Raw genomic sequence first — 115,343 nt, 5'->3', positions numbered from 1 at the left:
CATTCCTGTTCGTCTCCGGGACGATATATATAAAAATAATCTCTATCCATACAGCCGACCGCATCATCCGAAGTGAAAAGAATGCAAGAACGATTTTGACGGAACAAGTCGATCCCGAACATATTATTTATATACGAGATACCCAACATTCCCAAAATTGTAGGACCGACATCTATTTGTCCGCCTAATACTTCCGACTTACGGGGAGACTGTCCCGGTTCATATATAATCAACGGTATATGATGATAAGTCAACGGCATATCGGATTTCGGACTTCCTACTAATTTCCCGTGATCGGCAAGAAACACAAAAATCGTATTTTCATACCAAGACTGGCGAGATGCCTCATCCATAAACTTACGCAAAGACCAGTCGGCATATTCGACAATTTGTTCTTCTGTCTCTTTACTATGCGGCTTAAAGTACGGAGGAATTATATAAGGAGGATGATTACTGATACTCAATAACGTAGCAAAAAACGGTTGTGCAGAGCCCGATCGTTCGGTCAAAACAGGAATTGCATATTCATACAAAAAATCATCCTGGACACCAAAACTGTTGACGACTTTTTCGGATGGATAATTCTCTTGCGCATAAATTTCGTCATATCCGTTCGATCGCAAAAAACCGTTCATATTATCATATTGCGACTCATGAGTCATAAAAAAAAGCGTACGGTATCCATTTTCTTGCAAAATACGAGGTAATCCCGTGTAAAAAGGAATAACAGCTCCTTTCATCAAGTTCTTTTTCATCATTGCCGGATAACCGTATAAAGTAGCATATAATCCGTGATTCGTATGCGTACCGGCAGAATAAAAACGATCAAAACAAGTTGCCTGTCCGGCAAGACTATCCAAAAATGGAGTCAAGCCTCGTTTATCGCCATAACGCTCCATGAACTTTCCGGACATAGACTCCATCAATACCAGTACGACATTCTTTCGGACGAATGGCGTATCGGCATTTATTGTCCGGGCAATAGGCGATATATCCGGAAATGACTCTTCGATAGCAAGAAATTCCCGGACATTCTCGATCGCTTCTTGTTCATTCATAAGTTTCAGGCTCTTATTCTCTTTTTTTGTCGATTCTAAAGTACTACGCAACAGGTTAAAAGTCGGATTTATCCCCAACTGGTTCAAAAAAGTATTATTACAATAATATGCCGCACTCACACGAATAGGATTATACCCCATACGTCCTCGTATGCCGAACAGACAAGCCCATAAAGTCAAAGCCGTTAAAACGATGATTCCGCCGACAGATTTCCATGATCTGAAACGATTCTTCTCAAAAGAAGCGACCGTCAGTTTACGCACCCGACGTAAAAAAACAGAAAATATAGCGACTGCCACTATAAAGAAAAAGATAGGCCAACGATATGCAGGTTCACCGAACATCATTTTCAAAGTAGTCTCTCCATATCCCATCCAATTAAATATGGATGCATTGAGATGCTTAAAAAAATATTCGAAATAGGGTATATCCGATGCACTGATAGCAAAAGTGATTCCGTACATAATACCCATAAATATAGTTAAGCCTCTATACAACCGAGCGCCGTAATAACCGAACCATGCAGAAATGGAGGCAACAGCCAACGGCAAAAGCAAAATATAACAAGCAACGACATTATCGAACCATAATCCTCTTAAAAAAGCTTCGGACTGCAACAGATATTCCCCACTTTCATCCCCGAGATTAGCTGTTCCCCTAAAAAACAAGATCAGCCGAAAAAGAGATAACAACAATAACCCTGCAATATGTATTGAAAAAAGAAATCGAAGGGAATAAAGATAATTCTTCATAATACGTGATAATTTTGACAATTTGCTAACGAATTGCAAATGTATCTTTTTTCTACGAAATAGCAGTGATCTTCGTTAAGAGCCTATCTAAATTTCCAGTATAAAATTATATACCCGAACTTTTTGACCCCCTTTTCGATCTGTTTCTCCGTTCCTGCACGTCACATAGCCCATACATTTGATCAAAAACACAAAACCTCTCTAAAAAATGTACGTGAAAATCTATACAGACTCTAAAAGGATAGCATAAGTAACAATATTTACTCTTATTCAGCTAATTTGTGCACCTTAGTTTTATAAATAGTATATAATATTGCACTCATAAAATTAGCTCTTAAATCCATAACATTATGACACATAAAATTATTTTGTCGATTTGCTTGTCATTTTGCATAAGTTTGTCTATACAAGCTCAAACTCCCGCTTTCCCCGGTGCTGAGGGATATGCTCGTTATACGACTACCGGAGGCAGAGGCGGGGCTGTCTATCATGTAACGTCTCTGGCCGACACGAAAGAGCCGGGAACATTGCGCCATGCTATCGGGAAAACAGGTCCTCGTACAATCGTTTTCGATGTATCCGGAACGATAGAACTCAACGAACCTCTCAGTATCAACAAAGGAGATATTACTATCGCCGGACAGACAGCTCCGGGAGACGGTATCTGCCTGAAAAATCATTCTCTTGCAATAAAAGCCGACAATGTTATTATTCGCTTTATCCGATGTAGGTTAGGCGATCAGGAAAAAGACGAGAATGATGCATTGTGGGGACGAAATCATAAGAATATCATCATAGACCATTGCAGTATGAGCTGGAGTACCGATGAATGTTCTTCTTTTTATAACAATGAAAACTTCACTCTTCAATGGTGTATCCTAAGCGAAAGTCTGAGAACATCGATCCATGCTAAAGGGAATCACGGATACGGAGCAATATGGGGAGGTCAAAAAGCAAGTTTTCACCATAATCTTTTAGCCTGTCACGATAGTCGTAACCCTCGTTTTTGCGGAAGTCGTTATACGAACCGTCCCGATCTGGAACTTGTAGATCTTAGAAACAATGTCATCTACAACTGGGGATCGAATAGCGGATATGCTGCAGAAGGCGGAAATTACAATATTGTAAACAACTATTATAAACCAGGACCGGCAACATTGAAAAACAGAAAACGTATTTTTTCTCCGGGAGTAGATGATGGAAAAAACAATCAACCTGCCGGCGTTACGGGAAAATTTTATGTCGACGGAAACTATATGGACGGAGCTCCCGATGTAACCAAGAATAATTGGAAAGGTATAGAGCCGAAACCTAAAACTATGGACAAAGATATTTTCAAATCAGACACCGAATTTCCATTCGAAAATACGACAACCCATGACGCCCAGAAAGCTTTCCTCGCTGTTTTACGTTATGCCGGAGCATCTTATGCCAGGGATATTATAGATACACGCGTAACTAACGAGGCTATGACCGGGACATTCAAATACAAAGGATCAAAAGGCAGTACAGGAGGAATTATCGACAGCCAGAACGATGTAGGAGGTTATATCACTTATCAATCGTCACCAGCACCTAAAGACAGTGATGGCGACGGAATTCCTGACGAATGGGAAATAGCTCACAATCTGAATCCGAATGACAAAACAGACGGGGCTAAAACCCATTCGAGCGGTTACACTTATCTGGAAATTTATTTAAACAGTCTGGTCGAAGAAATCGTGAAAGCAGGTAATAAAAACGCTATCATCTCTGTAAAAGAGATTTATCCGGTAATAAAATAACGTTTTTTCCATGATTATCCACCTAATAGCACAAAAAATACACGTTTATAGTAAAATAAAGGAGTTGTTTTGCAATATAAATATATAACACCTTTTTAATAAATAACATGATGAACAAATTTTTCAAACCGATACTATTCGGTACTATTATTTTTTCAATGTTCACCACATCCGTTTTAGCAAAAAGTAAAGGAGTATCATCTCAAGAACTCTATAAGAATCTCCCTTTCAAAATGGATCCGGTACAACGCCCCGTATTTCCCGATTATGAGGTTACTATAACTCAGTTCGGAGGTGTAGGAGACGGGACTACACTCAATAGCGAAGCTTTTGCCAAAGCGATAGAGGCCTTAGAAAAAAAAGGAGGCGGAACTCTTGTTATACCGCAAGGAATATGGTACACAGGACCGATCGTATTGAAAAGCAACATTCATATACATCTACAAGGAGGAGCTATAATTTTATTCAGCGACGACTTCGATTTATACCCGATCGTACATACGTCTTTCGAAGGATTGGATACACGCAGATGCCAATCACCTATAAGTGCCAAAGGAGCTGTCAATGTCGCTATAACAGGAAAAGGAACTATCGACGGAAACGGAGATGCTTGGCGTCCTGTCAAGAAATCGAAACTCACGGCAAGCCAATGGAAAGCTTTGTTACAAAAAGGTGGAGTATTGAATGACAAAAAGGATATTTGGTATCCCTCGGCAAAATCGAAACTCGGAAACGAACGTAGTGACATGAATGTCCCTCGCGGGTTGAAAACCGACAAAGAATGGGAAGAAGTAAAAGACTTTCTTCGTCCGGTACTGTTAAGTTTTATCGATTGCAAAAACGTATTGTTGCAAGGTGTAACTTTTCAAAACTCTCCCAGCTGGAATCTGCACCCTCTCATGTGTGAAAACGTAACGATAGAAAATCTCAATGTCCGCAATCCTTGGTATTCTCAAAACGGTGACGGATTAGATATAGAATCTTGCAAAAACACGATCGTTACGAATTGTTCTTTTGATGTCGGTGATGACGGAATCTGTATAAAATCGGGGAAAGACGCTGACGGACGCAAACGAGGAATACCTTGCGAGAACGTTATCGTCGATAATTGTGTCGTATATCACGGACACGGAGGTTTTGTCGTAGGAAGCGAAATGTCTGGCGGTGTGAAAAATATATCGGTATCGAACTGTCAATTTCTTGGGACAGATGTCGGACTGCGTTTTAAAAGTACTCGAGGACGCGGAGGCGTCGTAGAAAATATTTTCATCAAGAACATCGACATGATCAATATCCCCACCGATGCGTTACTGTTCGATCTGTACTACGGAGGTAAATCCGCATCTGAAGTTCTCGCCGACGGAGATGAAGTAAAAGAAGAAAACGACATCCCTGCCGTAACCGAAGAAACTCCGGCTTTCAGAAATATTACAATTTCAAGAGTCAACTGTCAGGGTGCTCGCCGGGCGATGTATTTTAACGGACTTCCCGAAATGAACGTACAAAATGTAACTGTCAGCGATTGCAATATCACAGCACAATTGGGTGCAGAAGTTGTCGAAACTACCGGAGCAATATTCAAGAACGTAAAAATATCTCCTTCTAAAGGAGCTGCATTGACGATTAAAAACTCGAAAAATATTCTTGTAGACAATTTTTCTTGTCCGACCAAAGAGGGAGCGCTTACTATCAGCGGTGAAAAGACTGAAAACATTCAGATCAAAAACTCATCCCGACTAGAAGCAAATGCAAAAATAGGAACTGAAGTTTCCGACAAAGCAATCGTTTTGAAATAATGACTTCGGAAAATTATCGAAGTTATCCTTTAATATCATATTATTTGTGTGTTGACAAAACCATAAGCCGAAACAAATCGTGCTTATGGTTTTATCTCAGAACCAGTTTAAATTTATGGAAACTCTTTTTAATTGTTCGTCCCGACAAATTTATTACATGAAATATTTAACCGTTTTCATTTTCATATTCTCAAGTCTGTGGGTACAAGCTCAAGTAACTCGGACATGCAAAGTCCGGAATAATTCGAATGAACGAATTTACGATGCGGCTATCGTTCTACCTGTAAAAGACAACAACGTAAAAGGAGTCACCATCTATTATAAAGGAAAAGAAATTGCATCTCAGCTCGATGATCTCGACCAAGACGGCATAGCCGATGAAATCGTTTTTCTTTCGGATTTTAAAGGTAAAGAAAAAAAGGAATTCACTATTATATTTTCTGAAAAGCCATTCCCGACAAACAGATACGCAGCCCGCGTACATGCGCAAATGTTCAAAAAAGAAAAAGATAAATCCATTACTCCGATTACGGAAGCATCTTCTCCGACCGGAACGCTCTACAAAAACCTTCATCATCACGGACCGGCATTCGAATCTGAACTAATGGCTTACCGCATTTATTTTGATAAAAAACAGACTGTGGATGTATATGGCAAATATCATAAACAATTGGAACTGGCACGTTCGCTTTGGTATCCGACAGATGAACAACTTGCCGAAGGATTCGGCGATGACATTCTGAGAGTGAGCGGAAGTGTCGGAGTCGGGACACTAAAAGGTTGGAACGGGAAAAAGGCCGTACATATAGAACCGGTAGATAATCGAGAAGCCCGCATCATTGCAAGCGGTCCATTAAGAACGATAGTAGACATGAACAGCTACGGGTGGCTTTACAATGGGAAAAAAATAGATTTGAAATCTCGCTATATTTTATACGCAGGACATCGCGACGCAGAAGTTTACAATACATTTACCGAAGATACGGACAGTTTGATTTTTTGTACCGGAGTACAAAAAATCAAAGACTGTGAAATGGAACAAAACGGAAAAGACAGAGTTGCCGTATGGGGCACAGATTTCCCCGTAAACGATACAATAAAATACGGGAAACAGACTCTCGGCTTAGCAGTAGATCTTCGAAAAGCAAAATGTATCAAACCTGCTGAAGACAAAGCGAATTATTTATATTTAATCGAACCGGATGATAATAATCAAATAAATTATCGCATAACCGTATGTTCACAGAAAGAATCTTTCGGTTATCATAATTCAAAGGATTTTTTCAAATATGCCCGAATTTGGGCTTCCCGACCTTGCGATTTGTTAGAAATAAATTATTAAATTTGTTTCGAAACCAATTGTGAAAAGCTTTGAAACTTAAATTTACTATCATCCTAACACTATTATGCTGCGTTAAAGGGCTATCATACGCCCAGCCAAAGTGCAGTTTCGCCCATTATGCTCCTGAAGACGGACTATCCGGAAAGACTGTTATGAGTATTACTCAAGACAAAAAAGGGTTCATGTGGTTCGGAACATGGAACGGATTAAGCAAATTCGACGGATACCGGTTTAAAACTTACAAATCTACGCCTTCCGATCCTGAAAGCTTGATGAATAACCGGGTAGATTTAATCATCGAAGATAGTTACCAATACATTTGGGTACTCTCTTATGACGGTCAGGTACACCGATTCGATCCCCGTTCAGAAAAATTCAACAATATTCCGATAAACATCCATGAAAGGAGCAATCACGGAAAAGGAATCACGCATATTCAGCATGCCGGAGAAGGAAAAATGTGGCTATTATCCGACACTGAAGGTTGCTTCAGAATCGAAACTGATCCGGAAACTCACAATTTAACCAGCTATTGGTATTCTACAAAAAATAAAAAACTACCGAGCGATGTCGTAAATAAAATTTATACCGACCCTCAGAAAAACAGCTGGATCATGACAAAAGAAGGAATGGTTTCGGTCGACTCCAAAGGAGATTCTCATCTTGTACATTATCCAGCATCTGTACGTCAACCGATTATATATGACGCTTTATACAGTGAAGGGAACATGTGGTTTTCCTCCTCGTCAGGACAAATATTCCGACAAAATGGTAACGGAATATCAGAACTGATTCAACTTCCGACCAAAGACATAATCCGTTCCATAAAACAACTTAAAAACAAACAACTTCTTTTTCTTACCGAACGAGACGGATTTTTTATCTATGATATAACATCCCGACAAATATCCCATATAGGACAAAATACATTCCCGTTACAAGCCCGTCATCAGCAAATGATTTCGGCTTTTATAGATTCCCATAACGAAATATGGTTACTACTTTCAGAAACCGGTGTTTTACATCATAATCTCAAAAACGGTACTACCGATTATTTTTGGTTAAAAGGAGATGTCATTAACCCCTATTCATATCCTCCTACACCTTTTATTTCGGAAGATTGCAAAGGCAGATTATGGATACGTCCGTCCGGAGGTGCATTTTCCTATTACGACAGGCAAGAAAACAAACTAAAATATTTTTATAATGCACCGGAAGATCCGGCAAGAAAATTTTCGAATATTCTACACACCGCTTTCTCTGACCGTCAGGGAAATCTTTGGCTGTGTACACACTCGAAAGGTCTTGAAAAAATAAGTTTCGTAGAAACTCCTGTCGAAATACTCCGACCGAACACTTCGACAAACTCTTTCTCTGTAAATGAGGTGAGATTTCTGTTCAAAGACGATCAAAATAATCTATGGGTAGCAACAAAAGAAGGCTCATTATACCTGTATGACCAAAACTACTCCCCCATAGGGAAATTATTAGAGAACGGAAAAATCGGTAGCGGCAACCCATTCAAAGGAATTGTTTACTGTATTTTTCAAGATAAAGATAAAAATATTTGGTTAGGGACAAAGGGCAATGGTCTTTACAAGTTAACCGGGAAAGATATTCACACCGGATTTCGTATGGAAAGTTTCAAACATGAACGGAAAAATCCTTTCAGCCTGAGCCATAATAATGTATATTGCGTCACACAAGATACAGAAGGACGGATATGGATAGCCACTTATGGTGGCGGTATCAATTATATCGATACCTCTAACGGGCAAACACGATTTATCCATCCGGGTAATCAATTGAAAAACTATCCGATGACCTCTTGTTTCCGTACACGTCATATCAGCTGCGATAAAAACGGGAATATGTTTGTCGGAACAACAGGCGGGCTTCTCTGTTTCTCTACACATTTCACGTCTCCGGAAACCCTTGAATTCAACCATTTGCGACAAGACAACATGTCGAAAGACGGCCTTACGGCCAATGATGTACACTATATTTATCCGGCATCGGATAACACGATTTATATCGGTACTTTCGGAGGTGGACTGCTGAAAATAACACCACCATATCAATGGAATGACCGTTTCAAATTCGAGAATTATATTTCTCAAACTCCTCAACCGAGTGACATCGTGTACAGCATTACCGAAGATAACCGAGGATATATATGGATAGGAACAGAAAGCACCATTACCAAATTTAAACCGAAAGAAAATTCCTTTGAGAACTATGGCATCGAGTCGGGAATCGACGTCCGTTATTTTTCAGAAGCGACTATTTGCAACATGGGTAAAGAGATTCTTCTCGGCAGTGATGACGGAATTTATATCTTTTCGCCCGAGAAACTGAAAAAACAGGATTATTTTTCGCCTTTGACATTCAGCCGTTTTCTTTTGTTCGGGAAAGAAGTAGATCCGACAACAGAAGACTCTCCGTTAAAGGAACTTTTAGATGATCAGGAAGAAATGACACTGACACACAAACAATCCGATTTCAGTATAGAGTTTTCAACTTTGGATTTCAGAGATCCTTCTTTGATTCATTACGCATACAAATTAGAAGGCTTCGATAAAGATTGGACATACGCAAACAACCAACGGACTGCGACTTACACCAATTTACCGAAAGGAGAATACATTTTCCGCGTAAAATCGACAAATAGCGATGGGAAATGGATCGATAACGAAAGAGAGATCAAGATAAAGGTTTTACCGTCATTCTGGAACAGTACGGCCGGATATATATTTTATATCATAATATTGCTTCTTATTATGGGAACTGTCATGTATGTATTATTCACTATATACCGTTTAAAACACGAAGTGCAGATGGAGCACACCCTGACCCAAATGAAGCTTCGTTTTTTTACGGATATTTCTCACGAACTTCGCACTCCTCTGACATTAATTGCCGGACCGGTAGATTATATTTTACATAATGAAAAAGTAAATCCCGAGGTTAAAGAACAACTTCAATTAATAGAACGGAATACAAACCGTATGCTTCGGTTGATCAATGAAATCTTGGATTTCAGAAAAATTCAAAACCAAAAGATGCGTCTAAGCGTAGAAGAAATTAATTTCGGAGTCGAAGTACAAAGGATCTGCGAAAATTTTTATCCATTAGCAGAAGAACGCCACATCCATTTTTCTGTTGAAGATCATTCGCACGGAGCAATTTTATGGGCAGATAAAGAAAAACTCGAAACGATCCTGAGCAATTTGCTTTCGAATGCCTTCAAATTTACATTCTCGAATAAATCTATTACGGTCAAAACTTCTGAAACGAATGACAACTTAATCCTTCAAGTTTCGGACGAAGGAATAGGTATCGACAAAGATAAAATCAACTTGATTTTCGACAGATTTTCCAGTTCTGAAAAACAAAATCTCTCTAAGCAGCCGGGAACAGGAGTGGGGATGCACTTGACAAAAGAGCTGATCAATATGCATGGCGCTACCATACAGGTAAAAAGCATTGAAGGCAAAGGCAGCACATTTACCGTAACTTTCAGAAAAGGGTATAGGCATTTCGGGAACGAAGCCGATTTAATCAAAAAAGAGCTGACAACCGAAATAACGGATAAAGAAATTGAAAATATTCAGGAAAATACCGGATATACGGGCAATACAGAAAATTCGACGCAAGAGCCTACCGGAAAACCTGTTATACTGGTTGTTGAAGATAACATCGATTTACAAGAATTTCTTCGCACCATCCTATGTTCTGAATATGAAGTCCATAAAGCCATAAATGGTGCAGATGCTTTGAATCGGCTAAGCAATTTACAACCGGATATTGTCATTTCGGATGTTATGATGCCCGAAATGGATGGAATAGAGTTTACTCGGAAACTCAAAGAAGACATTAATACAAGTCATATTCCTGTAATTTTGCTCACAGCAAAATCATCGCTTGAGAATCAAATGGAAGGCTTGGAAACCGGGGCAGATGATTATATCACTAAACCGTTTAGCGCAACTTATCTGAAAGCCAGAATCGAAAATATTTTACGAGCGCGTAAAAAACTTCAGGAATATTACGCTTCTCACTCTACCGATAACAAAAATTCTGAAACAAAAAGTCCCGATCAACCGGTACTGAACTCTCGTGATCAGAAATTTATCGATACAATTACCGTCGTATTGGAAAAAGAACTCGATAACAGCGACTTCACAATCGATGAATTAGTATCACAGGTAGGGTTAGGAAGAACAGTATTCTTCAAAAAGTTGAAGGCGCTTACCGGTCTTTCTCCCGTAGAATATATAAGAGAATTTCGCTTGACAAGAGCTACCGAACTAATCTGTAACGATGAATACAACATTTCTCAAATATCTTATATGGTAGGGATCAGCGATCCTCGCTATTTCAGTCGGTGTTTTAAACAAAAGTACGGAATGACTCCTACTGAATATAAAGATAAGATACAGGGAAAAAGCAAGTGAATAAAAAACAAAAAACTCTCTACAACGGGAGTTTTTGTTTTTATTATTCCGAATGTATCAAATATTCCACCGTTTATACCGAAAAATACGCTCTTTTATTTCCTATGTGATATAATATTGCATTTAGAAAATACCTAAATAAACAGAATCATGCGGAAAATTTTATTTTTAGCGTTTCAATTCTTGATTTTACACGTTTCTGCAACAACGTATTATGTGTCGGCAAATGGAAAATCGGAGGGCGACGGAAGCAAAGAAAACCCCTACAACATAACGACTGCTGTAAAAAAAGCAAATCCGGGAGACGTTATCTATCTTGCCAAAGGGACTTATTCTCTATCGGAAACCGTTAAAATAAGCAGAAACGGAACAGCCTCTTCTCCAATTAAGATGCAACCCGAGCCGGGCGGACGACCGGTTCTGGACTTCAGCGACCAACCGCGTTTTGACAGTAATGCCCGAGGAATTCAATTGTCAGGAGATTATTGGCACATTACAGGATTGGATATTATTAAAGCCGGTGACAATGGCCTTTATATCGACGGGGGAAACCACAACACAATAGAATTTTGCAGATTCAGTGAAAACGGAGACACCGGATTACAAATCGGAGGGGGGGCGACATATAACCTCATTCTGAACTGCGATTCATATTATAATGCGGATAAAAATATGGGAAATGCAGATGGTTTTGCCTGTAAAACAAGTGCCGGAACAGGTAACATATTTAGATATTGCCGTGCATGGATGAACTCTGATGACGGATATGACGGATATTTGAAAGACAGCGACGATATTACTACAACTTACGAAGGCTGTTATGCTTTTATGAACGGAATGTTGCAGGACGGAACTTCGGCAGGAGACGGAAACGGTTTTAAAATGGGAGGATGCGATGCTGACGCATTACGCTCGCATAATGCCATATTAAAAAATTGCGTAGCTGCCAAAAATAAAAAAAACGGTTTCGACCGCAATAGCAATATAGGTAGTATGACTCTATATAATTGTACATCCTATGCTAATGGAGGAAACGATTATATTTTCGTAGCTGCGAAAGAAAAACAGCAGGATTTGGCTGAAGGGAAAAAAATAACAATAAAAAATTGCATTTCAGTATCGAACTCAACACCGAGTATAAGCTGCCGTGCAGATCAGGTAGATATGAGTCATAACACATGGGACGAGAACCTGAATTGCAATACGGATGATTTTGTAAGTCTGAACGTAAATCAATATTTAGCAGACCGCGACGAAAATGGAAATTTACCGGATTTCACCTGTCTGCATTTGAAATCGACCAGTTCGCTTATCGACAAAGGCACTGTCATTACTGGTATTTCTTATAACGGTAGCGCTCCCGATTTGGGCGCATACGAATATCAACCGGGAGATATAGACGTCGATCCGACCGACCCTCTCGAAGACTATACCGTAAACTTCAGCACAATTCCGGGAATTTTTTCAGCCGAGACAATAGAAGGAGGAGCTACCGGAATACAGCACGGAATAACCATAGGCGGAACTGGTAGTAAATCGGGAAGTTTTATTCCATCGCAAGCTGCGAATGCACCGGGATCTTCGGGAGCTGCCAGATTAGACGGAAGCGGATCTTATGTACAATTTCCCAAACAATCTAAAGTAAAACAAGTAATATGTTATGTCGCTGCATCAGGTGTCAATATCAATTCTCGTTCTCTGTCATTACAAAGTTCTACAGACGGTATAAATTTTTCCGATGTTCCGGGAGGACTGCTGGAAGTAACTAATGATGCAACAGGAAAAACAATCTGCGTCGATTTCGACGGAACAAAAGACCTGTTTTTTCGTCTTATTTCAAAATCTTCGGGATGGAACATATATGATTTTATCGTAAAACCGGATAACACAACCACCGGTATTTCCGAAACGGAAGTAACCGATGCAACGAATATCCATTTAACCGGAAACATTCTCTATCTTCCCGAAAACGAATCCGTTACTATATATAATATATCCGGAAAACTTTGTTTTCAAAATAAAAACACGACAACAATCGATTTTTCAACTCAGAATAGAGGGTATTACATCGTTCGAGTAAAAGATATGAAAGGGAATATTATTATTTCAAAAATAATGTACTAAATTGCTTAATAACTAATCATTTTTACGAGAAAGGCTGTCTCCGAATGAAAAAGAGACAGCCTTATTTATGTATAATAGAATATTTTCTTTATCGGTCAAAATTTTGTATTTATACCTTTATCAGTTCGTAATCACGTGTACCCAAACCGATTTTTTCGGCATGTTCCAATCCTGCCCGCCAATTAGTATCCGGATGCAGACAGGCAAATTTATCTACACCTTCGAGATGTTCATGCGGATGCTCTTCTGCTAAACGACTGCCCGGAATCAACGGAGCATTCATTACCAAATCGGCACAAGCCATATCCAAAGCAACCGGATCGAGAGATGCAGCCATACCCAAATCGGGAACAATAGCCGCATCATTATGATTCCAGCAATCGCATTCGGGCGATACGTTCATAATAAAACTGATATGAAATTGAGGTTTATCTTGCAATACGGCCAAAGAATATTCGGCAATCTTATAGTTCAGCCGTTCCGAAGTATCGCCTTCACCTAACTGAGCGGCATCATATTGACACAAAGCCACACATTGCCCGCATCCGACACATTTTTCATAATCGATTTGAGCAATATGACGATCATTCAGGTGTATCGCATCATGAGCACAATGTTTTACGCAAATATTGCAACCTTTACAATTTGCTTCCTCTATTCTGGGTGATGAGGCAGAATGCAGTTCCAGCTTTCCTCCGACACTGGCACAACCCATTCCGAGATTCTTCAAAGCACCTCCGAACCCGGCTTGTTCGTGACCTTTAAAATGGTTCATCGTCACGATCACGTCTGCATCGGCAATTGCCGTTCCTATTTTTGCAGTCCGGCAATATTCCTGATTTATTTCGATCTCTTTATAATCAGTTCCTTTCAGTCCATCTCCGATAATCACATCGCACTGTGCCGAGATAGGATTGAAACCATTCTCCATAGCGCTACGTAAATGATCGACCGCATTGGAACGACGCCCCGAATAAAGGGTATTACAATCGGTCAAAAAAGGTTTCGCCCCTAAACTTCTTAACAAATTAGCCATACGAGCTGCATAATTCGGACGGATATAAGCTAAATTACCCGGCTCGCCAAAATGAATTTTTATTGCAGTAAACGGATTTGAAAAATCCAATCCTGCAATACCTGCCCTACGGCAAAGACGCTCCATCTTATCCAACAAATTACTGGATGGTGTCGTGTGCAGATCGGTAAAAAAAACTTTAGACTTTTCCATATCGATAAATTTGTGCCTGCAAAAATACAATTTCAAAATATATTACAGTACAGACGGAACATACATTTTTCCCTGCCTGCTATTTCTCCGCAACATGCGTTTCAGTAAACGTGCGGTGAATTCATGATTTTTTAACCCCCATTTCGGAGCTATCAACAAATCATCGGGAGACTGGGAAACAAAACGCTCTACTGTAATATCCGGTCTCAGATGTTCGATAAAATCGATTACTAAATCAATGTATTCATCGACATCGAACAGATGAAACCGTTCTGGATTCTCCGCCTGTTCGTATGCCATACGGGTATTGCGAATCAGTTGCAACTGATGTAACTTCAATGTCGACAACGGTAACCGGGACAGTTTCTCAGCATGAGAAATAATCGTTTCCCGATCTTCTCCCGGAAGTCCCAGAATCATGTGAGCACCCGTCAAGATTCCGGCATTTACGGTGCGCTTTATCGCATCCACAGATTCGGAAAAGGTATGCCCTCGGTTTATTCTTTTCAATGTCTCGTCGCATGTCGATTCTATGCCATACTCGACCAAGACAAAATATTTTTTCGACAGCTCCGACAAATAGGAAAGAAGTTGATCCGGCATACAATCGGGACGTGTACCGATAATCAGCCCCACAACACCATGAACGCCCAAAGCCTCCTCATACTTGTCCCGCAATGACCGCAATTCTCCATAAGTATTGGTATAAGCCTGAAAATAGGCCAAATATTCCATATCGGGATACTTGTGCCCGAAAAAACCGATTCCTTCTTGCAACTGTTCGGTAATAGACTTGTCGGTATGGCAATACTCAGGACTGAATGTCTGATTGTTACAGTAGGTACAACCTCCGTTTCCTTTTGTTCCATCTCTATTCGGACAGGTAAATCCGGCATTTATAGAGATTTTCTGGACTTTACCTCGAAAATATTTTTTCAAGAATGCCCCGAAATCGGCATAAGGCTTTTCGTCCATTCCTATTTCCCGTATTCTCTATAAAATCCGACAATCGCTTCTATTCCCTTGTCCATAATATCTATCGGCATATTTTCATTCGGTGAATGCGTCGCATCCGACTCCAGACCGAAACCCATAAGGATAGACTTCACTCCTAAAACTTTCTCGAAAGTCGCGATAATAGGAATACTCCCTCCCCGACGAACTGCCAAAGGTTTTTTCCCGAAAGCCTCTTCATAGCCTTTCTCAGCAGCTTTATACGCAGGAAGATCTATCGGACATACATACCCTTCTCCCCCATGCATCGGCGTCACTTTTACCCGAACATAATCAGGAGTTATACGATTAATATAATCGATAAACATTCTTGATATTTTTTCGTGTTCCTGATGCGGCACCAGACGACACGAAACTTTAGCATAAGCCTTAGATGGAAGAACCGTCTTCGATCCTTCTCCCGTGAAACCGCCCCAAATCCCACAAACATCGAATGTCGGACGAATCGCCGTACGTTCCAGCGTCGAATATCCTTTCTCTCCGAAAAGAGCTTTTACATCCAGTGATTCACGATATTTATCTTCACTATAAGGAACGGCTGCCAACATCTCCCGTTCCCGAGCAGAAACTTCTTCTACATCGTCATAAAAACCGGGAATCGTAATACGTCCGTCATTATCGGTAATTCCGGCGATCATTTTACACAAAACATTTATAGGATTCGCCACCGCACCGCCGAAAATACCAGAGTGTAAATCCCGATCAGGTCCAGTCACTTCTATTTCCCAATATGCCAATCCTCGCAGACCGGTAGTAATGGAAGGAACATCAGCCCCCACCATACTCGTATCGGAAACCAGAATTATATCTGATTTTAAAAGATCCTTATGTGTACGGCAAAAATCTTCAAGACCGGGAGACCCGACCTCCTCTCCGCCTTCAAACAAAAACTTCACATTGCATTTCAACAGCTTCTCTCGCAAAGCAATCTCAAATGCCTTGACTTGCAGAAACGATTGACCTTTATCATCATCAGCCCCCCTCGCCCACAAACGTCCGTCCCGAATAACGGGTTCGAAAGGATCGGTATTCCACAACTCCAAAGGCTCGACTGGCATTACATCATAATGCCCATAAACCAAAACCGTAGGAGCTGACGGATCGATAACTTTAGAAGCAAATACTACCGAATTTGCCGAAGTCGGCATCACCTCTGCCATATCGACACCGGTCTCCAGCAATAAATTTTTCCAGCGCAAAGCGCACTCTTGCATATCATTCTCATGTGAAGGATCTGAACTTATAGAAGGTATTCTGATCAAAGAGAACAACTCCTCCTGAAACCGTCCGCGATTTTTCTCGATATATTCTTTTACATTCATACTTTCAAATCTTTATTTTCCAAATACTTTTAATCTATATGTCTCGTCTTATTCAATAAATAATGATCGAGAATAACCATTGCCGCCATAGATTCGACGATAGGAACTGCACGAGGTAATACACAAGGATCATGACGCCCTTTTGCCTTCAGGTTTATCTCATTACCGGCATAATCCAGTGTCCGGATATCACGTAAAATAGTAGCAATAGGTTTGAATGCAACTCTGAAATAGATGTCTTCTCCATTGGAAATTCCTCCTTGTATTCCTCCCGAATGATTTGTCATCGTAGAAACTTTACCGTCCTTTTTTATAAACACATCATTCATTTCAGATCCGCGATACTGAACGCCATCGAATCCCATACCATATTCGAAACCTTTTACCGCATTAATGCTCAACATGGCATTACCCAAATCGGCATGTAATTTATTAAACACCGGATCACCCAATCCCACCGGGACGTTCTTAATGACACAGGTAATGACTCCGCCAATCGTATCCCCTTCCGACTTGACATCCGCAATCAATTCTATCATCTTCTCTGCCGTATCGGCATCAGGACAACGTACGATATTCGATTCTATCTTATCCAAATCATAATGAGTATAATCTTTAGGCAATTTGATCGGTCCTACCTGAGAGGTAAATGCCCTGATATCGACAGAGAGTCTTCTTAATGCCAACTTTGCCAAAGCTCCGGCAACACACCGGGCAATGGTTTCTCTCGCAGAAGAACGACCTCCTCCTCGATGATCCCGGTATCCGTATTTCTGCTGATATGTATAATCTGCATGAGACGGACGATAGGCTTCTCTTAAATTATCGTAATCTCCGGAATGTTGATTTTCATTATACACGACAAAACCGATAGGAGTTCCCGTAGAATATCCGTCAAATATACCTGAAAGAAGCACTACCTTGTCCCCTTCTTTTCTCGGAGTAACAATCGAAGACTGCCCGGGACGACGACGGTTCAATTCTTTCTGTATGAAGTCCATATCGATCTCAACTCCTGCAGGCATCCCATCGATAACGCCTCCTACTCCTTTTCCATGAGACTCACCGAATGAAGTAAGCCTGAATATTGTTCCGAAACTATTCATCGTTTAAATATATTATTTAATATATGCAAGTAAAGATACAACTTTTTCCTGAATAGTAAATATGAAACTTAACTTATATAACAAGCAGAATGTTTTCAATTTCCTTTTTTTATTCTAAGAGCCTGTTTAAATTTTGTTCAGATCAGGTTTGAAAATATTTTTTTTGTTTTTATGAGGAGGATAACGAGCTTACATGCGCATGCAGAAAAAGAAAAAACAGATCGAAAAAGAAACAAGAAGTATGAAAATGTAATTTTTTATCGAGAGATTTAAACAGGTTCTAAATAAAATAGTATCAATTACATCAAAAAAGGGACTCTCGTTATTTTAATAAAAAAGAAAAATCAGATAGAATACATTAACTGAAAAAATTACTACATTTGTAATTAGGATTTTAATCTTTTATACTTAAAAAATAAAAAAATGAAAAGTCTGAAATTTACAGCGTTGTTTTTAGCTGCGATCATGATGCTCGCCAGTTGTGGTACAATGAATAATACAGGTAAAGGTGCTCTCATTGGCGGGGGTGGCGGTGCTGCATTAGGTGCTGGAATAGGCGCTCTTATCGGAAAAGGTAAAGGTGCGGCAATCGGTGCTGCCGTAGGTGCTGCGGTAGGCAGTGGCGCTGGAGCTCTTATCGGGAAAAAGATGGATAAGCAAAAAGCCGAGCTGGAAAAAATAGAAAGTGCTCAAGTTTCTACCGTAACAGACCAAAACGGCCTTCAAGCTATTAAAGTAACATTTGATAATGGTATTCTATTTAAATTGAACAGTTCTACTTTGAATGCGGTTTCAAAAACAGCTTTATCCCAATTTGCCGCATCTCTAAAAAATACTCCGGAAACCGATATCACAATATGGGGACATACCGACAATACCGGAACTCTGGCTGTAAACGAACGGATTTCTGCTCAAAGAGCTGAGGCTGTTGCCGACTTTCTCGTACAAAACGGTATTCCCAGAAGTAGAATGACTACAGCCGGAAAAGCATATAATGAACCTGTTGCTAGCAACGATACTGAAGCAGGACGTGCACAGAACCGTCGGGTGGATATCTATATCACAGCAAACGAAAATATGATTAAACAAGCCGAGCAAGGAACTCTACAATAAACATAGTAATTCAAAAGATTTGAAGCACCTCCGAAAATTTAAGAGAAAATTTTCGGAGGTGCTTCCATATAAAAGGCTTTTTTGACGATTCTCACAATCCTGAAAGCCAATCGGAATAAATTGTTGTTAAAAAAAATTTTCATCGAATTTAATTTTCGAAATCCCAAAATCTTTATTGTATATTTGTTATATTCATTAAAATACAAGAATTAATTTAATACGATTATGAAAGTATCCTACCTCTTATTAGCAGAAGGTTTTGAAGAAATCGAAGCTCTTGCTACTACAGACATGTTACGCCGGGCTGGTATGGAAATAAAAACAGTATCTATCACTCCGAAATTAGAGGTCAAAGGAGCCCATGACATCATTGTCCGTGCAGATATGACTTTCGATACACAAACTATATCTGACGCACAATGGATCATATTACCTGGAGGAATGCCCGGTGCAAAACATCTGGAAGAGTATGCTCCACTGATCGAAATACTGAAAAAACGGGCAGACGCCGGAGAAAATATTGCTGCAATTTGTGCAGCACCTGCTCTCGTTCTCGGGAAGAACGGGATTTTGAAGGGGAAACGAGCCACTTGCTATCCGGGATTTGAACAATTTCTCACCGAAGCCACTTACACAGCTCAACCGGTCGAAATAGACGGGAACATTATTACCGGAAACGGCCCGGCTTCTACGATAAAATTTGCTGCAAAAATTATCGAAAACACATTGGGTAAAGAAACCGCCGACTCTGTTTTAAAAGGAATGATGACAGAAAACGTATAGTAAAGATCTACAAAAATGCCGACAAGATATTTTGTGAGGATTGTCGGCATTTCTATTTTCTCAGCTTTATAATTTCTCAGAACCTGTCTAAATTTTACTCGGGTCAGATTTGAAAGTTTCTTTCGAGGATGTTTTTCTGATTTTATAAGAAGGATAATGGACTATCTGACGAACGAAAACGGGAAAACGGATTGAAAGAAAACACAAAAATGGCCTGGTTATATTATTTTATCAGAAATTCACACAGGCTTTTAATTAACAAAGAAACTTTTATCCTTAATTTTATTTTTTATTATCTCTATCAAATCCTTGTTCGTACAATCCATAAAATCCATAAAGGGACAGATACTCTCAACATTAACCATACACCAGTCTCCGATAAATTGGATATAATTATTTTCATCTACGATCAACTTAAATCCTAATTCCGTATCAGAGTTTCTTAATGTCGTCACTGCCAACTCTCGAAATTCCCCATCATAGCTTTTATTTCCGCAACATAAGCGCATTTTACCTTTTCTACTAAGACTGATCGATGCAGGATTATTCACTTCTTGTAATTTACCTTCAGCATCAGCGACTTTATAATATTTGAAATAAAGCATATAATCATACTCCGAAGCAATATCGTATATATCGGTCGTGTTATAAATCACCTCCCACTCATTATTCTTAGAAATATAAAACTTATTGTGCTTTTTCTTTGGAACGCAAAGAGAACATTTCGAATTATTTATATAGTAGTAATTATCGTCTTCGTCATATTTTATATAAGAAGCCCATACCCCATCCTTAGATTGCGGACGGTATTCTGCCCAATCATTTCCGTCTCTTACAAAATACCCTCCTTCGTAACAATATATTTGACGCCCGTTTGCTTTAAAATAGCTATAAATCTCTTTTGTATAATAAATCACCTCCCATTCGCCATTCTTAGAAATATAAAACTTATTGTGCTTTTTCTTCGGAACACAAAGAGAACATTTCGAATTATTTATATAGTAGTAATTATCGTCTTCGTCATATTTCATATAAGAAGCCCATACTCCATCCTTAGATTGCGGACGGTATTCTGCCCAATTATTCCCATCTTTCACAAAATACCCTCCCTCGTAAGTAAATAAACCGGTTATTTGGGCTGCCAACTCTACGATAAAAAACAATGTACAAGAAATTATCAGATAAAGTTTTTTCATGGTGTAATACCTCTTTATTTATACAATAACAAATATAGGGATAAAAATATATATAATATACTTATACTTAAATAAATACAAAATAATTTGCTTATTAAAGCCGACTCTTATTACTTCTTTGCAATATAATCATAAACAACTTTTGAAACAGAGGCTATTATAGCCGCATTTGTTTTATCATCTTCTTCCGAATCCCGTACAAAAACAGCAATACAATAGTGTTGTCCGTCAGGTAACTGTACAAAAGCCAGATCATTGTCTCCCGCCTTTATTCCTTTAGCGTTCCGATCAGAACTTCCAGTTTTATGTCCCATTACCACCCCTTCAGGAAGTCCGGCTTTTATCTTATCATTTCCGGTAGATGTTTCTATCATAATTTTTCTTAAATAGCTCCCATACTCGTCTCTGAACAAATCTTCTTTTAAAAATTTATCCAACAATAGAACGGCAGAAGACGGCGTAGCCGTATTGCAGTACTGTTTCTCAAATGCCTCATGCATCACCGCTTCCGTCGCAACAACAGACATTCCCGAAATGCCCAACCGCTTAATATAATCATCGACAACTTTTGCCCCGCCGATATACCCGAATAATATATCACACGCGTTATTATCACTCAACGATACCGTATAGGAAAGCAACTCTCGTATCGACATCTTAATATTACCCTGAGGATGCCGATCTCTCAAAGGGCTATATGTGTCAGGTAACAGATCCGATTTCCGGACAAATATCTCGGTATCGAGGGAAAGATTATTTTTATGAAGATAATCGAGAACAGCAAGAGCTAATGGAAATTTGCAAACACTCATCATCGGATAATCGCCTTTATTTATTTCCAAAAGTTGATTATCTTCATAAAAAACAGCAACTCCTACGGTTGCTTTTTTCCCTTCCAAAACAGAAGCGATACGCATCTTCAATTCTCTTTTATCCTTTGAGAAAGCTACTGTAACGGTAAAACATGCGATTAAGACTCCAACAATAAAATATTTCATAATTATCCGATATTATTTATGAGAAACAAAAATACTTAAAAATATACTCAAGCTGATTATCTATATCTTATAAAAATATATCAATGTTCCTCAAAAACGATGACACACCATTGCACTATCAGAGCTCCTTCTTTCGGAAAAACACAAGCGTAAATATTTTTTCATTTTTAACAATTAAGTATTCCTTAAGATCGTACCTTTGCACTCCCGTGTGCTTGATAAACCACGTAAAAAACAAGATGTATGAAAAAAACAGTCAGCCTCCCCTTTATGGTGTTGAGCATACTTTTCTGTGTATGCCTCATCATTTCCAACATTCTGGAAGTGAAAATGATCTCTTTAGGTCCTGTCACGGCAACTGCCGGACTTATCGTATTCCCTATCTCGTATATTATAAATGATTGTATTGCCGAAGTATGGGGTTATAAAAAAGCTCGATTGATCATTTGGGCAGGATTTGCCATGAACTTTCTTGCCGTAGCGCTTATACAGTTGGCAATACTTTTGCCTCCGGCTTCATTCTGGAACGGACAAGAAGCCTTTTCTTTGGTATTTGCCGCAACTCCCCGTATCGCAGTAGCCAGCTTGATCGCATTTTTGTCCGGCTCGTTTTTGAATGCTTACGTTATGAGCAAAATGAAAGTAGCCAGCAAAGGTAAAAGATTTTCGCTTCGGGCAATGGTATCGACATTGGTAGGAGAAAGTGCCGATTCTTTGATCTTTTTTCCTGTGGCTTTCGCCGGAGTCGTACCGTTTAACGAGCTGCTGATACTTATCATAACTCAAGCAATTCTGAAATCGGCCTACGAGGCTATCATCTTACCGGTTACCATACGAGTGGTAAAGCTAATCAAACGAATTGACGGAAGCGATGTATATGACACCGACATTTCTTATAATATACTAAAAATAAAAGAAGTATAATATTTATATGGAAGAAAAGACACTAAGCCTATTAGGAAAAAAGACAGAATATCCTCAAGATTATGCTCCTGAAGTATTGGAAGCATTCAATAATAAACACCCGGAGATGGATTATTGGGTACGTTTCAACTGTCCCGAATTTACAAGTCTTTGTCCTATTACAGGACAACCGGATTTTGCAACTATACAGATCGATTATATTCCGGATATAAAAATGGTAGAGAGCAAAAGTTTGAAGCTTTATTTATTCAGTTTTCGCAATCATGGGGGATTTCATGAAGATTGCGTCAACTTGATTATGAAAGATCTCATCAAACTTATGAACCCCAAATACATCGAAGTTACCGGTTTTTTTACACCGAGAGGCGGAATCAGCATATACCCATACTGCAATTACGGACGTCCCGGTACTGAATATGCCGAAATGGCAAAAGATAGAATGAGAACCCATCGATAAAGCTGTTATAATGCAAAAAGTAGCCGTTATCCTGACATTTATCGGAAACGGCTACTTTTTTTATCTTTAAAACTTATTCAAATTTTACTCAAGTCTGCTTTGAAGTTTTCTTTATTGGAAAAATTTTAAACAGGCTCTTATATAATCTAATTTTTCACAGGGCGTACCGACCGTCCGTAATAACTGGCATTTCCCGCCCAACGAATCTGAGTCGGTTGCAACTCTAAATAATAGGCATAATCATTATCTCCGGCATTACGATACTGAGATGTCCAGTAATAGCCGACTTCTCCGCCTTTAGAAATCGTCGATCCCGGATAGATACGATACCCTGTTGCCGGCAGGAAAAGCCCGCCGACCAACTCTTCATCGGTAATCTGACGTGCTGAAGTATTCTCTATACGGCCGCTTTTCATCGGAGGAGTAAACAAATATCCATATACATTTTTACCATCCTCTGTCGTATAATATCCATATTGATATGAGGCTTCATTATACAATTTTTGCATCTCCGCCTGTGTCGGCAGTCTCCATGCCCCTTGCGTCGCCCAATAAGCAATATCTCCGTAAGACGCAGCAGCAAAATCAGAGGTCTCGGCCGTACATGCCTCATCGGTAAACATTTTACCACTTATGTCTTGCGACACATTCTTTGCACAAACACTGGAACTGGTAGTCAAAGCATTTGCACCGCATACTCCCCAATTGAAATGATCCATCTGCGAAGAACTTTGTGAAATAGACGACCCGGTATTACCATCGACATAATTGAAGTATTCCCATTGATGATCGGAAATCTTCCAATCTTCACCTAAATGCTGAAGGTTACCTCTTGCCCATTTTATTCCGCAAACGCTGACATAATCATTATATTCCGAATTTACATCATCATAAAGCATTCCGTCTTTATCATCATCGTCATCGGAAGAACATGCGGCAAATCCGAACGTCATCGCAGACACTGCCGCCATAATCAATAAATTTTTTAAATTCATATTTTTTATTTAAATAACCAGTTACAGACATAAATATATAAATTTCAGGAAAGAATATATATAATATAGACAAAGGTAAGCAGCTTGTTAACGTTTTCAAAATCTATATACTGAAAAAGAGATTTCCAACGCTTATTTTTAACATTTCATCTTCAAAAGACAGACTATCGCAATAACCGGACTATATATAAAAGTTCTGCCGATAAGAATCCTTATCGGCAGAACTTTTATATATCCCCACAAACTATACGACTCTTACAGATTCCGGTGCAATTACAAATTTCATTTCACGATTATCATACGCCCTTTTGTATTGGCAACCCACTGAGGAGCATACAGACACTGTATCGTAGAAATACCGTTATGATAACTTCCGGGACGATCGACCCAAACATCATAACTAACTACATAAGTACCTTTCGGGAGAAAATCAAAATAGAGATTCGTCACCGCATCTTTTGTTTCCTGATAATAGCAAACTCCGTCTTTACATTCGTAACGCGACAGCTGATCGACCGGTTCGAAACATGCAGGACGTTGATCTTTTACATGGACAAATTCCAAATCACGATCTGTCCTTATTACCAAACGGATATTGACCTTATCTCCGCTTTTCAACGTCACTTTATTTAAAGGCAAATATACTTTTTCTTTTCCCGACATTTGTTCCACAAAAAATTGCTTATCGATAGAAAAACCTTTGACCGCCTTATTTCGTATCTGTGTAAAATCGGCAAAATACTGTCGGTACAACGCTCCCCATGAAGGTTGTTTCTGATCGGTCGATACTTCGACATTTGCCAAATCAGGAGTAATATCCGTTCCCTGACGGACATACCGTTCATATCCGATGAAACCATCCGTAACCTCAGGTTTTAAAACGGTTTTCCCCCATGTGATTTTTACCGTATTTTTCGATGCTGACAACATATAGTCTCCGGTATTCAATATTGCATTGACGGCATCTATCGTCGAAGGCACAGATCCCCAATTCTGCGTCTGTTTTTGCATAATCAACCAACGTTTCATCTCATTCAACTCTTGTTTTGAATTCGGATCTATTTCTGCAAAAGCATTCATTATTGCAGTATGCATCTGTATTGCGCTATTTCTATAAGCATAAGACGACTTATTATTTTGCCAAAACATTCCCATATCTTCTGTCGTTGTAGAATATTCTCGCAAAGACTCCAATATCTCTTTGGCCTCATCGGTAAAACCATAACGATACAACGATACTGCAGCAATAGCTTTTTCGTACAAAGAGAAAGAAACCCACTCCCTCTTTATATACTCGATGATCTCTTTATGAGCACTTAGAGCTTTTGCCAACGGTATGTCCCGATAGCTACTTCTCACATACACATAAAGAAGCTTGCCATATTCAGATACCACACCCAACTTCTTAGCTTTCCTCCTTTCCTGATCCGAAATAATACAGCTATCCAAATAATTGATCGCCCGCATCTGCATATATTTAGAAGCTTCGTCATATTGTATTCCACCTAATTTCGTCAAGCGAGACAGCCCTTCTAAAGTATTAACCGTCATCAAGAAGCTAACCGGCATTTTTTTCATCCAACCCCAACCGCCTTCGGGCTTCTGCAAGTCATGAAGCAATTCCAATGCTTTATTTTGCAACTGCTCAGCACGAGAAACATCCAATAAACTGGAAAGTGATTGCAATCGTTCCGTTTCATTTTGTGCATCCAACGCCCAAGGCGTCTCTGAAATCAATACGGATTTTAACTCTTCATTTTTCTCCAAAGGAGATGCTAAAGATGAACCGGTCTCATTTTTAACTTTCCAAGTCTGCAATGCCGAAACGATCTCAGGATTATTGCGAGCTAAAACCGAAGCGACCGTATTGCCATATAAAGCTGCCGTAATATTAATAACATCGGTACCCGAAACTTCATTTAATTGAGGAAGAGCCTGCACTACATACCAAAGCGGATTAGCCGTATACTCCAATACCATACGATAATTTTCCTCTGCATCATCAGAAAGCCCTTGCATCCGTATGTTTTTTATTTCCTTCCCGCCTTTCAACACAAAAGGTTCAGCCTCCGTCACCAACGTCCGCGACGGTAATATCGGAATAATGTGTTGTTCTCCATCGCTTACTCCGGGAGTCACCGCGTTTACACGGATACCCAACACATCCAACCCCTCAGGAACTGTAAAATCCACACTTTCCGATTTCGATTTTCCGGCTTCAAGAATAAACTCCTGCTTTTTCTGTTCCAATACTTTATCAGTATATGGATCGAACAACTCGAATGTGAAACTGCCGCTCATCAAACGATCTGATATATTCTGCATTAATGTAGCAATCGAGACCTCATCTCCCCTACGTACAAAACGAGGTATGTTCGGGACTACCATCAACTGTTTTTGAGAAATCACATTATTTTTATACGAACCGTATTTCAGATCTTTCGTATAAGCCAAAGCCTGAAATTGCCATTCGGTGTTGCTTTCGGGAATCGTAAATTTAACAGACACTTCTCCTTGCTCATTCGTCGTCAATTGAGGATAAAAAAATGCCGTTTCATTGAAATCTCGCCGATATTGCACAGGTGTCTGTTCCAAATTTCCAGAACCGATCGCACCATCCGAGACTTCAGGAGCTGCTACATCTGCAACAGAAATACCGACCCGGCTTTTTGCCATTGTATTCATCTGTGTCGCAAAAGTCAAAGAGGACATTCTTCTGTAAATAGTAGAATAAACAAACCTTCCGAAATAAAGCGGAGAACATGAAGTGCTTATCCGTTCCGATTTCCAAATGTTTTGTCCCTCTACTCCCTGCAAAAACAAGCCATAATCTATCGGACTATATACCGGTCTGAAACTCCAATCATGAGGCATTATCTCATTTAAAGAAGCATCGAACATCTCGGTCATAAAGCGTGCGGAAACGGGTTTTCCCGATGCGTCCTTCACTGTAAAGCTCCAAGACTCTTGACTGCCCGGAACTGTTCTATCCCGGAAAGTAGAAGTCGTTATCGACAATTTCATATCCGGCTTTTTCCGATGTATATTTATCACAGAGTTATAAGAACATCCTTCTTTTATAAAAGATACGAAAAGCTTAAGACGATCACCATATTCCGGTTTATATAAAACAGGGAATCGGTGGTTTTTATTCGATATTTTTACTCTTCGAGAGTCTACCAAACGAAATCCATCATATAAATTGCATAAAACGTATGCTTGCTTGATAGAAGTCCCGTATATGACATCGACAGACTCCCCATCCGAAATTTGATACAAATTTTTAGGCACCCATTCATACGTTTTCATCGGGGGCTTTTTATCTTGCATACTATATAAAGCAAAATCGGCATTTCTGATAACCAAGTTTCCATTAGTATCCGTCACCTGAAGTACAAGACGGTATATGCCCGAAGGCAATTTTTTCCAACTTCCCAAAGCAGGAATATTATCCGACACGAAACTCTTTTCTTCTACCTGCATCCGCACTTTCAACGAATCGGCACTTATAATGTCATGTTTCGATATAGGATTTTCCAAACCATACATCGAATATAATATATACTTACATTTTACCGAAACCGGCATTCCTGCCATATTCGTTATCCTGAACTTGACCGGATTGGGTGCATCCTTGTCAATCATTTTGGGAACTTCCATCTGCACCGACAACGGACTTTCTCCCACCGTCACCCAATAAGATTGAGATTGTGTTTCACCATTAGCAGATGTTACATTTACATCAATCCTGAATCGATAAAAAGTTCCGGTCTTCAATGCATCCTTATCGCTTTTCCGAGCAACAAATCGAAGCGTAAACTCACCGTCTTCTCCCGTAAACAACTCTCCTTGAGCTATCTGTTCACCATTATTATTTCTCCACCAACTGTTCGCAAGACGTTGCACCGTATAAGAAACATCCGCTCCTGAAACAGGAACTCCCGAAAAACTGATGACTTTGCCGTTAACCGAGACCACCTGGCCTAAAGACACGGCATCTTTTACCGGCTCGAATAAAATACGGAAAGTCGGTCTTTTATATTCCGACACTTGTACAGATAAACTTTCGTTACGACCTTCTACTCTAATCCGGCAATATCCGTTTACCATATCCGAAGGAAGCTCAAAAGATCCGGTAAACGAGCCGAACGAGTCGCCTTGAACCGTGCGGCGGGCAATATCTTTACCTTGGGCCGAAAGAACGACTGTATAACGTCCGTCAGGTACGACTGTCCCGACTTTTTCTCCCACCCGATAATCTATTCCGGAAAAATAAAGCGTCTGTCCGGGACGATAAACAGAACGGTCGGTAAAGAGAGAAATCATTTCACGTTCCGTATCCGCATCACCGTTCCAATATCCGTATCTCAAGTTCTGAAGCGGATAATAAACATCATTCTTCATTTCGGGTTTAAAATACGTTACCGCATCTTTCTCACCCAAACGAACCAAACCCAAACGATCTGCCTTTACCGTACTTACATAAGAATCTTCAGAATCTGAACGAAACAATTTTACCGGAATCCCGGATAACGGTTTTCCGCTTTTAGAATCAGTCAGGATAACGAGCGTCTCTTTTTCTGTCGGAGCTAAAGTCGCCGCGTAGATACGGGAAACATAGAAACCGATTTTTCCAAGATCAGCTTTCTCTTCCGAAAAAAATCTCAAGAAATATTCTCCGTTATTCAGTGCCGGAAGAACACATTTCCCGGTGCGATTTGCCAAACTCAACGTATCACTCAGATGCAAAGTATCTGCAAATTGCAGTATGCTGTCATTACCCTCCGTACGATATAACTTAAAATAAAGCTGCTTGATATTCTTATACCCAAAAGAGAGCGTATGCGGTTCTCCCGGATATAAAACTTGACCCATATTCAGATCGAAACTATATGCCGTCAATTGATCTTGTTCATATTTAAGACAATCCAGGCGAGGATATTCCGGGAAACGAGAAATCAACCGATCAGATAACTTTACCAGATAGGCTTTAGTTTCGGGTGATGTATTCCGGCTATAATAATCCAATAAATCTATCGCTATTTCTACCGAATAAGGACTATCTTTATAAACATTCAGCAGATTTTCTAATTTTTGAGGGTATTCAACTCCGGAGTTGTTATCCTGTAAAAACTTCAACCGTTTCAAATCAGCTATAAGGTAAGAGGGCGATCCCGGATCGGAAAATCTCAACAACAACTGATACACGGCAATTACCTGATGTCTCAACTGATATTTCTCTGGGAAATATGGATAGTTTACAAAATCTGCTGCCGGCATATTCAATTCTTTCAACAAAGGCTCTTCAAGAATAAAAGGAAGTACCGGATTCGACAATAATCCCTCATATATATCTATTGCACGGTACGCCAAAAAGTCGAGCATGGTCGGGGTCAATATTTCCCAATCTTTATCGGTATACAGAGCATCTTTATAAACCTGAGTAGATGTTTTATTTAAAATTTCTGCCGGTTTAACGGAAGACTGCAACAGATCGGATATCTTTCTTACAAAAGCTGCTCTATCCCATTCATCGATCTTCGCAAGATCGGGAGCTACATCTGTCGGAATACCACTCTCCAATACCCTTCGAGTATCCTCATAATAATCAAAAATTATCTGAGCCTCAATAGAGCTGAGCACAGCACGTTGTACCGAATCTGTAGAAGACTCTCTCAAATGCTCGGCAAACCGTATCAACGAGGGAAAACTATCTTGTGAAATTCGTAACTGATAATGCACATATTCAAGCAGATACTTTGCGATCAAAGGATTGTTCTTTTCTTGTATCGCTTTCTTCAAATTCTTATCAGCTTCAACCAAAGCCGTACGCGGTTTCGCTGTTTTATCCCGCATAGCAACAGCCTCATTTTTCGTAATCCCTTGAGAGAAAACTGTGCATATTCCCCCTATTACCCATAAAAAAACAAAAATAAATTTTTTCATAATACATTGCCCTCCTAACCTATCTGTCATACTACAAATATAATAACTAAAAGATAACCGTTAATTAAGAAAAGCCAAAAGATAATTATAAAACATTAACTATATCATTCTACTCATTACCGAATACATGTCTGAAAATGTCCGGGATATATAATTTCTTATCGAAAATTTTAGAGACTATCCGATTTTACACAAGTCAGGTTTGAGAGAAATCCACATGAATAGTCAGTTTTCCTTTTAAGAAAGATACCACACCGATACTGAAATCGTTATAGAACAAAAAAACGCAAAAAATATCCTGAAACCCAAACCGGGACTTACATTCTCCAAAATATGACAAAAGATATTTAGCAATCGAAATTAACCTATTTATTCTGATCTTGTAGTAATAAGAATATTGAAACGAAATAGAAAAGATTCAATACAAAAAATCTCCGATTAACAGATAATCAGAGATTTACGTTTTTAATTTTAAAAACTGCGGTGTGGACGGAAGATGAACCTTAATTCTATTCATCACGTACTCAATATCTTAGCAAGCTCTTAATTCTTTCTCCCACTAATAACCCCACGTGTGCAATTCTTTAGATTGCATGGTGTTGCGGTGGTTGTTTGAGTTGGTGCAAAAATACTAAATATTACTCGCATATCAAACTAATCATTTTCTATTTCTCTATAATTAAGTAAATATGAAGCCGTATTATTATTAACATACATTTCATATTCCTTAATACCTTTACTTCTTGCTATTAAACTCAATTCCTTTTTCTGTTCAAGAGGTAAATATGTACCATAATAGATTGCTGTGGGCTTCTTAACAGTTAGCTCTATATGATTTTCCTGTACCCGATTTTCACAACAACACATAAATCTCCACTCCTTTTCGTAAGCATATGTCTCTTTATCTTTATATAAAAAGGCTTTTATCCAAAACAAAGTATCTGGAAATGGAATATTATTTTGAGATTTAGTTTGTTGTGACATATCCAGTGTAGAATAATAATGTACTATTTCTGTTGCATCATACCTACAATCGGAATAAATTATAGGAAACAAATATGGATGAACCCTGTCTAAACAATCTCTCTTATCACATTTAGCACAAAGACTAAATACATAATCCGAAAAATCATATTCTACAGCAAATCCTTTATAACCATCTGCATATCTATCCCACATAATTTTAGAACATACATCCTCTGTAAAACAAGCTATTTTAGTCATGGGATTTTCTTTTATTAATTTTTCAGTAAGGACAACACTTCTTTTTACAAACTCTTTAATAGGTGTAATGTCCCATGTTGAAATAGCTTTTACTCCGTCAACAATATTATCTGTTGACATTGACAAAATATTTTTTAATACCGATTGACATATTTCATCATTGAAGATTAAAGTAAATAATGGTGGGACCTCTTTTTTTTCATGACAATATTCGATAAATGTTAATAGAGAAGCAGGGCTCAACGCATTTTTAATTAAAGATTCAATTTTTTTCGTATCTACATATATTAAAGAATCATACATATCATAAAACATGTCTGGTCTAACCAAAGATATAGTATTGTTTTTTAGAGAATCAACACTATAATCATTATATGCTCTAAATCTATAAAGTTTTGAAGGAACATTAGCTATTATATAACTAATAATATTGTTCCAATCTCTACTACGTTCTTCATCTTTTATATTGCTTGGGAAAATAGTTTTCTCTAACAGTAATTTGAATTCTTCTTTAAATTTCTGATTATTCATTTCTATAAAACTTAAATATCTATAAGCTCCATTTTGTATGTAGGAAATTTCCTATTATATTTTCGCCACTACTATAACAATGCAAGATATTGTATTGAAAAAACAAATTGTTACAAAATATATTTCAGAAAAGGGGTAATGGCTTAGCAACGTGTTATCTACCTTTATTTACTTGATATTTCTTCAATAACTCTATGACAAAGATAGCTTAAATCTTAATTCTATCATATTTTTATATCAGTTTTTGCTGTCCTGCTAGAATGTACCTTTTTTACACCTATTATCAATCTAAGAAATCTTACTTTTGCCTGATAGTTAAGGCAAAATGGAAAAAATTCAAGTAATACAACTTACTAAATTGCTCACTCCTTATATAAAGCAATATTGTTTTTTAAGGATAGATGATGTAAAGCAAGGCTTTCAACGTTCTATCCCAGCAGGTTGTGTAACACTTGTTTTTCATAAAGGAAACAAAATTATTTCCTCTTTTCATAAGGGAACGCAGCCACAATCCTATATAAGTGGGCAAATCAGACTTATTCAGACATAGAATTTTCTTTCTTGGATATGGTCATTATCCTATTTCAGCCTATCGGATGCAGGATGTTTTTTCTATATCATACGGAAGAATTTACTAATCAAAACGTAGGTATTGATTTGTTAGATAACACCCGTTTAGCAGAATTGGATGAAAAAATAAATGAAGCATCTGATACTCCCATAATTCTTTGATTTTAAGTGGTACAAAATTAGTTTGTTACATTCAAAAACCAGCCACGCAAAAAGCTGACAATCAAAAACAAATGCATCAATTCGTGGGAACAAAATCGGCTTTCAAAAAGTCCCACGAATAAGCCACATGAGAACTGCCTTAAACCATCATTTTTTACCGAAGTGGAGAAAAAGAAAAAGCTCTGAAATCCTTAAATTTCAGAGCTTTGCATTAATTTTCTATTTTCTTTCGCGGTGCGGACGGGACTCGAACCCGCGACCCCATGCGTGACAGGCATGTATTCTAACCAGCTGAACTACCGCACCATTTTTATCGGGAACTCTCCTGTTCCCTTTTGCGTTTGCAAAGATAGATACTTTTTTTTATTCTGCAATAGTTTAATGAAAATTTTTACTTTCATAAATCCTTTAATAAAGCGACAATTTTACGGTTCAATTCATAACCGATAAGTTTACAGAAGCTTAGAGGCGTCTAAATTTTTCAACAAAAAGATTTATTAAGAAATACTCAGCCTTAATTTCATAATAATAAGAGACCTTTTACCCTGTCTCTTCGGTCGCAACGAATATCCTCGACATCGAAGCAAACGAGAATAAATCAGAAGGCTTTGCGGCAGATCGATAAAAATAGCTATTTTTGCAATCGAAAATCAGATTCTTAATAAAGATGCAACTTGACATTGCCCTGCAAAAAAAACATTTGAGCCATTTTATTTTCCCGAAGATTTCCGAAACTGCAGACGAGATGAACCTCCCTTGTTATGTTATCGGAGGATATGTACGTGATATTTTTCTGAAAAGGGATTCGAAAGATATCGATATCGTTACCGTAGGAAGCGGTATCGAATTAGCAACGACTTTCGCCGAGAAATTGGGAAAGTCGGCTCGACTATCGGTATTTAAAAACTTCGGTACGGCACAAGTCAAGTACAAAGATATCGAAGTAGAATTTGTCGGAGCACGCCGTGAGTCTTATACCCACGATTCACGCAAACCGATCGTAGAGGACGGTACTCTTTGCGATGATCAAAACCGCAGGGATTTCACGATAAACGCATTAGCGATTTGCTTGAATAAAGAACATTTCGGGGAGTTAATCGACCCGTTCAACGGAATGGAAGATCTGAAAGCAGGTATTATCCGCACGCCTTTAGATCCGGATATTACATTCAGTGACGATCCGTTACGCATGATGCGGGCTATACGATTTGCCACCCAATTGGGATTCTCTATCGAAAATGAAACTTTCGCCGCAATAGAGCGAAACCGTAAACGTATAGAAATTATTTCGAAAGAACGGATCATCGATGAATTAAACAAGATCGTAGCATCTTCAAAGCCCTCTACGGGTTTTATATTATTGGACAAATCGAAACTATTGCCTTTAATTTTCCCTGAATTAAGTGCGCTCAAAGGAATAGAAACTATCGAAGGTCGGGGGCATAAAGATAATTTTTATCACACACTGACCGTTCTGGACAACGTTGCAGAGAAAAGTAACAACTTATGGCTACGCTGGGCTGCCATACTACACGATATTGCTAAACCAGCGACGAAACGATACGACAAAAAATCAGGATGGACTTTTCATAACCATAATTTTATCGGCTACAAAATGATTCCGGGAATTTTCCGACGTATGAAACTGCCATTGAACGACAAAATGAAATTTGTCCAGAAAATGGTCGACTTGCACATGCGTCCTATCGTATTGGCCGAAGAAGAAGTCACCGATTCTGCCGTTCGGCGTTTATTGTTCGACGCCGGTAACGACATAGAAGAGCTAATGACTCTTTGTGAAGCAGATATTACATCTAAAAATCAGGAAAAGGTAAAGAAGTTTTTAGATAATTTCGCTCTGGTACGGCGTAAACTGAAAGAGATAGAGGAAAAAGACCGAATAAGAAATATGCAGCCCCCGATCAGCGGTGAAGAGATCATGTATATTTTCGGATTGACACCTTGCCGGGAAGTCGGAGATATAAAAAGCGCTATCAAAGACGCTATACTCGATGGTATTATCCCGAACGAACGGGATGCTGCCTTTCGCTTCATGCTCGACTTTGCCGCTTCTAAAGGACTTATTCCGGTAAATAAAATGCTCTGACGTCATTATTTTATCCGCCAAAGACTCATGACCTTCCGATATATTGCACGGCAATTCAAAAACGATACGGCCAACAATAATACACTTCCGGCAAGAAGGGTCGGATAAAACAAACCCGGCTCATATCCCGGCCACATGCGAGAAAGCAAGCCGGTATAATATTCCCTGCTACCCCAAACAGCAAGCACTGCAAAAAGAAATACCGACAAATTCAGTATTATCGTAAGTACTCTATAAGGACGTGATACCTGTTCGGGCGTATAACCGATCAATAAAAGATTTTGTAATTTCCGTGTATTCTTCTGCAACAGCAAATAAATACTCAGCATCAAAATAAAAAACGATAATGCTGTAATTAATAGGCCTATCGCAATGACCAGTCCCGTAACGATCTTAAGAAAATAGGTTGCTTTCCCGGCATCCAGATTTCCACCTTCGGTTTCATAACCCTTCTTTTGTAAAAAAGTCACGATTCGCTCATCAGACAGATTAGCGACTTCCACTATCAGGCGGGAAGGTTCTTTCACCTCTCTATTCCCAAACTTTTCATTAGCCCATTGCATAAATTTATCCGGTACTAAAATCGTATTAAGTCTATTGGAAAAACCAACGATGTTACCTTTAAAATATCTGCTTCTTCCATTTCCTGAAATATGGATATCTATATTGACCAAACCCAACACCCCTTCGGAAAGTTGCGGAAGATTCCGAGACTGAGCAAATCCGAAATTATATAAGTTCAAATAATTACGAGGAAGGATGATCGGAAGGAAATCCGATCGCTCATCAAAACGCCAATCTGCAGATTTTACATCAATATAGGCATCGGGAACTGACTCGAAAAACATCTGTGTACTCATTCCCATGCCTCCTGCCATCGAGACTCCTGCAGATACATTAAAATGCCCCGGAGTAAAAGTCCCGATACTTTTCACAAAAGGCTGGTTCTTGATTTCCTCGATATCTTCTACAGTGAAACCGGAGCTCTTCTTTACAAGCGAACCTAATGTACTGACTCGTTTGGAAAGGATCATATATTCTTTTTTCATAAGACCATCTTCCTGTGAAAAAAGAGATTTCACATCTTGATAAAATTGAATGCTGAAAAGTACAATGAACATCCCTAAAAGATTAGCCAAAAAGAATCCGACAAATTGGACTATGCTCAGATGTCGTCTCAAGAGTTTCCACACCATATTTCAGAAATCGTTTTTAATGATAGCAAAATTTAAACTGCAAGTGCCCTTCTATAATCTCAATATTCTATCATACTTTATATCCAAATGTTTACCGATAGATGTCACAATTACACCGGCCTCTTGTTTCTCGGTCTCCTCCAATAATATAGAAGATAAAATATGACCGTTCTCCTCATCTAAATGACTGATCGGCTCATCCAAAAAGATAAAGTCGAACGGTTGGCATAGCGCCCGAATAAACGCAACCCGTTGTTGCTGTCCGAAAGACATCTTTCCGATTAACGAATTCTTCTTATCGGCTATTCCGAGTCGCTCGAAATATATCTTTATCTCCTCAATATTTTTATAATCGGTAAGGTTATTCTTAATCATTACATTTTCCCAAGCCGTCAACTCAGGGAAAAGACGAAGTTCCTGAAAAAGAAGGCTCAACGAACATCGTCGAAGGTCGATCCACCGGGAAACGGACAACTGTTTTATATCTTGACCATCAAAATAAATTTGCCCGGAATAATCGTCCCGATAACCATATAAATAACTGCAAAACGAAGATTTTCCCGTCCCCGATGCGGCTTCTATCAAATAGATCCGGCCTTTTTCTAAAGTTATGTCTTTTTCCCAGACTTCCGAATCAAGAACATCCCCACTCTCCGAAAAGACATGGGGAAGTACTTGTTTAAAAATAATTTTTTTCATAAAAATCTGACTACATCATTTGTGACGCCATCATCGTCACCCAGTCAAGTATAGAAGCAAAAGCATTTTTACTGTCGTCAGACATGAATATTTCGATATTGCCATTCACCCCGCTACCTGAACTGACCAAATATGTAAAAGGACATTGTGCGAGCAACGGTGCATATTGCCTCGATGAATAAGTACCCTTAACCATCGGTATAATGTTATCGATTCCCTCTTTCATATTAACGATAACGCTATAAGACTGCTTATTGAAAGCCGAAGCATAAGGAGTGTTTGCCATAGACTCCGGCATACTGTTACTAATATTCTCGAATACTTGCGTACTATTCGTAATGAAAAAATTCTTCTTATTTTCCAATCCGAAATATATCGATGTTTCTCCCGTACTTAGTTTATAACGGTTCTTCCCGATCTCCTTCACTCCCAATATACCCAAATTGCGTTTTATCAACTCTACCGCATAATCATCGCTTACTTGAGCAAAAACGGCCACATCAGGTATTGCTGTCCCCATAAATCCAGAACCGCTTCCAGACAAGCCGATCACAGATAATAACAGATCTCCGTCAATGGAATTTATTATTTTTTTTGCATCTTCACTCTGAATTGCATTCATTTGTGTCCGGGTGAATCCGGGTAATGCTAAAAGAAGTTTATACAATTTCTGTCCATCCAAATTCATTCCGATTGTATAAAGAGTATTCGCCGGTATCTGTTTCAAGAACCTACCGGACTGTTTTCCTCCTATCTTAAAAATTTCTTCCAGTTTCTTCATCGAATCTTTATCATCAGAACGTAATTCGGATGTTATTTCGATTTTTCCTTTTTGAAAATCACAATACCCGACTGAATAAAGCGATCCCAATAAAACACCATCCGGTAAATAAGCGGTATATGCAGAACGGAAAAATACAGGCAGAGCACTCATGCGATACCAATAATTAACATCTTTCCGTTCTTTCAAAAAAGCAGAAAATTCTTCATTCGACAACAAGCTGTTCTCTTTCTTTTGAGTAAACCACCCGGCTGCAGTTTTACTCTCCAAAATGTTTGTCGCATCCTGTCCCAATACCAATAACATCCGATCTTTATCAAAAAGACATTTTACTTCCTGACCGATAAGAGAACTCTCTATATCTCCCTCTTTTACTACCGGAGTCGCCGCACCTTCAGCCTCCATTGCCTTCAAGACCTCTTTCCATTTATCGAGATCCGAAACCTTAGTTAAAATACAAAGTACAGGATTCGTTTCACCAATTCCGAAACAGACCCAATTATCCGTAAAAGAAAGCCCCGAAGCCGCCGGATCTTCTTGTATATCTTCCCAAAGTTTCACCGCTCCTTCGCCCATACCACTACCAAAAGCATCGAAAAAAGAAGCATTTTTTTCAGACTTTATCCATTCGGATACATCTCCTTTTTTAGATAAAGACTTCATATCAAATGTCACGACAAAAGCGGCATCCGAAGGAATGATTTGCATGTATTCCGATTTTTCACTACATGAGAATAAAAATAAAAAAGCACATAATAGTGCACAAAGTCTGGTTAAAGAGATCCGGTTTTTCATACTTTATATTATTTAATCTTTATAACATTCAATCCCGTTTTCAAGTTCTCTCAGATTTCGATAATCTCATAGCTTGTCTAAATTTTCCAGTAAAAAATACCATCAGATCATTTGTCGCATTTTCATTCGTCAGATAGCCCGCCATCCTCCTCGTCAAAACGAAAACATCCTCGAAAGAAACTCTCAAACCTGTCCCTAACAAATTTAGATAGGCTCTTATTGCAAAGATAGTATTTCCCTATCGAAATGCAATCTTTTAGCATAATAAATAAATATTGAAAAATATTACAAACAGAACTTATCGAAAACAACTATTTCGATTAATAAAATGCAAAAAACAAAATATTTCTCTTTAAAAGTTTACTCATTATTGTATATTTGCAATAATATATCAAATTTAATGCTATGATGAACAGGTTTTTAATATTCGCATGTTTATGCTTGTTTTCTACACAAGGTTTCTCCGGAACTTACTGTAATGCAGTACCTGAATATCTGTCGGTCGGACAAGAATATTCCACCCGACCAAAGGAGTGTACACAAAGCAATCGACCATCTGCAATTTGTGATGTCACGTTAAAACGAGCCGCTACTTTGGTCGGAAGGGGCTCTTCCGAAGCGATATTGTCTTTCAACGTCAGAATTACCGATGCAGAAAATCCGCACCGGCTAAAAGGCATAAATATCGATCTCAAAGAATCTACGAACATAACAGATATTACCGCACTAAAAATTTACAGTCAAAATACAGACGACCGGTTTAAACCGGAGACGGCAACATTATGCGCCTCTGTTACCGACATTTCATCCGATGATATTCATATCGCATTTGACAAACCGCTCTCTTCGGGTAACAATTATTTCTATATCGTAGCTTCGGTAAGAAACAATGCTTATGAAGGAAACCGTATAAACATCAGATTATTGTCTTTAGAATCGACTATCGGATTTTGTACGCTATCGCAAAATGAAGCCGGAGGAACAACAGAAATTATTTTGGAACGCAAATTGCTATTCGCTCCCGGAGACGAAGGATCGAAATTTTACCGTATCCCGGCTCTGGTAACAGCCGCTGACGGCTCTTTGGTTATGGTCGCCGACAAAAGATGGACACAATTGAACGATCTGCCTTCTCACATAGACATCGTAGCCAAACGCAGCGAAGATAAAGGCAAAACTTGGTCAACGACATCAATCGTAGCCGGAGCAGATGACGACACAAAAGGATATGGAGATCCGGCCTTGATCGTAGATAAAAAAACGGGGGATATATTATGTATTTACGCTTTCGGACAAGGATTGTGGCAATCCACGGCATCCGACCCGATTCGGATAGGATTATCTCGCAGTAAAGACAATGGAAAAACCTGGAGTTCTACTGAAGATATCACCCCACAAATATACGGTGCAGAATGTAAAGACTCCATACGCAGGAACTGGTATGGCGCTTTTGCAGCTTCCGGACGAGGTTTACAACTGAAAGACGGACGTTTGATGTTCGTCCTTGCCGTACGAACTACCGACACATGGGGCGGAAATCTATCTAATTATGCATGTTATTCTGACGATGGAGGCAAAACTTGGGCTGTATCGAATAATGCCGCGACATCGACCGGCGACGAAGCCAAACTGGTAGAATTAAATAACGGAAATGTTATGATGAGTATTCGTAGCCCTAAAAACCGCACTTTCAGTATTTCGACAAACCGGGGTGTCAATTGGTCGGAAGCTTCAAAAAATCAAGATTTAAAAGAGCCTGCATGTAATGGAGATATAATTAACTATGCATCGATTCTCGGACTAAAAAACAAATCCTGCATTCTGCATTCTCTTCCCAATGACACATCAATACGGCAAAACGTATCTATAGCTGTCAGTTATGATGAAGGAGCGACCTGGCCTATAAAGAAAACGATATGTCCGGGCTATTCTGCTTATTCTACAATGACCGTATTACCGGACGGAACGATCGGCATTGTCGTCGAGGAAGGCAAATGGGATAAAAATCTACCGGGAGAAGACGGATTCAGCCTGTATTTTATGCGGTTCTCATTAGATTGGATCACGAACGGCACTGACAGATATGCTCTACCCCGATATTCTACCTATTATTATCAACGTGCGTCTTTATTCGACATATTGCCAATCACGTCCAAAGACATCGTTTTTTTAGGAAACAGTATCACAAACGGCTGCGAATGGCACGAACTTCTTAAAAACAAAAATGTCAAAAACAGGGGAATAAGCGGAGACGTCATTAGCGGCATAAATGATCGCATAGACGAAATTCTGAAAGGGAAGCCATCCAAGATATTTTTAATGGCAGGCATAAACGATATTTCTAAAGGTCACAGCATCGCAGAAATTACCGGAAATATCGACAAATTAGTAAAAAAGATCAAAAAAGTTTCTCCCAAAACGAAATTATATTTACAAAGTCTACTGCCTGTAAACGACTATTTCGGGAAATTCGAGGAACATACATCCCGCTGGCAAATGGTTGTCCCAATCAATGAAGAACTGAAAAAAATCGCAAAGGGAAATAAACTGACCTATGTCAACGTTTACTCCCTTTTTGCCAACTCTTCAGGTAAAATGAATATCCAATATACCAATGACGGTCTGCATTTATTAGGACCGGCTTATATCATGTGGCGCGACCTTATAAAACCTTATGTAGAAGAGTAAGTGTCTGTTTAAATTTTCTAAATAAAACCGGAAATGAATATTACAAGATTTGTTTCCGGTTTTTTTATATTTATATCTCCCGAATATCAAGATTCCGGACAGAGGCTCTTTTTTCCGTCTCTACCCAAAGCGACCAGATAAAGTCCGACAAATGTCAATGCCCCGTTTATCATCAACATCTCGTATCCCAGTTTATAATCATACAGTTCTTTAAACAAAAAATCGAGACCGAAGCAAAGAGCCGGAGACAACAAAGCGATATAAGGTATCCATTTATCTCGAGGTTTTCCATGCATAAAAAGTCCATAGGAAAAAAGCCCGAGCAACGGACCGTAAGTATAACCCGCTATCGTATATATAGCATCTATAATGCTTTTATCATTCACAGCCCTGATCACACAAATAATAACGACAAAAAGCAACGAAATAAACACATGAGACCGTTTCCGCCACAACACAGCTTTTGATGCCGGATATTTTCCAACTTCGAGAATATCGACACAAAACGAAGTTGTGAGAGCAGTCAATGCCGAATCGGCACTGGAAAACGCTGCGGCAATAATTCCTATACAAAAAAATAAAAGTACCGGAAAACCTAAATATTGCGTAGCAAAAAGCGGAAGCATTTCATCACTCAGCACAGGTATATCTATTTGCTGCTGACCGGCAAACGTAATCAGCAGGATTCCTAAGACAAGAAATAAAAGATTTACCGGAAGAAAAGCGACTCCGTAAAAGTACATATTTTTCTGAGAAGCCTTTAACGTGCGAATAGAGAGATTTTTCTGCATCATATCTTGATCGAGCCCTGTCATAACTACCGTTATGAATATGCCGCTGAAAAATTGTTTAAAAAAATTCTGTTTTGTCTGCCAATCATCAAAAACAAATATTCGATCCATACCACTGTTTCTGACAGTATTTATCACACCGGAAAAATCGAGTTGCATCTTATCGGTCAACTGCCAAATTATCAATACTAAAGCACCCAACAAGAAAGCCGTTTGCAAAGCATCTGTCCAAACGATCGTCTTTATTCCGCTTCTATGCGAATAGAGCCAAATAAGCGCAACGATTACTACCGACGTAACGACAAACGGTACATCCCATACATCAAACACAAAACGTTGCAAAATAAGTACGACAATATAAAGGCGCGCTGCCGCACCTACGACCTTAGAAAGTAAGAAAAACGATGCTCCGGTTTTATATGCATTTCGACCGAAACGCTTTTCAAGATATGTATAAATAGACGTAAGATTAAGCTTATAATAGAGAGGCAATAAAATCCATGCGATAACCAAATATCCTACTGTAAATCCTAAAACGGTTTGCAAATAAGTCATGTCGATACTCAACGGCATACCGGGAACAGAAACAAATGTCACTCCGGAAATAGAAGTACCGATCATTCCGAATGCAACCAAAAACCATGGAGACTGTTTCCCTCCTAAAAAAAACGTGTCATTATCGCTTCTACGCCCGGTCAAATACGAAATAAGCATCAAGAAAGCAAAATAGACAGCAATAATAAGTAAAATAACCGTACCGCTCATCTTTCTCGTAATAAAGTACGAACTTGCCTGAAAATATAATTCCCAAATATCCGGTCAGAATCTTCGTTTCTTATACCCAACCGAAAACGACTCTCAAAAAACGGCTATGTAAAATTGAGACAGGCTCTTAATTTTGTCTGAAATAATAAGTAATCGTCCCTCTCTCGGTAACCGCTCCCGGTTTTCTTTCAAAAACAGCTTTCCGCGCAGCTGCTTCGGCCCTTGCCCGTAACGTAAGATTGGCATACGCCGTCCCACGACTACCGCTTGGCGTAGCCGCAGCCTGAGTTACTTTTCCCTGAGCATTGACATATATCGAAACAACAATCGTTCCCTCATCGTTACTGGCGTCATATTGAGGAATAGGCAATTCCCCACTTAAACCTCGACCGCCCAAATCATAATCTCCATAACCGGGAGAGCCGTGTTTAGCACCGGTAGTACTATTTCCATTCGGACTTCCTTCTGCTCCAGAACCCTTATTCGACGTTCCTCGATTAGATTCTGCATTACCTTTACTGAACGCATTGGCAACCTGATTTTTAATCCGGTTATCCACTTCGGGCTTCGGTTGTGTTTTTTTATCGGGTTTAGACTGTTGCTTCTCCTCTTTCTTTTTATCCGGAACAGCTACACTCTCCTCTATATCCTGCGTAATAGTCTCTTCGACCGCTTCATCCGGTATCTCGGCTTCCATCGCATCAGCAACGTCCTGTCCGCTCATTTCGGGCTGAAAAGTCCCGCTTGCCTCATCGATTGTTCCCAACTGAACCAAAACTCCGCTTGCCTCATCCGGTATCTCAGGACGGGGAAAAGTAAAATAAAACAACATAAGAAATAACAGGAGATGAAATAACACCGTCCCCACTATGCCACATAACTTGTTTTTCGTCTTGTCTTTCACAGGTTACAAATTTCGGGCTACTCCTTTACTGGTCGTGTAGCCAATACCATTCTCAATTTATTCTCTCCGGCAATATTCAACACCTTTACCACCTCTCTGTAAGGAACACTTTCATCGGCATAAAGAGCGACATACATATCCGGTTCTTTACTCAATGCGCTCAGCAAATAGGGAGCTATTTCTTCCAATTGTACAGGATGTTCCGCTTCATTACCGAAAGAAACATAATAATTGAGCTGTGCATCGATTGTCACCCTTGCCAAAGGCTTTGCGGCTGTCTGCTCTTTACTTTGCGGCAACAACACTTTTATCGCATTCGGAAATACAAAAGTTGAAGTTACCATGAAAAAGATCAGTAACAGAAAAATCACATCGGTCATAGAAGCCATGCTGAATGAGGCTTCTATTCTATTTCTTCGTTTCAGAGCCATACTTTTACCTCCAACTTAATCTGCGGGTTCATTCAGCAGATCCATAAATTCCATAGTTTTGGCTTCAAGCTGATTGACCACTCCATCTACACGGGCTACCAAATAATTATAAGCAAACAGAGCTATAATCCCCACGACCAAACCGGCGACAGTAGTAACCAACGCCTCATAAATCCCCCCGGACAGAGTAGTTATATCGGCACTCGTTCCGGCAGATGCCATATTGTAAAAAGCTCTTACCATACCGGTCACCGTACCGAGAAATCCGAGCATCGGCGCTCCTGCCGCAGCCGTAGCCAACCAAGGAAATCCTTTCTCCAGCTTCGCAACTTCCAGATTACCGACATTTTCTATCGCTACCAGCACATCATTCATAGGCCGTCCCAATCGGGTAATTCCTTTTTCAATCAAACGTGCATAGGGAGTATCGGTCTTTTTACAAAGATTTAAAGCCGCATCTACATCTCCTTCATGGATATAGTCTTTGATGCGATCCATAAACGTACGGTCTTCTCGTGCCGCTTTACGGATAACCACAGCCCGTTCTATAAAGATATAAATTGCCAGAATGGACAATATCAGGAGCGGAATCATAATAATACCACCTTTCAGCGACAAATCCCACATATTCAACTCAGCAACAGGAGCTGCAGTCGTCCCGGCAGAAACCGGCATTACCATATTAGCATCAGCTAAAAGAGAAAGCAATAAATTCATATAATTTTATTTTTCGGTTATCGATGTTATTTAAGACAATCTTTATATTGGCGAATAGTCTCCTGCAATCCCAAATAAAGGGCGTCAGTGATAAGAGCATGCCCGATAGAAACCTCATCCAAAACAGGAATCTGTTCATGAAAATATCGTAAGTTCTCAAGATTCAAATCATGTCCGGCATTGATTCCTAAACCTAATTTATGAGCTAATGCCGCAGCTTTAATAAAAGGAGCGACCGCTTTTTCCCGATCCGAAGTATAAGCCGAAGCATACGGCTCGGTATATAACTCGATTCTATCCGTCCCGGTTTTGGCAGCAAACTCTATCAATTCAGGATCGGTATCTACAAAAATCGATGTTCGAATACCGACTTGATTAAAACGGTCTATTATCTCACTTAAAAAATCAAAATACGTACGTGTATCCCAACCGGCATTGGAAGTGATTGCATCCGGAGCATCGGGAACTAACGTTACCTGATTCGGCTTGACTTGCAACACCAAATTTATAAAAGGATCGGACGGATAACCCTCTATATTAAATTCAGTTCTTAACTGAGGCCTGAGCTCATACACATCAGAATAGCGGATATGCCGTTCATCCGGACGCGGATGTACCGTAATTCCGTCAGCGCCAAAAGCTTCACAGTCCAGCGCGACTTTTAAGACATTAGGCATATTGCCACCTCTGGCATTACGCAATGTGGCAATCTTATTTACATTTACACTTAATTTGGTCATTTTTCCAAAATTAATTCTACTTATGATAAAAAGAACTTTTTTCGACCCGGTAAAACTGAAAATTATCTCCGAAGCCAAAAATTTTATGTACGTTTGCAAAAGAACTTTGTGCTGATGCAAAATTAATAGGTTTTACAGAAATCTAAAGAAAAACGCCAGCAAAAGATCAAAAAGCTCATAAAAAATGTAAATAACGATGAGAATAGCCATTTTCGGAAATTTATATCAAGCAGAAAAAAGCATACAGGCAAAGCATCTTTTCAACGCATTAAGTAAATATAATGCGGAAATTCTTATTTGTGAAGAGTTCTACCGCTTTCTGCATACTGTAATGAAAATAGAACCTCAATACAGCGAACTGATTACGGACAATAATTTTTCGGCAGATATGGCTCTCAGCCTCGGCGGAGACGGAACATTCCTTAAAACTGCCGAACGGATCGGGAACAAACATATCCCGATACTGGGAATCAACACCGGACGGCTCGGATTTCTTGCCGATGTAGCCGAAAATGAAATAGATGAAGCTGTGGCGGAACTGTTTAACGGAGATTACAGAATCGAAGAGCGTTCTCTGTTACAACTAAAGGCAGATGCTCTTCCTGTAAAGTTTTGGCCTTTTGCCCTGAATGAAGCTGCCATTCTGAAGAGGGACAGTTCTTCAATGATCACCATCCGTACATACCTGAACGATGTATTTCTGAACACTTATCAGGCCGACGGATTGATTGTTTCGACTCCTACCGGATCGACCGGATATTCATTGAGTGTAGGCGGCCCTATACTCGTTCCGCAAGCTCCGAACTTCGTAATAGCACCCGTTGCCCCTCACAGTTTGAATGTCCGACCTCTGGTATTCAACGATCAAGATACGATTCGTATGCAAATCGAAAGCCGAAGTAACAACTTTTTGGTAAGTCTGGACGGACGTTCCGCCATGATGAGTACAAATCATGAATTAATTATTTGCAAAGCCCCCTTTACTACTTCTATCGTAAAACGGAATAACCATGTTTTCATCGATACTTTACGAGACAAACTCATGTGGGGAGCAGATAAACGATACAACATATAAATTGATCTATTTTTAATATTTTCATAGGAATATCGGTTTTATTTTCTTATTTTTGCAATCGAATATTAAAAATATAAGATATGCTTAGAACCGATTTACCACAATTCGACATATCTGAAAATATTATTATAGGAACAGATATCACCGAAGAAATCTTGGCATTTTATAAACAACCGTTCCGATTAAAAGCCGGAATCTTCGTGTTATGTTTAGAAGGGGAGATACACGTTTCCATAAAAATGACCGACTATTATGTAAAAAAGAATGATTTCGTCTCTATTTTACCGGGAAACATCCTTCAGTTTCTTGAACAACGAGGAAAAGTCAGGTTGTGTTTCATCGCTTTCTCATCGGAGTTTCTGAGCCAAACCAATATGGTAAAATTTTCAGCAGACTTCTTGCCTCAAGTCATTGAAAATCCTGTAATATCCCTAAAACAAGAAAGCGCCGACCTTCTTGCAGAATATTTTTCTTTACTGGTAAAAACTCAGGAACAGATTACAGAAATATTCAATACGGAAATTACCAAAAGTATCTTACAATCAATGCTTCAAGGTATCGGTTACATGTATCAGAAACATACATGGAATCCGCCTGCACTTACCCGAAAAGAAGAAATTCGTAAACAGTTTGTCGGACTTGTCATGCAACACTATACACGGGAACGTTCTATTTCATTTTATGCCGAACAACTCAATATTACTCCGCAGCACTTGTGCACGACCATAAAGCAAATCACAGGATTTACTGCCTCCGACATTATTGCTCGAATGGTAATCCTCGATGCTAAAGCTCAACTAAAATCGACTGAATTGACAATACAGGAAATTTCCTATTCTCTAAACTTTCCAAATGTATCGTTTTTTGGAAAATATTTTAAACGCCATGTCGGAATGAGTCCCCAAGCTTATCGCAACAGCCAATAAAATATATCCCAAAAACAGAAAGGTATCAAAATTAAAAGCCTGTTTAAATTTTGTCCGGGTCTGGTTTGAGAATTTCTTTCGAGGATGTTTTTTCTGCTTTTATAAGGAAGATAGCGGGCTCTCCGACGAGTGTAAAAACGGGAAAACAGTCCTTAAAAATATCCGGACAAAATTTAAACAGGCTCTAAAACAGGCCCTTTGAACAATTACGAAACAGAACTTCCTCCCCAATTGTCATTTCCGTCCTGATGTCCTCTCCAAACTATCTATTTATACTTATATCCCCTGATACTGATTCAACACATTTTGTATCTCCGGAAATGAAGTAAACCACATCACTATACCGGCAACAAAAGCTATACTCCACAATACGAGCAACAAAATCGTCGCCCAACGGGATTGAGGAGGGAAATTAAATACACGTCCTAAGACCAGCCTCAATATGGCATATACCGGAATGACCAGCAATACCAGCAAAACGGCAGTCAATATCCACGGATAATGGACAGCGGAGAGCATCTGCATAAAAAACGGATCTATGCCTTGTGTGACGATACCGATCGTGCCTCCGGTCGCTGCCAACAACGCAAATAATAAAAAGGCCAGAAGAATCAATAAAATAAAACCAAGACACCCTCCGAAAATTACAAACACAATCTTCAATACTGTCTTAATCACCGAAAGGACATAATCACCGAAAGTTTTCTTCTCCGATTCCAATTCCTCTTTAGCTATCGTTTCGGAAACGAATCGTTTGATATTATCGATCGTCGCCGCCTCCCCTCTCATCTCCAATTTCTGCGCGGCAGTTTTAGCCTCCGGAATACAAATCCACAAAACTAAATAAATCAGAAGTGCATATCCGGTAAGAAAAGTAAACAATATGAACAAAACACGGATAAGCGCCGTGCTGGTACCAAGATAATATCCCAATCCTGAAGCTACACCGCCAAGAAAAGCATCGTCTTTATCCCTAAACAGACGCCGTCGGTTTCTCTCGGGAATTTTTTCCTGAGGTGTCGTTTCATCATCCGCTTTTTCAGTGTCCCGATTTTCAACTTCTTTTTCCCCGATCTCCTTATCATCAGCTTCAAGATTCAGCGTATCGGAAGCAAAATCTTCGGGATGTCCCATAATAGAAACGATTTCATCTACTTCCCTCATTGTAATTATCTGCATCCCGAAACGCATTCTTTCTTTAAACAATTCGGCAATACGAGCCTCGATATCACTTAATATTTCATTCGCACCCTCTTCATTCCTGAAATAATCATTCAGACTCTCCAAATAATCCTGCAACTGAACATAAGCGTCCTCATCAATATGATATACCGTATTATTCAGATTTACCGTCAGTGTCTTTTTCATATCTATATGTATTTATCATTATAAAACTATATTTCCCGAATATGTTCAACGGTGCGGTTCAATTCTGTCCAAGCTCCCTCCAACTCATTCAGGAACGTTCTCCCGGTTTCTGTCAAACGATAATATTTTCGAGGAGGGCCTTGAGGTGATTCCTCCCATTCATAATCAAGCAGACCGGCATTTTTCAAGCGTGTCAACAGCGGATAAAGCGTCCCTTCGACCACAATAAGCCGAGATTCTTTCAAAGATTGTATAATGTCCGATACATACGCCCGCTTTTTACTAAGAATCAAGAGCGTACAATACTCAAGAATCCCTTTGCGCATCTGAGATTTTATATTTTCCGTATTCATACGTTACTCCTTTTCATCACAAATATAGCATAAATAAAAATACCTTGTATTACAAGGTACTGATTTTAACCTTATATAGACGTTAAAAACATTTATATATAAAATTTCCGATATATATAAATATTATTAACACCAAACAGATCAGAACAAAACACGATAAAGAAAACTACCTATGCAAATTTAGCTCACCTAAAGTCTGTTTAAATTTTGTTCAGGTCAAGTTTAATACCTTCTTCTAATTTTTTTGTTCTTACGAGGGAAATAGTAGACCATCCGATGAATGAAAACGAAAAAACAAAGTAGAAAGAAACACAAAAATAACCGAATAAAATCTCTTTGTCGGAAAATTTATATAGACTCTAACATTTATAGTCGTACAATATCTTACAAAAACAATATATTTGCCACATGAAAAAATATCAATACGAAGACCACGAATTCGGTACAATAATTCTGTATCTTCACCCGACAGCCCGGCATCTTATTTTCAAAATACGGGATAATTCACTACAGATAACCGTCCCGGAAGGCATTACCTATGCGCAAATAATACAATCCATAAATAAAAACAGAGAAAACATCCGAAAAATATACGCGCGCAAGAACGACAAAATATTACGTCCGGGAACTTTGCTCGAATCCCGGAATTTTTCTATCGCCATACAAACACATAACAAAAACAAATACCTGTTCAAGCTACACAACAATATTCTGTTTATATTTTGTCCCGACACGACAGAGTTCGAATCTTCCGAGACACAGAAAATCATATCTGCCGGAATCAAACGTTTTATCAAGCGAGAAGCCGAAAAATACCTGCCGGAACGCCTCGATTTATTAGCCAAACAATTAAACCTGACTTACAACAGCGTATCGGTTTCCCACGGACGAAAACGGCTCGGCAGATGCGATATGCGACGCAACATACTCCTGTCCTATCATCTCATGTTCCTGCCCGATCGCCTGATCGACTACGTGATTTTTCACGAATTAGCACATTTATCTGAAATGAATCACGGAGAACGTTTTCATCAACTATGTAACCGATATTGCCAAGGCAAAGAGAAAATTTTAGAAAAAGAACTCAAGTCTTTCCCGTTTCCTATTGAATAGGATTTTATATTAATACATATAAATATATATTAAAATAATAAAATAATTTTACATTATGACAGGAAAATGTCTTCAAACTATTTGTTGACGTACCTATATTTTGTATATTTGCAACGCAAAAGGGAGAAGAAGGAGGGGGCATATTGCCCCCTCGTTTTGTTCTAATCTAAAGCTGCCAAAAACAACCTATTAGACATTATCTTCTTTTTCCAAACTAAAAAAATTTGAATGATAGAAAAAGATTTTGTAAAGGAACTTGTAGAAAAAGGACTGTCGGGAACAGACTGCTTTATGGTAGATGTTCAGGTAAAGCCGGGCAACAGTATCATCGTTGAAATAGATAACGAAGACGGCATAGATATAGAACAATGCTCGACCTTGCACAGATTTATAGAAGAACACCTCGACCGAGATATAGAAGACTATGAGCTTGAAGTAGGATCGGCAGGAATTACTTCCCCGTTCAAAGTTCTGAAACAGTATAAAAAAAATATAGGCAATGAAGTCGAAGTCCTCACCAAATCGGGATTAAAGCTCAACGGAGTCCTAAAGGAAGCAGACGAAGATAAATTTATTGTCACAATAACAAAAAAAGTAAAGACAGAAACCAGTAAACGAAAAGTAGAGGTATCGGAAGATCTCGCTTTCGGTTATGATGAAATAAAGTACACAAAATATTTAATCAGATTTAAATAAATATGGCCAAAAAAGAGGAAGCAATCAGCATGGTTGACACGTTCTCGGAATTTAAAGAACTGAAGAACATTGACAGAACGACAATGATCAGCGTGTTGGAAGAATCGTTCCGCAACGTATTAGCGAAAATGTTCGGTACGGACGAAAACTTCGATGTTATTGTAAATCCCGACAAAGGGGACTTTGAAATATGGAGAAACCGCGAAGTAGTCGAAGACGGACAAGTCAGCGATCCCAATCTGCAAATCTCTTTATCCGAGGCCAAAAAAATCGATAACGACTACGAAGTAGGTGAAGAAGTTACCGACGAAGTAATTTTCGAAAAATTCGGACGCCGGGCTATTTTAAACCTGCGTCAAACATTGGCATCAAAAATTTTGGAGTTGCAAAAAGATGCTATTTATAATAAATATAAAGACAGAATCGGGCAAATCGTCAGCGCAGAAGTTTACCAGATATGGAAAAAGGAAATGCTTCTTATCGATGATGAAGGGAATGAACTTCTTCTTCCGAAAACAGAACAAATTCCGTCGGATTTTTATCGCAAAGGAGAAACTGCAAGAGCGGTAGTCGCCCGTGTCGATAACAAAAACAACAACCCGAAAATTATCATATCCCGAACTTCGGAAGAATTTCTGAAACGATTGTTCGAACTGGAAGTTCCGGAAATACATGATGGTCTGATTACTATTCGCAAAGTAGCGCGTATTCCGGGAGAACGTGCTAAAATTGCGGTAGAATCTTATGATGACCGCATCGACCCGGTAGGCGCTTGCGTCGGGGTTAAAGGTGCTCGTATTCACGGTATCGTCAGAGAATTGCGAAATGAAAATATCGACGTAATCAACTATACCGCAAATACATCTCTGTTTATCCAAAGGTCTTTAAGTCCGGCAAAAATTTCTTCAATACGTCTGAACGAAGAAGAAAAAAAAGCCGAAGTATTCTTAAAACCTGAAGAAGTTTCTCTCGCCATCGGTAAAGGGGGACTCAACATCAAATTAGCATGTATGCTGACCGGATACACGATTGACGTATATCGCGACATCGATGAAACAGAGGAAGAAGACATTTATCTCGATGAATTTAAAGACGAAATCGACGGTTGGGTAATAGAAGCTTTAAAAGCAATCGGATGTGCTACGGCCAAAAGCGTATTGGCAATGTCTCGCGAAGAATTGATCGAAAAAGCCGATCTCGAAGAAAATACTGTTGATGAAATAATTAATATATTAAAAGCAGAATTTGAAGAAGAATAGAAAGGAAATCCGCCATACTGCGAAGTAAGACGGATTTGCCTGTTTCCCAGTCTGGACAAATCTCCCGGAATCCGACTAAAATATTCTTCTTTCATTTTGTATAACGTTAAAAAACGATTATGACGATAAGGTTAAATAAAGTAGCAAGAGATTTAAATGTAGGAATTCAGACAGCTGTCGATTTCCTGCAAAAGAAAGGATTTTCTATTGAGTCAAATCCCAATACGAAAATCAGTGACGAACAGTATGCCCTGTTGGTAAAAGAATTCAGTACGGATAAAGATCTGAAAATCGAATCGGAACGTATCAGCCAGGAGCGTCATAATAAAGATAAAAACAAAGCAACCGTCGCTCTCGAAGGCTATGAAGAACCCGCATCGGACAATGAATCGGGAAAAACGGAAATAGCTACAACAATAGACGAAGAACTAAAACCGAGAATCAAACAAGTCGGAAAGATAGATTTAGATAATTTATATCGTCCGGTAGCTCCTAAAAAAGAAGAACCGGAAGAGACCGTAACGGACAAAGAGGAAAAAACAGTTACCGAAGAACCCTTACAAGATCATAACGAGATTGAAAAGGAAATTCAGGAAGAAGAAAAAGTTTCTATAAAAGAGCCTGAAATCGCAGAAGAACCTAAACCTGAAAATATCGAAGAAGAAGATATTGTTTTAGAAAACGACGATATTAACGAAAATTCCGAAGAAGAAGAAGAGGACGATGAACCCATCCATATGAACGAAGAAACAAAAGAAGACGAAATATTTACGCTAAACCGGCCTAAACTGACTACGAATATCAATGTAGTCGGGAAAATAGATCTTTCAGCGTTGAATCAGCAAACTCGTCCGAAGAAAAAAACAAAAGAAGAGAAAAGGAAAGAGCGCGAAGCTAAAGACAAACAACGTAATGATCTGAAAAAACCAATCGTTGCAGAGACAAAAACTACCGAATCTCAAGAAACGGATATGGAACGCAAAAAACGCAAACGTATCCGCAAAGAAAAAATCGATATCGAAAAGAATGCGCCGACAACGAATCCGCAATCCCGAAATAATAACGGGAATCAAAAAGGTCCTAAACTGAAATTGAAAAAACCGGTAAAAACCGAAATCAGTGAAGAGGATGTACAAAAACAGATTAAGGAAACATTAGCCAGACTGACAACCAAAGGACAGAAAAAGAGCGCGAAATGGCGTAAAGAGAAACGAGAAGCTTTTGCCAATAAAGCTCAAGAACTGGAAGAACAGGAGATGGAAGAAAGCCGTATCCTGAAACTGACCGAGTTCGTTACCGCCAACGATCTGGCTGTCATGATGAACGTACCGGTAAATAACGTTATCGCTACTTGTATGAGCATCGGTATCATGGTGTCTATCAATCAACGCCTCGATGCAGAAACGATCAATATCGTAGCAGAAGAATTCGGATTCAAAACAGAATATGTCAGTGCAGAGGTAGTAGAAGCAATCAATGTAGAAGAGGATAAAGAAGAAGACTTGACCCATCGTCCACCGATCGTTACGGTTATGGGACATGTCGATCACGGAAAAACTTCGTTACTCGACTATATCCGTAACGCGAATGTTATTGCGGGTGAAGCCGGAGGTATCACCCAGCATATCGGAGCTTATAACGTAAAATTGAACGATGGCAGAAGAATCACATTCTTGGATACACCCGGTCACGAAGCTTTTACCGCAATGCGTGCCCGAGGAGCTAAAGTTACGGACATCGCAATCATCATCGTTGCTGCAGACGACAACGTGATGCCGCAAACCGTCGAAGCAATCAACCATGCCTCGGCTGCCGGCGTACCTATCGTATTTGCCATCAACAAAGTAGATAAACCCAATGCCAACCCCGATAAAATTAAAGAAGAGCTGGCCAACATGAATTACCTTGTCGAAGAATGGGGCGGAAAATATCAGTCTCAAGATATTTCGGCAAAAAAGGGTACAGGCGTGCACGAACTGCTCGAAAAAGTTCTACTCGAAGCTGAATTGCTTGACTTAAAAGCCAATCCCGACCGTAGAGCTACCGGTTCGGTAATCGAATCAACTCTGGATAAAGGACGAGGGTATGTAGCTACCGTATTGGTAGAAAACGGAACTCTTCACACCGGAGATATTGTCCTTGCAGGAACACATCACGGACGTGTCAAGGCCATGTTCAACGAACGAAATGCACGGATCAATGAAGCAGGCCCATCTGCCCCGGCATTGATCTTAGGCTTGAACGGCGCTCCGCAAGCAGGAGACATTTTCCACGTAATGGAAAGCGAGCAAGAAGCCCGTGAGATTGCAAACAAACGGGAACAATTACAGCGAGAACTCGGATTGAGGACACACAAGCTACTGACTCTCGATGATATAGGAAGACGTATTGCCATCGGCAATTTCCAAGAACTGAATGTAATTGTAAAAGGAGACGTAGATGGTTCGGTAGAAGCCTTGAGCGATTCTCTGATCAAATTATCGACCGAAGAAATTCAGGTAAACGTATTGCATAAAGCCGTGGGACAAATTTCCGAATCGGATATTACCTTGGCTGCCGCATCGAATGCCATTATCATAGGATTCCAAGTACGTCCGTCTATGGCAGCCCGCCGTCTTGCAGAAAAAGAAGGTGTGGATATTCGACTCTACTCTATCATTTACGATGCGATAGAAGAAGTAAAATCTGCTATGGAAGGAATGCTTTCTCCGGAAATCAAGGAAGAAATCACGGCAACTGTCGAAGTACGAGAAACTTTCAAGATCACAAAAGTGGGAACTGTCGCCGGATGTATGGTTAAAGAAGGTAAAATCAAACGCACCAACAAGATTCGCCTTATCCGTGACGGTATAGTTATTTACTCCGGAGATCTCGGTTCGCTGAAGCGATTCAAAGAAGATGTAAAAGAGGTAGCTACCGGATATGAGTGCGGTCTTAACATCGCTAACTACAACGACATCAAGATAGGCGACTTGATCGAAGCGTATGAAGAGGTCGAAGTAAAAAAGACCCTGTAATAACACTGCACAGGCATTACCGAAACAATCGGGTTACCTATTTGCAGCAAGAATATAAACACGGATGTAAAAGAAGTAACCCGATAAGCCGGAACTTTTTTGACATCTGTGTTTTTCTATTCGGGGATAAATGATTTGAGGGAGTATGAGAATCGAGATTATAGATATAGTCATTGCCGTACTCATTTTGTACAGTATTTTCCGAGGCTATCATTTAGGACTTATTCGTCAGATCGGAGCTTTGGGTGGCATACTGTTGGCTATTTTAGGCGCTAATCTGTTTTCTCCTTTCATGGGATTGCTATTGAATAAAACAGAATTGTTTCCCGAATACGTCAATCATAAAATCGCATATTTGGTGACTTTCCTGATTATTCTCTTTTCTTGCAAATTTATCACCCGACTAATGCAACGCTTCGCCAGGATGTTACATCTCGGACTTCCGGACAAATGGGCCGGCGTACTTTTCTGCGGATTTAAATATATTCTTGTCATCAGTGTAGTCCTGAATATTTATGATTTATTACACAAGGAGTTAGACCCGAAAGATACAAAAACACAAGAAAATTCATATTTTTATTCCGAAATTATAAAAGTCGCACCTTTTATTCTCGATTTATCTAAACAAGCATTTCGTAGCGAGAATAAAAACAAAGAAACTGACAAACCAAAACAAATAAGTGTGTGTTTATTAAAAAGATATTCTTACGACATCCCCATTCTATCCTATCCGAACGATAATGGGCTAAATGTAAAATACATATATGAAACAAGAAGATCCTAATCAAATATTAAACGACGTTACTTCCAACGATTATAAATACGGATTTGTAACCGATATAGAAACAGAAGTGATTCCTACCGGATTATGCGAAAATGTAATCCGGCTTATCTCCCAAAAAAAAGGAGAACCCGAATGGCTTCTCGAATTCAGACTAAAGGCTTATGAACACTGGAAAACATTGAAGATGCCGCATTGGGCACATTTAGATATTCCTTCTATCGACTACCAGGCAATCAGCTATTATGCCGCACCTAAGAAAAAAGAAGGACCGAAAAGTCTTGATGAAGTAGATCCCGAGTTACTGAAGACATTCAACAAATTAGGAATCTCTTTGGAAGAACAGATGAAACTTTCCGGAATTGCCGTCGATGCCGTCATGGACAGCGTTTCGGTAAAAACGACATTCCGGGAAAAACTCGCCGAACTGGGCGTAATTTTCTGTTCGTTCAGCGAGGCGGTTAAGGATTATCCCGACTTAGTAAAAAAATATCTGGGTTCGGTGGTATCTTATCGTGACAATTTTTTTGCAGCGCTCAACTCCGCCGTATTCAGCGACGGTTCGTTCGTATATATTCCCAAAGGGGTACGCTGCCCGATGGAGTTATCAACCTATTTCCGTATCAACGCAGCCAATACAGGACAATTCGAACGCACTTTAATCGTAGCCGACGACGACAGTTATGTAAGCTATCTCGAAGGGTGCACCGCTCCGATGCGTGACGAAAACCAACTGCATGCGGCAATAGTGGAGATAATCGCCCACGACCGTGCAGAAGTAAAATACTCTACCGTTCAAAACTGGTATCCCGGTGATAAGAATGGAAAAGGCGGTATCTACAATTTTGTAACGAAACGGGGTATCTGTAAAGGTGATCACTCGAAAATCTCATGGACACAGGTAGAAACAGGTTCTGCCATTACATGGAAATATCCGAGCTGCATACTTGCCGGAGACAATTCGATCGGAGAATTTTATTCGGTTGCCGTGACCAACAACCACCAACAGGCTGATACGGGAACGAAAATGATTCATTTGGGAAAGAATACAAGAAGCACGATTGTTTCTAAAGGTATCTCTGCAGGATACAGCCAAAACAGCTATCGGGGACTGGTCAAAGTCTCCCCTCGTGCCGACAACGCCCGGAATTATACACAATGCGACAGTTTATTGCTGAGTTCTCATTGCGGGGCACATACATTTCCGTATATGGATATAAAGAACAATACCGCAGTCGTAGAGCATGAAGCTACTACATCCAAGATCAGCGAAGATCAGATCTTTTATTGCAACCAAAGAGGTATTCCGACAGAAGATGCCGTAGGTCTGATTGTAAACGGTTATGCAAAAGAAGTGATGAACAAGCTCCCGATGGAATTTGCTGTCGAAGCCCAGAAACTTTTGCAAATTTCCTTAGAAGGCTCGGTAGGATAATTGAATACTTTTAATTTGAACATAAAAAAGATGACATACGATGTTAGATATTAAAGATTTACATGCCAGTATCAACGGCAAAGAGATATTAAAGGGAATCAACCTGACGGTAAAACCCGGAGAAGTTCATGCTATTATGGGTCCCAACGGATCGGGAAAAAGTACATTATCTTCGGTTCTGGCAGGAAATCCGGCCTTTGAAGTGACCGAAGGAAGTGTAAATTTTTATGGGAAAGACTTGCTCTCTCTCTCTCCTGAAGACCGTTCGCACGAAGGCATTTTCTTGAGTTTCCAATATCCGGTAGAAATACCGGGCGTAAGCATGGTAAACTTCATGCGTGCCGCTGTGAACGAACAACGCAAGTATAAGGGTTTAGAACCTCTATCCGCAACAGATTTTTTGCGTATGATGCGTGAAAAACGCGAGATCGTAGAATTGGATAACAAATTGGCGAGTCGATCGGTTAATGAAGGGTTTTCCGGCGGAGAAAAAAAGAAAAACGAAATTTTTCAAATGGCTATGCTTCAGCCTCGTTTGTCGATTTTGGACGAAACAGACAGCGGACTGGATATAGATGCCTTGCGTATCGTTGCAGAAGGCGTGAATAAATTGAAATCAGATCAAAATGCGACGATCGTAATTACTCACTATCAAAGATTGCTCGATTATATCGCTCCGGATTTTGTTCATGTGCTTTATAAAGGGCGTATCGTAAAATCGGGAGGTCCGGAACTGGCCTTAGAGTTAGAAGAAAAAGGATATGATTGGATCAAGAAAGAAGTCGATAAATAGATCCGATCTGTTTCTTTTTAATCAGTCGTTTTATTATCATTGTACATCATGAATATAGAAAAACAATATATAGAATTGTACGACCAGTACCATTCGCTCATCGACAGTCATGCTTCTCCCATTCTTAACGCATTGCGGGAAAAAGCGATGTTCGATTTCCGGGAAACAGGATTTCCCTCCCCAAACGATGAAGAGTATAAGCACACGAATATTCTGGATTTGTTCGCCCCTGATTACGGATTGAATCTGAACCGTTTAGAGATACCGGTAAACCCTTACGAAGTATTCCGATGCGATGTCCCTAATCTCAGTACATTGCTTTACTTTGTAGTCAATGACAGTTTTTATACAAAAGAAAATCCTAAAGTAAAACTTCCTGAAGGGGTTCTTATCGGAAGTCTTAACGAAATGGCTCGTTCTCATCCCGATCTGGTACAGCGTTACTACGGGAAGCAGGCATGTACCCAAAACGATGGAATCGTCGCATTAAATACGGCATTCGTGCAAGACGGATTTTTTCTTTATGTCCCTAAAGGCGTTATCATAGAAAAACCGATACAACTGATCAATATACTACGGGGAGATGCAGATTTTATGGTAAACCGCCGATTGCTGATCGTTCTGGAAGAGGGAGCACAAGCCCGTTTGCTGGTTTGTGACCATACGATGGATAAAAAGAAATTTTTGTCATCGCAAGTAACTGAGATTTATGCGGGTAAAAATGCGGTATTCGACTATTATGATATAGAAGAATCATCACTAAACACTAACCGGATAACCTCTACTTTTGTAGATCAAGCTGAAAAATCGAACGTACTTATTAACGGCATTACCCTTCATAACGGCACAACTCGCAACAATTACCGGATGACATTTTCCGGAGAACATGCTGAAGCTCATTTGTGCGGGATGGCGATAGCAGATAAAAAACAATCGGTAGATAACCATACGTTCATCGATCATGCCGTTCCTTACTGTACGAGTAACGAGCTATTTAAATATGTACTGAACGATTCGTCGACAGGTTCTTTCAGCGGACGTATTCTCGTACGAGAAGGTGCTCAGAAAACTTCGGCTTATCAAACCAATCGAAATCTTTGTGCTACAAAAGAAGCCCACATGTACACGAAACCTCAACTCGAAATATACGCGGATGATGTAAAATGCAGTCACGGGGCAACTGTAGGACAATTAGATGAAAATGCTTTATTCTATCTCCGGTCACGGGGAATACCCGAAGCTGAAGCACGAATGCTGCTGATGTTCGCTTTTACCAACGATGTAATCGAGAACGTCAGGATGGATGCTTTGAAAGATCGGCTACGCCAATTAGTAGAAAAAAGATTTCGTGGAGAACTCGACAAATGTGCAGGATGTAATATCTGTCAATAAAATAAAGGAGACTATACAACTATGTTAGATATTCAAAAGATACGAAATGATTTTCCCATACTCGAACAAAAAGTATATGGAAAACCATTGGTTTATTTTGACAATGCTGCAACCTCTCAAACTCCCGAATGTGTCGTCAATACGATCAGAGACGGATATGACCGTATCAATGCAAACGTGCATCGAGGTGTGCATTTTTTAAGCCAGGAAGCTACCGAAGGTCACGAGAATGCACGAAAAAGAGTGCAACAATATTTGCATGCAGCACACGATTATGAAATTATTTTTACTCGTGGAACTACCGAATCCATAAATCTGGTCGCAAGTTCGTTCGGAGATGCTTTTCTGAAAGACGGAGATGAAATAATATTGTCGGAAATGGAACATCATGCCAATATTGTTCCGTGGCAATTGCTTCAAAACCGGAAAAAGATTACATTGAGAGTCGTGCCTATCGATGAAAACGGAGAACTGAAGATGGATGTTTTCCGCTCATTATTCAATGAAAAGACAAAACTCGTATCACTCTCACATATCTCTAATGTTTTGGGGACTGTGAATCCCATAAAAGAAATAATTTCAATATCGCATTCGCACGGTGTACCTGTTTTGCTGGATGGAGCTCAAGCTGCTCCTCATACTCGCATAGACGTGCAAGATATGGATGTCGATTTTTATGTTTTATCGGCACACAAGATGTACGGTCCTACCGGAATAGGAGTATTATACGGTAAAGAAAAATGGCTGAACGCCATGCCTCCTTATCAGGGAGGGGGCGAAATGATCTCTCATGTATCTTTCGAAAAAACCACATTCAATGAGCTTCCTTATAAATTTGAGGCCGGGACACCCGACTATATCGGAACAATGGCTTTTGCGACAGCTCTTGATTATATCGAAAGTATCGGGATAGAGAATATCGCAGCACATGAACAAGACCTGCTTCGCTACACAACCGGACAATTGATGCAGATAGACGGTATGAGGATTTTCGGAACTGCACATGAAAAGAGTGCTGTTATCTCTTTTCTTGTAAAAAACATTCATCATTATGATATGGGGATGTTACTTGACAAACTCGGTTTTGCTACCCGGACAGGACATCATTGCGCCCAACCGTTGATGCAGGCTTTAGGTGTGGAAGGTGTACTTCGCGCATCTTTTGCTGTTTATAATACTAAAGAAGAGGTCGACGCATTTGTTGCAGCCGTACATCGTGTTGCGAAAATGTTCTGATCCGATATATAAAAATTCAACAAGGATGTAGAAAATATCTACACCCTTGTTTTTTTACCAAGACCGAAATAGGGTATCAGATAACTTATTTTCAATAAAATGATAAATATACTGGCTTTTTTGCACGGATATTGTTATATACTCAGTTATTTGAATAATTTGAAAAACTATATATGAAAAAATTTGTAGAGTCAATCGCCAAAATGGAGTTTAATCGAAAAAAGGTTCTGATCATTATCATCGGGATTATCGTCATCGGAATCGTCTATTACTTCCTAAGCCGTCCCCCAAAAGCAGCGGCCTCTGAACCTACGGTAGTTATAGAGACCGTAACGACAGACGATGTCGAAATCTACGGAGAATATGTGGGACGCATTCGAGCACAACAGTTCGTCGAAGTTCGTGCACGAGTAGAAGGCTACCTTGAAAAAATGCTCTTCGAAGAAGGCACTTATGTTCCTAAAAATCAACTATTATTCATTATCAATCCCGACCAATACAAAGCAAAAGTCGATAAAGTAAAAGCTCAACTTACCAAAGATAAAGCCCAAGCACTGAAAGCCAAACGCGACTTAGAGCGCATACAACCCTTGTACGCTCAAAATGCTGCAAGCCGCTTAGACCTCGATAACGCGATTGCCGCATACGAAAGTGCGGCAGCTTCGGTAAATATGACCGAAGCCGATCTATCGCAAGCCGAAATGGAATTGGGATATACGGCAGTTCATTCTCCCCTTTCCGGACGAATAAGCGAGCGTCATGTCGATGTAGGAACATTAGTCGGTCCGGGAGGAAAATCTTTATTGGCGACCATTGTCAAAAGCGACACGGTATTAGTCGATTTCAGCATGACTGCTTTGGATTACTTACGCAGTAAAGAACGAAACGTCAATTTAGGACAACGGGACACCTCCCGCACGTGGCAGCCTTATATAACGATTACGCTTGCAGACAATTCGATATATCCGCAAAAAGGTCTGGTCGATTTTGCAGAACCGCAAGTAGATCCGCAAACCGGAACATTCTCCGTACGGGCAGAGATGCCTAATCCGGAACAGGTACTGCTACCGGGACAATTCACCAAAGTAAAACTATTGCTCGATGTCCGTGAAGATGCTATTGTAGTACCTAATAAGTCTGTAATCTTAGAAAAAGGAGGAGCTTATATTTTTGTTATGCGCAAAGACTCTACGGTAGAAAAACGGTTTATAGAGATAGGACCGGAAATCGGGAACAAAATGGTTGTAGAACGCGGTCTTGCCGCAGGTGAAAAAATCGTTACGGAAGGCTATCACAAATTGACTCCGGGCATGAAAGTCAAACCGGTTACCGAAGCCATCAAGCCTGAGACACCGGAAGAAAGGAGCGAATCATGAAAAGCGGATTTTTTATCGATCGGCCTGTTCTGTCGATCGTTCTATCCTTAGTTATCGTCATCATCGGGCTTATCGGACTTTTCTTGTTACCGGTAGATCAATATCCGCAAATTACTCCTCCAGTGGTAAAAATAAGCGCATCCTATCCGGGAGCAAGTGCAACGACCGTATCACAAGCGGTAGCTACACCCATCGAACAAGAACTGAACGGAACTCCGGGAATGCTTTATATGGAATCGAGCAGTTCCAACTCGGGAGGATTCTCCGCTACTGTAACTTTCGATGTTTCTACCGATGCCGATCTTGCTGCCGTAGAAATACAGAACAGAGTAAAACTTGCAGAATCGCGATTGCCGGCAGAAGTCATACAAAACGGCATATCCGTAGAAAAGCAAGCGGCCAGCCAATTGATGACTATATGTCTTACATCGAACGACCCGAAATTCGATGAAATATATCTAAGTAATTTCGCAACGATCAACGTACTCGATTTATTACGGAGAATCGAGGGTGTCGGCAGAGTATCGAATATCGGAAGCCGCTACTATGCCATGCAAATATGGGTACAGCCCGACCGTCTTGCAAACTTCGGATTAACGGTACAAGACCTGCAAACCGCACTGAAAGATCAGAACCGGGAATCGGCTGCCGGCGTCTTAGGCCAACAACCTGTAACCGGACTGGACATAACAATACCTATCACGACCCAGGGGAGATTATCATCCGTAGGACAATTCGAGGATATTGTAATCCGCGCTAATCCCGACGGCTCTCTCATTCGGTTGAAAGATGTCGCCAGAGTTTCCTTAGAAGCCTCTTCATACAATACCGAAAGCGGTATAAATGGCGAGAATGCCGCCGTATTAGGAATATACATGCTTCCCGGAGCAAATGCGATAGAGGTTGCGCAAGCGGTAAAAGACGCCATGAAAGAAATCAGCAAGAACTTTCCGGAGGGTATGAGTTACGAGATACCTTTCGATATGACGACTTATATTTCTCAATCGATTCATGAAGTTTATAAAACATTGTTCGAAGCATTGGGATTGGTTATTCTCGTCGTATTTTTATCATTACAGAACTGGCGTGCGACCCTTATCCCGGTAATTGCCGTGCCGATCTCATTAATCGGAACTTTCGGATTTATGCTGATATTCGGGTTTTCTCTAAACCTTCTGACCATGCTCGGTCTTATCCTCGCCATCGGTATCGTAGTAGATGACGCCATCGTCGTCGTAGAAAATGTCGAGCGGATCATGGAAGAAGAACATATTGGGGCATACGAGGCGACAAAAAAAGCGATGAACGGACTGACAAGTGCCTTGATCGCAACATCATTAGTGCTTTGCGCCGTATTTATTCCCGTAAGTTTTCTTAGCGGCATCACCGGACAACTTTACCGACAATTTACGGTAACCATCGTCGTTTCGGTACTCATATCGACAGTCGTAGCTTTGACATTAAGCCCGGCAATGTGCGCTCTGCTGTTAAAGCCGAGTAATAAGAAAAAGAGAAAACATATTCTATTCCGATATATAAACCACTGGTTGGTTACCGGAAACAGAAAATATTCCAATCTCATACAAAAGGCGATAATGAATCCGAGAAGGATATTATCCGGATTTGGAATCATGTTGGTCATCATGTTTGTTATTTCCCGTTTTATTCCGACCAGTTTTATGCCGCAAGAAGATCAAGGTTATTTTAAAGTAGAATTAGAACTTCCTGAAGGCGCAACTTTGGAACGAACTCGAAAGGTAACCGAAAGAGCTGTCTCCTATCTGCTCGAAAATCCATTCGTCGCATACGTGCAGAATGTCACCGGAAGCAGTCCCCGTGTAGGAAGTAACCAATCGCGAAGCGAGCTTACGGTAATCCTTAAACCGTGGGAAGAGAGAGAAGGGGTAGGAGTAGAACAAATTATGGAAACCGTACGAGAAGAACTTTCTCAGTATCCCGAATCCAAAGTATTTCTAAGCACTCCTCCCGTCATACCGGGACTCGGATCTTCCGGTGGTTTTGAAATGCAACTTGAAGCACGAGGAGACGCAACATTCCAGAATCTCGTACAAGCTGCAGATACGTTGATGCATTACGCATTGCAACGGAAAGAGCTGACCGGATTGTCTTCTTCTCTACAATCAGAAATTCCGCAACTTTACTTCGACGTAGATCGGGACAAAGCCCGCATACTGGGAGTACCGCTAACCGATATTTTCTCTACGATGAAAGCTTATACGGGTTCGGTATATGTAAACGATTTCAACATGTTCAACCGTATTTATAAAGTATATATTCAGGCTGAAGCTCCTTATCGAGCTCATAAAGACAACATCAATTTATTTTTCGTACGCGGAAGTAACGGAGCTATGGTTCCTCTCACTGCACTAGGAACGACTGACTACACGACCGGTCCGGGAAGTATTAAGCGGTTCAATATGTTCAATACGGCCATTATACGAGGAGCGGCAGCACAAGGATATAGTTCGGGACAAGCGATGGAAATTATGGAAGAAATAGCACAACAACATCTGCCTGCCAACATCGGAATCGAATGGAGCGGACTCTCATTTCAAGAGAAAAAAGCAGACGGAAAAACAGGTATTATAATGACTCTTGTTTTCTTGTTCGTATTCTTGTTTTTGGCAGCACAATATGAAAGCTGGTTAGTCCCTATTTCGGTACTGTTATCTCTTCCCGTAGCAGCTTTCGGCGCTTATTTAGGAATATGGGTCTGCGGAATGGAAAACGACATCTATTTCCAAATAGGACTTGTCATGTTGATCGGGTTAGCCGCTAAAAATGCAATTCTGGTAGTCGAATTTGCAAAAGTTCAGGTTGACAACGGTGCAGACATCATATATGCTGCCATTCACGCGGCACGCCAACGGTTTCGCCCCATCGTCATGACCTCTTTCGCTTTTATTTTAGGCATGCTCCCGATGGTATTGGCTAGCGGACCGGGTTCAGCAAGCCGACAATCTATCGGAACTGGAGTCTTTTTCGGAATGATATTCTCCATCACATTCGGGATTATCCTTGTCCCGTTTTTCTTTACTTTAATATATAAACTCAAAGCATCAATTAAAGAAAAATGGTTATGAAAATGATATCCAAAATATATATAGTGTTCATGATTCTGATAATGACAGGTCTTTATTCCTGTAAAATCGGTAAAAAATACAGCCGTCCGGAACTACATCTACCCGAAAGAATTACGGAACAGCATTCCGATTCGTCAACTCTGGCCGATCAAGATTGGAAAACCATATATACCGACACATTATTGCAGTCTCTGATACAAAAGGCTCTCGACAATAACAAAGATATGTTGATTGCAGCGTCTCGTATAAAAGAATTGGCATATAGAAAAAGAATAGCTACCGGAGATTTATTCCCTACCATAAACGGGGCTATACATCCCGAACGAGAACATACGAATGACGGAGGAAATAATCCCGTCAACGATGATTCGTTCGAGGGAAAGCTTTCTCTATCATGGGAAGTCGATCTATGGGGAAATCTGCGATGGGCACGTGCTGAAAGTATTGCCGAATATCTCGCATCGGTAGAGGCAAGGCGAGCTTTACAAATGTCGATGATCGCACAAGTCGCACAATACTATTACGAACTGGTTGCATTGGACAACGAGCTGGACATCGTCCGCCAAACACTGGATACATGGGAAAAAGGTCTCGATCTCGCACGAATTCGTTTTGAAGGGGGATTGACTTCAGAAACATCTTTTCGTCAGGCTCAAGTGGAACTTGCCCGTACAGCGACATTAGTACCGGAACTGGAAAACAAGATTTCCCAAAAAGAAAACGACTTATCGCTGCTTGTCGGAGAATATGAAGCTGTTATTACTCGGGCAAAAATGAATCCCGATATCTATTTGCCCGAACAACTACCCGTAGGATTGCCCTCGACCCTTTTGGAGCGGCGTCCCGATCTGAGACAAGCCGAACAAGAATTGATCGCAGCACACGCTCAAGTAGGTGTCACATTCACGAATATGTTTCCTAAATTGACCCTTACAGCTACTTACGGCATAGAAAGCTCATCTCTAAATGACTTTTTACGTTCTCCTTACGGGTTCATCGGAGGGACACTACTTTCTCCCATTTTCGGTGCCGGGAAAAATATTGCAAGGCATAAAGCGCAGAAAGAAGTATTCAGACAGACTTGTTATCGATATGAAAAATCTGTCCTGACAGCCTTTCAAGAGACTAAAAACGCAATTGTAAACTTTAATAAAGTAAAAGAAGCCCGTATCCTGAAAAAAAATCTCTATGAGGCTTCCAAAGGATATGTAGAACTGGCCCGACTACAATATATTAACGGAGTCATCAACTATCTCGATGTATTAGACGCACAACGAGGATTTTTTTCTGCACAAACAGGTCTCAGTAATGCCATAAGAGATGAACAAATCGCCGTAGTTTATCTTTACAAAGCATTAGGAGGAGGATGGGACAATTTATCTCCATTCGATAAAAAAGAGACTAAGCAATAATTTATCGAACAAAATCTACCGGAAGAGAAATTTTCCGGCAGATTTTGTTTTTTAACGTAATTTCTTACCTGAAGAAACCGGATCGAATCCCAAATCGATTACATCGAAATGAGTATCGGAAGAAACCGTTCCGCTCCATTCTATCCGGTGATATTTAAAAGGTGGAGAAACAGGACGCATCCGTATTTGTCCCGACACAGTTCCGGTAATACGAAAACGATAAAGTAATGAATAATTTCCTTCTGACTCTTGCGCACCCCATACCTTGCAAACCAAATCTGCATTTTGCACCGTACAACGCAATGCGATGTGAGAAATACGTTTATAAATATCGGGCAATAATTTTATAGGTCGAGTTATTACACCTATTTGTATATCCGACTGAGCTTCGGAACACAAATCATACAGCTTACCGTTTTCATCTCCGGCAAGCAAACCCGGATAGAGATTATACAAATATTTCCAATCAATAATACGGCAGTACCAACTCGAAAAAGATAATCCGAATACATAGCAAAAATGATAATCGGCATTCAAGAAAATAATTTCCTGCCGGATATAATTATATCCGGCGACACATTTTCCTTGAATATATTTTCTAAACGGAACGGAAGTCTCCGATAATAATATAAAATCACTATCGGACGAATCTTGAGGAAGTGCATCCGGAACGCCGCTAAACACAGGAGAAAGTAAGTTGGACTCTGCTCCCTGCAAAGCCATGACTCCTTGTTCGGATAGATAAACGACGGCATTATCTATCGGAACAATCAGATTCGAAGATAAGCAAACTTCCCGATTTACAGGATGTTGATTACTGTAAAGGACTCCCTCACTCCCCTGCTGCAAAGCCCATATACCTTCTGTCGTAAACACATATAACGGAAACTCTCCATACTGACCTTGTGACAAGGCTGCCGTAGCAGCCGCTAAGTCGGTAATTTCTCCTCCCGATAAAATATAAGTAAACTCTTGAGGAAATACAAAAGGATTATTTATTTGCGATACTCTCAACTTATTGGGAGCATACTCAACAGCATTCGTCTCTTCCGGAATCTTACCTTCATCAGGTTCGGATATTTCAGAAAAAGTAATAGGTTTTAAATCCGGAGAAATATAATAAGCCATATTCTGATCTTGAGAAGATTTCAAATCGACTGTTATCCCATATTGTTTTCCTTCGACATCGTCACATATCCTCACATCCATTTTATATGCCCGGCTGTCAGGATAAGAAATCATAGCCGAAAGACCTTTGAGAGACATAGGAGACTTAAAAGAATTTACTAGATGTCTCTCTCCGTCAGAACCGTTCATATACACTTCGATATATCCCCGTTGTACATCGATATCGATCAAATCGATTCCATTATAGCGATTCTGTGTCAAAGCAAAAACAGAAAGAGGAAAACCGCTGGAATAGTACATAGATATTCCTCCCAGATGTAATCTTCCGTTATACACATAAGAGGTCTTTGCCGTAATACGGTGATGAGAAAAATTATCCAAAGGCAACAAATCTTGTTGTTCGAGATTATTCAAATCACAGCTATATTCCAATGAAAAAGGATTATTAATCTGTTCCTTTCCGGAAAGAGATGCTACTTTAAAGAATACAACCTCTTCCGCCAGTTTCCGTCTGATCTCCTCCTCTGTCAATTGCGGCACATCGAAAATAATAATCCGAGTCTGTTTGCCACCAATATTCCGTATCTCATACCGATAGTCATTTTCTGTCATAGCAACCTGCTTGACCACCGGTATTTCTTTTGAAATAAACACATCTATCCCGGTAATAATATCCGCCCATTTAGATAAATCGCACTTGCCGATATTATAATAAAGCGACTCTCCCCTTAAATTGAATTTATTTTCGACAAATCTCCTCAAATATCCATCTTCTAATTCGCAAAGTGCTTCAATATTATTCAACGTATCGGCTTTATCCGATTGTAACATGACAACAGGCGGAGACGGAAGAATATAAGAACCGTCATACATCCGGAGTGCATACCTCACCAAAAAAGGATGTGCAAAATAACCGTCCGAAAGCAATTTACTCTTACATTTACTATACGTGCCATATATCCAAGAAATAAATGCCCTCTTATCCGTATCGGAAAGACGACAAATACCGTCATCTTGTGTCTCTACTTTCAATGTATAAGTATCGAATATCTCGGTACTCTGAATGCTTCCTCCCAAATAAAACGATATTTCGGGCATATCCGGACGTGTCCCCAATATCTCATAAATTCCGTTTCTGTACAATAAATAAAATATTTCCGTATCGGTAATTACAACAAGCGTATTCCCGACCGACTCTATTCTCAACAGTCCGGAGATCTCACACAATGCCTCCAATCCCGTCGAAAAAACCTCTCCATCCTTTTCTTCCGCCTCAAAATAGAGATTCGTGCCGTCATACGAAATATAGTGTTTATAGGCTTCGTTACAATGCAAAAATATGACTTTACGAGAAGTTTCTTCCGGAGTATATAGTAAGCGGGGTTCTCCGACAGCTTCCCAAATACCGTCTCTGCATCTCAAGTTCACGATCCGGCTACACTCCCCGTCGCTACACATTGCCGGAGGTAACTGATGCGACATACCCTTAATTTGTAATCTGTTCTGTTGCATAATATTATCTTTCAATTTCTTTTTCGGTAAAAATAGAATAGAGAACATTCCGGCTCGTGGGATATTTATAAAAAAGAATTCGTTCCGGCAAGATTTTATAATTATCGCATAAAACCGGAACGATTCAATATTTTTTTTGCAATCGAGAAAGTAAACCCCGAGCCTGTTTAAAATTCTTTATAATACTCCAATACAAAAAGGGCTTGAACAGGCTCTCCGAGTTATAACCGTAAAATAAAAATCATTATGGATGAATGCAACTACAAAATTTTTAACAACAACCGGTTAATGCCGAAACAGGAAAAGAAAGAAGAAAAAGAAGACGAAACATTCGACCGCTCTCAATACGAAATTTTATGGATGGCAAAAAAGGCATGGGAAAATATAGAACCATACCGCAGACGTCGCAGACGAAACAGAAAATATACATTCGGACAACAATGGAGCGATAAAGTAACATTACCGGACGGAAGAACGATAACCGAAGAGCAATATTTGAAAGAACAAGGAAAAGTTCCTTTAAAAAATAATCTGATCCGCCAACTGATAAAAAACGTTATCGGGCAATTTCGAAGCAATCAGACTCAACCGGTATGTATTTCCAGAGACCGGAACGAACAGCAATTAGGAGAACTGATGAGCATAGCCCTCGAATATGTTTATCAACATAACCGAATGTGGGAAATCGACGGTAGGACTCTCGAAGAATTTCTGATCTCAGGAAGTTGCTTTCACAAAATAGTTTACGGAAAAAGGAGAAATAAAACGGATGTATGGATCAATGAAATAAATCCGAACCGAATCTTTTTTAACAATATGGAAGATAAACGACACTGGGATTGCACAATGATAGGTGAATTGCATGACGTACCTATCGCAACGATTTTATCCAATTTTTCAAGAGGTTCTCGTAAACGGGCTTCCCGCCTCCGAGAGATTTACAGCAATGCCAATCAAGAAGAACTATACCGTCAATATTCAAACCTGACTACGGAGCGGATCGACAATCTCGACTTTCTGATTCCGGGAGAAGACCATCTCTGCCGAGTAATAGAAATATGGAGGCTCGAAAATTGCGAACGATTGAAGTGCCATGACACTTTGAACGGAAGATTTTATAAAGAAGAAATAGACCGTTTGCCTGACATCGAAGCAGAAAACAGAAAAAGAATCTCCGATGCAGAAAAAGCAGGAATCGACAGTAAAGACGTACCTCTTATTCATACCGAATGGTTCATCGACCAATTTTGGTATTATCGTTTTTTCTCTCCTTTCGGAGACATTTTGGATGAAGGAGAGACCCCGTATTGGCACGGAGAACATCCTTACAGCATGCGACTTTATCCGCTTATCGACGGAGAAATTCACTCTTTTGTCGAAGACATCATCGACCAGCAAAGATATATAAACCGACTGATTACATTGGTTGATTTTATCATGGGATCAAGTGCTAAAGGTGTATTGCTTTTCCCGGAAGATCAAGTTCCCGATGGAATGACCATCGAAGATGTAGCTGAAGAATGGACACGATATAACGGGATCATCCTATTCAAACCAAAACCGGGAGCACCTCTCCCACAACAAATTGCAGTAAATTCGACCAATGTAGGCGCTTATGAACTTCTAAACTTGCAAATGCGACTGTTAGAAGATATCTCAGGCGTACATGGTGCTATGCAGGGGAAAGACGCTCCTTCAGGAACTCCTGCCTCCCTTTATGCACAACAAACCCAAAATGCATGTCTGAATCTCATCGACCTATTCGAGTCTTACAAAACCTTCAGGGAAGACCGCGACACGAAAATGATGAAAACCATTCAGCAATTTTATGATGAAAACCGATATTTGGAAATTGCGGGAGATAAAGCTACTGAAGGACAAATACTCGCCTCTCCGGATAAAGTTCGTAACGCCGAATTCGACATATCCATCACCGAATCCGTTTCCTCTCCGGCATATCGGGTAGCATCGAACGAATTTTTGCTGGAACTGTTCCGAATGGGACAGATTTCTTTGGAAATGCTCCTTGAAAACGGTTCATTCCCATTTTCCGACCGCTTATTACAAAGTATAAATAAATTAAAACAAGAGACTCAACAACAAAATTCCAAAGATACTCTACCACTCAAAAAAACAGAGAATATTTAGACTCTATTCCAATACGTCAAATGAGAAGGTGTAATAAACACTACACCTTCTTTCCGTAATTATTAAAAAATATATTTTAAATATCTATTAAAACCTGTCTCAATTTTACTCGGGTCAGGTTTGAGAGTTTCTTTCGAGGATGTTTTCCTATTTTTATAAGGAGGATAGCGGGCTATCTGACAAGGGAAAACGGGAAAAAAGACCGGAAGAAAACGCAAAAATGACCTGATAATATTTTCTTGTATAGGAAAATTTAGATAGACTCTTAGTATTTCAAAAAATTCGTATATTTAGCAACTAAAAGAAAGGGATTATTTTGATATTACTGAATATCGATCATGAAAAACAAATTTGATAATACAACTATTTTCAGGACACCGGACGGTCGATCTTATCTCGTCCCGTTTATTTTGGTCACCAGTTTGTTCTTGTTATGGGGATTTGCTCACGGATTGCTGGACGTGCTGAACAAGCATTTTCAACTTGCATTCACCATGACAAAAGCAGAATCGGGATTAGTACAATTCTCGACTTATATCGCTTATTTTCTTATGGCTATTCCTGCTGGTATCTTCATGAAAAAATACGGATATAAAAAAAGCATCATTCTGGGTTTATTACTTTTTGCAACCGGAGCATTTTCTTTTATCCCGGCAGCACTCATGCACTCTTCCGCTCCGTTTCTGATCGCATTGTTCATAATCGCCTGCGGTTTGTGCATTCTGGAGACAGCAGCAAATCCTTACTCAACGGTTTTAGGTCCTAAAGAATCGGCCGCACAAAGAATAAATTTGTCCCAATCATTCAACGGTCTGGGCTGGATACTCGGGCCTTTGGTCGGAGGTGCTCTGATTTTCGGTACTCCCGAAGGAGACTCCTCCGCTCTTACCAAACCCTATATTCTTGTGGGCAGCATCGTTCTGGTAATAGGTATTTTATTTTTCTTTACGAAGCTTCCCGAAATCAAGGAAGATGATGAAAAAACTCCGGTTACGGAAAATATTCCGGACAAATCGATTTGGAAGCACCGTCATTTCGTACTTGCCGTAATAGCTCAGTTTGCCTACTGTGCCGCCCAAACCGGCATATTCAGTTTCTTTATCAATTACGTTACCGAACAAGACCCGAGTATCGATCCTGAAAAGGCATCGAGGTTTCTGGCTTTCGGTGGAATGACTTTATTCATGGTAGGAAGGCTTTCGGGGAGTATGCTGATGAAATGGACTACGCCCAATAAACTGCTTGTCCTATTCTCTTTGATTTCATCCGTATGCATGCTTCTGGTAATTCTCGCTCTGGGAAGAATATCATTATATGCCCTATACACGACCTTCTTCTTTATGTCGATCATGTTCCCTACGATTTTCGCACTCGGGCTTTCGAACATGGGAACTCTTACCAAAAAAGCTTCGTCATATATCGTTATGGGTGTAGCAGGTGGCGCTTTCAGCCCTATGCTTATGGGATTGATCGGAGAGAATAACATGGCTGTCGGATTCATCGTCCCGTTCGTTGCTTTTATATATATTTTGTTTTTTGCAGCCAAAGGTTATCGCTCGTAAATAAGAATACGACTATTATCGCCCAAACTTGTTTAAATTTTCGGATAAAGAAATTCTCAAGCCAACCCGAACAAAATTTAGACAGGTGCAGAGCGAACAGTCAGAAAATTAGACAGATTCTCAACAATTCTTCTTATCTTTGTCCCCGTATCGGTTCGAGATGCCTGTAACAGGATATCGATGAAAAGGGAATCCCGTGAAAGTCGGGAACAGTCCCGCTGCTGTAATTCTCCTATATTTACGGTAAACTACCCCCCTGCCACTGAATAGAATTATTCGGGAAGGCGTTTGCCCACAGAGATAAGTCAGAAGACCTGCCATACACACAAAATGCCGTTTCTTGCGAGGATGAGACCGGCAATACAAAAAATTTCAGTGAATGCGTAATTTCCGATTTTGCGACCCTGCTTTATTGTACGGGATAATCTTATGGTGGATTATTCTGCCGATTCGCATATCCGGACAAACGAACGCCAAAGTCGATACGACAAAAACCTACCAACTAAAGGAAGTCGTATTCACCGGAAAAACGATAAACAGAGATGTATTTCCGGCACAAACGCTTTCAGGCAAGCAATTAGAAAGACTCAGCGTGCATTCTGTCGCAGATGCGATCCGATACTTCTCGGGAGTACAGATAAAAGACTATGGCGGAATCGGCGGATTGAAGACCGTCAACATCCGAAGTATGGGAACAAATCATGTGGGTGTATTTTATGACGGTATCCAATTGGGCAATGCTCAGAACGGAACGATCGACCTGGGACGTTTCTCATTAGACAATATGGAAGCGATCACCTTATACAACGGACAGAAAAGCAGTATCTTTCAACCGGCAAAAGATTACAGTTCGGCAGGTTCGGTTTATCTGCAATCCAGAACTCCACGCTTTGAGGAAGGCAAAAAATATAATCTGAAAGCAACATTCAAAACCGGTTCGTTCGGAACGGTTAATCCGGCAATTCTTTGGGAACAAAAGCTGAGCGAGAATATAAGCGGATCGGTAAGCGGTGAATACCTCTATACCACGGGACGATATAAATTTACGTACCGTAAAGAAGGCGGATATGACACTACTGCCGTACGGCACAACGGAGATGTAAACGCTTTACGAATAGAAACCGGACTTTTCGGAAAAATAAAAGACGGTAACTGGAGAACAAAACTCTACTTCTATAATTCAGAACGAGGTTATCCGGGTGCTATTGTCAGAAACAAATTTTCCAATGAAGACCGGCAATGGGACTCGAACTTTTTCGTACAATCGTCATTCCGAAAAAGTTTTGCAGAACGTTATCATCTTTTAATCAGCAGTAAATATGCGTATGATTATCTCCATTATTTAGCAGATCCGAGAAAAGACGCCTCCGTCACATACACAGACAATCATTACTGGCAACAAGAAGTTTACTTATCGGCAGCCCAAATGTATTCTATATTCGATTTCTGGAACATCAGTTTATCGACAGATTTTCAATGGAATAAACTAAACGCCGATTTGATCAATTTTGCCTATCCGAGACGTTACTCGGGATTGATAGCGATAGCTTCTTCTTTTGAAATGGAACCGGTAAAATTACAGGCAAGTCTGTTGGGGACTTTCACAAAAGAAACCACATCTTCTGCAGTCGTACCGGCCTCACACAAACCGCAATATACCCCGACAATTATTGCATCTTACCGTCCATGGAAACATATCGGATTAGATATAAGAGCTTTCTATAAAAAGATCTTCCGAATGCCTACTCTGAACGATTTATACTATACATTTATCGGCAATGTAAAGCTAAACCCCGAATATACGACTCAATATAATGTCGGTGTTACATACAGCAAAAGCTTCAACGGAATATTACGCATATTGGAGATACAAGCAGACGGGTACTACAACCAGGTGCGGGACAAAATCGTCGCAATGCCGACATCCAATTTTTTCCGCTGGACAATGGTCAACTTAGGAAAAGTAAAAATTAAGGGAATCGACATTGCCGCCAATGCAGGATGGCGATTCGGGACACAATGGAGCATCGACACCCGCATAAATTACACTTACCAGAAGGCACAGGACTACACTTCTACCGACGATCTTTATTACAAAGGACAAATTCCGTACGTCCCCCTGCATAACGGATCGGCAGTCATCAATGCCGGATACAGAAACTGGGAACTGAATTACAGTTTCATATATACCGGAGAACGATATGCTTCGAGAGCCAATACCGAAGAAAACTACGTTCTTCCATGGTACACAAGCGATTTATCTCTATCGAAAAATCTCCGATGGCACAAAACCGGAATAAGAATAACCGCCGAAATCAACAACTTATTTAACCAACAATATGAAGTCGTGCGTTCTTATCCCATGCCCGGCACTAATTTCAAACTGATATTGAATGTTACACTTTAACCGGATAATTTTATGAAACGAATGAATATGCAAAATATTTACCGTATCTTTCCACTTATATTTTTGTTACTGACAAGCTGCCGGGGCGATGAGCCTGTTCCCGCTCCACGAGAAATCACCGTAAGTTCGGGATTCTATCTGCTCAACGAAGGAAATAAAGGTAATAATATGGCTACTCTCGACTATTTCGACTACACCAATAATACCTATTATCTGAACATATATGCAGAGAGAAATCCGACTGTAGTCAAAGAATTGGGAGATGTCGGCAATGACCTGCAGATATACGGAAACAGACTATATGCCGTAATTAACTGTTCTAATTTTATAGAAGTTACAGACCTGAAAACGACAAAACACATCGGTATGATCCAAATTCCGAGTTGCCGCTATATCGTTTTCCACAAAAACAAAGCATACGTATCATCGTATGCCAGCATAGACGGAAGCGATTTATACGCCAGACAAGGATATGTTGCCCAAATAGATACCGCCTCTTTACAAGTCGAAAAGAGAGTTGCCGTAGGGTCACAACCGGAGGAGATGGTCATCATCGGAGATAAATTATATGTGGCAAATTCGATGTGCGTTTCGACCGGAGAAATGGATCATACGGTTTCGGTAATCGACCTGAATACATTTACCGAAATAAAAAAAATAGATGTTGCGGTAAACCTGCACCGGATGAAGGCAGATCGTTACGGTTACATTTATGTCTCGTCCAGAGGAGACTATTATGACGGGAAGTCCGATCTTTATATGATAAACAGTCGTACGGACGAAGTAGAAGGTCCTTTATCGATACCTGTCAATAATATGTGTATATCAGGAGACTCCTTATACATTCTTGCAAAAGAATTCAATTATATTACAGGATATGCAGAAAGTGTTTATGGAATCATAGATACCCGTACTCACAAAATCCTTACCCGAAATTTCATATCGGACGGAACCGATACTCAGATAGATATGCCATACGGTATCGCCGTAAATCCTATCAGCAAAGAAATATTCGTCACAGATGCTAAAGATTTCATTACACCGGGAAAAGTTTACTGTTTCTCTTCTGATGGAAAAAAGAAATGGGAAGAAATAGCCGGAGAAATACCTTCGAACATTGCATTCGTATTAGAAACCAAAAAAACGGACAACTAACAATATAATGATTTATACTACTTAATCGGAGAGAAGCCCATTTAAACAATATTTCTATAAAGCCTATCTAAATTTTGTTCAGATAGGTTTTGAGAATTTCTTTTGAGTTTTGCGAGGGGTAATAGCGGAATATCTGAATGAAAACAGGAAGACAGACCGAAAGAAAGCGTAAAGATAATCTGATAGATTTTTCTTTATTGGAAAACTTAAAGCTCCTAAACAAGGATAAAATAAGCCCGATACTCAATCCAAAATATAACGGATTCCCGAACGTTTTTTTAAATCGGCTATATCTTCCAAAGAAAGCTGGTTATCTCCGATATCCAAAACTGAAATTGCAGGAGAAATTTTAAATGATCGCAAAGCGTTATGTTGTGTATATAAATAGGTTAAAGAAGAACATAGACTTACATCGAGAACCGGCAGCATATTATCGGAACAGTCGAGATAGAGCAAAAATTCCTGATTTCCTATTTTCAAATTGTTTAACGTATTATGAGAACAATCTAAAGAAACCAAATAAGACAACCCTGATACATCTAACTCCTCGATCCAGTTAAAAGAACAATCAAGGTGTTCGAGCCATTTGCAAAAAGAGACATCAATATTCTCCAGACAACATTTCGGAACACGCAATTCATTGATGCATTCTCCGCAAATACGTATTACATATTCTCCCTTTCGGGTATATGTATGGATCATATTTTTATCGCAAACACCATCTCCCCAGTCGATCATAAAATCACGTGCCGATACAGAAAGTTCGATTTCGGAATTTTCCGGAATTAAATATGTAATAAGAGTAATTACACCAAAAGTTGCGGCCTTCTTATTAACAACAGATGTTTGTCTCCTATAAATTAACGGCAAGATTTTCATATCACAAAAAATATGATTTCTAACACAATACCCAATAAACTATTTAATTAGTCCAAAGATTATTAAACTCAATATAATTGCCTATTACTTTAAAAACATATAAAATCTAATAATCAGGCATTTTATTGTTAAATCAGACAAATATACAAGAATTATTTATGAATTTCATCAAAAAAATTAAGAAATCAAAATACTAATAAATTGGTATAGCGAATAATAATTTCGATAACTAAGACAAATATCTAAAAATCAAAGACCAACATTTCATAATACCGTATTATTATATTATTTAAGAGCCTGTCTTAATTTTCCGACAAAAAATATGATCAGTTCATTTTTGTGTTTTCTTCCGGTCTTTTTTCCCGTTTTCCCTTGTCAGATAGCCCGCTATCCTCCTCGTAAAAACAGAAAAACATACTCGAAAGAAAATCTCAAAACTGACCCGAGTAAAATTTAGACAGCCTCTAAGATTTTCAGAAACAAGTAAGACGAAATTATAAAATACGACATATATTTGTATTTATTAATTGAATTGAAGCTTTCTCTAAAGAAAAATCCGACTTCTTTTCTGACAATAAAAATATGAAAAACCGTATAAAAGCTTTATTAATCTTCTTGTGTTCTTTCTATAATCAAAAGATACAGGCCGCAGGTATAATTTGTCAAATTTCAGAAATCCATTATCACTCATTCACATTATTCACGTCTGTTTTTTTCGTTCTTTTTATTCTTTTATCAAAACGCATAAAAAAACAAAACCGAATTATATCGGAACAGAAAAAAGAGATAGACTCCGCTAAAATCATCTCTGATGCTGTCTTTGGAAATATTTATTCCTATGTCCTTTTGGTAGATCAGAATCTTATCGTTCAACGTACCAATTATTACACTTTATCATCGACAGACGATTCCGGAGAAAAAAAAGACATAGGAGACTTGCTGATGTGTGTCAATGCCCTATCCGCAGGATGCGGAAAAAGTAAAGCTTGCCCCGATTGCCCGATACGAAAAGCCATAATTGCAGCTTTTAAAGAAAAGAAAGATTTCAGCAATTTAAACATAACTCTGAATCTTTTGATTTCAGAAAACCAAGTAACTCAAATTGAGGCATTAATATCAGGAGCTTATTTAATTCTTGAAAAAGAGAAATATTTGTTATTAACGGTTTTCGATACTACTCATCAAAATAAGGTTAAGGAAAAGATCGCAGAAAAACATGCTCAATTCTCAGTAACATTTAATACCCTCCCGGTGGCCATAGCAATTTGTAATCGAGACGGAGTCGTTCATGAGGTAAACGACTACTATCTCGAACTGATGGGTACAGAAAAAGAGGGTCTAATACAACGAGTCAACGTATTCAACAATCCCTGCCTTCCCGATACAATAAAAAATCAGATAAAACAGGGAGAGTATATTTCTGAAGAAGTCAGCTATGATTTTCAAAAACTGAACCGTACAGGGTATTTCAAAAGTATTTATTCAAACAAACAATATTACAAATTTACCGTCAATTATGTCAAAACCGGGAACGGACAGATAGAAAAACTGATACTGATATGGGTAAACAACACCCTTGTTCATAATACTCTAAAACAAAATAAAAATATTATGGACATGTTCAGATTTGTCTCCACTGCTTCAAAAATAGGTTTTTCATCTATAAATTTATTGAAAGAAGACACGATAGTCACTCCTGAATATTTTATTAACCTCGGCGAAAATAAAACCACTAACATAAAAAATATTATCAATAAATATTCAAACATACACCCAGATGACAGAGAATATCTATTATCTTTTTCTGAACGTGTATCTCATGAAAAAATCCCGGATATAACCTTTGATAAAGATATTCGCGTTTCCGATAGATCCGGAGGGTGGAGATGGATCAGACAGGTCTTAATCCAAAAAACTTTCGACCCGAAAAATAAAAATATCGAAATTCTCGGTATGAATATCGATATTACCCGGCAAAAAGAAATAGAAGAAAAACTGAAACGAGCTCAACAACAAGCCGAAAATTCAGACAAACAAAAGTCTGTCTTCTTATCGAACATGAGCCATGAAATCCGAACTCCCCTAAATGCAATAATCGGTTTTTCACGACTTTTGGCTGAAACCGAAACCGAAGAAAATGAAAAACAATCCTACATCGATATCATAAACAACAATAACCAACTATTGTTACAATTAATCAGCGATATCTTAGATCTTTCGAAAATAGAAGCAAATACTTTGGAATTCAATTATTCTAATGTAAACATCAACACCCTGCTCAAAGATATAGAACAGACCACCAGAATGAAAGCAGGAGAGAAAAATCCGGTCAAAATAATTTTCGAACCAGAATCCCCTCATTGCTACATATATACCGAGCGTAACCGCCTATCTCAAATTATTAACAATCTTCTGACAAACGCCATGAAATTTACAGAAGAAGGTTGTATCCGATTCGGATATAAGAGACAGGAAAGCGGAATATATTTTTATATTTCGGATACCGGGAAAGGCATTCCAGAAGAAAAACAAAAACAGATGTTCGAACGGTTCGTAAAACTCGATAAATTTAAATCCGGTACAGGTTTAGGTTTAGCCATTTGCAAAAGCATAATCACAAAGTTAGGCGGGGAAATAGGTGTAAATTCAAAACCGGGAAAAGGTTCTACATTTTGGTTTACATTGCCAGCGAACGCCATATATTTCTCAGGAAAAGATAAACAAAACGACACTTCGAGAACCTCGGATAAAAACTCGACAATAGATAAACAAGAGAATACTCTGAATATTCCCAAACATACTTTACTGATTGCTGAAGATATAGAAGATAATTATAGGCTATATGAGGTTTTACTAAACAAAAAATATAATCTCCTGCATGCTTGGAACGGACAGGAGGCTGTAGACTTGTTTACCAAACACAGACCGGACGCTATACTGATGGATGTAAGAATGCCTGTCCTTGACGGGTATGAAGCAACAAAAGCAATCCGAGAAATAGAACAAGATATTCCAATTATAGGTGTCACAGCCTTTGCTTTTTCAGAAGACAAAGAAAAAATTCTCTCTTCAGGATTCAATATGTGCATAACCAAACCCATTGTTTCCAAAAATCTTATGGAAGCGTTAACCGCCGTAAATGTGTAATTTCCAACTCTTGCAACTTACATAAAACAAAATGAAACGATTTTTATTCACTCCATTCTATTTTTCGGTTATTCTGTTATCTGTTCAATCACAATCAACGACATCCTGAATCTGCGAGAAAGACGCATCAGAAAAAGATGTTTTAATAAGATACAGTCATTGCAGTGACTCACAAATCGACCAATCTAGACAGTCTGGCAAAAAAAGAATATACCAAAGCCTTTGCCGCACGTTTACAGTAGATAAATCGTTTTGACTTAAAAATATCGCCTAAAATTTTTACATAAAAATAAAAAAACACATGACAACTTAATGTTAATATTCTTAACTTTGGAAATCTGTTGAATAATTCATGGAGGCAAACAAAAAGTACGACAGCCTCAAATCGGAAGGAAAAGACGCGCCCCATACCGAAATATTCTCCAGACAAAACATTACAAATAATTGTTGGCAAAAACAATTGGGTATCAAAGTATATCTTCAATTGACAAAATGAAAAGGATTCATTTCATAGCATTCAATATTATGGCTGCTATTTTTATAATAACAGTCGTATTAGGTACAAGCGGTTGTCATAAAAACAAGTCACAAACCGTTTATAACATTCTTGTCATCCATTCATTCGACTCGCTTTACACTTGGGGAAAAGACATTAAAGAAGGAATAAACGATGCTTTTTCCCGTCACAATCTTTCGGTAAAAATTCGGCATTTTTATCTGAATTGCGAAATGCTGGATGCACAGAAAGAATTAGATATTTTATCACGATTATTAGACGAATACACCTATAACCCGCCTCATATCATTCTGGTAGAAGACGACCAAGCCACCTTTTCGCTGATCACCAGCAATCACCCGATTACACATACTGTCCCCATTATTTTTTCAGGTGTAAGTTATCTAAATTACGACATACTTGCCGGATATAATAATATTACAGGCTTTGAATGCAAACGGGACTTTATCGCTTGCTATCAATTAGCCAAACGCATTATTCCCGACATTACGAGAATCAACATCCTAACCGATAGTACCACCTTAGGAAAAATCTCTAAAAAAGAATTTTTAAAACAATGGCAAACTGTTTCCCAAACAGAAAAAGACAAGATCAAAATAAGATTCATTCCATATCGTGAGATGAAAACATTTCGAGTATTATACCCTTTTTACAATGCAATAAAAGGAGATATTTTTATCTTACCTAAATGGGATTTTACAATATCTCAATTCTCCAATATTTCGGTACAACCATTTTTCACGATTTGTAATGAAGGAATAGGGAAAAATATAAACGGAGGTATTTTAGGAGGTATTTTTACACTCCCGTATCAACAAGGCTTCGACGGAGCTAATCTCGCCGCACAGATACTAAAAGGTCAGAAAACCATAACCAATGTTCCCCTGCAATATCATAAAGACCTTCCCGTTTTTGACTGGCCTCAAATAAAAAGGTTGAACATTTCCACATCCCAATTACCGGAAAACAGTTTCATATATAATATCCCAATACACGAAAAATACAAAACTGAATTTATTATCATAATCTTAACTGCATTCATACTGCTTTTTTTTCTGACATTTTTATATTTACTCGAAAAGAAAAAAAAGAAACGCATACAAGCCCGATTGCATAATAAACAGAAATTATTGGAACAAGTTTTACAAATCGGAAATTTTCATACATGGTCTTACGACCTCGTTACACGAAAATTCACATTCGACAAGCGTTTTTTCCAAAGTACAGGATTGCCGTTTACCGATAATTATAAAATAAAACGAATATCGTTAATCAAGAAAGTACACCCGGACGACCGTAGAAACGTTTACAATACTTTAGTGTCCTCTATATATGGAAGAGACACTAAAGTAGTTGTACAATTCAGAATAAGTCTTAGCTCTCCTGACGAATATGAATGGTGGGAAACTCATTTTTCTTTATCTCCGCATATATCTTATTCTAATGCTCAGATATACGGACTATGTTTCTCCATAGAACATATCAAGCAACGGGAAATGGAGCTTATCGTCGCTCGCGATTTAGCTGCAAAAGCTGAGCTGAAACAATCTTTCGTAGCCAACATCAGTCATGAAATCCGGACACCACTCAATGCGATTATCGGATTTGCCAACCTACTATCCGACGAGAATGCCTTCACTCCTGACGAACGGCAATCTTTTATAAAAACGATAAATCGAAACTGTGACATTTTGTTGAAATTAATCAACGATGTTTTAGAACTATCCAAGTTGGAAACAGACACAATATCCTTAGTTTCAGAACCTTGTAATATGGAACAAATTCTGGAACTCGTATATTCGCAACATAAAATGAGAATTCCCGAATCTATACAGTTTTCAATGGAAACTCCTCATAAACAAGTAATTTTAAGGTCTGATTCAATACGTCTGATTCAGCTTTTATCCAATATACTCGATAATGCAATAAAATTCACACAAAGGGGAAATATCACAATCGGATACAGTATCGATCACAGCCAATATCTTACCTTATTCGTAAAAGATTCAGGTATAGGCATCTCAGAAGAAGAACAAAACCTGATTTTCGACAGGTTTTATAAATGTAATGAATTTACACAAGGACCGGGGTTAGGACTTTCTATCTGTGCAGCCATCGCCCAACTGTTTGAAGCAAATATCAACGTAGAATCCAAACCGGGAGAAGGAAGTTGCTTTTCTATCCATATTCCGATACGTAAAGATGATCAGATTCCTCTTGGAGAAGATAAAGAAATAGAACCGCAATTTCCGACCAATACAGATCATAATACAGAAAATGACGAAAATCAATCTCAAAAAGCCACATTGTTAATAGCTGAAGATATAGAAAGCAATTTTCTTTTACTAAAAACGATAATAGGCAATAGATGTCGGATTTTATGGGCAAAAAACGGAAAAGAAGCTATTGAATTGTATCGGAATAATCCGGTAGATCTTATTCTCTTGGATATAAAAATGCCCGAAATGGGAGGTATAGAGGCGTTAAAAGAGATACGAAAATCATCTACCGATATACCTATAATCATGCAAACTGCATACGCATTCGATTCAGACAAAGATATTGCAATAGAAGCCGGCTGCACAGGTTTTATTACCAAACCGATCAATCCGGTGATAGTAAAACAAACAATCAGTAATTATATTTCAAGTATTATCTGGTAAATTATTCCGGAAATAAAAAAACGAACAATGAGATCTCATTACATGACAAATATACTAAGAAATTACAAACGGTTTCTTTACTGTTTTTTCACGACATTATTTATAGCTTGCAATTTCCCGACGCATATAACCGCATCTTCCGACAATACAGCTCCTATATTAATTATCAGTTCATATAATCCGGATACGCAATTCACAACCTCCAATATCATCTCTTTCAATGACACATACCGGCATCTTGGCGGGAAATCACCAATTTCTATTGAGAACATGAACTGTCAAAGTCTGTCAGGATCTCAAACTTGGAAAAAACGGCTTGAAAGTATCTTATTGAAGCACGCCCAATTACCCCCTAAACTGATTATTCTCATAGGTCAAGAAGCTTGGGCGTCATATCTATCCCAAGATACCCTATTATTCAAAAATACCCCCGTATTATGCAGCATGGCAAGCAGAAATGCAGTTCTTTTACCTGACAATAATCAAGATCTCAAACTTTGGAATCCTGAAAGTATCGATGTTTTCAAAGATATGCCGAACCGGAATATAAAGGCCGGATTTGCATACGAATATGACATAAAGAAAAACATCGAACTGATTATGAGTTTCTATCCGTTGACTCGTAATATAGCATTCATATCGGATAATACATACGGAGGCATCTCCTTACAAGCATTAGTAAAAAAAGAATTCAAGAATTTCCCCAACCTCAACCTTATATTATTGGACGGCCGATTAAAAACAATCTATTCGATCATTGAAGATATCAAAAATCTACCACCTAATACGGTAATTTTATTCGGGACATGGAAAGTTGACGCATCAAACGCTTTCTTCATAAAAAACGCCATATATACGATGTCTGGTGTTAATCCCAAAGTTCCGGTATTCTCAGTTACAGCATCCGGACTAAACAATTGGGTATTAGGTGGATACTCTCCAAGCTACCGACAGCAAGGCCCTGATATGGCAAAACAGGCCATTAATATAGAAAAAGGGAAAGAAGCCAATATCAAATTTATCCCCAATGAATATATCTTCGATTTCAACAAAATCAAAGAATTGGATATTCCGGTCAAAAAACTTCCTCGAAATTCCATTCTCCTCAATAAAGAGCTGCCGTTGTGGGAAAAATATCCCGTCGAATTCATCTCTACCATTTCGGTATTAATCATTCTGGTAATTGCTCTTTGTTGTACTCTATTCTTTTATTTCCGTACAAAAAAAGTAAAAGAACATCTGGAAATATCTGAAAAGGAACTTATCATCGCTAAAGAGCGGGCAGAAGAATCGAATCGGTTAAAAAGCGCTTTCTTAGCAAATATGAGTCACGAAATCCGAACTCCGCTAAATGCGATTGTAGGATTCTCTACTGTACTCGCCGAAGAAAATAAAAATGAAGAACAACAAGAATATATAGACATTATTCAAAAAAACTCGGATTTATTACTTCGACTTATCAACGATATTCTCGATTTATCGCGCCTCGAATCAGGAAGAGTTCAATTCAATTTTTCTCTCTGCGACATTACACGGTTATGCCGCGACCAGATCGCAATAATAAACCGAGTCAAAAAAAATACAATTGCTTACATATTTGAAGCAAACGAACAGCTTTCCATGGTAACCGATCCTCAACGACTACAACAAATTTTCATCAATCTGCTGAATAATGCCGGAAAATTTACCGATACCGGCACAATCACTCTTTCCTATAACATAGAACCTGATAAAAACAGAGTAATATTCTCTGTATCCGATACAGGTTGCGGCATTCCTAAAGATAAACAACGACAAGTATTCGAGAGGTTCGAAAAATTAAACGAATTTGCACAAGGTTCTGGGCTCGGATTGTCTATCTGCAAATTAACCATCAATAAAATGGGAGGAGATATATGGATAGACCCCGATTACACAAAAGGTTCTCGATTTTGTTTTTCTCATCCTCTTAATCTCAAGATGCCGCCGGAGAAGAAACATTGATTATTTTTATTCCGAACGGCAATTTATTAGAACCTGACCCGAGTAAAATTTAGACGACCGGTTCTAAGAGCTTGTCTAAATTTTGCTCGGGTCAGATTTGAGAGTTTCTTACGAGGATATTTTTCTGTTTTTATGAGGATGATAGCGGGCTATCTGACGAGTGAAAACGGGAAAATAGGCCGGAAGAAAGCGCAAAAATGATCTGATAATATTTTCTAATTGGAAAATTTAGATAGGCTCTAAACCAAGCAGATCAAATCGTTGCCTCTCCGATAGGAACAGAACCGGAAATTTTTGCTCGCACTTTTGTAAATCGGTACGGTAACGGCTCTGTATAACATATATAATTGCCTATACAACGTGTTATAAGAATATCATCATGATGACCATCCATCGCTCCGAAGCTCCCATTCGGTTTCCGTTCAAAAACATCATGTTCATAACACGCTTGAATATCCCTTTCTACATAACCGTTTTCTCTTAACATTTGAATTTGATGATTTACCACCATCGTTTTAGTAGAACGATTCATGTGAAATCCCCATTTAGACGGAACTTGAGAACGAATCATTTCAGCAGAAGAACGGGCATACAAATGAGTATAAGAATCGGCAATAGTATCCAGAATATATTCCGTATGTTCTCCATCCGTATGTTCCGTTTCTAAAGTATTACTTTCTATTACAAGCAATGCCCGGTGATAAAAAGCTGCAATCTGAGCAGATTTCCACGCCAACAGATCATGATCAATATGTCCTCTCCATTGGGCGACAATTTCAGGTACGCCTCCAAACAACATCCAATAACGGTCATATACGACAATAACCGAATAATCGGCTTTAGATGAACGTCCTCCGATATCGACAACGGCCAGATAGCGATCCTTTACAGACATATCGGAATCCGGAAAAGCCCAGATATGAAGGCGTCCTCCCGCCTCTTCCTTAAAACCGAGCCCTTCCAATGCCGACTTTCCGGAGAAAGCTTTCCCATAAACTTCTCCGACCTTATCTGCCGGACGACATGATTCCCTAAGTCTTTGCACCTGTCGTATATCGAACACTCGTTCTCCGGTATGGTTAAACGCCTCAACATCATCAGAGGGATACTCCGCCATCATATCGGCATGATCTCTATATTCTTTTCGTTTCATACGATACCAAGCTATCGCTTCAAGAGTCGCACCTTTATACCAAAGATCTTTTTCATAATCTGTCAAAGACGTTATCAATGCTTCGTAATCTTCTACCGGAACAGAATACATCTCTATTTCGAACCATGGTATGAATAAGAAGCGTTTATCACTCTCCCCTCTCTTCGCCCTCTCACATTCTTGATGAAAATAATTTCCCGTACCGTTTGCCGTACTTTCCATCACAATAACCGAATCGGGTAATAAAGCAACCGAACCACATACCGAACGAATCAACGCCTCAGGAGATTTCAACCGTGTATGAGGCCAGAAAGCTACCTCTGACAAATGTGCCATAACTGCATCCGATCCACGCACCGACTCCGGAGTTTCTGCCGACCCGATCGTGACTTTACAGCCTGTTTCAACAATTACAGAAGTATTCCCCATTTTCTCATACGGCTGAAACTTCAAAGGTTTATCTACATCTGCCAACCAAGTCGGATAATTTTCCAATAATTTAGAATACATTCCTTTAATATTTGCAGCAGCATCTTTTAAATGTGCGCAAATTACACTATTCCAATTCTTTCTATGTACCAACTGTATCCAAGCCATATACATTTGTACCAACGTAGAACCGCCCCATTGTCTTGCTTTCAACAATATAAGCCGGATGGGCAAACGCTTTGTTCTCATATCTTCAAGCTCTGAAAGTAGTCGGCGCTGAGGTCTATTGAGCCGAAACGGAACGTCGGAGTCTCCCGTCTTATTCTTAATTCTTACAAATAAAACCGCCCAAAATTCAAAATCGTATTTAATTCGAACTTTTACCCACCGTCTCCAAACCTCTTCCCGTACAATAGCCGAAGGGGATTCTTTCAACTCATTCAAAATAAATTTTTCTATCGAACCGTACCGACGTAAAAGTTTCACGAGCTCGACCTCTTCTATCATCTTTTCCGGAATATATTGTATCGGAATAGGAGCATCCGGAAGGTGAAAGCAAAAACGCTTCCCGACCGTGCTCCCTTCTCCTGTCTCAGGACGATAAGTTCTATTGATCTCTTTCTTTCGTCTCTCATTTTCAATCACCGTAATTTCCATTTCATCTAATATTTCCCGATAATTCTATTTTCCGCAAAATAGCACACCGAAAAACCATATTTCATGCGATAAATATAAAATCTACCGCAGACCGGCCAGCCGATCGAGCGTATCGGCTATAGAACACAATACCTGTCTTTCATCTCCAGACTCATTTCTACTCTCATGTTTCTCCAATATCTCAATACATTTGAGTAAATTGACTTCACTGGTACATTCAGGTATCATTTCTTGCAAACGTTTATAGCATAAATCCAAAATCTCACGCCGTTTTCCGATATAATCACCGACCGAAGCGCTTTTCTCCCCGGAAAAATCATTTTTTTTCATCATATCCCATACGATTTTATAATTATAACATCATACGGCAAATATATGAGGTGATATTTGTGTGCTGATGTTATAATAATAAATTCGTTCACTAACCAATTAAAAAATTTTAGAAGGAGAAACAAAAATGTTCGCATCAATATTCAATGGGATTAAAGCCCGAAAACAGAAAAAAGCAGCTGAAAAAGAACAAAAAAGCGCATTACAAGCCCTCGATAGTCAGCAAACGCAGTTAGATAACCTTTTCAACTCGGAATATTACGGAAATTACATAAATCGATCGGATAACCAAGCCTTACTAAAAAATCTCCGAAAACAGACTCAACAACTAAATCAACAGGCACAAACTCAGTCTGCCGTCACGGGAGCGACACCCGAAGCTATCGCCGCCCAACAAAAAAACAACGCTGAAACGATAGGCAACACATATAGTACGATTGCAGCAAATGGCGCACAATGGAAGAGTAATGTACTGAATAATTATATCAATCATTCGGCAGCAATAAATGACAAAAGATACAACACTTATATGAATAGCAGCAATATGTTCCGGAATGCATCGGAAAATGCTTTGCAGAATGTAGGTCGAAGATTGGAAAATCTGGATGATACAATATTAAGTATGGCAAAACTGTCGTCAGGGATGCTTTGAAAACATTTATCGGAAACGGCTCAAAAGATATGATAATGGAAAATAAGACAACCGAACTACAAAATAAAAAAAATACGGCAGCGATTTTCTCCGACATCAGGCAACAGGTAGAAGATGGGAAAGGTTTTCTCTCGGTATGTCGGGAAAATCGAAAACAAAGAAAGAGATCTGCCGCCCGTAAGTCAATTGATGATCTGGAATATGCTTTGAAACTTTTAGGGAAAAAACCGATAAAAGAAGAATCCGAGAAAAAAGAAAGGAGTTTTTACTGGAAAAAACTCATTCGGTTATTTGAACCGGAATCTGAAATGATAAACAAACAACATGACCGATGCAGGGAAAAACAAGAGTTACGAAAAAAGTTTCTCGAACTAACAGAATGGATTTCGGCCGTTCCGAATATTCATACAAAACTGCCAGTAAAAGGAATAAATACAAAAGAATTTTCAAAGGCATGGCAAAATAATGAAGAAAATGCCGATAAACAAAAATTCTTGCTTTTCAACTATCTTACAGCCCAAGGTATTTCTCCCGAAGAAGCCCGGATACAAATAGAAAACTTATTATTCGAAAACACTCAAAACAATACTCTCAATGAATAAAAACAATAGATGGGATTATATTGATCCTCAATTACAAAATATGTATAAACGACAAATAGCCCAGACAAGGGATAACGGTCAAAACACAAAAACTCAATCATCTCCGCAGGAACGACCGGAATATATCGATCCTGGTTTAATAAAGCGGACAATGGTCAACAACCCTCTGACCGGTCAAGAATGGAAAACACCCATTCCCTCACAAAAGCTATATCCGGCTATACCCTACCCGTCCATTCCCGAGACTCCATATAACAGAAAAATTTTGTCATCTTTATTAAACAACGATTCAGAAGAAAAACCTTTGACAAGTTTTAAAGATGGTCTGGCTCAATACGGGAAACGGTTAGCAAACGATTTCTCCTATAATTTCGGAAAATTAAAAAGCTGGTGGAACAATGAAGACGAAATGCAAGCTGCATACCAAAACGTACAAAAAAATTTCGGCAGTTTATCTTCTGTAAACAATGAAGATTTATTAAAAGAAATCGAGCGGAACAAACAAGAAATTTCTGAAAAAAACATCCGAAAACCCGACAAAAAGTTCGATTGGAATAATAACGAGCTTTATGATCCGGAAACCGGAGCTGTTAATGAACAAGAGTATATGAATACAAAAGCCCGATACATCGATGCTTTAAAAAATATCATGGAGATGAAATCGGACGGCTTATCCCCTCAGCAAATAGAAAAAGAAGTGAATGATTACATCATCAACGGAGGCGAAGGAAAAAAACAAATGAGCAAAGCTTTAGAACAAAATGATAGTTTCAAAGAAACCGAAGGTTGGGCAAAAGTTGCCGAAACGGGTGCAGGAATAGCTCAGCAAGCCCTACCCATAGCCGCAGGACTGGTCTTTCCACCGGCAGGAGTCGCTTTGGGTGCAGCCAATGTCGGCAGTTTAGCGGCACAAAGTCATGCTCAGGCACAGATGGACATAGACCGGTATGAAAAAGAAAACGGTGAAAAAGTACCGGATTGGAAACGTGCTGCTTATGTGGGTTCTTATACAGGAGCTGATTTGCTCATAGAAGGTCTTATGCAAGGCAGATATTTAAACAAACTCTCTGCTCCTTTGAAAGAATCGATGCGAAAAGGGGTTGTTTCCCAAATGATGAAAAGCCCACAGGCTTCCAAAGAGCTAACCGATTTGCTTAAGAATTACAAACATATCGACTTGAAGAAACTGGCAGCAGAAGTCGGTTCGGATGCTGCTATGGAGGGATTGAGTGAAGCTGGCACTTCTGTTGCTCAAGATATGGCAGCCCGCATTTATTTGGATAGAGAAAATTATCCGGCATTAAATGAAATTCTTCAAAATGCAACCCGTTCCGGTATAGAAGGAGGAGTTTTCGGAGGAGCATTAGGCGGCATAAGCCATACCGAAGGAAAAGCAGTGCAACATCTTAGAAGAAAAAACAATGGAAAAGTAACAATACTCAATACCAAATACGGAGAGCCGATGGAAGTAGTCGGACAAACCGAAAACGGTTTGTATAAAGTTATTACACCGGAAGGGAAAGAAGAACTCATATTTCCTGACTTCGCAGAAGGCATATATTCTATTCCTTATGAAGATTACAATCGAATCACCCGTAGCAGCACGGATGAGTACGAAAAAATGCCATCTGTGATAGAACAGAATAAAAATCTGAGGAAAGAAGATCCCGGATTCAACATTTCGATCGTCAATCCCGATAATCCGTGGTTGAACAAATACGATACGCAATTTCAAAGGGACAGACGTCGACAGGAAGCCGAAAAAATAAGTAAGGAACTTGGCATTGATGCTCAAATATTTGACCGACAATCGGAACTTCCTCTCGATATACAGCAAAAACTACCGGCTAAAGATGTCTTACCGGGTTATTTTTCTCCCGAAAATGATCAGGTGAACGTTATATTAGACAACATCCACTCTGAAGCCGAACTTAAAAAAACATTGATACGTGAAGCTGTCGCCAAAAAAGGAATACGAGCTTTATATGGAGAACATACCGATAGTTTTTTGGATCAGGTATTCCGATCAATGCCTTCAGAAGTCAGGGAAACTTACCAAAAAAATAACAGATCAAATCGTAAAGCTGCTGAAGAATACCTGTCCAATATGGCTGAAAAAGGGATTGACAATCCGGGATTATGGAGCAACATTCGGTCATATACCCGACAAGTAGTAAGGGATAAATTAGGACAGGACTTCGATTTTGACGATAACGAATTGCAATATATCTTATGGAAAGCCCGCAACCGTATCACAAACAAAGATACGATGAAAGAGATGCTGAAAAAAAACAATAAAGAACGACAAATACAAGAATCGATGTTCCCGACTCAATACCCGCCCAAGAATAAAAAATAACTGCAACCTTCATAATTACAAAACGGGAAAGACTGTAAATCGCCTTTCCCGTTTTGTCACTTACATTAAAGCAATAACTTATGCTTCTTTCCCGTGACAGTTTTTATATTTCTTACCGCTTCCGCAAGGACAAGGGTCATTACGTCCTATCTTAGGTCCTACTTTGACGGGTTCGGACCGCGGGGTCTGCTGTGTAGGAGCTGTCGAAGAGCCACTTCCTACCTGATCTTTTTGAGTACGATATTTACTATAATCCTGACGCACTTCAGGAGCAGCTTCACGCACTTGTTCCGGCTCTCGTACAGGAATCTGGCCTCTCATCAGAATAGCGACCGTTTTTCGGTTGATCGTATCGATCATATCTTTAAACATACCGAAAGACTCCAGTTTGAAGATCAATAACGGATCTTTTTGCTCATAACTTGCATTCTGTACCGATTGACGCAATTGATCGAGGTCACGCAAATGTTCTTTCCATGCCTCATCTATCGTATATAACAATATGGCTTTCTGGAATGCTTTATTGATTGCTTTCGACTCCGATTCGTATGCCTCTTTCAAATTACAAGAAATATTATACATCCGTTTCCCGTCTGTAATCGGAATCATTATATTCTCGTATCGGTCACCTTGGTTTTCGTAAACCTGCTTAATCACCGGATTGGCAACAGCCACCATATTATCTGTTTTGCGCTTGAACGCAGCAATAACCGCATCATACAACATATCTACCAATCGCTCGTTCTTTTCACTTCGCATTGCCGTTTTGTCGAAAGGTATTTCAATGGCAAAAGTTTTGAACACATCCTCTTTAAGTGCGTCATAATCTGAATTTTGGGAATGAGATTCTATCATAGCCTGCACGGCATCGTACATCATATTTACAATATCGATCCCTATACGTTCCCCTAAAAGAGCATGATGACGTTTGGTATATATTACCTCACGTTGTGCATTCATCACATCGTCATATTCCAATAACCGTTTACGAATACCGAAATTATTCTCTTCTACTTTCCGCTGAGCACGTTCGATCGATTTGGAAATCATATTATGTTCGATCATCTCTCCTTCTTCAAAGCCCAAACGGTCCATAACCTTAGCAATACGTTCAGAACTGAATAGACGCATCAAATTATCTTCGAGAGAAACATAAAATACCGAAGATCCCGGATCTCCCTGACGTCCGGCACGTCCTCTCAACTGACGGTCCACACGACGTGACTCATGACGTTCAGTACCGATAATAGCCAGCCCGCCGGCAGCACGAACCTCAGGAGAAAGCTTGATATCAGTACCACGACCGGCCATATTGGTAGCAATAGTCACCGTTCCGCTCTGACCTGCCTGAGCGACAATATCTGCTTCTTTCTGATGTAACTTAGCATTCAATACATTATGTTTGATCTTACGCATGGTAAGCATCTTGCTGAGCAATTCTGAAATTTCGACAGAAGTAGTACCCACAAGTACCGGACGGCCGGCTTCGACCAATTTTTGTATTTCATCGATTACCGCTGTATATTTTTCCCGTTTAGTCTTATATACCCGGTCATTCATATCGACACGGGCAACAGGTTTATTTGTAGGAATCGTAACAACATCAAGTTTATAAATATCCCAGAATTCTCCGGCTTCTGTCTCGGCAGTACCGGTCATCCCCGCCAATTTATGATACATACGGAAATAATTCTGTAAAGTAATCGTCGCAAAAGTCTGTGTTGCAGCCTCGACTTTAACATGCTCTTTCGCTTCGATAGCCTGATGCAACCCGTCCGAATAACGGCGACCTTCCATAATACGTCCGGTCTGCTCGTCAACGATTTTTACCTTATTGTCGATAACGACATATTCATCATCCCTCTCAAACAGAGCATAAGCCTTTAAAAGCTGGTTTACAGTATGTACCCGTTCTGCCTTGATCGCATAATCCTGCATCAAAGCATCTTTCTTCATCTGTTTCTCCTCATCGGACAGACCCATATTTTCCAGTTCCGAGAGTTGAGCACCGATATCAGGCAACACAAAGAATTGCGGGTCATCAGAATTTCCGGTAATCATATCCAGACCTTTATCGGTCAACTCCACACTATTATTTTTTTCATCGATTACGAAAAGCAGAGGATCGGTAACAATCGGCATATTACGGTTGTTTTCCTGCATATAATACTCTTCTGTCTCGAGCATCAACGCTTTTACACCGGGTTCACTAAGATATTTAATCAATGCAGAATTCTTAGGAAGTCCCTTAAATGACCTGTATAACAACAAAGCTCCCTCTTTACGTACCTCTTTATCGCTCGAAGCAATTTTGGTACGAGCTTCAGCAAGCAACTTGGTCGTATAAGCTCTTTGGGCTTTATACAAAGCTTCTACTTTCGGACAGAACTCCTCGAAAAGCTGATCATCTCCTTTCGGTACCGGACCGGAAATAATCAATGGCGTACGGGCATCATCGATCAATACGGAGTCCACCTCATCGACAATCGCATAGTTATGTTTACGCTGTACAAGATCCTCAGGAGATGTCGACATATTGTCACGCAAATAGTCGAAACCGAACTCATTATTAGTTCCGAAAGTAATATCCGCATTATACGCTTTGCGCCGTTCTTCCGAATTAGGTTGATGCTTATCGATACAATCGACAGACAAACCATGAAACATATACAGCGGACCCATCCATTCCGAGTCACGTTTGGCAAGATAATCATTCACAGTTACCACATGCACACCGTTTCCGGTAAGAGCATTCAAAAATACAGGCAAAGTCGCGACAAGAGTTTTTCCTTCACCCGTCGCCATTTCGGCAATTTTACCCTTGTGCAAAACGACACCACCGAACAACTGGACATCATAATGAATCATGTCCCATGTTACTTCATTGCCTCCGGCGATCCAGTGATTTTGATAGATGGCTTTATCGCCTTCGATATGTACAAAATCGTGAGTCAATGCCAATTCTCGGTCAAACGGCGTAGCAGTCACGGTGATCGTTTCATTTTGAGCAAAACGACGGGCAGTATCTTTTACTACCGCAAATACCTCAGGCAATACCTCATCAAGAACTTTCTCATATTTTTCAAGAATCGTCTTCTCGATCTTGTCTATTTCTTCCCAAATAGCTTCACGTTTTTCGTAATCTTGTTCCTCTACCGAAGCTCTTAACTCCGCAATACGGTTTTTCTCAGGAGCAACAGCTTCCTGCACCCGTTTTTTAACATCATCGATACGGGCTCTCAGCTCATCGTCGCTTAGCTTTTCGATAGCCGGATATGCCTCTTTGACCTTGTTTACATAGGGGAGTATCTCTTTTAAATCACGTTGCGATTTATTTCCGAAGAGACTTTTTAAAAAATCATTAAATCCCATAGATTATATATTATTTTATTTTTTGCTGAATGAATAAAAACATTTCCCAAGAAAATACTTGGAGAACGGTTACAAATGTAATGTAAATAACCCGAAAACAAAAAGTCCGGAAAAGATTCGATAAATTCTATATCGATACAATTCAGAATTTCACATGGATTCTATCCGATTTATTTCACCGAAACGACTCTCATACTTTACCGGATTTCGGGAAGCGCCGGTTGAGATGCGGCATTCGGAGAGCGTATCCGCAAAATGCGTGAAACCGTAGGTGCGATCATAGTAGCCCGAACAGGCCGGGCGATATGCTGAGGTTTTATATCTTTACCAAAGAAAATAAGTGGCGCTGGAATCGCATTTTCCCGAACGTATTCACGTGGATTATCCGTATTTTCATATACTATTTCCCAGCCGGGCTGAACCTCAAGAAGAAGATCTCCGGATAATTTACGATGATATCCTCGACGAATGGCATCGATCCGGTTATTCCAATTTCCGTGCAACATCTGGAACGATGTCGTCACATCCTGTATCCCTGTCATTTGAACAAGAAATTCAGCAGCTTTCAGCTGAACATCTTTCAAACTCATTTCTTTATCTGAAATCAGTTTCCGGTTCAGAAATATCTGACGGTCATGATAACCGAGTACCCATTTCTCCTGTCCGTAAACCGCCATCAAATACATATTGAGCAAAGAGGTTGCTCGCTCAGGATAAAACTCTCCTGCAGGAATTTCATATATCCCCACCTCTTTCGCCTCTCCGTTAAAATATCCGGTAGAGGTCAGGAAAATCACCGTATTTTTCAATCCGACATTCTTGTCGATCATCTCCAACAAACGAGCGATTTCCTGATCAAGACGCAAATATGTATCTTGAATTTCGAGGCTATACTCCTGAACGCTTTTCCCTTGATAATTGGCAGCAGAATACCCGATATTCAATATATCGGGATACATTTGTTTCCCCAACTCGCCTTTAGTAAGAAAAGCATCCACGACCCGATTCACCTCCTCGTTCACCAAACCGCTGGTCTTAAAATAATCGTACTTCTTATGCTTGCCTTTATCGAATATATGCTTGAACATATAGTCGCTACTCAGATAAGACAAACCTGTATAATCCGTTGCCGAACGCAATGGCTGCCAGACAATCGTATCTATACGGCGGTCGAGTCCCGATTCTATATTATATTGGTCGATATAAGCCGGAATATCTTTGTAATGCGTAGAAGATGCCCATTTCCCGTTGTCATTATCAATCCAGAATACGGCATTTGCAGCATGTCCCCCGCTCAATATCGCCTGTTCGAAAGTCGGTGCGACGGAAAAAACACGAGAAACACCTTCTGTCGCGATTTTCAATTCATCGCAAACAGTCGAAGTCAACAAATTCTTAGGAGAAACCGTCTCATTCGTATAATTTCCCATTTTAGCAGGATCATACAAGATAGATTCTACCCTATCCTCCGCCACATTATATAATGTATTGGCCACAATACCGTTATAGGCCGGATATGTTCCCGTATAAATAGATGCCGTTGCAGAAGAACGGTCAATATTCGGAAAATCGAATGTAACTTGATCATATAGCAAGCCCTCGTCCATCAAACGCTTAAAGCCTTTATCCCCGAACACGTGCCGCATCATCTGCAAATAATCGGTACGCAACTGATCTATAGTAATGCCGACAACCAACTTAGGCACATCGGCTGGAGACTGAGCACCCAAAGGTGCAGTCATCAATACTAAAATCAAGGATGCTATAACTTTATTCATTTTTCTATATTTCTTTTTCTGCAATCTTTTCCTTCCTGCGATTTACCCATATATAGGTCACAGACCTAACGGCTAATGCCAATACTAAAGGCAAGAATGCAATATTCATCTGTTGAGGCAACCAATACCAACTTGCCAATAAACAGAAAAGCACCGCAAAGTTAATAAAATGATAATAACAGACGACCTTTTTCATAGATTTTACCCAAATGATCGCAGGTAATATCAATAAAAAAGGATTTGCCCAAAATCCCGAATAATTCGGATAAGTAGCCGGATGTGTAGATATAAACATCAAGAAGAACAACAGACAGCCTACCAAGCCGTAGATCGAAAACAAAACCGTATCTATAATACGGTAATGATGCCGTTTTATAATTTCCACAGCAGACATTATAACCACAGCCAACAATAATAAAGAAGTAACAAACAAAGGAGATATTCCGACCGGTTGGACAGCTGCCGATGCTATGCGCATGGGATCTGCTGCAAGCAACAAAACCGGCTCTCCGGACAAATAGCGTACCGAGTCGTCTTTTACGACACGGGCATCTTCAAACGCCTTCATAAGCACATCCGGAAGGAACATCTGTTCTTCGTATGTGATCTCCCGATCGAGAGGTTCTCCTAAAGCTAAATCTATTCCGAAAGTAAGCCACGGATAATTATGCGTACAATCGTGAATCATCTCACGGAATGTCACTTTATCGACCGGATCTTTATACTGTATCTGCCCCGATAAATTTTCCGTTATCACATTGCGAGGACGAGTGGCGCAATTATCATACAAAAAGTTATACCGATATATACGATTATCGGGCATATTATTAATAATCAAAGCCTGAAATACACGGTTACTCTCTTCTGCCGTCAACCTTAAAGGAAGTTCCGAAACTTTACTTCCCCGTACGGCATAGTTATAGACAAAATCCCTAAAATCGGCAAGCCCTATACTATAATCGGTCTCTCCTTTAGTAAAACGATAGATAAAATGCGGGGTATTGAAACTGAATACGCCATAATGAAAAACGACATCTACGTTTCGTGATACATCCTGTACACGCAATCCCGTATGCCCGAACAGCTCATATACTTGAGATCCCGGAGAACAAGTTATCAAACTGATTTTTAAGGAATCGCTTACGGAAGAATATCCTGTTGCCAGCGAACATAAAAAAAATAAAAATGCGAGAACCTTCTTAATATCCATAATCTTAATCCGGCAAGTAATATAATACTGCCTCCGGTGGGTAAAAATACGACATTTTCACGAGATGACTTCTCTCATGTTTATTTTTTATATTTTATTAGAATAGAACTTTCATCTATTTGACAGAAAACGGAAATCAGCTCCTGAGGGACTCTGAAATACTCTTAAGTCGAACTCAGGAAGAACTGCCATAATATGGTCTAAAACATCTGCCTGCAATGCTTCATATAACGGCCACTCTTTTCTTTTTGTGAAAAAATAGATTTCCAAAGGCATTCCCTTATCCTCCGCCTCAAGATAACGGACAAGAATCATCAGATCTTCATTGCATTCAGGTAATGTCCGGATATAACGGTCGAGGTAAGCCCGGAATAGTCCGATATTGGTCAAACGTATCTGAGGCAAAGACTCTTTTTTACGATCGACATATTCGCGAACACCATCTAATCGACAAAACTGTTCCAACATTTCGGGAGTACAGAATTTCACACTGTTCATATCGATATGTACCGCACGCTTTATGCGACGTCCTCCCGATTCTTCCATCCCTCTCCAGTTCTGAAAAGAATCACTCACCAATGCATACGGTGGAACGGTAACGATCGTATTATCAAAATTCCTGATCTTCACCGTATTTAAAGTAACCTCGATCACTCTTCCGTTCGCTCCATGTTTCGGAACGGTAATCCAGTCTCCGGGGCGCAGCATATCATTTGCCGACAATTGTATTCCTGAAACGAATCCCATGATCGTATCTTTAAATACTAACATAAGAATCGCGGCAGAAGCCCCTAATCCGGCAAACAGAGATAACGGCGATTTGTCTATGACTACACTGATAATAAATATCGTACCGACAAAAAACAATAATACCTGCAAAGTCTGAAACAGACCTTTTACAGGCCGATCTCGCAGTTTTTCTTTCCGGTTGGTCAATTCAAGCAGGATATTAAGAAATGAATTGAAAAAACGCAGAACGACTGCAATGATATAAACAATACAAAATTTTAATATCCATGATAACGCAACCGGTTGCTCGGGGAAAGCCAGAGGTATCAAGAAATAGATCATTACGGCCGGTACGGTAAGCGCAAGCTTATTGAGCAATTTCCTATCAAACAGCATATCGTCCCACTCGGCTTTCGTACTTTTCACAATCCGATGCACTACGCTATTTATAAAATAACGGCAGATATAATCGGCAATTACTGCCAACAACAAAATCGCAACGAGTATGATAACCCGGGAAAAAAACAAAGAAAGAGACGGGCTTAATGACGTATTATCAAACCAGCCCGATATCCAATACAATATATTTTCTGCTTCTAACAACATTCCACATTTATTTGCAACGAAACAAAAATAAGAAATTTATCGAAAACAGAAACTGCCGGTCTAATCTTTTATACAACATTCCTCATATCAAAAAAACGGGAAACCGCATCTTGGCACGATTCCCGTCTTCACAATGTTATCCAAACATATTTACGCCCGTACATCAGAACGATTTCTAAAACCATTCTGAAAACGACTATTCCGGGAACTTTTCCTATCCTCACGTCTTACGGTTTTCTTCAATTCCTCCTTCTCCGAAAAAACGGGTACAGCTCTTACAACACCCGTATTAAAAGGATGTTCTTGAATCTCGGCAATATGTCTTCCGGTCAATCTTTCTATGTCCTTTAGATAGACTTTTTCTTCGGAGTCGCAAAATGAAAATGCAACACCACTACGCCCGGCACGTCCCGTACGCCCGATACGATGAACATAAGTTTCGGGAATATTCGGTAAATCGTAATTTATAACATGAGAAAGGTGATCAATATCTATACCTCGTGCCGCTATATCCGTAGCGATCAACACCCGGGTAGTACGATCCCGGAAATTATTCATGGCTTTTACCCTTGCATTCTGAGACTTGTTCCCATGAATCGCCTCCGCTTTAATACCCGATTTACCCAATATTCGGGCAACCTTGTCAGCACCGTGTTTTGTTCGGGTAAAAACCAAAACCGACTCAATAGCTTTATCTTGCAGAAGATGTACCAGCAATTTGCTTTTATCGGTCTTTTCCACTCTATAAACATGCTGCTCGATCACTTCGACAGTAGAGGACGGTGGCGTCACCTCAATCATCATCGGATGATTCAATATTTGCCGTGATAATTTTTCGATTTCGGCAGGCATCGTGGCCGAAAAAAACAGAGATTGTCGTTTTCGAGGCAATAACGGCAGTATCTTCTTTATATCATGAATAAATCCCATATCCAGCATACGGTCGGCTTCATCGAGAACAAAGAACCGGATTGTCTGTAAATCGATAATTTTCTGATTGATCAGATCAAGCAAACGTCCGGGTGTGGCAACTAATATATCAACACCTTTCCGTAAGGCTTCTACTTGGGGTTTCTGTGATACGCCACCGAAAATAACGGTATGTTTCAATCGGGTATGGCGACTATAAGCGTTTATACTGTCTCCGATCTGGGCGGCCAGTTCCCGGGTAGGGGTCAATATCAATGCCCGAATAGACTTCCGGCCATTTCCTCCGGCTTCCGCTAAGAGATTTTGTATTATGGGAATCGAAAATGCAGCAGTTTTACCTGTCCCGGTCTGTGCACAACCTAATAAATCTTTACCATCTAAAACACAAGGAATTGCTTTTGCCTGAATCGGCGTCGGGGTAATGTAACCCTCATCTTGAAGAGCTCTAAGAACAGGCTCTGTCAATTTCAAATTTTCAAATATCATTAAATAATCGTTAGTAATCCCGATGTATTCCGGAATCACATTTCAAATGTACGCCTTTATATCGGACTTTCTATCATTACCCGACATATAAAATGCTTTATTAACAGTTCGGACACCATTTTATAATCGCTTCTCGCGCCAATCGGACTTTTTCAAATACAAAAAAGAGAATAACAGCATAAAAACGGCATATATATGATCTGAAGTCCAACATACCGCAACATCGGCTTTAAGCCAAATAGCAACATATAATACATAAACGACATATACGGACAATGCCGCCAGATCAAGCATAAATGCCTGACGGGTATTTCCCGTACCGGAAACGATCGTGAACCAAATCATAGCCGGAATAAAGAATATATAAGAAGATAACATCACCCATAAAGAAGGTACGGCATCCCCTATCAAATCTGTATTATCGGTATAAATACGTAATACTTCCGAAGGGAATAAAGCGATAAGCAGCAATATCGGTAAACAGCAGAAAAAGCACATTCGGGTGATCCTCATCCCTAAACGGGGGACTGCATTCTGCTCCGATGCTCCCATAAGATTACTTGTCAGCGATCCTGCTGTCGAGGAGAATGCATTAACTACGATAAAAAGTAGAGAGGATACGCTTCTGACGATATTCGTAACCGCAAGAGAACGCTCTCCCAAGTGCTCGACCGAAACAAAAAACAGAAACCACGTACTCATAGACAAGAACGTCTGCAACATCGTCCAAATAGAGGTTGAAAGAATCCTCCTCAACATCTTCGGTTGGAACTTGATATTAAAAGAAAAACCGTACTTCTTCCAATCGATCTTGATCCATGTATATATAATATAGAATAGAGCGGATACCGCTTCGGCAGTACTGGAGGCTATCGCCGCCCCGGCAATACCCAACTGTGGGAAGCCGAATTTACCGAAAATCAACACATAATTCAACACAATATTTGTCAATACCATGACAACGGAATTGATCGTCAAAATACGAGTATAAGTAATTCCGACATAAAATGCTCTGAATAAAACAGCGATAAACGAAAAGAAAAAGCCATAAATACGCCAGTTCATATAACTGATCGTTGCTTCATATACAGGATCAGATTGTATTATCGAACGTAAAAATATCGGAGAATAGAGTTTAGAAATCACAAATACCCCTCCTGCCAACAGCATAAGGAACATAGCCCCCTGCAAAAAAATTCCTCCGATATCTGAATAACGTTTCTCCCCGTTACGACGGGCGATTATGATCTGCACTCCGATACTGAACCCGAAGCCCAACATAAAAATCGCCAGATAATAAACTCCGGCTAATGCAGAAGCTCCCAACTCCACTTCTCCGACACGCCCCAAATATGCCGTATCGGTAAGTCCGATTAAATGCTCCATCAGCAAACTGATGAGAATGGGATAGGCCATTTGCCAAATTTGTCTATTGGTAAAATGCATACGCTCCTTTATTTTTTTATGCAAAAGACGAAAGATTAATCATTTTGTTTATTCAGACGGCAAAGATAGCACATACATCCGTTCTTGCTACCCGAAGTATATATAAAAAAGAATTTTAGCTTTTATGATTGTATTTATTTCGATTATAATTTATACATTTGAGAATAATTAATTAATTCTTGTTAGCCTGTATGAAAACTATTAGCTTAAACATTGAAAAAGCTCTTGGTAAAGGAGCAAAAGAGCAACTTCTTTCTGCTGCTCCAAAAGCAGAAGATGCAATAAAGACATTACATAAAGGAAACGGAAAAGGGAATGATTTCCTCGGATGGTTACATCTGCCCTCTTCGATCAGTGAAACGGAATTATCGGATATCGAAGCCGCTGCCAAACAATTGAAAGACCGGTGTGAAATCGTTGTCGTAATCGGTATCGGAGGCAGTTATTTAGGGGCGAAAGCCGTATTAGAAGCACTGTCAAACACATTTATACAAATGCAGACCAAACAAAATGTACCCTTAGTTTTGTTTGCCGGGCAAAATATCGGAGAAGATTATTTATATGAACTTCAGCATATTTTACAAAACCGCCAGTTCGGATTAATTAATATTTCAAAATCAGGAACAACGACCGAACCGGCATTAGCTTTCCGTCTGTTGAAAAAACAATTAGAAGATCAAGTCGGCAAAAACGAAGCCAAAAACCGCATCATCGCCATAACCGATGCTTCTAAAGGAGCTTTACGAAAACTGGCAGACAAAGAAGGATATAAGACATTCGTAATCCCGGATAATGTAGGCGGACGCTTTTCGGTTCTCACTCCTGTAGGGTTACTGCCTATTGCCGTAGCCGGATATGACATCCGCCAATTGGTCGGAGGTGCAGTCGCTATGGAAAACGAATGTGGGGAGGATGTCCCGTTTATGGAAAATCCGGCAGCCGTTTATGCCACAACCCGCAATATATTATATAAAGCCGGGAAAAAAATAGAAATACTTGTCAACTTCAATCCTAAACTGCATTTCTTTGCAGAATGGTGGAAACAGTTATATGGAGAAAGCGAAGGAAAAGACCACATGGGAATTTATCCTGCTTCGGTAGATTTCACGACCGATCTGCACTCGATGGGACAATGGATACAGGACGGTGAACGTACCATCTTCGAAACGGTTCTTTCCGTAAAAGAAATGAAATATAAAGTCGAGATACCTATCGATGAAGAAAATTTAGATGGTCTGAACTTTCTTGCTGGTAAACGAGTAGATGAAGTGAACAAAATGGCCGAACTCGGGACTCAAATCGCTCACGTCGATGGTGGCGTTCCCAATCTGAAAATAGAAATTCCGGCGATTACCGAGTATTATCTGGGACAGTTGATTTACTTTTTTGAAAAAGCTTGCGGCATCAGCGGTTATATGCTGGGAGTAAATCCGTTTGACCAGCCCGGAGTAGAAGCATACAAAAAAAACATGTTCGCTTTACTCGAAAAGCCGGGATATGAAACAGAAACAAAAGCCATAAAAGCCAAAATCTGATTTATAAATCTATTGCCGGAACAAGAAAAGGTTCTTAGAACCTATCTAAATCTTGCTCGGGTCAGATTTGAGAATTTTTTTCGAGGATGTTTTTCTGTTTTCAAGAGGAGGATAGCGGGCTATCTGACGAGGGAAAACGGGAAAATAGACCGGAAGAAAGCGCGAAGATGACCTGATAGTATTTTTTTATCGGAAAATTTAGATAGGCTCTTAATAAATCTGAATGTATTTTTGTTTGGGGCAAAACAAAAATACATTCAGATTTTTAGACAGAAAGATTTGGAAATGCAAAAACTAAACATTAATTTTGCACCCTCATTCCGTGCTGGGTACAAATAAGCGGTGATAAAAATTGCCCACCCACTGGAGGTAACCTGAATAATAAATTATATCAGATGTACGCAATTGTTGACATTCAAGGACAACAATTTAAAGCCGAAGCCGGTAAAAAATTGTATGTTCATCGTCTCGCTGCCGAACAAGGTGCTTCTGTCGAATTCGACAAAGTATTGTTACTCGACAACGACGGAACGGTAAAAGTTGGTGCTCCCACCGTAGAGGGCGCAAAAGTTGTATGCGAGGTGCTCTCTCACCTGAAAGGAGAACGCATAATCGTTTTCAAGAAAAAAAGAAGAAAAGGATATCGCAAACGCAACGGACACCGTCAATGCTTTACTCAAGTGTTAATTAAAGAAATTGTTGCTTAACTTATTAAATTCTAAGAAAAATGGCTCACAAGAAAGGTGTCGGTAGTTCGAAGAACGGTCGTGAATCGGAAAGTAAGCGACTGGGTATTAAAGTGTTTGGCGGACAGTTTGCAAAAGCAGGAAACATCATCGTACGCCAAAGAGGTACAGTTCACCATCCGGGTGAAAATGTAGGTATGGGTAAAGACCATACTTTGTTCGCATTAGTGGACGGGATGGTAGTATTCCGCAGAAAAAAAGATAATCGTTCTTATATTTCTGTAGAACCCAAAAACTAATCAGTTCAATTTGTACAAGGGTATACATATACTCCGATTACAATAAAAGATTTACACGACACGCATACGGAAACCGTATGCGTGTCGCTTTTAATACGAACATCGATCATGGAGAAAAAATATAAAATATTGTTTGTCTGCCTCGGCAACATCTGCAGATCTCCGGCTGCAGAAGGAATATTGCAGGAGCTATTACAAAGAGCAGGACTAACCGAAAATATTGAAGTGGATTCTGCTGGAACATACGGAGGTCATGCCGGAGAACTACCGGACAACCGGATGCGCGCCCATGCCACCCGCCGAGGATATAAGTTGACTCACCGGTCAAGACAAATAAAATATGACGATTTCGAAAAATTCGATTTAATTCTCGGCATGGACGATACAAACATCAGCAATCTACAACGATTAGCCCCCGATCCGGAATCGCTTGCAAAAATACGGAGAACTACCGATTTTTGCAGAAAATTACCATACGATCACATCCCTGACCCTTACTATTCGGGAAGCGACGGATTTGAACTCGTACTGGACATTTTGGAAGATGCTTGTAACGGACTGATAGAAGAGCTGAAAAACCGTAAATAATATCATCTGGCAGTACTAAAATTCTGAAGTTCTTCCCCCTGTTATACAAAATAGCAGAGATCTGCAAATAGCCTCTAAAAAAGATAAAAATATACAGTCTTTACATTGAAATTTATCTGTCAAAGAGAGATTTTTACCTATCTTTGTTGAGATAGTAAAATCCAATCAGACAATGAAAAATAGACTCATCATATATTTTCTCTCTTTATTTTTGTTTATTCCTGCATTAAAAGCAGAAGACAAAGATTTTGAAATTCCGAATTTAAAAGAAATACATAAAAACATCCGTAATTACAACTCTCATCTCTATTATCCTTATTTGATAAAACGCTTTCTGAACAACGACACGACATTCACTCTGAAAGAACTAAGACATCTATATTTAGGATACAGTTTTCAAGAGGGTTATAATCCTTATCGAGCGAACAAGCACCCTGAGGAAATCATGAAATTATATTCCCAACCGACACACACAGCAGCAGAATGCGACACGATCATCAATTACGCAATCCGGTTATTGGACAATTTCCCATTTGATTTAAGACAGATGCATCTATTGGCGTATGCTTACAAGACTAAAGGAGATAAGGAAAAAGCCCAAATATGGACTACTAAAATGAGGCAACTTCTCGAAGCTATCCGTTCCACCGGAGATGGGAAATCTCCGGAAACAGCATGGTACGTAATCAATTCGACACATGAATACGATATTATCAACAGCATCGGATATAAAGCAGATAAATATGTCTTTGTAGAACCTAATTACGATTTTATTGAAGTAAGCAAAAATCCCGATAAAACAGAGGGATTCTATTTCAATGTAGCCCGCATGTTGAAAGAATATGAACGAAAATATAAAGAGAATTAAGTACCTTTGAGTCTGTTTAATTTTGCACATACATTTTAAAAGCTCTTTTTATTCCGAAGAAACACAAGCTATCCGATGAATAAAACGGGAAAACAGTCTCAAAAGAAATTCTCAAAGCCGATCTGAGCAAAATTCAAACAGGCTTTAAATAACTTTCACTTTGCAAATAATCGACACAGCTCTTTCTGAGAAAGAAATACTTTTGTAATAAATTAGACATAATCATACATAGGATTCGCATAAAGTTTTGTATTTTTGCAAAATCCGTATAATGCGCAAAAGAGATGTGCGTCAAAATGGTATGTCCTTAAAACTATGGATATATGTTACGGCAATGAAACGATAAATTTACGACACATGAACTTACTTGATTTAAGCGAACAAGAAATCATAAGACGAGGAAGTCTTGAAGAAATGCGGAAAATGGGAATAGACCCCTATCCTGCCGCCGAATATAAAGTAAATGCTTATACAACCGATATAAAATCATCTTTCAAAGATGAGGATGCTCCCCGGCAAGTATCTGTCGCTGGTCGCATCATGAGCCGCCGTATCATGGGAAAAGCGTCGTTCATAGAATTAAAAGACTCTACCGGACGCATACAAATTTACATTTCCCGAGACGATTTATGTCCGGGAGAAGACAAAGAACTGTATAATACCGTTTTCAAGAAACTTCTGGATATAGGCGATTTTATCGGAATCAAAGGTTTTGTATTCCGCACTCAAATGGGCGAAATAACTATTCATGCCCAAGAGCTTACCGTTTTATCAAAATCTTTGCGCCCGTTACCGATCGTCAAAATGAAAGACGGAGTGGCATACGATGCTTTTGAAGACCCTGAACTCCGTTACCGCCAACGGTATGTAGATCTTGTTGTAAATGAAGGCGTAAAAGATATCTTCATCAAACGGAACAAGATATATAATTCTATGCGTGAGTATTTCAATGCACAAGGATACATGGAAGTAGAAACTCCTATCCTTCAATCGATTCCGGGAGGAGCATCTGCACGTCCGTTTATAACTCATCATAACGCTCTCGATATACCGTTATACTTGCGTATTGCTGATGAATTATATCTGAAACGTCTTATCGTAGGAGGATTTGAAGGAGTATATGAATTTTCAAAGAACTTCCGTAACGAAGGAATGGACCGTACTCACAATCCGGAATTCACATGTATGGAAATATATGTTTCATACAAAGATTACCAATGGATGATGAATTTCACCGAACAAATGCTCGAAAAAATATGTCTGGACGTAAACGGAACAACCGAGATCAAAGTCGGAGAAAATATAATCAGCTTTAAAGCTCCTTTTAAACGCGTAACGATGATTGATGCCATTAAGGAGTTTACAGGTATCGACATTACCGGAATGAATGAAGATCAACTACGGGAAGTTTGCAAAAAGATCGGTGTCGAGGTGGATGAGACAATGGGTAAGGGAAAACTTATCGATGAAATATTCGGAGAGAAATGTGAAGGAAACTATATTCAACCGACCTTTATCACAGACTATCCTATCGAAATGTCTCCGCTTTGTAAACGTCATCGTAACAATCCTGAATTGACAGAACGTTTCGAACTCATGGTAAACGGAAAGGAATTGTGCAATGCTTATTCGGAATTAAACGATCCGATAGATCAACGTTTCCGTTTTGAAGAACAATTACGACTTTCCGAAAAGGGTGATGACGAAGCGATGTTTATCGATAACGACTTCATACGAGCTCTTGAATACGGAATGCCTCCTACATCTGGCATGGGGATAGGAATGGACCGTCTGGTAATGCTTATGACAGGACAATCGACCATACAAGAAGTTTTGTTATTCCCTCAAATGCGTCCTGAAAAGACCCAGAAAAAAGATGCAGAAAGTAAATACACTGCAATCGGAATACCGTCGGATTGGGTAGCTCCTATACAAAAAGCCGGATATCTAACTGTAGACGCCCTGGCTGAAGCAAATCCCAATAAATTGCATCAGGAAATTTGCGGAATCAATAAAAAATACAAGCTTGAATTGTCCAATCCTTCAGTAGATGACGTAAAGGCTTGGGTAGAAACTGCTAAATAAAAAAGCAAAAAGGATGAATCTACCGGGGAAAATAGCTGTCATAGGGGGAGGTACATGGGCAACAGCCATCGCCAAACTTATCCTTAACAATACCGATTCTATTAATTGGTATATGCGGAGAAAAGATCGTATCGATGACTTTAAACGATTAGGACACAATCCGGCTTATCTATCGAGTGTCAAATTCGATATAAGCCGCATTCATTTCAGTAACAATCTGAATATGACAATCAGAAACTCGGATACGCTGATTTTCGTTACACCATCTCCTTACTTAAAACAACACCTGAAAAAATTAAAGACTCCGCTATACAACAAATTTATTGTTTCTGCGATCAAAGGTATCGTTCCCGACGAAAATATGATCGTCACGGATTATCTGAAAAAGATATACAATGTACCTGCGGAAAATCTGGCTGTAATCGGAGGTCCATGCCATGCTGAAGAGGTTGCTTTGGAAAGGCTTTCTTATTTGACCATCGGATGTGCCGACACAGAACGAGCAAAAATCGTCGCCGATATGCTAAGCGGAAACTTTTTGAAAACAAGCATTTCTCAAGATGTCGAGGGAATTGAATACGGTTCGGTACTGAAAAACGTATATGCCATTGCTGCGGGAATTTGTTACGGACTAAAATACGGAGATAATTTTCAGGCAGTATTAATTTCAAATGCCATCCAAGAATTAAATCGTTTTGTCAATGCCGTGAATCCGATAGACAGAAACATCTGTGAATCGGTTTATCTCGGAGACTTGCTCGTAACGGCTTATTCCCGATTCAGCAGAAATCACACATTCGGCACGATGATAGGCAAAGGGTATTCTGTGAAAACAGCACAAATCGAAATGGAAATGGTAGCAGAAGGTTATTACGGTACGAAATGCATTAAAGAAGTAAATGAAAAATACAATGTCGAGATGCCTATACTCGATGCTGTATATAATATTCTTTACAATAAAAAATCATCTTTTACCGAGATACGACAACTCACTGAAATATTCAGATAAAAATAAAACAAGAAATAAGAACTTGCAAGTTCTTATTTCTTGTTTTATTTCCTTTCCGAACAAAAAAATTAATCACTACCCGCCAAACTTCTTTAAAATATTTTTAGTGCTCCTTTTAAAAGAGAAATGAAACAGAATTCCCCAAAGACGTACATTCCCTCACTATAACAATAGCTGTCAAAAGATATTAAACAATTAATTCTACGAACAATAAAAAAAGAACTCTGAAAAATCAAAGTTCTTTTTTCTCAATAAATCGAAGAATATCTTAATGACAACACCCGCCACCGCAATCACTGTGATGCTCGTCACCGCAATTGCAACCACCACCGCAGCCGCCACAAGACGGATGCAATTCTTCAGGCGTAGCAGGCCGTACCTCCACTATTTCACCCACAAAATGTAAATCTTCTCCCGCTAACGGATGGTTAAAATCCATAACGACTATATTTTCCTTCACTTCAAGAACAGAACCATTCAGTCTATTTCCACTAGCGTCCATCATCGGAACAGTATTTCCCGGAAAGATCATTTCCTCGTCGAACTTACCGTCAACAATGAACATATCTTTATTCAATTCCAAAACATGTTCTTCATCTCTCTCCCCGTAAGCATCATTACAAGGTATTACAAATTCAAATTTATCCCCGGCCTTTAGACCTTTCAGTTTTGCCTCAAAAGAAGGTAACATCTGATCAGCACCAAAAACAAAACGAAGAGGGACTTCTTTGGTTGCCCGTTCCATAAGTTCATTTTCAGCTCCGACAAAAAGATCATAAATAGCTTCAACAAACTGCCCGGGTTTAATAATTTCCATAACCTATTTCTTTTATATTATTATTTCGATTCATAAACATGTTAACTTCGCAAAGTTAGGAAAAGGTTTCTATTTATTCTTTCGTGTCTCTCTTTTTTAAATCACTTTTTCAGATTATTAATAGCACTGAACGTCTACAAAAGCATTTTTTTGTAAAGAATCGAAATTTACACGTTAAGAAATGCAGAAAAACGACTGATTATTACCATAATTAAAAAAACATTTGCATCTTTGCAAAGAAATAATTATCTTTCAATATTAAACAAATTTGGAGGTAGGCCGAGAGGCTCACTCTTTATATTTAATTACAATTCAAAAGATTCCCTATGGAAAGAGAAAACAAACCAAGGCGTCCCCGTATTGGAGAAAATAAAGGTGTCGCCGGCCGTGACGGTAATGTAGAAAGATACGAAAAAGTAGATTATTCTCGAAGAACCGAAAACACGTTCGATCCGGGAAGAAGACCCCGGATCAATAATGGCGAAAGAAACTATAATCGCCCTTCGTACGGAGAAAACAATAAAAGGCCTTACAACGGCAATAGACAATCATCGGGTTATAACCGAACCAACAATTATGGGGATGCGGGAAATCGTTCCTATAATAACGACCGTCCGTATAATAAGCCATATAACAACAGACCATACAATAATGATCGTCCCCGTTACAATGGTGAAAACAACGACCGTCCCTATCGACCGGCAAACCGTCCGGCATTCGGGAACAATACTAATAACGGGAACAGACCTTATAATAACCGGAACAACGGTTCATACAATAACAACAGAAACGGCAATAGACCATACAACAACAGACCGCAGCGCAGAGATGATTATTCTCAACAACGTAAACGGATTATTTATGAAGAAATAAACGTAGATCCGAACGAACCTATCCGTCTGAATAAATATATGGCTAATGCTGGAGTATGTTCTCGCCGTGAAGCAGACGAATTTATACAACAAGGTCTCGTAAAAGTAAACGGAGTTGTCATGAACGAACTCGGAACTAAAATTACCCGTAGCGACGTCGTTACTTTCCAAGATAAAGTCGTGACTCTGGAACATAAAATATATGTCTTACTGAATAAGCCCAAAGATTGCGTGACTACATCAGACGATCCTCAAGGCCGTCTGACCGTAATGGATATTGTTCGAAACGCATGTACGGAACGTATCTACCCAGTAGGCAGATTAGACCGAAATACTACTGGAGTCCTATTATTGACAAATGACGGAGACTTAGCGTCAAAATTGACCCATCCGAAATTTATCAAGAAAAAAATTTATCACGTATGGACAGATAAAGATGTTTCAGAAGAAGATATGCAACGTATTGCAGATGGCATTGAATTAGAAGACGGACCTATTCACGCCGATGCTGTTAGCTATGCAACTGATACGGACAAGAATCAGGTCGGAATCGAAATTCACTCCGGACGTAACCGTATCGTCCGCCGTATTTTCGAAGCTTTAGGATACCGAGTGACAAAACTCGACCGAGTTTATTTCGCCGGATTGACCAAGAAAAACTTACCCAGAGGACGCTGGCGTTATCTTACTCAACAAGAAGTTACCATGCTTCAAATGGGTTCGTTCGAATAAAACGAATATAAAATCAAAAAATAAATCTGCACGAATGTCGGAAATTTTCGACATTCGTGTTCAAGCATAAAACAAGAAGGACAAATGGAAACAATCAGCAGAACCAAAATCGCAGATCTGTTCAAAAATAAACCTTTTGGAACTCAAGTTAACGTAAAAGGATGGGTTCGCACTCGTCGTGGAAACAAACAAGTCGGGTTCATCGCTTTAAATGACGGATCGACAATTAAAAATATGCAGATAGTCATCGACCTGCAAAAATTCGACGAAGAACTTTTAAAACCGATTACAACGGGGGCATGTATTAATGTGAACGGGTTATTGGTCGAATCGCAGGGAAAAGGTCAAGATGCAGAAATACAAGCAGAAGAAATTGAAATATATGGAACTGCCGACCCACTGACCTATCCGTTACAAAAGAAAGGTCATTCCATGGAATTTTTACGAGAAATAGCACATCTGCGTCCTCGGACAAATACATTCGGAGCTGTATTCCGGATGAGACATCACATGGCGATGGCAATACACACATTCTTTCATGAAAGAGGTTTCTACTATTTTCATACCCCGATCATCACGGCTTCTGATTGTGAAGGAGCCGGGCAGATGTTTCAAGTAACGACCTTGAACTTGTATGATTTGAAAAAGGATGAAAACGGATCGATTATTTATGATAACGACTTTTTCGGCAAACAGGCAAGTTTGACTGTTTCGGGTCAGCTTGAGGCCGAATTGGCAGCAATGGCGATGGGAGCTGTCTATACATTCGGTCCTACATTCCGGGCAGAAAACTCCAATACCCCCCGTCACCTCGCAGAGTTCTGGATGGTCGAGCCGGAAGTCGCATTTATCGAAATCGCAGAAAATATGCAATTGGCAGAAGATTTCATAAAATACTGCGTTCGCTGGGCTTTAGACAACTGTAAAGATGATTTGCAATTCCTTAACGATATGTTCGACAAAGAACTTATCGAACGCCTGCAATCGGTTCTTAAAGATGAATTCGTACGACTATCATATACCGAAGGCGTTAAGATATTGGAAGCTGCTGTTGCAAAAGGCCATAAATTCGAATTCCCGATATATTGGGGAGCAGATCTCGCATCCGAGCATGAAAGGTATTTGGTAGAAGAGCATTTCAAACGTCCGGTTATTCTCACCGATTATCCGAAAGAGATAAAATCATTTTATATGAAGCAGAATGATGACGGAAAAACAGTCCGCGCTATGGATGTTCTATTTCCTAAAATAGGAGAAATCATAGGAGGTTCACAACGTGAAGAAAATTATGACAAACTTTATACACGTGCTAAAGAAATGGGAGTTCCGGAAAAAGATATTTGGTGGTATCTTGATACAAGACGTTTCGGAACTGCTCCACATTCCGGTTTCGGGTTAGGATTTGAACGGCTTTTATTGTTCGTTACCGGAATGACAAATATTCGTGATGTCATTCCATTCCCAAGAACTCCGAAAAATGCAGAATTTTAAATATCCCTTTAAAAATAAGAGTCTGTCCAAAAAGTCAAAACTGAATTGGTAAAAGTTACAGATTGTAACAAAATAAATAAAGAATGCCACTTTACACCTAATTTTCATAGGTGAAAGTGGTATTCTTTTTATAATCGAAGTCTATCAGTTTTAAATTGAAAGTTTAAATTTGAACTTTCCAACTTTTTGGACAGCCCCTTATTTTATGAACTATACCTTAAACAAACACACCTTCCCTTTATCCGCATCATAAACATCCAAGTGCAGCCAAGAGACGCCATCCTCCAAACGAATCGGATAAGGCAGCAGAATCTGATTCTTCATGATCAATCTTCTCGCTTCCTCCGCTGTCATCCCTTCCACTGTCGCATCTACAGCCTTACCGAAATTATGCGCAGACAAATAAAGTTTCTCGTTTTTCGTTTTATCCCTTACTAGTTGACAGAGATTACAACGTAACCCTCTTTGGGTATAACCTCCCCCTGAAGCCCAATTATTGACGATCATCGGTCTGTTCAATATTTTCTCCCGGATTATATCAAGCGTCTCTATCAGTTCCGGATCGAGAAACATCCATGCCCGTTCTCCATATTTTTTATATACATCGGGACAAACAAGTTCTTGTATTTTAAAGTAGTTACTTTTTTTCATCTCCTATTCCTTTTAATTTTTCGATCAACTCTTTCGCTTTTTCAATGTCATTACAGTTGATTATCTCTTTCATAGCTTCGGGTATGTCAGCGGCTGCAGATCGCTTCTCTTTCAAGTTTTCGAATACACTACGCAGTTCTATATACACGATACAGAGAGTCCCGAGCATAGAGGCATAAGGAAGATTATAAACCGAGATAAACGAACCGACAATATCAAATAATAGGAACATTATCTGAACCCGCCAATATTCCCCGATTTTAGCTACCGTTCGCCTAAGTTTATCACTATAAATCTTTTCATGTCGGGCTCGAGCTTTTTCAACTCCCGTCCACAAGTCGATAAATACGGCTATCACCATTATTATCCAAAACACTAAAATAACGACAGCTCGACGTTTTAATTCTCCGATCTGATCACTGCCAATAAAATCTAAAATAATATCCATATCCTCCATATAATAAACAATTGAACAATCTGCCCGGTAATACCTCCTATCAGTGTTGCCCATAAATCGAGCCGGTCGAATTTCCCGCCCCACGTCTTGTCTCCGTATTCCTTGCCGATCGCCAAGCCTGCGGCAAACAGTAACGTGCCTATCAATGCCCCGATAAATCCGTATAGGACATGACGCAGACGGTTGCTTTCTTTCATCCAGTTCATCACCGACCTCCTTCCTGATCCGGTGTCCATTCCGGGCTGTTCAACAGTTCCTCCAGATCTTTTCCTTGATAAATGGGATAGTTCTCCCACTCTGCAGTGTCTTCCGACAGGGGCATTATTCCTTTATTTCTCTCCGATACCAGCGTATCGTATGTTTCTACGTGTATGATCGCTTCTGTTCCTTCCACGTTCTTTCTTCTCGTTTCCCAATCCGGATCTATCTCTTTGAGCTCTGATACCGGAATTTTGTAATACCTGTTCATCGTATTTTTGTTTTTATAGTTCGTATATTCCTTGTGTGATATATTTAAGCACTATCGCCTGTTCTTCTTCCGTAAGGTTGCGGGGATAGATTATCAGATAGCGGTAATCTA

At 39.5% G+C, this 115,343-nt stretch carries 81 protein-coding genes, 1 tRNA gene, 1 pseudogene and 1 riboswitch (1 of these 84 running past the window's edge); of the genes and pseudogenes, 47 read left to right on the top strand and 36 right to left on the bottom strand.

All coding sequences use genetic code 11. From position 1 onward, the window contains the following. A protein-coding gene (locus tag Q0093_RS03160) for an LTA synthase family protein (protein WP_297928414.1) crosses the window boundary here: on the bottom strand, positions 1-1,811 show its 5' portion. 157 nt of this gene lie to the left of the window's left edge; 1,811 of the gene's 1,968 nt are visible here — the first part of the coding sequence; the start codon lies at positions 1,809-1,811; its stop codon lies off the left edge, out of view. 350 nt (positions 1,812-2,161) lie between these two features. Between Q0093_RS03160 and Q0093_RS03155 the strand changes: the two genes are divergently transcribed. From Q0093_RS03155 to Q0093_RS03135, 5 genes are all read left to right on the top strand, one after another. Next, positions 2,162-3,595 carry a pectate lyase gene (locus Q0093_RS03155; RefSeq protein WP_297304148.1) on the top strand — a complete coding sequence of 478 codons (1,434 nt, stop codon included), beginning with the start codon at positions 2,162-2,164 and terminating at the stop codon, positions 3,593-3,595. Positions 3,596-3,753: 158 nt separating this feature from the next. After that, entirely contained in the window at positions 3,754-5,391 is a 1,638-nt protein-coding gene (locus Q0093_RS03150; protein ID WP_294176780.1) for a glycoside hydrolase family 28 protein, read from the top strand. A gap of 157 nt (positions 5,392-5,548) precedes the next feature. Further along, on the top strand, positions 5,549-6,733 hold the full coding sequence (locus tag Q0093_RS03145) for a DUF4861 domain-containing protein (protein ID WP_297928413.1): 1,185 nt from the start codon (positions 5,549-5,551) through the stop codon (positions 6,731-6,733). 29 nt (positions 6,734-6,762) lie between these two features. Then, positions 6,763-11,190, top strand: a complete 4,428-nt coding sequence (locus tag Q0093_RS03140; protein WP_297928412.1) for a two-component regulator propeller domain-containing protein — start codon at positions 6,763-6,765, stop codon at positions 11,188-11,190. A gap of 150 nt (positions 11,191-11,340) precedes the next feature. Further along, positions 11,341-13,314: a right-handed parallel beta-helix repeat-containing protein gene (locus tag Q0093_RS03135; protein WP_297928411.1), complete on the top strand. Its 1,974-nt coding sequence runs from the start codon at positions 11,341-11,343 to the stop codon at positions 13,312-13,314. A gap of 109 nt (positions 13,315-13,423) precedes the next feature. Here the strand turns inward: Q0093_RS03135 and Q0093_RS03130 are convergent, their stop codons facing one another. Genes Q0093_RS03130 through aroC form a run of 4 tightly spaced genes read right to left on the bottom strand, consistent with a single transcriptional unit; the run spans position 13,424 to position 17,984 of the window. Further along, on the bottom strand, positions 13,424-14,542 hold the full coding sequence (locus Q0093_RS03130) for a DUF362 domain-containing protein (RefSeq protein ID WP_122337184.1): 1,119 nt from the start codon (positions 14,540-14,542) through the stop codon (positions 13,424-13,426). Positions 14,543-14,584: 42 nt separating this feature from the next. Then, positions 14,585-15,517 carry a TIGR01212 family radical SAM protein gene (locus Q0093_RS03125; RefSeq protein ID WP_297928410.1) on the bottom strand — a complete coding sequence of 311 codons (933 nt, stop codon included), beginning with the start codon at positions 15,515-15,517 and terminating at the stop codon, positions 14,585-14,587. Positions 15,518-15,519: 2 nt separating this feature from the next. Beyond that, positions 15,520-16,878, bottom strand: coding sequence for a dipeptidase (locus Q0093_RS03120; protein WP_297928409.1), 1,359 nt, complete (start codon positions 16,876-16,878; stop codon positions 15,520-15,522). A 29-nt stretch (positions 16,879-16,907) separates the two neighbouring features. Further along, positions 16,908-17,984 (bottom strand): chorismate synthase, encoded by a 1,077-nt coding sequence (aroC, locus tag Q0093_RS03115; protein ID WP_297928408.1) that lies wholly within the window; start codon positions 17,982-17,984, stop codon positions 16,908-16,910. A 423-nt stretch (positions 17,985-18,407) separates the two neighbouring features. On the opposite strand from aroC, the gene Q0093_RS03110 reads away from it, so the two are divergent. Further along, positions 18,408-19,097, top strand: a complete 690-nt coding sequence (locus tag Q0093_RS03110; protein WP_297928407.1) for an OmpA family protein — start codon at positions 18,408-18,410, stop codon at positions 19,095-19,097. A 225-nt stretch (positions 19,098-19,322) separates the two neighbouring features. Then, positions 19,323-19,880, top strand: coding sequence for a DJ-1 family glyoxalase III (locus Q0093_RS03105; protein ID WP_294176693.1), 558 nt, complete (start codon positions 19,323-19,325; stop codon positions 19,878-19,880). Positions 19,881-20,131: 251 nt separating this feature from the next. Here the strand turns inward: Q0093_RS03105 and Q0093_RS03100 are convergent, their stop codons facing one another. Together Q0093_RS03100 and bla are read right to left on the bottom strand one after the other, a co-directional pair. Beyond that, positions 20,132-21,076, bottom strand: a complete 945-nt coding sequence (locus Q0093_RS03100; protein ID WP_297928406.1) for a hypothetical protein — start codon at positions 21,074-21,076, stop codon at positions 20,132-20,134. A gap of 110 nt (positions 21,077-21,186) precedes the next feature. Beyond that, positions 21,187-22,074 (bottom strand): class A beta-lactamase, subclass A2, encoded by an 888-nt coding sequence (bla, locus tag Q0093_RS03095; RefSeq protein WP_297928405.1) that lies wholly within the window; start codon positions 22,072-22,074, stop codon positions 21,187-21,189. A gap of 243 nt (positions 22,075-22,317) precedes the next feature. Between bla and Q0093_RS03090 the strand changes: the two genes are divergently transcribed. Beyond that, a complete protein-coding gene (locus tag Q0093_RS03090) occupies positions 22,318-22,998 on the top strand; it encodes a queuosine precursor transporter (RefSeq protein ID WP_294176697.1) in 681 nt (226 codons plus the stop codon). Positions 22,999-23,005: 7 nt separating this feature from the next. After that, entirely contained in the window at positions 23,006-23,455 is a 450-nt protein-coding gene (gene queF / locus Q0093_RS03085) for a preQ(1) synthase (protein WP_294176699.1), read from the top strand. Between the two features lie 146 nt (positions 23,456-23,601). On the opposite strand, the gene Q0093_RS03080 is transcribed toward queF, so the two are convergent. The 3 genes from Q0093_RS03080 to Q0093_RS03070 form a co-directional block, all read right to left on the bottom strand. After that, positions 23,602-24,450 (bottom strand): hypothetical protein, encoded by an 849-nt coding sequence (locus Q0093_RS03080; RefSeq protein ID WP_297928404.1) that lies wholly within the window; start codon positions 24,448-24,450, stop codon positions 23,602-23,604. Positions 24,451-24,732: 282 nt separating this feature from the next. Next, on the bottom strand, positions 24,733-30,396 hold the full coding sequence (locus Q0093_RS03075; protein ID WP_297928403.1) for an alpha-2-macroglobulin family protein: 5,664 nt from the start codon (positions 30,394-30,396) through the stop codon (positions 24,733-24,735). Between the two features lie 654 nt (positions 30,397-31,050). Then, positions 31,051-32,151, bottom strand: coding sequence for a DUF2971 domain-containing protein (locus Q0093_RS03070; RefSeq protein ID WP_297928402.1), 1,101 nt, complete (start codon positions 32,149-32,151; stop codon positions 31,051-31,053). Between the two features lie 325 nt (positions 32,152-32,476). On the opposite strand from Q0093_RS03070, the gene Q0093_RS14830 reads away from it, so the two are divergent. Then, positions 32,477-32,701, top strand: coding sequence for a DUF6597 domain-containing transcriptional factor (locus Q0093_RS14830; protein WP_367175051.1), 225 nt, complete (start codon positions 32,477-32,479; stop codon positions 32,699-32,701). 17 nt (positions 32,702-32,718) lie between these two features. Continuing rightward, positions 32,719-32,883 carry a hypothetical protein gene (locus Q0093_RS03065; RefSeq protein ID WP_297928401.1) on the top strand — a complete coding sequence of 55 codons (165 nt, stop codon included), beginning with the start codon at positions 32,719-32,721 and terminating at the stop codon, positions 32,881-32,883. A 232-nt stretch (positions 32,884-33,115) separates the two neighbouring features. Here the strand turns inward: Q0093_RS03065 and Q0093_RS03060 are convergent. Beyond that, a tRNA-Asp gene (locus tag Q0093_RS03060) sits at positions 33,116-33,189 on the bottom strand. A 361-nt stretch (positions 33,190-33,550) separates the two neighbouring features. On the opposite strand from Q0093_RS03060, the gene Q0093_RS03055 reads away from it, so the two are divergent. Beyond that, positions 33,551-34,990 (top strand): HD domain-containing protein, encoded by a 1,440-nt coding sequence (locus tag Q0093_RS03055; protein WP_297928400.1) that lies wholly within the window; start codon positions 33,551-33,553, stop codon positions 34,988-34,990. A gap of 5 nt (positions 34,991-34,995) precedes the next feature. On the opposite strand, the gene Q0093_RS03050 is transcribed toward Q0093_RS03055, so the two are convergent. Genes Q0093_RS03050 through Q0093_RS03040 form a run of 3 tightly spaced genes read right to left on the bottom strand, consistent with a single transcriptional unit; the run spans position 34,996 to position 38,461 of the window. Further along, positions 34,996-36,186, bottom strand: a complete 1,191-nt coding sequence (locus Q0093_RS03050; RefSeq protein ID WP_297928399.1) for an ABC transporter permease — start codon at positions 36,184-36,186, stop codon at positions 34,996-34,998. Positions 36,187-36,237: 51 nt separating this feature from the next. Then, entirely contained in the window at positions 36,238-36,885 is a 648-nt protein-coding gene (locus tag Q0093_RS03045; RefSeq protein ID WP_297928398.1) for an ATP-binding cassette domain-containing protein, read from the bottom strand. Between the two features lie 10 nt (positions 36,886-36,895). After that, a complete protein-coding gene (locus Q0093_RS03040) occupies positions 36,896-38,461 on the bottom strand; it encodes a DUF4836 family protein (RefSeq protein WP_297928397.1) in 1,566 nt (521 codons plus the stop codon). 405 nt (positions 38,462-38,866) lie between these two features. Here Q0093_RS03040 and Q0093_RS03035 point away from each other — a divergent pair. Together Q0093_RS03035 and Q0093_RS14825 are read left to right on the top strand one after the other, a co-directional pair. After that, positions 38,867-40,426: pseudogene (locus Q0093_RS03035) on the top strand (exo-alpha-sialidase); the annotation flags it as partial. Between the two features lie 75 nt (positions 40,427-40,501). Further along, complete coding sequence (locus tag Q0093_RS14825) at positions 40,502-41,149, top strand: GDSL-type esterase/lipase family protein (protein WP_367175052.1); 648 nt, start codon at positions 40,502-40,504, stop codon at positions 41,147-41,149. A gap of 86 nt (positions 41,150-41,235) precedes the next feature. Here the strand turns inward: Q0093_RS14825 and Q0093_RS03030 are convergent, their stop codons facing one another. The 5 genes from Q0093_RS03030 to Q0093_RS03010 form a co-directional block, all read right to left on the bottom strand. Further along, the gene (locus Q0093_RS03030) at positions 41,236-42,705 is read right to left on the bottom strand and encodes a sodium:solute symporter (protein ID WP_297928395.1); all 1,470 of its coding nucleotides are present in this window, start codon (positions 42,703-42,705) and stop codon (positions 41,236-41,238) included. A gap of 127 nt (positions 42,706-42,832) precedes the next feature. After that, on the bottom strand, positions 42,833-43,609 hold the full coding sequence (locus tag Q0093_RS03025; protein WP_297928394.1) for a hypothetical protein: 777 nt from the start codon (positions 43,607-43,609) through the stop codon (positions 42,833-42,835). A gap of 17 nt (positions 43,610-43,626) precedes the next feature. Then, entirely contained in the window at positions 43,627-44,040 is a 414-nt protein-coding gene (locus Q0093_RS03020) for a biopolymer transporter ExbD (RefSeq protein WP_294176782.1), read from the bottom strand. 15 nt (positions 44,041-44,055) lie between these two features. After that, positions 44,056-44,721 (bottom strand): MotA/TolQ/ExbB proton channel family protein, encoded by a 666-nt coding sequence (locus Q0093_RS03015; protein ID WP_294176783.1) that lies wholly within the window; start codon positions 44,719-44,721, stop codon positions 44,056-44,058. A gap of 62 nt (positions 44,722-44,783) precedes the next feature. Further along, the gene (locus Q0093_RS03010) at positions 44,784-45,497 is read right to left on the bottom strand and encodes a pyridoxine 5'-phosphate synthase (protein WP_297928393.1); all 714 of its coding nucleotides are present in this window, start codon (positions 45,495-45,497) and stop codon (positions 44,784-44,786) included. Between the two features lie 196 nt (positions 45,498-45,693). Between Q0093_RS03010 and Q0093_RS03005 the strand changes: the two genes are divergently transcribed. Together Q0093_RS03005 and Q0093_RS03000 are read left to right on the top strand one after the other, a co-directional pair. Continuing rightward, positions 45,694-46,572 (top strand): NAD kinase, encoded by an 879-nt coding sequence (locus Q0093_RS03005; RefSeq protein ID WP_294176724.1) that lies wholly within the window; start codon positions 45,694-45,696, stop codon positions 46,570-46,572. An 80-nt stretch (positions 46,573-46,652) separates the two neighbouring features. Then, positions 46,653-47,498 carry an AraC family transcriptional regulator gene (locus Q0093_RS03000; RefSeq protein WP_294176725.1) on the top strand — a complete coding sequence of 282 codons (846 nt, stop codon included), beginning with the start codon at positions 46,653-46,655 and terminating at the stop codon, positions 47,496-47,498. Between the two features lie 276 nt (positions 47,499-47,774). Here Q0093_RS03000 and Q0093_RS02995 read toward each other — a convergent pair whose 3' ends face one another. Continuing rightward, positions 47,775-48,866 (bottom strand): PspC domain-containing protein, encoded by a 1,092-nt coding sequence (locus Q0093_RS02995; protein WP_297928392.1) that lies wholly within the window; start codon positions 48,864-48,866, stop codon positions 47,775-47,777. A 26-nt stretch (positions 48,867-48,892) separates the two neighbouring features. Next, positions 48,893-49,219 (bottom strand): PadR family transcriptional regulator, encoded by a 327-nt coding sequence (locus Q0093_RS02990; RefSeq protein WP_294176729.1) that lies wholly within the window; start codon positions 49,217-49,219, stop codon positions 48,893-48,895. A 408-nt stretch (positions 49,220-49,627) separates the two neighbouring features. On the opposite strand from Q0093_RS02990, the gene Q0093_RS02985 reads away from it, so the two are divergent. From Q0093_RS02985 to Q0093_RS02930, 12 genes are all read left to right on the top strand, one after another. Then, the gene (locus Q0093_RS02985; protein ID WP_294176738.1) at positions 49,628-50,332 is read left to right on the top strand and encodes a YgjP-like metallopeptidase domain-containing protein; all 705 of its coding nucleotides are present in this window, start codon (positions 49,628-49,630) and stop codon (positions 50,330-50,332) included. Positions 50,333-50,560: 228 nt separating this feature from the next. Continuing rightward, the gene (gene rimP, locus Q0093_RS02980) at positions 50,561-51,028 is read left to right on the top strand and encodes a ribosome assembly cofactor RimP (RefSeq protein ID WP_294176740.1); all 468 of its coding nucleotides are present in this window, start codon (positions 50,561-50,563) and stop codon (positions 51,026-51,028) included. 2 nt (positions 51,029-51,030) lie between these two features. Continuing rightward, positions 51,031-52,287 carry a transcription termination factor NusA gene (nusA, locus tag Q0093_RS02975; RefSeq protein WP_022391095.1) on the top strand — a complete coding sequence of 419 codons (1,257 nt, stop codon included), beginning with the start codon at positions 51,031-51,033 and terminating at the stop codon, positions 52,285-52,287. Between the two features lie 119 nt (positions 52,288-52,406). Beyond that, positions 52,407-55,304, top strand: coding sequence for a translation initiation factor IF-2 (gene infB / locus Q0093_RS02970; protein ID WP_297928391.1), 2,898 nt, complete (start codon positions 52,407-52,409; stop codon positions 55,302-55,304). A 145-nt stretch (positions 55,305-55,449) separates the two neighbouring features. Beyond that, a complete protein-coding gene (locus Q0093_RS02965) occupies positions 55,450-56,088 on the top strand; it encodes a CvpA family protein (RefSeq protein WP_297928390.1) in 639 nt (212 codons plus the stop codon). Then, positions 56,069-57,520 carry a Fe-S cluster assembly protein SufB gene (gene sufB, locus Q0093_RS02960; protein ID WP_297928389.1) on the top strand — a complete coding sequence of 484 codons (1,452 nt, stop codon included), beginning with the start codon at positions 56,069-56,071 and terminating at the stop codon, positions 57,518-57,520. The genes Q0093_RS02965 and sufB overlap by 20 nt, the downstream gene beginning before the upstream one ends. Positions 57,521-57,560: 40 nt before the next feature. Further along, on the top strand, positions 57,561-58,313 hold the full coding sequence (sufC, locus tag Q0093_RS02955) for a Fe-S cluster assembly ATPase SufC (RefSeq protein ID WP_294176751.1): 753 nt from the start codon (positions 57,561-57,563) through the stop codon (positions 58,311-58,313). 48 nt (positions 58,314-58,361) lie between these two features. Continuing rightward, positions 58,362-59,705, top strand: coding sequence for a Fe-S cluster assembly protein SufD (gene sufD, locus Q0093_RS02950; RefSeq protein ID WP_297928388.1), 1,344 nt, complete (start codon positions 58,362-58,364; stop codon positions 59,703-59,705). Between the two features lie 21 nt (positions 59,706-59,726). Then, positions 59,727-60,941 (top strand): aminotransferase class V-fold PLP-dependent enzyme, encoded by a 1,215-nt coding sequence (locus Q0093_RS02945; RefSeq protein ID WP_297928387.1) that lies wholly within the window; start codon positions 59,727-59,729, stop codon positions 60,939-60,941. A 173-nt stretch (positions 60,942-61,114) separates the two neighbouring features. Continuing rightward, positions 61,115-62,317 carry an efflux RND transporter periplasmic adaptor subunit gene (locus tag Q0093_RS02940; RefSeq protein WP_294176756.1) on the top strand — a complete coding sequence of 401 codons (1,203 nt, stop codon included), beginning with the start codon at positions 61,115-61,117 and terminating at the stop codon, positions 62,315-62,317. After that, the gene (locus Q0093_RS02935; protein ID WP_297928386.1) at positions 62,314-65,421 is read left to right on the top strand and encodes an efflux RND transporter permease subunit; all 3,108 of its coding nucleotides are present in this window, start codon (positions 62,314-62,316) and stop codon (positions 65,419-65,421) included. Before Q0093_RS02940 ends, Q0093_RS02935 begins: the two co-directional genes overlap by 4 nt. Continuing rightward, on the top strand, positions 65,418-66,833 hold the full coding sequence (locus Q0093_RS02930) for an efflux transporter outer membrane subunit (protein WP_297928385.1): 1,416 nt from the start codon (positions 65,418-65,420) through the stop codon (positions 66,831-66,833). The genes Q0093_RS02935 and Q0093_RS02930 overlap by 4 nt, the downstream gene beginning before the upstream one ends. Before the next feature lie 51 nt (positions 66,834-66,884). On the opposite strand, the gene Q0093_RS02925 is transcribed toward Q0093_RS02930, so the two are convergent. Continuing rightward, complete coding sequence (locus Q0093_RS02925) at positions 66,885-69,473, bottom strand: hypothetical protein (RefSeq protein ID WP_297928384.1); 2,589 nt, start codon at positions 69,471-69,473, stop codon at positions 66,885-66,887. 246 nt (positions 69,474-69,719) lie between these two features. Here Q0093_RS02925 and Q0093_RS02920 point away from each other — a divergent pair, with 246 nt between their 5' ends. The 4 genes from Q0093_RS02920 (at position 69,720) to Q0093_RS02905 (ending at position 76,745) form a co-directional block, all read left to right on the top strand. Continuing rightward, positions 69,720-71,621 (top strand): hypothetical protein, encoded by a 1,902-nt coding sequence (locus Q0093_RS02920; protein WP_297928383.1) that lies wholly within the window; start codon positions 69,720-69,722, stop codon positions 71,619-71,621. Between the two features lie 338 nt (positions 71,622-71,959). After that, positions 71,960-73,183, top strand: coding sequence for a sugar MFS transporter (locus tag Q0093_RS02915; RefSeq protein WP_297928382.1), 1,224 nt, complete (start codon positions 71,960-71,962; stop codon positions 73,181-73,183). Positions 73,184-73,317: 134 nt separating this feature from the next. Further along, positions 73,318-73,520, top strand: a riboswitch (cobalamin riboswitch). Between the two features lie 42 nt (positions 73,521-73,562). Beyond that, the gene (locus tag Q0093_RS02910) at positions 73,563-75,590 is read left to right on the top strand and encodes a TonB-dependent receptor (RefSeq protein WP_297928381.1); all 2,028 of its coding nucleotides are present in this window, start codon (positions 73,563-73,565) and stop codon (positions 75,588-75,590) included. A gap of 12 nt (positions 75,591-75,602) precedes the next feature. Then, on the top strand, positions 75,603-76,745 hold the full coding sequence (locus Q0093_RS02905) for a DUF5074 domain-containing protein (protein ID WP_297928380.1): 1,143 nt from the start codon (positions 75,603-75,605) through the stop codon (positions 76,743-76,745). A gap of 243 nt (positions 76,746-76,988) precedes the next feature. Here Q0093_RS02905 and Q0093_RS02900 read toward each other — a convergent pair whose 3' ends face one another. Continuing rightward, complete coding sequence (locus tag Q0093_RS02900; protein WP_294177103.1) at positions 76,989-77,624, bottom strand: hypothetical protein; 636 nt, start codon at positions 77,622-77,624, stop codon at positions 76,989-76,991. Positions 77,625-78,206: 582 nt separating this feature from the next. Between Q0093_RS02900 and Q0093_RS02895 the strand changes: the two genes are divergently transcribed. The 3 genes from Q0093_RS02895 to Q0093_RS02885 all read left to right on the top strand — a co-directional run bounded on the left by Q0093_RS02895 (position 78,207) and on the right by Q0093_RS02885 (position 85,934). Next, positions 78,207-80,771 carry an ATP-binding protein gene (locus tag Q0093_RS02895; protein ID WP_297928379.1) on the top strand — a complete coding sequence of 855 codons (2,565 nt, stop codon included), beginning with the start codon at positions 78,207-78,209 and terminating at the stop codon, positions 80,769-80,771. Positions 80,772-81,263: 492 nt separating this feature from the next. Beyond that, positions 81,264-83,951, top strand: a complete 2,688-nt coding sequence (locus Q0093_RS02890) for an ATP-binding protein (protein ID WP_297928378.1) — start codon at positions 81,264-81,266, stop codon at positions 83,949-83,951. Between the two features lie 27 nt (positions 83,952-83,978). After that, entirely contained in the window at positions 83,979-85,934 is a 1,956-nt protein-coding gene (locus Q0093_RS02885) for a HAMP domain-containing sensor histidine kinase (RefSeq protein WP_297928377.1), read from the top strand. Positions 85,935-86,187: 253 nt separating this feature from the next. On the opposite strand, the gene Q0093_RS02880 is transcribed toward Q0093_RS02885, so the two are convergent. Together Q0093_RS02880 and Q0093_RS02875 are read right to left on the bottom strand one after the other, a co-directional pair. Then, positions 86,188-88,173: a hypothetical protein gene (locus Q0093_RS02880; protein WP_297928376.1), complete on the bottom strand. Its 1,986-nt coding sequence runs from the start codon at positions 88,171-88,173 to the stop codon at positions 86,188-86,190. An 81-nt stretch (positions 88,174-88,254) separates the two neighbouring features. Continuing rightward, positions 88,255-88,506, bottom strand: a complete 252-nt coding sequence (locus Q0093_RS02875; RefSeq protein WP_297928375.1) for a hypothetical protein — start codon at positions 88,504-88,506, stop codon at positions 88,255-88,257. 124 nt (positions 88,507-88,630) lie between these two features. On the opposite strand from Q0093_RS02875, the gene Q0093_RS02870 reads away from it, so the two are divergent. From Q0093_RS02870 to Q0093_RS02860, 3 genes are read left to right on the top strand one after another with little or no spacing between them, the layout of a single operon-like run. Continuing rightward, the gene (locus tag Q0093_RS02870; protein WP_297928374.1) at positions 88,631-89,155 is read left to right on the top strand and encodes a hypothetical protein; all 525 of its coding nucleotides are present in this window, start codon (positions 88,631-88,633) and stop codon (positions 89,153-89,155) included. A 35-nt stretch (positions 89,156-89,190) separates the two neighbouring features. Continuing rightward, positions 89,191-89,757, top strand: coding sequence for a hypothetical protein (locus tag Q0093_RS02865; RefSeq protein WP_297928373.1), 567 nt, complete (start codon positions 89,191-89,193; stop codon positions 89,755-89,757). Further along, positions 89,750-92,116: a hypothetical protein gene (locus Q0093_RS02860; RefSeq protein ID WP_297928372.1), complete on the top strand. Its 2,367-nt coding sequence runs from the start codon at positions 89,750-89,752 to the stop codon at positions 92,114-92,116. The genes Q0093_RS02865 and Q0093_RS02860 overlap by 8 nt, the downstream gene beginning before the upstream one ends. Before the next feature lie 78 nt (positions 92,117-92,194). Here the strand turns inward: Q0093_RS02860 and secA are convergent, their stop codons facing one another. From secA to Q0093_RS02830, 6 genes are all read right to left on the bottom strand, one after another. Next, a complete protein-coding gene (gene secA, locus Q0093_RS02855) occupies positions 92,195-95,488 on the bottom strand; it encodes a preprotein translocase subunit SecA (RefSeq protein WP_297928371.1) in 3,294 nt (1,097 codons plus the stop codon). Positions 95,489-95,685: 197 nt separating this feature from the next. Further along, complete coding sequence (locus Q0093_RS02850) at positions 95,686-97,266, bottom strand: alkaline phosphatase family protein (protein WP_297928370.1); 1,581 nt, start codon at positions 97,264-97,266, stop codon at positions 95,686-95,688. A gap of 4 nt (positions 97,267-97,270) precedes the next feature. Continuing rightward, positions 97,271-98,476: a DUF4105 domain-containing protein gene (locus tag Q0093_RS02845; RefSeq protein ID WP_297928369.1), complete on the bottom strand. Its 1,206-nt coding sequence runs from the start codon at positions 98,474-98,476 to the stop codon at positions 97,271-97,273. 111 nt (positions 98,477-98,587) lie between these two features. Beyond that, a complete protein-coding gene (locus Q0093_RS02840) occupies positions 98,588-99,811 on the bottom strand; it encodes a mechanosensitive ion channel domain-containing protein (protein ID WP_294177127.1) in 1,224 nt (407 codons plus the stop codon). 150 nt (positions 99,812-99,961) lie between these two features. Then, positions 99,962-101,227 carry a DEAD/DEAH box helicase gene (locus Q0093_RS02835; protein ID WP_297928368.1) on the bottom strand — a complete coding sequence of 422 codons (1,266 nt, stop codon included), beginning with the start codon at positions 101,225-101,227 and terminating at the stop codon, positions 99,962-99,964. Positions 101,228-101,347: 120 nt separating this feature from the next. Continuing rightward, the gene (locus tag Q0093_RS02830; protein WP_297928367.1) at positions 101,348-102,673 is read right to left on the bottom strand and encodes an MATE family efflux transporter; all 1,326 of its coding nucleotides are present in this window, start codon (positions 102,671-102,673) and stop codon (positions 101,348-101,350) included. A gap of 191 nt (positions 102,674-102,864) precedes the next feature. Between Q0093_RS02830 and Q0093_RS02825 the strand changes: the two genes are divergently transcribed. From Q0093_RS02825 to Q0093_RS02795, 7 genes are all read left to right on the top strand, one after another. Continuing rightward, complete coding sequence (locus Q0093_RS02825; RefSeq protein WP_297928366.1) at positions 102,865-104,208, top strand: glucose-6-phosphate isomerase; 1,344 nt, start codon at positions 102,865-102,867, stop codon at positions 104,206-104,208. A 395-nt stretch (positions 104,209-104,603) separates the two neighbouring features. After that, positions 104,604-104,915 (top strand): 50S ribosomal protein L21, encoded by a 312-nt coding sequence (gene rplU / locus Q0093_RS02820; protein WP_009319059.1) that lies wholly within the window; start codon positions 104,604-104,606, stop codon positions 104,913-104,915. A 20-nt stretch (positions 104,916-104,935) separates the two neighbouring features. Then, positions 104,936-105,193: a 50S ribosomal protein L27 gene (gene rpmA, locus Q0093_RS02815; RefSeq protein ID WP_009319060.1), complete on the top strand. Its 258-nt coding sequence runs from the start codon at positions 104,936-104,938 to the stop codon at positions 105,191-105,193. Positions 105,194-105,301: 108 nt separating this feature from the next. Next, positions 105,302-105,781, top strand: coding sequence for a low molecular weight protein-tyrosine-phosphatase (locus tag Q0093_RS02810; RefSeq protein ID WP_297928365.1), 480 nt, complete (start codon positions 105,302-105,304; stop codon positions 105,779-105,781). A gap of 172 nt (positions 105,782-105,953) precedes the next feature. Continuing rightward, complete coding sequence (locus Q0093_RS02805; protein WP_297928364.1) at positions 105,954-106,649, top strand: DUF4919 domain-containing protein; 696 nt, start codon at positions 105,954-105,956, stop codon at positions 106,647-106,649. A 357-nt stretch (positions 106,650-107,006) separates the two neighbouring features. Further along, positions 107,007-108,734: a lysine--tRNA ligase gene (lysS, locus tag Q0093_RS02800; protein WP_297928363.1), complete on the top strand. Its 1,728-nt coding sequence runs from the start codon at positions 107,007-107,009 to the stop codon at positions 108,732-108,734. 13 nt (positions 108,735-108,747) lie between these two features. Next, complete coding sequence (locus Q0093_RS02795; protein ID WP_294177137.1) at positions 108,748-109,743, top strand: NAD(P)H-dependent glycerol-3-phosphate dehydrogenase; 996 nt, start codon at positions 108,748-108,750, stop codon at positions 109,741-109,743. Positions 109,744-110,011: 268 nt separating this feature from the next. Here Q0093_RS02795 and Q0093_RS02790 read toward each other — a convergent pair whose 3' ends face one another. Next, entirely contained in the window at positions 110,012-110,560 is a 549-nt protein-coding gene (locus Q0093_RS02790) for an FKBP-type peptidyl-prolyl cis-trans isomerase (RefSeq protein WP_294177139.1), read from the bottom strand. A gap of 326 nt (positions 110,561-110,886) precedes the next feature. Here Q0093_RS02790 and Q0093_RS02785 point away from each other — a divergent pair, with 326 nt between their 5' ends. Continuing rightward, positions 110,887-112,164, top strand: coding sequence for a pseudouridine synthase (locus Q0093_RS02785; protein ID WP_297928362.1), 1,278 nt, complete (start codon positions 110,887-110,889; stop codon positions 112,162-112,164). An 84-nt stretch (positions 112,165-112,248) separates the two neighbouring features. Further along, entirely contained in the window at positions 112,249-113,655 is a 1,407-nt protein-coding gene (gene asnS, locus Q0093_RS02780) for an asparagine--tRNA ligase (RefSeq protein WP_294177142.1), read from the top strand. Between the two features lie 210 nt (positions 113,656-113,865). Here asnS and Q0093_RS02775 read toward each other — a convergent pair whose 3' ends face one another. From Q0093_RS02775 to Q0093_RS02760, 4 genes are read right to left on the bottom strand one after another with little or no spacing between them, the layout of a single operon-like run. Then, entirely contained in the window at positions 113,866-114,306 is a 441-nt protein-coding gene (locus Q0093_RS02775; protein WP_297928361.1) for a hypothetical protein, read from the bottom strand. Further along, a complete protein-coding gene (locus tag Q0093_RS02770; RefSeq protein ID WP_297928360.1) occupies positions 114,293-114,754 on the bottom strand; it encodes a phage holin family protein in 462 nt (153 codons plus the stop codon). Before Q0093_RS02770 ends, Q0093_RS02775 begins: the two co-directional genes overlap by 14 nt. Further along, a complete protein-coding gene (locus Q0093_RS02765) occupies positions 114,739-114,969 on the bottom strand; it encodes a hypothetical protein (RefSeq protein WP_297928359.1) in 231 nt (76 codons plus the stop codon). The genes Q0093_RS02770 and Q0093_RS02765 overlap by 16 nt, the downstream gene beginning before the upstream one ends. Beyond that, entirely contained in the window at positions 114,969-115,232 is a 264-nt protein-coding gene (locus tag Q0093_RS02760; RefSeq protein ID WP_297928358.1) for a hypothetical protein, read from the bottom strand. The genes Q0093_RS02765 and Q0093_RS02760 overlap by 1 nt, the downstream gene beginning before the upstream one ends. Positions 115,233-115,343: the final 111 nt, after the last annotated feature.

Origin of the sequence: uncultured Coprobacter sp. (genome assembly GCF_947855755.1) — a bacterium.
Classification (GTDB): Bacteria; Bacteroidota; Bacteroidia; order Bacteroidales; family Coprobacteraceae; genus Coprobacter.
The sequence above is the reverse complement of the archived record's forward strand: the minus strand, read 5'-3'. Positions and strand labels throughout refer to the sequence as shown.

Coding starts and splice junctions, on each gene's coding strand:
- Q0093_RS03155 (WP_297304148.1), top strand. CDS start 2,162: ATGACACATAAAATTATTTTGTCGATTTGCTTGTCATTTTGCATAAGT.
- Q0093_RS03150 (WP_294176780.1), top strand. CDS start 3,754: ATGTTCACCACATCCGTTTTAGCAAAAAGTAAAGGAGTATCATCTCAA.
- Q0093_RS03145 (WP_297928413.1), top strand. CDS start 5,549: ATGAAATATTTAACCGTTTTCATTTTCATATTCTCAAGTCTGTGGGTA.
- Q0093_RS03135 (WP_297928411.1), top strand. CDS start 11,341: ATGCGGAAAATTTTATTTTTAGCGTTTCAATTCTTGATTTTACACGTT.
- Q0093_RS03130 (WP_122337184.1), bottom strand. CDS start 14,542: ATGGAAAAGTCTAAAGTTTTTTTTACCGATCTGCACACGACACCATCC.
- Q0093_RS03125 (WP_297928410.1), bottom strand. CDS start 15,517: ATGGACGAAAAGCCTTATGCCGATTTCGGGGCATTCTTGAAAAAATAT.
- Q0093_RS03120 (WP_297928409.1), bottom strand. CDS start 16,878: ATGAATGTAAAAGAATATATCGAGAAAAATCGCGGACGGTTTCAGGAG.
- aroC (WP_297928408.1), bottom strand. CDS start 17,984: ATGAATAGTTTCGGAACAATATTCAGGCTTACTTCATTCGGTGAGTCT.
- Q0093_RS03110 (WP_297928407.1), top strand. CDS start 18,408: ATGAAAAGTCTGAAATTTACAGCGTTGTTTTTAGCTGCGATCATGATG.
- Q0093_RS03105 (WP_294176693.1), top strand. CDS start 19,323: ATGAAAGTATCCTACCTCTTATTAGCAGAAGGTTTTGAAGAAATCGAA.
- Q0093_RS03100 (WP_297928406.1), bottom strand. CDS start 21,076: ATGAAAAAACTTTATCTGATAATTTCTTGTACATTGTTTTTTATCGTA.
- bla (WP_297928405.1), bottom strand. CDS start 22,074: ATGAAATATTTTATTGTTGGAGTCTTAATCGCATGTTTTACCGTTACA.
- Q0093_RS03090 (WP_294176697.1), top strand. CDS start 22,318: ATGAAAAAAACAGTCAGCCTCCCCTTTATGGTGTTGAGCATACTTTTC.
- queF (WP_294176699.1), top strand. CDS start 23,006: ATGGAAGAAAAGACACTAAGCCTATTAGGAAAAAAGACAGAATATCCT.
- Q0093_RS03080 (WP_297928404.1), bottom strand. CDS start 24,450: ATGAATTTAAAAAATTTATTGATTATGGCGGCAGTGTCTGCGATGACG.
- Q0093_RS03075 (WP_297928403.1), bottom strand. CDS start 30,396: ATGAAAAAATTTATTTTTGTTTTTTTATGGGTAATAGGGGGAATATGC.
- Q0093_RS03070 (WP_297928402.1), bottom strand. CDS start 32,151: ATGAATAATCAGAAATTTAAAGAAGAATTCAAATTACTGTTAGAGAAA.
- Q0093_RS14830 (WP_367175051.1), top strand. CDS start 32,477: ATGGAAAAAATTCAAGTAATACAACTTACTAAATTGCTCACTCCTTAT.
- Q0093_RS03065 (WP_297928401.1), top strand. CDS start 32,719: ATGGTCATTATCCTATTTCAGCCTATCGGATGCAGGATGTTTTTTCTA.
- Q0093_RS03055 (WP_297928400.1), top strand. CDS start 33,551: ATGCAACTTGACATTGCCCTGCAAAAAAAACATTTGAGCCATTTTATT.
- Q0093_RS03050 (WP_297928399.1), bottom strand. CDS start 36,186: ATGGTGTGGAAACTCTTGAGACGACATCTGAGCATAGTCCAATTTGTC.
- Q0093_RS03045 (WP_297928398.1), bottom strand. CDS start 36,885: ATGAAAAAAATTATTTTTAAACAAGTACTTCCCCATGTCTTTTCGGAG.
- Q0093_RS03040 (WP_297928397.1), bottom strand. CDS start 38,461: ATGAAAAACCGGATCTCTTTAACCAGACTTTGTGCACTATTATGTGCT.
- Q0093_RS14825 (WP_367175052.1), top strand. CDS start 40,502: ATGCGGTTCTCATTAGATTGGATCACGAACGGCACTGACAGATATGCT.
- Q0093_RS03030 (WP_297928395.1), bottom strand. CDS start 42,705: ATGAGCGGTACGGTTATTTTACTTATTATTGCTGTCTATTTTGCTTTC.
- Q0093_RS03020 (WP_294176782.1), bottom strand. CDS start 44,040: ATGGCTCTGAAACGAAGAAATAGAATAGAAGCCTCATTCAGCATGGCT.
- Q0093_RS03015 (WP_294176783.1), bottom strand. CDS start 44,721: ATGGTAATGCCGGTTTCTGCCGGGACGACTGCAGCTCCTGTTGCTGAG.
- Q0093_RS03010 (WP_297928393.1), bottom strand. CDS start 45,497: ATGACCAAATTAAGTGTAAATGTAAATAAGATTGCCACATTGCGTAAT.
- Q0093_RS03005 (WP_294176724.1), top strand. CDS start 45,694: ATGAGAATAGCCATTTTCGGAAATTTATATCAAGCAGAAAAAAGCATA.
- Q0093_RS03000 (WP_294176725.1), top strand. CDS start 46,653: ATGCTTAGAACCGATTTACCACAATTCGACATATCTGAAAATATTATT.
- Q0093_RS02995 (WP_297928392.1), bottom strand. CDS start 48,866: ATGAAAAAGACACTGACGGTAAATCTGAATAATACGGTATATCATATT.
- Q0093_RS02990 (WP_294176729.1), bottom strand. CDS start 49,219: ATGAATACGGAAAATATAAAATCTCAGATGCGCAAAGGGATTCTTGAG.
- Q0093_RS02985 (WP_294176738.1), top strand. CDS start 49,628: ATGAAAAAATATCAATACGAAGACCACGAATTCGGTACAATAATTCTG.
- rimP (WP_294176740.1), top strand. CDS start 50,561: ATGATAGAAAAAGATTTTGTAAAGGAACTTGTAGAAAAAGGACTGTCG.
- nusA (WP_022391095.1), top strand. CDS start 51,031: ATGGCCAAAAAAGAGGAAGCAATCAGCATGGTTGACACGTTCTCGGAA.
- infB (WP_297928391.1), top strand. CDS start 52,407: ATGACGATAAGGTTAAATAAAGTAGCAAGAGATTTAAATGTAGGAATT.
- Q0093_RS02965 (WP_297928390.1), top strand. CDS start 55,450: ATGAGAATCGAGATTATAGATATAGTCATTGCCGTACTCATTTTGTAC.
- sufB (WP_297928389.1), top strand. CDS start 56,069: ATGAAACAAGAAGATCCTAATCAAATATTAAACGACGTTACTTCCAAC.
- sufC (WP_294176751.1), top strand. CDS start 57,561: ATGTTAGATATTAAAGATTTACATGCCAGTATCAACGGCAAAGAGATA.
- sufD (WP_297928388.1), top strand. CDS start 58,362: ATGAATATAGAAAAACAATATATAGAATTGTACGACCAGTACCATTCG.
- Q0093_RS02945 (WP_297928387.1), top strand. CDS start 59,727: ATGTTAGATATTCAAAAGATACGAAATGATTTTCCCATACTCGAACAA.
- Q0093_RS02940 (WP_294176756.1), top strand. CDS start 61,115: ATGAAAAAATTTGTAGAGTCAATCGCCAAAATGGAGTTTAATCGAAAA.
- Q0093_RS02935 (WP_297928386.1), top strand. CDS start 62,314: ATGAAAAGCGGATTTTTTATCGATCGGCCTGTTCTGTCGATCGTTCTA.
- Q0093_RS02930 (WP_297928385.1), top strand. CDS start 65,418: ATGAAAATGATATCCAAAATATATATAGTGTTCATGATTCTGATAATG.
- Q0093_RS02925 (WP_297928384.1), bottom strand. CDS start 69,473: ATGCAACAGAACAGATTACAAATTAAGGGTATGTCGCATCAGTTACCT.
- Q0093_RS02920 (WP_297928383.1), top strand. CDS start 69,720: ATGGATGAATGCAACTACAAAATTTTTAACAACAACCGGTTAATGCCG.
- Q0093_RS02915 (WP_297928382.1), top strand. CDS start 71,960: ATGAAAAACAAATTTGATAATACAACTATTTTCAGGACACCGGACGGT.
- Q0093_RS02910 (WP_297928381.1), top strand. CDS start 73,563: ATGCGTAATTTCCGATTTTGCGACCCTGCTTTATTGTACGGGATAATC.
- Q0093_RS02905 (WP_297928380.1), top strand. CDS start 75,603: ATGAAACGAATGAATATGCAAAATATTTACCGTATCTTTCCACTTATA.
- Q0093_RS02900 (WP_294177103.1), bottom strand. CDS start 77,624: ATGAAAATCTTGCCGTTAATTTATAGGAGACAAACATCTGTTGTTAAT.
- Q0093_RS02895 (WP_297928379.1), top strand. CDS start 78,207: ATGAAAAACCGTATAAAAGCTTTATTAATCTTCTTGTGTTCTTTCTAT.
- Q0093_RS02890 (WP_297928378.1), top strand. CDS start 81,264: ATGAAAAGGATTCATTTCATAGCATTCAATATTATGGCTGCTATTTTT.
- Q0093_RS02885 (WP_297928377.1), top strand. CDS start 83,979: ATGAGATCTCATTACATGACAAATATACTAAGAAATTACAAACGGTTT.
- Q0093_RS02880 (WP_297928376.1), bottom strand. CDS start 88,173: ATGGAAATTACGGTGATTGAAAATGAGAGACGAAAGAAAGAGATCAAT.
- Q0093_RS02875 (WP_297928375.1), bottom strand. CDS start 88,506: ATGATGAAAAAAAATGATTTTTCCGGGGAGAAAAGCGCTTCGGTCGGT.
- Q0093_RS02870 (WP_297928374.1), top strand. CDS start 88,631: ATGTTCGCATCAATATTCAATGGGATTAAAGCCCGAAAACAGAAAAAA.
- Q0093_RS02865 (WP_297928373.1), top strand. CDS start 89,191: ATGGAAAATAAGACAACCGAACTACAAAATAAAAAAAATACGGCAGCG.
- Q0093_RS02860 (WP_297928372.1), top strand. CDS start 89,750: ATGAATAAAAACAATAGATGGGATTATATTGATCCTCAATTACAAAAT.
- secA (WP_297928371.1), bottom strand. CDS start 95,488: ATGGGATTTAATGATTTTTTAAAAAGTCTCTTCGGAAATAAATCGCAA.
- Q0093_RS02850 (WP_297928370.1), bottom strand. CDS start 97,266: ATGAATAAAGTTATAGCATCCTTGATTTTAGTATTGATGACTGCACCT.
- Q0093_RS02845 (WP_297928369.1), bottom strand. CDS start 98,476: ATGGATATTAAGAAGGTTCTCGCATTTTTATTTTTTTTATGTTCGCTG.
- Q0093_RS02840 (WP_294177127.1), bottom strand. CDS start 99,811: ATGTTGTTAGAAGCAGAAAATATATTGTATTGGATATCGGGCTGGTTT.
- Q0093_RS02835 (WP_297928368.1), bottom strand. CDS start 101,227: ATGATATTTGAAAATTTGAAATTGACAGAGCCTGTTCTTAGAGCTCTT.
- Q0093_RS02830 (WP_297928367.1), bottom strand. CDS start 102,673: ATGCATTTTACCAATAGACAAATTTGGCAAATGGCCTATCCCATTCTC.
- Q0093_RS02825 (WP_297928366.1), top strand. CDS start 102,865: ATGAAAACTATTAGCTTAAACATTGAAAAAGCTCTTGGTAAAGGAGCA.
- rplU (WP_009319059.1), top strand. CDS start 104,604: ATGTACGCAATTGTTGACATTCAAGGACAACAATTTAAAGCCGAAGCC.
- rpmA (WP_009319060.1), top strand. CDS start 104,936: ATGGCTCACAAGAAAGGTGTCGGTAGTTCGAAGAACGGTCGTGAATCG.
- Q0093_RS02810 (WP_297928365.1), top strand. CDS start 105,302: ATGGAGAAAAAATATAAAATATTGTTTGTCTGCCTCGGCAACATCTGC.
- Q0093_RS02805 (WP_297928364.1), top strand. CDS start 105,954: ATGAAAAATAGACTCATCATATATTTTCTCTCTTTATTTTTGTTTATT.
- lysS (WP_297928363.1), top strand. CDS start 107,007: ATGAACTTACTTGATTTAAGCGAACAAGAAATCATAAGACGAGGAAGT.
- Q0093_RS02795 (WP_294177137.1), top strand. CDS start 108,748: ATGAATCTACCGGGGAAAATAGCTGTCATAGGGGGAGGTACATGGGCA.
- Q0093_RS02790 (WP_294177139.1), bottom strand. CDS start 110,560: ATGGAAATTATTAAACCCGGGCAGTTTGTTGAAGCTATTTATGATCTT.
- Q0093_RS02785 (WP_297928362.1), top strand. CDS start 110,887: ATGGAAAGAGAAAACAAACCAAGGCGTCCCCGTATTGGAGAAAATAAA.
- asnS (WP_294177142.1), top strand. CDS start 112,249: ATGGAAACAATCAGCAGAACCAAAATCGCAGATCTGTTCAAAAATAAA.
- Q0093_RS02775 (WP_297928361.1), bottom strand. CDS start 114,306: ATGAAAAAAAGTAACTACTTTAAAATACAAGAACTTGTTTGTCCCGAT.
- Q0093_RS02770 (WP_297928360.1), bottom strand. CDS start 114,754: ATGGATATTATTTTAGATTTTATTGGCAGTGATCAGATCGGAGAATTA.
- Q0093_RS02765 (WP_297928359.1), bottom strand. CDS start 114,969: ATGAACTGGATGAAAGAAAGCAACCGTCTGCGTCATGTCCTATACGGA.
- Q0093_RS02760 (WP_297928358.1), bottom strand. CDS start 115,232: ATGAACAGGTATTACAAAATTCCGGTATCAGAGCTCAAAGAGATAGAT.